Origin of the sequence: Mesorhizobium sp. AD1-1, from assembly GCF_020164655.1 — a bacterium.
Classification (GTDB): Bacteria; Pseudomonadota; Alphaproteobacteria; order Rhizobiales; family Rhizobiaceae; genus Mesorhizobium; species Mesorhizobium ciceri.
Map to the genome: position 1 here is coordinate 1 of NZ_JAIUGP010000007.1, position 114,670 is coordinate 114,670.

The following is a 114,670-nucleotide window of genomic DNA, read 5'->3' on the forward strand; positions in this document are numbered from 1 at the left end:
ACCCTCGGTCTCTGAACTGCGAGGAAGCGTTTCGGCAGCTCGGAGGGCCGCCTAACGTGGTCCCGCATCACCCGGCTGATGGGCAGGGCTCTCGCGGGTGCCCTCCAAACTTGCGATAGGGTCCAAGGTTCCGCTCACAAGCCTGCCACGTTTCGACAGCACTCTCGCCCCCAGTCGCCCGACTTCACGCACAAGCCAGCTTCGCCTGACGAACGCGTCCGGCCCCTCGCGCATTTACCCTTTGGTAACCCTCCTAAATTGGAAGACGAAACGTATCGGCTCCTTTTGCCTTTCATCGTGTTAGGGCTTGGAACAAACCAACGGAGCTGTGAGTAAAATGGCCACCGTGACCAACGCCAAGGGTGTTCCGCTCCCCTATAGTGGGTCCTCCGCAAGGTGGTACTCGGCGACGAATTCGGGCCCGGCCCTCTACGGCAGCATCTACAACGATTCGCTATATGGCGACGGCAGCGTCAGCGTCACGATGTATGGCGGTCAGGGCGACGATATCTACTACCTGTACTCCGCGAAAAACAAAGCGGTGGAGCTGCCCAACGAGGGAATCGATACGATCTCGACCTGGATGAGCTACAGGCTGCCGGCGAATTTTGAGAATCTGACGGTCACCGGCGATAAACAATATGCCTTCGGAAACGCATTGAACAATATCGTCATCGGCGGTTCCGGCCAGCAGACGCTCGACGGCTTGAAGGGCGACGATGTTCTCAAGGGTGGCTCCGGCGCTGACATTTTTGTCGTCAAACCAGGCAATGGCAGCGATCTCATTCTCGACTTCGGCGCCGACGACACCGTGCGCGTCGGAGGCTACGGCTTCACCTCCTTCGACCAGGTGCACGCCAACATGGTACAGTCGGGAGCCAACGTCCGATTTACCCTGTCGCCAACCGAGTTTCTCGTCTTCGCCAACAAGACCATCGACCAGTTCAGCGCCAACCAGTTCGATCTCGCCCTGGACAAGTCGCATCTGACGCTCACCTTCTCGGATGAGTTCAATACCTTGAACCTGCACAGCGGTTCGACCGGGACCTGGGATACGAACTTCTGGTGGGGTGCTCCGAACGGCAGCACGCTCACCACCAACAGCGAGCTTCAGTGGTATATCGACACCAGCTACGACCCCACGAGTTCGGTCAACCCGTTCAGCCTCCAGGACGGAGTTCTCACCATTACGGCCGCCCGGGCTCCCGACGCGATCAAGCCCTACATAAACAACTATGATTACACGTCAGGTCTGTTGACGACCTACCATTCCTTCGCACAGACCTACGGTTATTTCGAAATTCGAGCCGACATGCCTGAAAAGCAGGGTGCATGGCCGGCCTTTTGGCTTCTTCCGGCGGATGGCTCCTGGCCGCCGGAACTAGACGCAGTGGAGATGATCGGCCAGGATCCCAACAAGCTCACCCTGACCAGCCACTCGAGCGCGACGGGGTCGCATACAAAAGTGACCTCGACCGTATACGCAGCGGATACCGCAGGGTTCCACAAATATGGGGTGCTTTGGACCCCAAGCGAACTGGTCTGGTATTTCGACGATGTCGAAGTTGCCCGCGCACCAACGCCTGCCGACATGCACAAGCCAATGTATATGCTGGTCGACCAGGCTGTCGGCGGCATGGCGGGAGCGCCCGCCGACGGGCTTGCCGCCCCTTCTGAAATGCACGTGGACTATGTTCATGCCTACGCGCTGAATGACTGGTTCATCTAGATGCCATGCTGGAAGATGGAGTGAAACCGACACCCTTCGCCAACCGGTCTTGGACGCGTTCATTGCCGCTTGCGCCCGCGCTGGACCCGAGGTGAAGGAAGATGTCTCACATCCATCCATCTGAGCCGCCGCGAACGACGCTCACGACGGTATTCGCTTCCTTTCGCCGGGCATTCGCCGGCATCGCCTTGATGAGCGGGGTCGTCAACGTTCTGGCGCTGACCGGCTCGTTCTTCATGCTGCAGGTCTACGATCGCGTCATCCCCGGCCGCAGCGTGCCGACGCTTGTCGGCCTTTGCGTGTTTGCGGGCACGCTGTTCGTCTTTCAGGGCGTCCTCGAACTGATCCGATCGCGGCTGCTGGTGCGTATCGGCATGGCGCTCGATGCGCGGCTCAGCGGGCAGGTCTACATCGCACTGATGCGTCTGCCGTTGCGCACGAAGCTCACCGGCGATGGCTTGCAATCATTGCGGGACCTCGATCAGGTCCGGTCGTTCCTGTCGAGCGCTGGGCCGACCGCGCTGTTCGACCTGCCTTGGATGCCGCTTTACCTCGCAATCTGTTTCCTGTTCCATTTCTGGATCGGCATGACCGCGCTGCTCGGCGCCGTCATTCTGTTTGGCCTGACCTTGCTTGCGGAGGTGCGCACCAGGCAGCCCGCGAGACGTGCCAACGCACAGGCCGGTGCGCGCAACACGCTGGCGGAGGCGACGCGCCGCAATGTCGAGGTGCTTCAGGCAATGGGTTTTGGCCCACGCATCGCCGAGCGCTGGTCAGGCATCAACGCCGACTATCTCAGCACCAATGCCAAGGCGAGCGATTTGGCGGGGACGCTCGGAACGACATCGAAAGTCGTGCGCATGATGCTTCAATCCGGCATCCTGGCGATCGGCGCCTGGCTCGTCATCCATCAGGAGGCGACGGGCGGCATCATGATCGCCAGTTCAATCATGATGAGCCGGGCGCTGGCACCGATCGAACTCGCGATCGCGCACTGGAAGAGCTTCGTCAGCGCCCGCCAGGCCTGGGCGCGCCTGACTCAGCTTCTGGGGCTGCTGCCCGAGGCAGCAACAAGTGTCTCGCTTCCGCCACCGTCGTTTCGCCTCTCGGTAGAGGGCATCAGTGTGGCGCCGCCGGGCGAGCGTCGCCTTGTCGTTCAGGATGTGGGCTTCATGCTGGAGAAGGGCGCCGGCCTCGGCATCATCGGTCCGAGCGCTTCGGGAAAATCCTCGCTCGTCAGAGCGATCGCCGGCGTCTGGCTGCCAGTGCGCGGTACCGTCAGGCTCGACGGTGCGACGCTCGACCAGTGGTCGTCGGAAGAACTCGGCAAGCATGTCGGTTATCTGCCGCAGGATGTCGAGTTGTTCGATGGCACCATTGCCGAGAACATAGCTCGCTTCGAACCCCAGCCCCCCTCGGACAAAATACTGGCCGCCGCGCGCGCCGCCGGTGTTCATGATCTGGTGGTTCACCTGCCTGAAGGTTATGAAACGCGTATCGGCGAGGCCGGGGCGGCGCTTTCGGCGGGCCAGCGACAGAGGGTCGCCTTGGCGCGTGCCCTCTATGGCGATCCGTTTCTTGTCATACTCGACGAGCCGAATTCCAATCTCGATGCCGACGGCGAAGCCGCCTTGACGGCGGCGATCCAGGGCGTGCGCGACAGAGGCGGCATGGCCATCGTGGTGGCGCATCGCCCGAGTGCATTGCAAAGCCTTGACCAGATCCTTCTCATGACGAACGGCAGTATCCAGGCCTTTGGCCCGAAGAATGAGATCATGACCAAGGTGACCCGCCCCATCGGTGTTCCGTTAAAAGTTGTCTCAAGTCCTGAAGAGGCGGCGCTCTGATGGCGCAGAGGGCGACATCGGTGATCGACCGGACCATTCGACGTTATCTGCTCGGCGGCGTTGCGACCTCCATCCTTCTGGTCGGTGGAGCGGGCAGCCTTGCCGCGGTGACCGACCTCTCCGGCGCAGTCATTGCCTCGGGAAAGCTGGTTGTCGATTCCAGCGTCAAAAAGGTGCAGCATCCAACCGGCGGCGTGGTCGGCCAGATCTTCGTGCGCGAAGGCGATGCCGTGCAAGCGGGACAGGTTTTGATTCATCTCGATGAAACCGTCACCCGCGCCAATCTGGCCATCGTCACCAAGAGCGCGGATGAACTCGATGCCCGCCTGGCACGTCTCAAGGCCGAGCGCGACGGTGCAGGCGCCATCGGTTTTCCGCCGTCACTGATGTCTCGGCGGGACGATCCGGATGTCAGCGGAACAATGGCCGGAGAGCAGTCGCTCTTCGAGTTCCGCCGGCAGGCACGCGCTGGCCAGAAGGCGCAGTTGGCGGAACGTATCTCACAACTCGCCGAAGAAGTCTCCGGCCTGACCGAGCAAAAGGACGCCAAGAGCCAGGAAATCAAGCTGATCGGGACCGAGCTCGCGGGCATGCGCACACTATGGCAGCGCAAGCTGGTCTCGATCGATCGCATCACCGCTCTCGAGCGCGAGGCCGTGCGGCTGGAGGCTGAACATGGGCAGCTGACCGCGGCAATAGCGCAGTCGAAAGGCCACACGTCGGAAATCCGCCTGCAGATCATCCAGATCGATCAGGATCTGCGCAGCGAAGTCGCCACCGAGCTGCGTGAGGTCCAGGCAAAACTCTCGGAACTCGTCGAACGCAAGGTATCGGCCGAGGACCAGCTCAAGCGCATCGACATTCGCAGCCCGCAGGCCGGCGTCGTCCTTCAGCTTGCCGTACATACGATTGGGGGTGTCATCACTGCAGGCGAACCGGTCATGCTCATCGTGCCGGTCGCGGACCAACTGACCGTCGAAGTCCGTGTCGCGCCACACGACATCGATCAGCTGAAACAGGGGCAGGAGGCGACGCTGCGGCTTTCGGCCTTCAATCAGCGCACGACGCCTGAACTCAACGGAACCGTCAGCAAGATCTCCGCCGATCTCAGCACCGACGAGCGCACCGGCGCCGTTTATTACACCGTGCATATCGTTTTGCCGCGCGCGGAACTTGCCCGACTCAAAAGACTGACCCTGGCTCCCGGCATGCCGGTCGAGGTGTTCTTCACGACCAGCAGGCGCACGATGCTGTCCTATCTCGTCAAGCCCCTGGCCGATCAGATCCAGCGAGCATTCCGGGAGGAGTGAAACGCGCCTGGGCTGCAGCGACCGGCTGCTTCCCGCCGCGAGCATTTCATCGGCTGGGAAATTGGCGGAATGCTGCTTTCGGTTTATTGATGCTCGACGACTCCGTGCTGGCTCGATCCACTGGCCGCCTCCGAGGTAAAAGGCATCTTCTCGGCAGTGGCTTCGAACGGGCGCGCGCCGTCATCATCTCCACCTGTGTCATGGATGCCGTGCCGGGCCTGTGCCGTCGCACCCTGCTCTTGGCAACCGGCGTGTCTGGGTTGAAGTCGAACGCGGGCATGTTGGCTTCAATGCTCAACCAGCCTTGGGGTTAAGGATTGAGAAGCCGCGTGCCTTGAGGGGCCCGAGTCATTCGTGCTTGACATTTATGTTCCCTTTTTGTTCACTACGTCGTGCATTGCCGGAGAGGCCGAACGCCAGGCTCATGCCGATCAAGGAGCGACTTGATGTCGCTCACTGCATCACCCGCATGCACGCAAGGAGGAACCGCTATGGGAACGATGTACCTGGATGCCGAGGCCAAAGCCGAGCTGCACTCTGAAGCCGTGAAGCTTATCCATCGGCTATGATGATACGCCACCTGTGGTGGGATGACTGGCGTGAGCGTCGCGAACTGATCCAGCCCCGCCCTACGGCGACGATAGCGCGGATAAATAGAACGAGACCTCTGAGGAAGCTTGTGCTGACGCACTCGCGGCCTCCGCACGGCAGGGCAAGGCCGGAGGGCTGATCAGATGGGACTTGGTATTACGATCGCTCGCGCGACCCGTCGGCTGGTTGAATTGTTCCCGGCGTGACAGGAGAGCTTTTTAGCCATGCATGAACTCGTCGCTTTCATTCAAAGCAACTCTGCGCTGGTGGCGGCTAACCCGCTGGCCTTTGCTACGTCTGCCGTGTTGTTCGGCGGCAGCGGATTTGCCGTTGGGCGCTATTTCCTTGCGGAGCGCATTGCCAATCTGGAAAGCCGGATTGCGAGGCGCGACGAGGAGATCACGGACCTGAAGGCCAAGCAGAAAGCACCGGAGCCGGAAGGCCCCGTGCCTCTTTTCGAGATGACAGAGATTCTTGCACCCGCGCCGCTCAACTTCAACCGTCTGTTGGTCCCGCGGAAAGACACCCTCCATGCCAAATAATTTACTCTCCCAACAGAAAGCACCAGGCTGATCGTGGTCACGGCCTTCGACCGTCACGAGACCGGCGACCTCCAAACCGGCATGGCAGCCGACTGGACAGAGCGATACGCGCTACGAGACTGGCGGGCAAGCATGCTGGCGTCATTGCGTGGTCGCGCGAGGTAACCCTTCGGGGGGTGAGTATGGCGAGCCGTCAACTCTGTTTGTGGGTGGCGACGTGCCGGACATGGAATAGCGTTCGCTTGGCCTGGGAGGCCAAACATGCATGAGGACAAGGTTTCATCCTTGGCAGCTACTTTGAATGCGTTCCAGGATTCTTGGGGTTCGTCGGCGAGTGCAGCGATGCAAACGCGTCCACCTACTGTGGAATGCGGGACAGCGAAAAGATCAGACAGGAATGCCAACCCTACTCCATGATCTTCCAGTATGAGTCCTTGCGGATCACCTTTCCGTCGCGAAATGTGTAGAAGTCGCAACCTTGAACTTCCTTTTTTGCGCCCTCGCGGGTGGTTCCGGTGAGGGTCCATTTCGACATGCCCGTGTTGGCAGCCTCGTCCGCAAAGTGCTGCCCATTGCCGTAATGCACATCGGGCAAACCCTCAAAGCGTGTCGCAAGCGCGTCTCGCACGCTGCGCTTGCCCTCGAAGCGCGTTCCCCAAGGCTCGACGCCCCTTGGCATCTCCAGAACGCAGTCGTCGGCAAAGAACGCCATAATGCGACCGAGGTCGTGCGCGTTGAAGGCCTCGCACAGCTCCGTCAATGTGGCTCGAATGTCCATTCGCGAACGCCTCCTCGAATTCGAAGTAGGTCACTGGCGGCGGATCCGGTCAAGTGTCCAGCGAGACTCCCCGGCCATCACGACGATGGAGCGGGACTTCCGCCACTCACCCCTTCTTCGCGAACGCCCACACCATCAGCGGGTATTCCTCGTCGTTGCTCAAATCCCGCCACAGGCCATAGGCGCGGACCGGGCCGCCGATATGGGCCTTGGCGCAGGCCTTGTTGCCCCAGCCGTGCACCTTGACGTTGGCTTCGGCGAAGCCGCCCTCGACCATCAGCTGCTTCAGGCCGGCGGGGGTCCATCTGTTGTAGTCGTGCGGCCTGGCGTGGACGCGAAACAGGAAAGGTGTCGCCACCATCGCCCAACCGCCGGGCCTCGTCATGGCGTGGATGTTCTGCACCGCCGCCTGCGGCCGTTGCACATGTTCCAGCACCTGGTCGGCGATGACGATGGAATATTGCTCGTCGGTGCGGTCTTTGCAGATGTCGAATGCGGGGAAATCGACCGAGCGGTAATTGGGGCACATCGCCCGCCAGGTGCGGTTCCAGCCGGGCGAGATCTCGATCACGTCGGAAGCCTTGCGGTTGCCGGCTTCGAGAAACAGCGTGAACGCCTCGATCTGGCGGATGCGCAGCCAGTTGCGGGAATCGTAGCCAAGCAGCCGCTTGGCTGCCTGTTTGCCACGACTCTTCAGGGTGCCGGCAAGGCTATCAGTCATAACGACCTCCAGAACCCCGCCGTCCTTGCTGGTAGCACTATGTTATGGGCAAAAGATGACAACGCAGCGCCGCCGCCGGCGGCGCGATCAGAAAAAATATACGACCAGGGCTATTTCCCTACAACGGAACCGTTCCCATTGCCCACTTAGGACAACGGATGGGCAGACTACCTCTGCTTAATAATCGCCGTTATAGTACCTGTCGTCGCACGGCGCCGTGTAGATGCGGCCGCGGCGGTCCTGGTAGCGGCACATTTGTTCGCCGCGCCGTTGCGGCGTAGTGGCCGAGCCGACGACGGCGCCGAGCAGGGCGCCGCCGGCAGCGCCGATGAGCGTGCTTTCGGTGTTGCCGCCGATGGCCTGACCGACGAGGGCGCCGCCGGCGCCGCCGATCAGAGCGCCAGTTCCGGCCCGCTGCTGGCCTTCGGTCTGCGCGCACCCTGCCAGTGCTGCGGTCATCAGCACGGCGGCTATGGCTTTGCGAAAATTCATCTGACGTCTCCCTTGAATGCCTGAAATCCCTATGGCTCGTCCCGTGCGGCCGCAATGCGGCGGAACGGGGGCACGAGCCCTCACGATAAAAGACATGGTTTCTCGGGGGTTGATAGGAGCCTGCCTGCTATTTTCCGCGCTTCTCGGTTTATGGCAACAAGTCTCATTCGATACAAAGTGTCGATCAATGTGTAACGGGATTGTAGCCTCATACCGTTAGGATTGCCGGTCCAAGCGGACGTTCAATCTGCCTTTCAGGCACTGAATGATGGAACAGGCGCACACGGTCCGTCGACCTGCTGAGAACGCACAACGCGTGCGCGCAGCTCAATACGTGCGAATGTCCACTGACCACCAGAGCTACTCGATCGACAATCAGAAGGATGCAATCCGTGAATTCGCGGATGCGATGAATTACGACATCGTGGCCACATATGAGGACCCCGGTCGCAGCGGCCTGAACCTTGAAGGTCGCCCCGGCCTGCAAAGGCTGTTGGCGGATGTCGAAACGAAGAACGCGGATTTCGAAATCGTCATCGTCTACGACGTGAGCCGCTGGGGGCGATTCCCAAACCCCGATGAGAGTGCGTCGTACGAGTATCGGTGTCGCGTTGCCGGAGTGCGAATTGAATATTGTGGCGAACAGTTTACTAACGATGGCAGTATCGGATCAGACCTGCTCAAGGCGATCAAGCGCACGATGGCGGCCGAGCACAGTCGGGTGTTGTCGGTCAAGGTATTTGCCGGCCAGTGCAGGCTCATTCGAATGGGATACCGGCAGGGAGGGTCGTCCGGCCTGGGCCTGAGGCGCCGGCTCATCGACCAGCATGGGCGCATAAAGACCATGCTCGCTCTCAAAGAGTACAAGAGCCTCCAGACGGACCGGGTCATCCTCGTGCCTGGACCACCTGATGAAATTGCGACGGTGCGCTGGATCTATCATGAATACGTGAAGGCTGGTCGGACCGAGCTGCAGATTGCGCGGTCGTTGAATGCCAAGGGAGTGGTCACCGATCTCAATCGATCGTGGAAACGCGAATCCATTCGTCAAATACTCAGCAACGAAAAATACGTGGGCAACAACGTCTGGAACCGGCAGTCCTTCAAGCTCAAGCAAAGGAAGGTGACCAACGATACGACCCGATTGGTCCGCGCCGACGGCGTCTTTGAACCCATTGTGGAGCGTAAACTTTTCGACCGGGCTCACGCCATAGCCGACGCCCGCTCATCTAAGATGAGCAACGATCAGATGTTGGTTGTGCTCGCCCAACTTCTGAAGAGGCGCGGTACCCTTTCAGGCCCGATGATTGACGCGGCGGCTGACTGTCCGCCAAGCAGCCGCTATAGGAAAAAATTCGGCAGTCTGCTGCGGGCCTACAAGCTCGTTGGATACGATCCGTCTCAGAACTATCGATTTCTTGATATCAGAAGGCGGCTTCGTGAGATCTTCGCAGAAGTCGTGCATACGACAATCGCGACCATCGAGCGGGCGGGCGGAACTGCGGTGCGTCAGAGTGCTCTCGGCGTGCTTCGCGTCAACGATGAATTCACCGTAGCCATTGCGATGGGTCGCTGTCGCAACACGCCATACGGCTATCCTCATTGGGTGGCCTCTGCGCAACGGGGTCCTGCTGCGGACGTGAAAGTGGCCATCCGCATGAGCCCGGATAACCAGACGATCCTCGACTATCTGATTGCGCCAGCAAATGAGATTGGCGGGAAGCCCTTAAACTGCGCCTTGAACAAAAGGCTGGAATTCAACACTTTCTTCTACAAATCGCTGGATCCGCTGTTCGCCCTGGCCGAACGCGACGCCATCTCGGCCGCTCGCTGATGGTCACCGCCAACAGACCGATCTCGCTCCTGCGCCTTGACGCGATCAACATCACCAACCCGCGTGCGCGAGGCAAAAAATCCTTCCAGGACATTGTCGACAGCATCAAGAGCGTCGGCCTGAAGCGTCCCATCACGGTGACCACGAGGAATGTCGACGAAAGCGCTTTCACGCACGACCTGGTGTGCGGCCAGGGACGGATCGAGGCCTTCAGGTTGCTTGGCCAGACCGAGATTCCGGCGTTTGTGATAGAGGCAACTGACGCCGAGGCGCTGCTCAAAGGCTTGGTGGAAAATTGTGCTCGCCGGTATCACACCGCTTATGACCTTCTTCGCGACATCGGCCGGCTGAAAGAAAGCAATTATTCGGACGCCGACATCGCAGCAAAGATCGGTCTTTCGACCGAATATGTCAGAGGAGTTTCACGCCTCCTGTCGCAAGGCGAGCAGCGCCTTCTGCGGGCCGTCGACTCCGGCCAGATCCCGCTGTCGGTAGCAGTCGATATTTCCAGCGCAGACGAGCCCGGGATCCAGGCTGTTCTTCAGCTTGCCTATCAAAAGAACCAGCTGCGTGGTCATAAGCTTGTGATAGCGCGCCGCCTCATTGAGAACCGCCGCAGGCGGGGAAAAGGCCTGGGAACGTTCCTGCCAGAGCGCACGAAAAATCCTTCAGCGTCAGCGTTGATCAAGGCTTTCAAAGCGGACACGGACAGGAAACGCATTCTGGTCCGGAAAGCGGATGCGACTCGAAACCGCCTGCTGTTTGTAACACACGCCTTGCGGCAGCTGTTGGCAGAAGAGGCATTCCAGGACCTTCTTGCGGCGGAAGGACTGAACACCCTTCCACGAAACCTGGCGGCCCGGATCAGCAGGGTTGAGCCCGCATGACCATAAAGCATCCTATCCTTCCGGACGTAAAATCCGCTTTTGAGCGCGATACGATCCGCCTTCGGCTTGAAGACATCCAGCCGCTTCACCTGATCACCGAAAGCACCAAGGGAACCCCCAAATACCAACAGGTCAGGTCGTCCGTTCGCGAGATCGGACTGGTGGAACTGCCCGTTGTCGCAAGGGACAAGGACACGCCTGGAAACTACCTCTTGGTCGACGGCCACATGCGCATTGAGATCTTGCGGGAGATGGGCATCACTGAGGTTGATTGTTTGGTCGCCAACGATGACGAGGCGTTCACCTATAACAAACGGGTAAGCCGGCTCGCGACGATCCAGGAACACTTCATGATCCTGAAGGCCATCGACAGCGGCGTCCCCGAAGAGACCATCGCGAGAACCCTCAATGTCAACATCGGCCAAATCAGGCTCAAAAAGCATCTGCTGAAAGGGATATGCCCGGAAGCGATCGACATGCTCAAGGACCGCTTCGTTCCGACCAACACGTTTATCGAACTGCGAAAGCTGGCAGCCGTGCGTCAGATCGAGGCGGCGCAACTGATGATCGCCATGAACAAGTTCTCGATCAACTACGCAAAGTCGCTGGTCGGCGCGACCGCGCCCTCACAGCTTGCCGATACGTCGCAGCCGAAAAAGCTAGCCGGACTGAGCGATGCTCAGATCGCATTGATGGAGAACGAATCAATCAAACTCGATAAGGAATACCAGCTTGTCGAGGAGAGCTACGGATCCGACCACCTGGATCTAGTGGTGGCCAGGGGGTATCTCGGCCGGTTGCTGGAGAACGCGCGTGTCGTTCGATATCTCGCGCAGAATTTCCCGGAGATTCTCTCGGAATTTCAGAAGATGACCGTTGCTGGCTGAACCACCTGTCTAGCTAGTTTCTGCGAAGAGGCATTCCCGCCGATACGGTCAGCAATCGGCCAATGAGCACTCCTTGCCGCTAATTTGCGAAGAAAGATTTTGATAGGCACCTTAACTCGGCGCGCGCCCTGATACGGCCCCGCAATCGACGGCAACTGCTTGCCGCCTGCGCGGCCCTTTCAATCGAGGATGCCGGCCTTTCGCAGATATCCCAGGAGTCTGGTAGGGGCATCATTGTAGCTGATAGATGACTGCTCCGCCATGCTCAGCGAGCACCAGGCCGCTATTTCGGCAACCAAGGCCTCGCCTCCATCGATGGGCGCCGAAACAAGGTGTCCGTCATTGCCCATAGCAATTGCAACGGTGCCGTCCGCACCGTATCCGATCGCCGCAATTCTTTGAAATCGCCGGTCGCCATCGACACGGACGTCGAACAGTACCGAGCCGGCGGTCTTTTCGGCCGCGTCTTCCACCCGTTCGGAAAACGGGCGATTCATGCTGCCTAGATTTGACAGTGACTGTTCAAACAAGACGAGTTCAACGTACTGCGCATTCATGATGCGACTATGGGCGCGCGGGAGCAGCCCGCAATCCTGCCGTCGCCATTTCACACAGGAAACCCAAGTTGGATGGCAGGCGTGCCAGTGCGGAAGTGTTCGGTGTGGTTGACCTCACGACAAAAGCGGGGGCCAAAATCGCTCCCATCACCTTGGGAATGGCCATTCAGTTCGTGGCGAACGCATCGGTGCTGGATACGACGTTCGCCGAGCCGTGGTCTTCTACGGCGAACCGGCGACGCCGAGCCTAAGGGCGAGATTGCGAATGCTTGTCGACGCAGTTTGGCGGCGCGCTCTTGCGACCGTAACCCCACCACATCTTCCGGACGATGTATTTTCCGAACAGGCGCATTCTCCCTTCGGGGTGGCCGACCTTCCGCGCTGTATTGGAGCTACCATGAGCGCCCATTGATGGTCTTTATGACAGGGCACAGACCCAAGAAGATCGCGCCCGTCACTACCCGCTTTGTACGCTTCTGGTACTTGTCTTTTTCAGAAAGTGCGCCACAGAATAGACGATTGAGGTTCTGTCTCTCTGGGAGGATGGGATGGACATTCAAACACTTGTCCGGCCTGCGCAGACGGCGGCCAAGGAGTTGGTCCGAGAGGTCCTTTCGGGCTCTCAACCGGGCGCCATCATTTCCGTGAAAGCAACCATTGCAGCAGTGCGCGAGCGCGGCCTTTATCTCCATGAGACCGACTGCCAGTTGGTCGCGATGATCGTCGATTGTGCCACGAAACGGGGGCTTTTCGTTGCGTTCGACGTGCGCGAATCCTGATGCCCCTTCGTTGGTTCAACCCGCCTGTCTATGTCAAAACCGACCGACCGGGATTCCGCCTTGGGATCAGCCGTATCGACACTGCCGCCGAGGAACTACTGAAGTGGTCCAACCGTGGCCCCAAATGGCGACTGGCGGCGGAGGCCTGCCTGACGGCGATGGATGGCAAGATGCCGACCGACGACTTCCGTGTACTCTTCGAGGATGCGGCTGAGGAGGAGGAAATGCTGCTGCCCGATTAGCAATGTTATGTGCGTCGAGGAACATTCGCAGCCTGCCACCATTGCATGCCCGGATACAACGAGCGAAGCTGGCGTCGAATGAACTCAGGTGCCGTCCTGGTCGTGGAGGATGAGAGCCTTGTCCTCCTGGATATCGAACACTCGCTCCGTGAAGCCGGGTTCGAGGTGATTGCCGTCGATAAAGGGGACAATGCCATCGTGACCTTTGATCGTAACCAGAATGGTGTCGCAGCCCTCCTGACCGATATAAGGATCGGAGAAGGTCCCACTGGCTGGGACATCGCCCGTCACTGCGGACCGTCAACCCCAGTTTGCCAGTCATTTACATGAGTGGCGATGGTGCGGAGGACTGGCCGTCACTTGGAGTGCCAAACAGCCTCATGATAACCAAGCCGTTCGTTATGCCCCAGATCATCACGGGCCTCGCAAACCTTCTCAATTCACAAGCAGGGCTGGCAGCTCCTGGCTGACGTGCCCCCCAGTCACACGATCCCCTCGCTCAGACATTTGCATCAGACATTCCGATCTCCTAAATTAGCCTCGTGGTGCAACTGCGATACGGCTTAAGGCAAGACTCGGACGAGAGCTGGACGGTATTCGACGTGTTTACCGGACAGCCAGCCGATGCATGGGGGGCACCGGCGGAATATTTGGATCAGGAATACGCCGAAGATCTGGTAGGCATACTGAATGCCGAAGACCTCAAGCGCCGATTGTCACGAGGGAGGGTCGTATGATGGCAACCCACTGGTTCACCCCTCCGGTTCCCGTCATCGGGGAGCGACCCGGCATGACCTACAACGTCAACAGCGTGGAGGCCGCTTCCGAATATCTGGTGAAATGGACGAAGCGTGGCCCTAAGTGGAACCAAGCTGTCCGCGCCTGCATGGCCGCTATGGCCGGTGAGGCGACGGCTCAAGAGGCGCGGAGGTGCTTCAGGCTGGCTGCTATCGAGGAGGGGCAGTTCCGAGCTGCTCATGAAAAGACTGATTAGCCCGCCACCCCGCCGACACCAGCGGGCAGCATTACCGGATGGGTAGCTCGCTGAAGACCAAGCCAGATACAAACGTGGCGGAGTTCACGGGCCGGACCTAAGTCCCGCCGCCAAAAGCGCATTGGTCCTGAGCTTGGCTTCCGGTAAGGAACTGTCGGAGATCGAGGTTGGGTGGGCAGCCGCAGCTAGGTCCCTCCCCGCGGTCGTCGGTTCGCACGGGGGGCGAACCCTAGCCTTAAAAGGGATTGTAGCGTGGGATGGACCTATGACTACCCAATCTTCTACAACCGTCACGGGGCTTACCCTGACCGCAGTTTGCCGGATGGATCAAACTCCCCACAAAGGACTTTCAATGCCCATACTTGACGAGTTGGGAGATGCGGAGCTCGTTTTCGACTGCCCCAAATGCTGCCATCCTATTGTAAGGCGAGGATCATGGTTCAAGGTAATATCCATGTTTCGTTGCGAGGCCTGCAATGCCAGGATTCGTCTCGGCTACCCAGACAAGCTGGTGTTGTTCGAACGGCATCGCCATCTGATAAAAATCCCACCAGCGGATGCATCCGCTTTTTGAATGAGACCGTAGCTCCGCGGACCTACTCTGGAATTCCGGCGTCGAAATGAGCGATGGCTTCGACGAAAATGCGGTAAAGGCTATCCACATCCTCATCCAGCTCTATCCTCTTGATGCCGACCGCTTTGGCGTCGGCCAAGAGCTTGTGGGTGAGTTCTCCGATTGAGACCGCATCGGGAGGCGCTGTCTCTGGGATGTCGTTAGCAATCCATTTGTGCAGAAAGTTCATGCCGCGTGTGCTCATCTAAAGATCCACCAGCCGCCAAGTGCACAGAACGCAAGCACAACGACTGCGGCCGAGATCAAAATTCCTTTCCGGTTCTGCCACTTTGGTGCAGGGCCGGGGTACCAGCTTCTCGGCTGATCGCTCATATCGAGACAAGCAACGCCGGGAGATTAGGTTCCGCTAATTTGACGCGTTCGCCGAACGGCAAGGCGCCGGAGAGGTAAGCTCGACGCAGCTAGTCGGCTTTGTGCCTGCCGCTTAACCTTTGTTATTGCAGTGGTGCTGCCCTGCGGTATTTACGCTACGCCGCTGCGTAATATGATCGGTCAGCGAGAGCTTCCGAAACTTGAGCACGTGAAGGAATGGACCTATTTTGGGTGATGCCGATGCTCGTCATTGTCCACCTTTCGAGTGTCGCGAACGCCGCAGATCAACAGGATGGATTTGGCCGTGAAAGGAAGCCGACCGAGTATTTCGTTGTTGGATTTCGAAATACTCTCCCGGGCTCTTACGTCAGCCGTCCGGGATAGACCGGACTCCGATTGGAAGGTCCAGGCGCGCGAGCTTGTGCGCCTATACACGGGCAAAAAGTCAGCCGACGAAGATTTGATCGCAGCATTGCTTCATGCCAGTCGCGCCCAGTTGGACTTGGAGGCATCCAAGGCAGGTCGGCCCGGCAAGATTGACTGAATACCTCCACCTGCTCGACGTGCTCTCTCACCGGGTACTAGATAGCGTTTCTGATGCAGAACTAGATGCAGTGCGGCGCATTTGACCTCGGGCAACTGAGTTACGCGATACGCCGTTCTCAGCTGAACACACACTCAGCGCCAGTGGGTGCTGCATGGAACAGTTCCGGCAAATCAAAGTTCGGCTCCGAACGGAGACGGACAGGCGGTGACCCAAAGTTCCAACGACAATCGAATGCCAGAAAAGAAGCCGTTTGGCCGCGTGGGGGGGATGTCGCGCGAGCAGGCGGAAGAAGCAGTCAGATCGCGACGCAGGTACAAGATGGCGAGACGGGCACGGGAGTTGAAGCGAGGCTCGGCCATGCCTCGCATCGTTGCTGTCAGAAGCCAAGACTAGGCCGTTGCCGCTTCCGCTGGTCAGGCTAACGGGAGACGGGTGACACGCGAAAGGCCGGGGCGTCGGAATGTCGGTTGAGTACAAACCCGAACTTGGTACGTTTCCAACTCTGACATTCCTTCCAGGTCTTTTGTAATCACGAGATCGCCGACTTCTCTTGCGTTCACACGCGAGCGACGGATGCGCTCAGGAGCGGATCGCAGCGTTTTGTTGTCCACCTGTGTGGTCGCCGGATGTGCTGAAACGTAAGGTGGACTTTCGCCTCGCCGACCGGAGTCGCCGACCGTGTGCGCAAAGCCGCAGAGCAGTTCCCGCAGCCGCGTGTTGAAACGGGCTGCCACTTCAAACATACCGCTCATCAGCTTCACAACTCTTGTGCGCTCAGCCCAGCAGCACAGGTCGCGACGCCGTCTGGCCTGTCAGTCAGGAGTTTGCCACAGCAACGAAAAGCGATTGTCCCTGCCGGTCGATACGGAACAGCATTGGCTTTTTCTGCTGATGGGATTTCGCCCATTCCTCGCGAACGTCGGACGGCTGGCTCATGGTTCGGTTGTTGGCCGACACGATAACGTCGCCTGGCCGGATGCCGCTATCGGCTGCAAGACTGTTGGGAGCGACATCCTGGACGAACACGCCCGTGGTGTCGGCTTGCAGGCCGAGTTGCTGGCGCGCTTCGTCCGGAATGGCGCTCAGCGATAAACCAAGGCGCTGGTCCTCAGTCCCCGGGCTTGGAATGGCGCCGGTCTGTTCCTCCTGGTCCCTGCGTCGATCGACAGTCAGCGACAATTCCTGGTTTGTGCCGCCCCGGTTCGTTGTTACGGTGACTTTCGATCCCGGCTTCTGGCTTGCTGCCGCCAGCGTCAGGTCATGGACGCCTTGGATGTCCTTGTCGTTGAACCGGGTTATCACGTCGCCGGCCTGGATTCCCGCTTTCTGGGCCGGGCTGCCAGCCTCGACCGAGGCAACCAGCGCTCCCTTGGCGCCCGGCATTCCGAGCGCCTCGGCGATGGAGGGCGTGATCTCCTGAAGACGCACGCCGATGAAGCCGCGCTCGATGCGGCCAGTGCTGATCAGTTGGTCGACGATAGTCCGAGCTGTGCGCGAGGGGACCGCGAACCCAATGCCTATGCTACCGCCTGACGGCGACACGATTGCCGTGTTGACTCCGATGACTTCGCCGCGCGCGTTGAACAAAGGACCTCCCGAGTTACCTCTGTTGATCGAGGCGTCAGTCTGCAGGAAATCGTCGTAAGGACCGGCCTGGATATCGCGAGAGCGGGCAGAAAGGACGCCAACAGTGACCGTGCCCCCGAGACCGAAGGGACTGCCGATGGCGATGGTCCAGGCCCCTGGTTGCATCGCGTCCGAATCCCCCCAGGCCGTCGCCGTCATGTTGGGCCGAGGATCGACTTTCAATACCGCGATGTCGGTTGCCGGATCGCGGCCCACCACCCGGGCGGGCGCCGTCTCCTTGTCGGAGAACACGACGTGAATCTCAGTTGCGTCGGCGACGACATGGTTATTGGTGACGATGTAGCCTTCGGGACTGATCACAAAGCCGGAGCCGAGTGCTTCCCGCACCTGGGGCTGGATACGCCCTCCTCCGTCGAAGGGATTGAGAAAGTCGTTGAGCGTCGTTTGATCCTGGATGATCTGCCTGGTCGTGATGGCGACAACCGCGGGCAGCTTCTGACGCACGATTGCGCTGAAGTCGTTCGGAATTTCCTGTGCGGTGGCCGGAGCAAGGCCGCCAGTCGAGAGCATCAGGGCTCCTGTGATCAAGCCAATGCACAAGTTCCTAGAGAGGTAAGACATGACTGGTTCTCCTGCCGGATTCGGGTCCTTGATTTTCGCCCGACGTCAGAACTGAGATTCTCGCCGATTGTTTCACCGGCCCGACAAAATGGTTCTAAGGCGTTGACCACGGGAAATGTGACCCGTGCCAAGCCATTGAAACTTGCTTGAGACGTCCCAAAATTTCGTCTGGCGGGAATCGTGAGAGCCGCCAGACTCAAACACGCAGGAGATTGTCTGAAGCGGAGGACCATCAATGGAAGCAGCCATTTCGACCCATTTTGCCTCGATTGAACCCGTGGCCCCCGATGGTTTTCTGGACCGCTTGCTGCATCCGGCACGGCATTTCAAAGATCCCCACGACGTTTTGGCCGACGTTGCCCTGGACGTTCAGGAGAAGCGCGCCATCCTTTCGTCATGGGCGTCGGATGCCTGCGCGGTAGAATCCGTGCCAGCGCTTCGCATGCTGCCGGGGGCGGGTGAACCGGTCAGCTTCGATGCGATCATGGACGCTTTGCAACAATTGGATCAACCGGACGAGCTTGCCGCTCCCGATGGCGGTGACAGCGCGGTGGTGGCCGGGTTCGTGCCATTCATCGACCGGATTTAAGCGCGACCCGATTTTTCGTGCACCATGGACCCGTCGGCGAGTGACCCCGCCGGCGGGGGGTGGCATGGGCGCGTTTCGCCCGGATTGCCGCTGAAAATTTTCCTAATACCCCCTTGAAGGTGCAAGTCGCGATTTTAAATTGATGGTCGCCGGTCGCCTGATGGGGCCGGCAAGACCAGGAGGCGGCAAGGCTCTTGGCGCCTCCGATGATCCATGTTGCTCAAAGGAGGATGTGGTTATGAACCTCGATTTTACGCCCCTGTACCGGTCCAGCATCGGCTTCGACCGCATGGTCGACATGCTTGAAAATGCGAGCCGTGTGGCCTCGTTCGACAACTGGCCGCCCTACGATATCGCCAAGGTTGATGATGATGACTATCGCATCACGATGGCGGTCGCCGGTTTCTCGCAGGACCAGCTGACCATCACTCACCAGCCCAACATGCTGGTCGTGAGCGGGTCGCAATCCGGCGATGAGAACGGCCAGTATCTCTACCGCGGCATCAACGGGCGCGCTTTCGAGCGTCGGTTCGAACTGGCCGATCATGTCAAAGTTGCTGGCGCCAGCCTTGAGAACGGGCTGCTGAGCATCGATCTCAAGCGCGAGGTTCCCGAGGAGATGAAACCGCGCAAGGTCGAGATCTCCAGCGGGGCTCCCATGCCGAAGATCGAAGCCCCCAAGGTCGAGACCGAGAAGCTGGCGGCCTGAGCAATCCACGATGAAGGCATCGCTTGAGCCGGGCGTCCGGCCCGGCTCACAGACCTACGAAAGGAGAAAGACAATGAGCGTACGTGACTTGATCCCATGGGGCCGGGGCAACGGAAACTCGGCGCCCAGTCTCTTCCCTGATGGAGATCGAGACCCCTTCGTCTCCCTCCACCGGGAGGTAAACCGGCTGTTCGATGACGCCTTCCGCAGCTTCGGCGCCAGACTGCCGGCCTTCAGTCCCTCTTTTGCCGCCACTTGGCCCAGCGTCGAAATTTCCGACACGGACAAGGAAGTCCGCGTCACGGCGGAAATACCCGGCCTGGACGAGAGCGACATAGAAGTCCTGCTGGACAACGGGGCGCTCAAGCTTAAAGGCGAGAAGCGTTCCGAGACCGAGGACAAAGACCGGCAGTTCTCCGAGCGCTTCTACGGTCGCTTCGAGCGCCTCATTCCGCTCGGCTACGAGGTCGAGGAAGACAAGGTCAACGCCGCCTTCAAGAACGGGGTGCTGACCGTGACCTTGCCCAAGACCGAGCGGGCGCAGGCGAAGGCCAAGCGGATCGCAATCAACGGCAAGAACTGACGCACGGCAGTACGAGCAGCGGCCGTCACGGCCGCTGCTCGTACCACCCTTCATGATGGGAGGGACAGACAATGGAGACAGTTCAAAGCAGCGACATCAGAAACCCAACCAGGACCGCCGGCCGGCCGGACAATGACAATCGGCCTCGTGTCGACGAGCCGGCTTTGTCAATGGGGCGGTCAGTGTTTCCGGACGGCGTGACGGCACGGATCTACCAGCCATGCCGCTCGGCCATGACCTCGGCAAAGCCCCGCAAGGACTGGCGATTGATCTTCGAACCTCGCACAGCCCCGTTCATCGAGCCGCTGATGGGCTATACGGGCGGCCGGGACACCCTGACCCAGGTTCAACTGGATTTTCCGACGCTGGAGGCGGCGATCCGTTATGCGGAGCGCCAAGGCCTCAGCTACGTGGTGCAGGCTCCATCTTCTGGCTCTCAGGCCAAGGTCAGCAACAGGCAAGCATCGGAGGAGAGGCACGCCTTTTCCGACGTGGTTTGGCAACGGCTGCAATTGGCATGGCTCCAGGCAAGCCACAACTATGGCGCTGGTGCACAGGCAGCGCACATACAGACGGCGCTTTCCGAGCCCGAGACATTCTACGCCTCTCCGATGGAGGTGGTGGATGACCCGGTACTCGCACCCGAGGAGAAACGTGCCGTGCTCAAGAACTGGGCCTGGAACGAGTACCTGATCGACCTGGCCACCGCTGAAGGCATGCCGGAAAATGCACGTCCCACCCGATTGGACGAGGTTGAGCTCGCTCTGCTGGCCTTGGAAGGCAGTACCCAGAGATTCCAGACTCGGCTCAGCCCGGTACGATCCCGGATAGCCGCATGATGGAGGCAAGAATGGACCCACTGATCGTCTTCGACGCGCAACGGACCATCCCGAACCCCTTCGCGCTTGCGGTCGCGGCAGCAGGGCGGGTGCGCGCACTGGCGCGCGGCGCAGCGCCCCGGTTGGCGGCCAGCCCGAAGAGCCGGCCGCATCTCGCATTGAGTGAGATCGCCGGCAATGCGTTCGAACCTCGGGAGATCGAACCCTTCCTCCTGACTGAGCCGATCTCGCCGAAGGACTGCGTCCGTAGCAAATCCGGACCCAAGAAATTTCGCGGCGTCGGGCCGAACAGGCCTCTGCCGCACCCGCCCCTAAGTCGAGGGCCGCACTGACCGATATAAAGCGCAAAGCTGCCGTTCGGACGAAGATAAATGCGGTCAGCAAGTGGCTGGATTAGCGTCTTGAATCAATTCGAGCGAACCGTTCCGCTTGCGCCCCCTGGTGCTCGCCTTGAGCCTCAGAAGCCAACCTAACCGAATGTGATTTCACGCGGGAAGACCGGCCTTTCTGAAGCCTGACGTGAAAAGCTCGAGGGCGACTTGGTCGGCGAACGGGAGACCTGAAATCAGCCGGATAGTCAGGTCCCGTTTCCTCGCCAGGGCTTCCTCGACTTCAGCGCACGCCTTCTGCGTCTCGCCCAAATGTGCGTACGCCGCTGCGAGGAAGGCATGAATGAAGAATTGGTCGCCGGCCTTTTGGTACGAACCGACAGCTTCCGAGTACCTTCCAAGCAGGAAGAGGGAGCTGCCCTTCACTTCCCAGAACCATACCGGAGGTAGCGGGTCGCGCAGGAGCGCAGTTTCGAGCACGCTCAGAGCCATATCGGCCCGTCCGCCGTAGTTGAGCCAGCTTGCGTAGTCCCCTGCTATGTTCACGTCGAGCGGGTTCAACGAGCGCGCTTGCTCGAAATGCATTCCCGCGTCGCTGTGCTGGCGCATGTGCGTAAGCACCAGCCCCATGCTCTGGTGACAGACGCCATCGCTCCTGTCGAGAGCGAGCGCCGTTCGTGCCGAGTCCCAGGCGTTCTGTAGCGTGTGCGGATCGTTGTCGTACCAAAATCTGCTGACGAGGGCCTGCGCGAGGAAGGCGTGGCCTTGAGCGAACGTCGAATCGAGATCGACACACCGGACGAACAGAGGCTCGGCTTTGTCCATTTCATACCGGTAGAAGTGCGCGCGCCCCTGCAGGTAGTGATCGTATGCGTCCCACTCCGTCGGCGGCTTGCGTCTGGTACGGCTCGCTGAATCGGCCTCCGCTTGGCCTTCGACCATCGAGGCGATAAGGGCCGCAACCTCGTCTTGCAAAGCGAAGATGTCGTCGAGGGCCCGGTCGTAGCGTTGAGCCCATAAGTGGGTGCCGGTGGCGGCGTCAATCAACTGTGTGGTGATCCGAATGCGATCACCGAGCTTTCGAATGCTGCCTTCGACGAGGTAGCGAACGCCGAGTTTGCGATGGGCGTCTACAATGTCCAATGCCGGATGGCGAAACTGAAAAGATGAATTGCGCGCGATGACGAGGAGGGAGCGGAACCTGGCCAGCTCCGTAATGATGTCCTCGGTTATGCCGTCGCTGAGATACTGCTGGTCCTGATCGCCGCTCAAATTGGCAAAAGGCAGTACCGCAATCGACGGCTTGCCGGAGGCTGGTATCGCTCTGCGCGGTGCGCTCGACATCGTCTCTACAGTCCCGCTGAAGCGGTAGCCGACGCGAGGCACCGTGGCGATCCACTCGCCACCGTTGTCAGCCGGACCGAGCGCCTTTCTTAGTGTCGCGATCTGGACGGTAAGGTTGCCTTCCTCGACATTGGTGCCCGGCCAGGCAGCATCCATCAGCTCGGCTTTTGTCAGGATCTCACCAGGCCGTGCGATAAGCGCAGCAAGCAGCGTCAGCCCACGATGCCCAACAACGATCGGGACCTGCTCTTTTAGCAGCGTCCCGGTGTCGGGATCGAGCACGAACGGACCAAAAGCGATGCGTGTCCCCTGCATATGGGCATACTAGACGCTTCTGAAGTTTTCGGCATCGCTTAAATCCTGGGTCGATTTCGAGTGCCGATTGCGGCGAAACCCTTCAACGGAGATCGCCAATGGCCGGAACCAAACCATCCGAGCGGGCTGAGATCGACGGCCTCCTGGCGGTTGCCGAAGCGCTCCAGTAGAATGGGACAGAGCCGGTCAGGCCGCCTGGCCGAGGAGTTGATGGCAACCTACGCCTTTGCCTCGTTCAACGAGGCATTGTGCGCCTGCTGCTCGCGCCTCCATTTTTCGTCCTCGTCAGCTTCCTCTTCGTCCAATTCCTCCCGACGCTGCCTGATGGTGTTCATGGCGTGGTCATGGCGTCTACGAGCCCGTTCGAAAACGGTATTGGCCTTGGCAATCGCCAGCTCGCGTTGCCTAATCTCACGCGCGCGCTCGACCTCTGCTTTTGCGCGAGCGAGGGCCTCACGCTTTTTTTCCTTTTCGAGAGCCGCAGACGCTTTCAGTTTCGCTTTCTCTGCGGATTTCGTGTCAGCTTTCTTGCCAAAGTGCTCGCGTTGCGCAGTATCCTTTTGAGTGCGCTGATCCGCCTCGGGCACTCTTGGAAGCGCAGGCTTTTCCGTGAATTTATCGCGCGATCCGACCGGCCGGCGCAACACCACACCCGGCATGGCTTTCGCGGCTTCCATGACTTTTGGGTCTTCCGTCTGTTTGGCGAATCCGCGTTTGAAGATGTCCGGGTCCGATCCCCATGCCTCTGCGGCAGCCTTCATCGACGGTGCGGCGACGGCCAGATCAAAGAAGCCGATGGAGGTTTGATAGACCTTGAGTTTCTTACCCATCCCATAGAAACTCCAAAAGGCGCCTTTGGTTCGAGATTCATGGGCGCGATGGACCCTGTCGGTCAGCCCGTAAGGCCATTGAAGATGGCGTCCAGAATTATCTCGTATTCGCTCCCGGTGTCTTCCTCGATCTCGACGCTGTTGATCCCGAGTGTCTTGCCGTCAGAAAACAGCTTTTGCGTGAGTTCGGCGACGGCGATTATGTCGGGGCCGATGGTCTCGTGGACGTTGTTGGAGATCCATTGTGGAGAAAGTTAACGCCGCGCGAGCTCATGCGGCTATAAGCTGACTACGTTTATCAGGCTCCGCTGATGAGCTTCCCCTTGCCGAAGAACTCTTCCGGAACGGAGAGCGAAACTCCACATCTCTTCCCTGAAATCCTGTAGCGAGGGCGGCTTAGAGGTGCTTCTCGTCGCCGATCGAGTTCGCACCAACCTATTCTACTGCCGTTTGGGAGCCAGCCGAAGGCAAATTGCCTAGCAATCGCTACTGCCCGCTTGATAGAATGAGGGACGCCAAGCCGCCAGGTCGATTTTTAGGTCATTCTGATTGCACCGTTCCGCGCCTCAGGCGATCGACGAGCCCCTCGCCCTTCCCGCATCACCAGCAGCACGAAATGCCGGCCAGGGGCTGTGTGACGATTGCCTCAAGCGCCGGGCCCGAACGGAAAATAGCAAAACTCCTTATTTATGTGGAGAAATATCCCACCCACTGCGGAATTTCCCTCTCACTCTCGACGGCATATCATGCCAAAAAGAAGGCTGTGTTCGGTAGAGCCTGCGGTTTGATGGTCTCAGTATTACTGCAGTTGCCTAGCATTTCAGGGCAAGATGACGGCGTTCGGAGGATGTAAGCGGGCAGGAATAGAGGTCGGGGCTTTGAATCTGCGCAGCAGACGAATGCCCGATTCGGGTTCGGCTTGAACGAGCGCCACACTTCTCTCGGTCGGAACGGCGTCGACTGGGCGCATCGTCGACCAGTGCATTTTGTCGATCGTGACGGCCAACGCCTTCGTTCAACGCAAGCTTGTCGCATCGACATTAAGGACCTATGCCAATGAAATTGACAGACTTCAAAGCCCTGACCTTCGACTGCTACGGCACGTTGATCGATTGGGAATCGGGCATGTTCGAGGGGCTCAAACCCTTGACCAGCCGGCTGCCGACTCCGCTGTCGCGGAACCAAATACTCGAGGCGCATGCTCGTCACGAGGCGTCCCAGCAATTGCAAACACCCGCTAAGAACTACCGCGATCTTCTGCCGATCGTCTATAAACGTTTGGCGGAGGAATGGAGCTTATCAGCCACGTGGGCCGAGTGCATGGCTTACGGCAAGTTTGTAAAAAATTGGCCGGCATTCACGGACTCCGCTGGCGCCCTGCAATACCTCAAGCGTCATTACAAACTTATCATTTTGTCGAACGTCGACAACGAGAGCTTCGCAGCGAGCAACGAGAAGCTTCAGGTGGAGTTCGATGCGATCTACACGGCAGAGGACTGCGGCTCGTATAAACCCTCTGATGGCAACTTCGAATACATGATCAAGAAGCTTGAGACCCTCGGCATCCTGAAGCATGAGATTCTTCATACTGCCGAGAGCATGTTCCATGATCATGGCCCAGCGAACCGCCATGGCCTAGCTTCGTGCTGGATCTACCGGCGTTATGACCAGGAAGGCTTCGGTGCCACTCTGCACCCCGGTGACATGCCGACGTACGATTTCCGGTTCAACAGCATGGCTGATCTCGCCAAGGCTCACCAGGAAGCTCTCAGGGGCTGATTTTGCAAGGTTGCGCGAGAATGACCGGATTACCAAAACTGGACCGCATCGATATCAACATTCTCGCGCAGCTGCAGCAAAACAGTCGCCTTACGAACGTGGACCTAGCAGATGCCGTAGGCCTTTCCCCAAGTCCATGCCTCGCCCGCGTGAGGCGCCTTGAGGACGCCGGATACATCGTCAGTTACAATGCACGTCTTCAACTATCAAGGCTCGTGGAGCACATAACAGTATTCACAGAAGTTACGTTGAATGACCATCGGCGAGAGGATTTCATTAAGTTCGAGGCAGATATTCGCAGATATGAAACGCTCCAGGAGTGCCATCTGGTTAGTGGCGGCTACGACTACCTGCTTAAGTTTGTCTGTAAGAACGTCGCCAGCTATCAAGAACTTATGGAATCTATCCTCGATCGGAACATCGGCGTTGAAAAATACTTCAGCTACATTGTCATTAAAACGGTCTTTGACCGTGGCACCATCCCGTTGAAATCACTGGTCAACCACAGTTAGAGATCCTGAGCAAGGCACAAACTCTTGCCTTCGGCGGTGATAACATTGGATCTGCTCCACCAGGATTTCAAAGACATCTAAGCAGCGCGAAATCTGGCCAGAGATTGAGGGACAACGTCTCTCCTGGGTGGGCGCCAATTGGCATCGACTGGATACTGCCGATGAAAGATCACGCTATGGGCCGCATAGAAGAGGTGCTCGCACAACTGCCGCAGGAGATCGTCACCCGCGATCAGGATGTCATATCGGCCTACACGACGGACTTCCGCCGGCACTATACTGGCCGCACCACCGCCGTTCTGCGGCCGCGGAATACCGCGCAAGTCCAGCACATCGTCCGCGCCTGTGCCGGACGCCGTGTCCCGCTCGTGCCGCAAGGCGGCAATACGAGCTATTGCACTGCGGCCACCCCGAGCGACGAGGGCGACGAACTTGTGGTCAGCCTCGAAAGAATGAACTCCGTGCGGGACCTGGATCCCGCGAACCTGTCGGTTTCGGCGGAGCGGGCATCATCCTCAGCGACCTTCAACAGGTTGCCTTCGACGCCGATCTGTTGCTGCCGCTGGCGTTGGGCTCGCAGCAGTCGTGTCGTATCGGCGGCAATCTCTCCACGAATGCGGGCGGGATTTCCGTGCTGCGGTACGGGATGGCCCGCGACCTCGTCCTTGGCCTCGAAGTGGTGCTCCCCGACGGAAGCCTCTATAGCGAACTGGGTCCCCTGCGGAAAAACAATTCCGGCTACGACGTCAAGCAGCTGTTTATTGGCGCTGAGGGCACCCTGGGCATCATCACTGCCGTATCGCTCAAACTCGCGCGAAAGCCGCGACAGACCGTGACGGCGTTCCTTGCCATCAACGACATTGAGAGCCTGGCAAAAATCCTTGCCGCCGCGCAGGTCCAGACCGGTGAGCAGATCACGTCATTCGAGCACGTATCCCACTCATCGCTGCAACTGCTTCTGGACGCAAAAGAAGACCTGCGTCATCCGTTGCAGGAAAAGAGCCGGCATTACGTTTTGCTGGAAGCGGCGACGACCTCACCTGTCTTCCACCTCGAGGAGGCTGCCACCGGGCTGCTCGGCGAACTCTTCGAACAGGGCCTGATCACGGACGGGAGCATCGCCGCGAGCGGCCAGCAGCGCGCGGCGTTCTGGCATCTGCGCGAAAGCATACCGGAGGCGGAAGTTCACCACGGCGGTTCGGTCAAACATGACATCGCGGTGCGCACGTCGCGGCTGGCAAGCTTCATCGAAGCGGCGTCCAAGATCGTAGAACGCGATGCGGAGGGTGCCGTCCTTTCGGTCTATGGCCATGTCGGCGACGGCAACGTCCACTTCAACGTGGTCCCGCCGGCCCTTTCCGACAAGAGCACCTTTAAGCACCAGGTCGAGCGTGATGTCTCGCCGCGGATCTATCAGCTCGCCGCCGAGATGGGAGGCACGTCCAGCGCTGAATATGGCATTGGCCGGCTAAAGATGGACTTGCTTGAACGCTACGGTGCTCCAGGCAAACTGCGCCTCATAAAGGGAATCAAGGCTGCCTTGGACCCGGACGGCATCATGAATCCGGGGAAGGTCGTGGCAAACCCTTGACGGCACAGACCCATGGCGTGAGTTCACCGTGCGCGAAGCAGCCGTTTCGAATCCCTGCTTCGATAGCACCATCCAGCGCCAAGGGCGGCTCACAGGCGATTAACGTTCGCAGATATAACCTCGGCGATTACCGCCGCATCGCGGCGAAACTTGCCGACCGACACGCAGCGACCCTGGTCCAGCCAACCGGCTTCCTTCGCCGGCGCTTCTTTCACCGCGATCTCATTGAACGGGTTCGTCGCCATCTTGACGTTGGCGAGTTCGACCGCCGAACCGCCAGCTTTGACGCGCACTTGACGTTCGCATCCACAACCGCTTCACGGGCGCAAGGATCTTCATTTCCTGTCACTTGACTAGGATGGATCCTCAATAGGCACCGTGGCAATGGCCCTGATCGGTTAGATCTTTGCGTAGGCGTTAAGCGTCCTGAGCCACAGCTCGTTGTATGCTGCATCAGTCATGTAAGCCGCGTGGGCGGTCAGCGTGACATTTCCGTGCGAACGATAAGAACTGACTGCAGGCAAGGGCTCTTCGGGAAATACATCCAAGGCTGCATGTCCAATCTGACCTTCGGTCAACATCTGGAACAGCGCGGCTTCCTCAATCAACCCCGCTCTCGCGGTGTTAACGAGAATGAATCCCTTTGCCGGAAGGAGAAGCCGACGAGCGTTCAGCAGCCCCGCGGTCTCGGGCGTGAGCGACAGATGCAGCGATACGATGTTGGCATTCTCCAGGACCTCATCAAGGTCAGCAATGTAGGCGCGATGGTCGCGAGGCGTACGGTTCCAGGCCGCGACCTCCATGCCTATACCAGCAGCGAGATCGGCCATGCGGGCGCCGATGCCGCCCAGCCCGACAACCGCGATCTTCTGGCCCATCAACTGCAATCCGCCCAAGGGCGACCAGACGCCGGAACGGATGTCGCGGTCCATCTGCGCCACTTTGCGCGCCGCCGAAAACATCAACGCGCATGCGTGTTCGGCGACCGATCGGTCGCCATATCCCGGCGTCGTGTATACGCCGACACCGCGTTTGGCAGCGTCTTGCAGGTCCACATAGGTCCCCGCCCCAGTGCCCATGAAAATAATCGCCCGGATAGAGGGACAGGCATCGAGGACGCTCGGCGGAACGACTGTATGTTCGACGAAAAGCACGTCGGCCTCACAACCCATGGCGATCAGTTCCGCTTCAGTGGGATTTCCCCGATTGATCTTGACTGCATCAGGAACCGGCAAATTGCGGGCTTCAATGACGCGGGCCAGTTCGTCGGTGCAGTCTACAAATATCGCCCGCATCGGGTTCGTCCTTGTTGTCGGCTGGCGCAGGGTGATCTCTCTTTCCGCGGCTGCAATCACGGCCAGGCGCGAGCGGCCGTGAGGTTCTCATGCCCTATCCAGCGGCAGATATCTTGTCGGCATCCAAGGCCTCGGCCAGGATCCGCATGGCTTCGTCGAGGTCGTCATCGGAAAGGACCACCGGTGCCAGGAAGCGAACGATGTTTCGATGAACACCGCATTTGATCACCAAGAGGCCTCGCTCCCGCGCACGCACCATCACCTGCTGCGCGCGATCGGCATCCGGCTTCCTTGTCTCGCCATCCGTGACAAATTCGATAGCCCGCATGAAGCCAATGCCGCGCACAACACCAATGTCGGCATGGTTTGCCTTCAACGCCTCAAGCGCATCGGACAGCCTTGTGCCTAGAGCGACGGCGCGTTCCACAAGGCCGTCCAGCTCGAATGCATCCAGGACGGCAAGAGCCGCAGCACATGCTATTGGATTGCCACCATAGGTGCCGCCGAGTCCGCCCGGAGCCGGCGCATCCATAATCTCGGCTTTTCCAACGACGCCCGAGAGTGGAAACCCACCCGCAAGGCTCTTGGCAACCGTGACCAGGTCGGGCTGGATCCCGGCATGCTCGAAGCCGAAAAGCTTCCCGGTGCGGCCGAAGCCGGTCTGGATTTCGTCGGCTATGAGGACGATGCCATGGCGCTCGGTGATCTCTCGTAAAGCGCGCAGGAATTCAGGTGGGGCCTGGAGGAACCCGCCGTCACCCTGCACCGGCTCGATAATGATGGCGGCAACGCGATCCGGTGCGACTTGCGTGGCGAAGACTTCTTCGAGAGCTGCGATCGCGCCTTCAGTCGTGATGCCACGATAGCTGTCTGGATAAGCCGAGTGGAACACCTCACCCGCGAACGGCCCGAAATTTTGCTTGTATGGTTGGGCAAAGCCGGTCAGCGTCACGCCGAGCAGGGTGCGTCCATGAAAACCGCCTCGAAACGAAATGACGGCCGGACGGTTGGTATAGCTGCGGGCGATCTTGATGGCGTTTTCAACCGCCTCGGCGCCTGTGGTCAGGAAGACGCTCTTGTAGGCCGCGCCTTTTCCGATCAACGTGTTGAGACGTTCCGCTAGAGCGATATACGGCTCATATGCTGCAACCTGAAAGGCCGTGTGTGTGAGGCGTTTTAGCTGCTTCTCAACGGCCGCGATCACACGCGGGTGATTGTGGCCGACGTTGATGACGCCGATGCCGCCGACGAAATCGAGATAACGCCGGCCATCCGTATCCCAGATACAGGCGCCTTCGGCACGATCGACGACAATGGGATGCGCCGTGAGAATACCCCTTGGGATGTTGTTGGCGCGAGCGCTCAGGAGTTCGCCCGGACTACGCTTGTTCGACGACATGAAGCATTTCCTTTCTCAACCCGTCGCGGGCTGACAGTGTTTGGGGTAGCCGTGACGGGAAATCTCGAAAGAGACGGCGCCAGAAGGCATGCCGCCTTCGGCACACGCCTCCGACATCGCTATTGATTGGTTCAGATCATACCGCTTCGAACGCTTCGAGGCTGCCGACCGCTGGCCTGTCGCCGCCGGCATCGAGAACGCAGGCCCGGCCGGGAGAGACGTTCTCGGCCGTGATTCCGAGGGCTGCGATGTCTGCGGGAATCGCGGTGTTGAGCGCGAAGCTTGCGGCAAGACGGGCGGCCGCCGCGCCGGCCATCACGCCATTGCCACCCTGCCCCGCCAACCAGATGAAGCTTGGCGCCTCGGGGTCAGAACCGATAATCGGCTCATGATCGGCGGCGAATGTCCGCAGCCCGCCCCATTTGTGCTTGACGCTGTGGACTTCCATGGTGGTGAACCTGTGGATACGATCAATGGCGATCGCGACCTCGAGTTCATCAGCCTGCGCGTCACATGGCTCCGACTCCGCCATGTCGACCGGGGATACCATGATCCGGCCAGCTTCTGGCTTGAAGTAGAACGTCTCAGCGACATCGAAGGTCATCGGCCAGGTCCGAACATCACTGCCGGCCGGCGGATCGAAGACAACGGCAGTTCTGCGGAATGGGACGACATTGCGATAGGAAAGGCCTGCAAGCGCGGCGATCTGCTGTACCCAGCCTCCGGCCGCATTGACCACAACGGGCGCCTCGAAGGTTCCAGCCGGCGTGGAGACGGTCCATCTGCCGTTGGAACATTTAAGTGCTTCGACCTTACCATTCGTGACGAGCTGACCGCCACGGGCCCGGAGCATCTTCAGATAGCCTGCCAAGAGCGCATTGGTGTCGATATCCATGCAGTCCGGCTCGTAAAGAGCCGAGACGAATTCGCCTGCCTTTACGACGGGGCAGAACCGCAGGGCGTCTTCCGAAGAGGTCAGTTGGATGGCCACACCTCTGCGTGTCAATTCCTGCGTCTTTGCAGCGAGCTTGGCTTGCTCACCATCCCGGGCGAGAAAAAGCGCCCCACGCGGCGTGGCAAGCGGAACATCGGTGAAACCCTCTGGGGGATGTTCAAGGAAATCTCGAGAGGCGGTAACAAGCCGGCTCCAAAGGGCGGGGCCGTAATTTTCGGTCATCACCGCGGCAGACCGGCCCGTTGAATGATAGCCCGGCGAGGCCTCCATTTCGAGAAGAATGACCTTGCCACCATTGCTCAATTCATAGGCGGCCGAAGCTCCAGCAATGCCGGCGCCTATAACAATGAAGTCTGCGGTTTGCATGCCCATCTTTTGTTCCTCGAAATGGATGCTTTTCGTCAAGATGCGTTGCGGAGCCAGACTCAGAAAACCGCTTCGCCGATTTCGATCTCGTGCGCCGGCGCCAGCAACTTGACTTCGCCAGCTGTATTGCGCGCGCCAAGGACCAGGATCTCTGAATTGAACCCGGCGATGTTGCGCGGCGGCAGGTTGACAACGCAAGCCACCAAACGGTCCACCAGGTCCTCAGCCTTGTAGCTGGTGATCTGCGCGCTCGACCATTTCCGGCCAAGTGGGCCGAAGTCGACTTCAACCTTGTAAGCCGGATGTCTCGCGCGTTCGAACGAAGACACGGACAGGACGCGACCGATCCGTATGTCAACCTTGGCAAAATCGTCATAGACGATCTGAGTCTTTTCCATTTCTCACCTCGTTTCGCACAGTGTGCGCCTCTGCAGCAGCGCTGTTGAATAGATCGTCGGGCAATTTTGGCCGTTGCTGTCGATGTTGGATATCGCTTCGGCAGATTGTGCTTCGACATTAAGCGATGATCGGGGCAAACCTATTTTGGAGAGCGCGGTGACCATTGCCCAGCAACTGAAAGATCCATCGCTTTTTGCAGAGCTTTGCTACATCGATGGGAAGTGGGTGGGAGCAAACAGCGCTGCGGTCGTCCCCGTGGATAATCCAGCCACAGGCGCGATAATTGGCAGCGTTCCAAAATGTGGCGCTGAGGAAACAGAGGTCGCCATAGCTGCCGCGGAGATGGCTTTCAAATCGTGGCGGCGGAAGACTGCAGGCGAGCGCGCTGCCCTTTTGGAGCGGTGGTTCGAGCTCATGATCGCTAACAGTGACGACCTCGCGCGTATCATGACCTTGGAACAGGGCAAGCCGCTCGCGGAAGCGCGTGGCGAGATCGTGTACGGTGCCTCGTTCGTGAAATGGTTCGCCGAGGAGGCGCGTCGCATCTACGGGGAGACGATACCGGCAGCGTCGGTGGATGGCCGCATCATCGTGCAAAGACACCCTATCGGGGTCGTCGGGGCCATCACGCCGTGGAACTTCCCGAATGCGATGATCACGCGCAAGGCGGCACCAGCTTTGGCAGCCGGCTGCACGATTGTGATCAAGCCAGCAGAATTCACGCCCTTCTCTGCCTTGGCTCTCGGCATTCTTGCGCAGAGGGCCGGGGTACCGAACGGGGTCATCAACATTGTGACCGGTCAGGCTGCCGAAATAGGCCGTGCTTTGACAAGCAGTCCCGTTGTGCGGAAGCTCACGTTCACAGGGTCGACCCGCGTGGGCAAGATGCTGATGGAGCAATGCGCCGCGACGGTGAAGCGGGTCGGCCTGGAGCTGGGTGGAAATGCGCCGTTTTTGATTTTTGACGACGCCGATCTTGACGCGGCGGTCGCTGGGGTCATGACGAGCAAATTCCGCAATGGCGGCCAAACCTGCGTATGCGCAAACCGGATCCTTGTTCAGGATGGCCTCTATGACGCATTTGCGGAGAAGCTCGCCGCCGCAACCTCCAGGCTGATAGTCGGCGACGGCCTATCGGAGGGTACAACTGTCGGCCCGATGATCAATCAGGCGGCGATTGCCAAGATTCAGGAACATGTGGACGATGCTACGTCGAATGGAGCGTCCATAGTCGTCGGTGGCAAACGGCGGTCAGGCCTGTTCTATGAGCCGACGGTTCTTAGAGATGCGACGGTCGGTATGAAAATCGCCAAGGAAGAGACGTTTGGCCCAGTCGCTCCGCTGTTCCGCTTCTCGACTGAAGAGCAAGCGGTCGCGATGTCGAATGACACGCCTTTTGGCTTGGCGTCCTATCTCTACACACAGAATATCTCACGTGCCTTCCGCGTCGCCGAAGCTCTCGAGTTCGGAATGGTCGGGATTAATGCGGGCTCGGTCTCAACAACTGCCGCGCCCTTCGGCGGCGTCAAGGAATCCGGCCTCGGGCGCGAGGGATCCCATCATGGGCTGGAAGAGTTTCTGGAACTGAAGACGCTGCACCTTGGTGGCATCTGAAGGGAAATGCCAATGGAGCAGAGAATTCTACCGCCTGAATTTGACAATCCACCAAAGCTTTCGCCGAAGGAGAGCGTGTTGCGGCTCTTCTCTATGTCTTGTTCCCTACGTTCGGCCTTGCGCTCATTGTGTGGTTCCAGGCGTAGCTCAACGGCGCCTTGCAGATCAGCGCCCGCCGGACTTCTTCGCGTCATTCCAAAAGCTGCATTCGACCGATCGCCGCCACCAACCGGAATGATCGCAAAGGGGCTGAAGAATAATTGCGATGCATAAACCCAGCACCAACTTCATTAACACCGACGGGAAATCGTTGAAGGGAAAGATTGCAACACCTGCGAAACTCGCCGTCCTGGACGCACACGACGGAGACCTCCTAGCGGCGACCTGAACTGAGACCAAGCACTCGCCTCAATCGAACAGACGTCTTCAGGTACCCAAGAATTCCGGGCGTCATGTTTAAATCATTTGGCCGTGAGGCTTCCGGCATCGTGCGGAGCGGATCAGTATCACGGCAATTGCGGCAGCAGCGAGTTTGGGATTGTAGATTCGCTTGATTTATCGTGGCGGACACCAACCGGATTTCCCGAGCGCCGATTGCTGCAACTCGCAATGATCATCAGGTTCGAACTCGCTCATCCAACTCCGCCATGCAGTCAAGAAAAGCAGAAAGGACGGCAGGTGTTTGGCCGCTCCGCCATGCGAGGCCGACCCGATAAGGGATCGGCGTGCCTGCGCCGCCGATATCTCTGTATATGACGCCCGCCCGGGGAGAGGTTCGGAACTGCTCGGGCACCACGGCAACGCCAAGACCGGCCGCAACGAGGCCGACGATCGTCTCCATCTGGACCCCGCGCTGCGAGACGCGGGGAGAAAAGCCAGCTTCTGCGCATGATCGCAGGATCACGCCATATAGACCTGGACCTTCTCCTCCGGGAAATAGAACCCAAGGTTCTCTTGCCAGCTCGGCCAGCCTGAGCGGCTGAGCGGTCGCGCGCGCCAGCGGATGCGCGGTGGGGAGCGCGGCGACCAGGTGGCTTTCGATCAGGATTTTTGTGGAAAGGAGTCCCTCGGCATCGGCGGGAAGAGGCAATGCGACAATGCCGACATCCATGCGGTCCGCGGTAATGGCTGCGACCTGCCGCGCAGTCGTTGCCTCTTCCAACTCCACAACCACGGACGGTTGGGTTTGTCGGAACCGGGCGATGATCTGCGGCACCAATTGCCGAACCGCGCTGGCAACAAATCCCATTCGCAGGGTTCCGATCGATCCCTGTCCGGCCCGCCGTGTGAGCACGACTGCACGTTCGGCCTGCGAGATCGTGCGCATCGCTTCCTCACGGAAAATCTCGCCTGCCTGGGTCAGGCTCGTGATCCTGTTGGTGCGCTCGAAAAGGCGCACGCCTAGGTCATCTTCCATTTGCCGAATGGCAGCCGTCAAGGGGGGCTGCGCCATGTTGAGCCGTTCCGCCGCACGTCGGAAATTCATCGTCTCAGCGACGGCTAGGAACTGCTGGAACTGGCGAAGGCTTAGCATACGATACATTAATTGTATCGTAGAGCCATATCAACCGTATTCGACATATCGAACCAATTGCTTCAGTTTCTCGGGAGCGTTGATGGATCTGTGAGGTCATGAGATGTTTGAAAGGCAATTGGCGATCGTAACGGGTGGAGCTAGCGGCATCGGCTTCGGTATTTCTGAAGCATTGATCAAGGCGGAATACGATGTGGTTCTTGTCGGCCGAAACGAAGAGCGATTGGCATCGGCGGCAAAAAAACTCGGATCGGCCGTTCAATGGCGTTGTGCCGACGTTGGAAGACGCGCTGACATGGAACGAGCCGTTGGAGATTTTGAGCGCGTCTCGCTTCTCATCAACGCGGCCGGCTTCATCAGCCCGGTCAGTCTTGTGATGCCTCTGGACGAGGCAGAAAGCAACTGGGACGCAGTTATCGACGCTAACCTGAAGGGCAGCTTTCTCTCTGCGATGCTTGTTGCCCCCAAGCTGAAAAGCCCCGGCGGGACTATTATCAATATCAGTTCAATCGGCGCGCAAACCGGCGGTAGCCGGCCCGGCGGTCTCGCCTATGCCGCAGCGAAGGCGGGTATCCACGGTTTGACTTATGCCCTCGCGCGCGAACTGGCCCCGCGCGGGATCACGGCAAACGCTATTGCGCCGGGGTTTATCGCCGCCACCGGCTTTACTGGCGCTTGGCCGGAAGACCGCGTTGCGGAGATTGTCGCACAGACGCCGTTGGGGCGTCCGGGCACGCCGGCAGACGTCGCGGGTGCGGTTCTTTGGCTTGCCTCGGAAGCTGGTTCCTTCGTTACAGGCACAGTCATCCCCGTCAACGGCGGATGGCGAATTGGATGAGCGGAGACGGATGCTACCGCTCTCGGCGCTTGAAGGTCTTTTCCGAAAGTATGCCGTCGAGATCCGCGACGCTGTTTACGCCGCTCTTCGATTGAGCGGCGCCACAGCGCCTGCGCCTTGGCCAATGGCGATCTAAGATCATCGAATCTCTGCTGAAAAACTGAACATCGCGCTCTTCGAGCGTCTGCAGAGAGCCACCAGTTGAGACCGGGAGGCGAGGTAAACAATCTCGATGCCACCAGCGAAATGTTGGCAGCCCTGTCATATGGTGACATTAGTCAGGACGTGGTGCTGCGAACGCATTACTTGGCAGTGTTCCTTGATGGCCTGTTTGCGCGGATGACCGAAGCACTTCCTCACCACGCCCCGACTTGGCACGAAGTTCAATAGCGCTGGAACGGCCCACGCCCACGATAGAGAATAGCCGTCATGGGGCACCAAGCGTGATCGTTCGCAAGTGATGTCCCACTTACCGTTGGGAAAGAAGCGCACGCCCGATGGGTTTGCTTGGCTCTTCGCGAAGTACGAGCGAGGTCGTTACCGCACCATATTTTGCAATGGAGTCCACGATCGTCTCAAGCTGCCCCGGCGACGGGACGAGCACCTTCAGCAGAAAGCAGTCTTCGCCGGTCAGCCGCAGCACCTCGACCACATGTGGCATTTGAGAAAACTGTTTCAGACAGGGCTTTATGTTTTCGTGAGTGGTACGAAGGCGGATGACCGCCATCATGCCTAGTCCCAAGGCTGTGGGATCGAGACGCACTCCATAACCTGCTATGACGCCACGATCCTCCAGCCGCTTTACTCTCTCTGATGTCGCAGGCTGAGAAAGCCCGATTGCCCTGCCAAGTTCAGAGATGGCAATCCGTCCGTTCGCCTGAAGCGTTTCCAAGATGGCGATGTCAGTCGGATCCAATTGGGCGCGACGGGTTTCGGAGATGTTCATTTCTGACCTTTAATTTATCGGAACCTGGCCTCTTTTTCCGATAATTATCTATTCAGCGCTCGAACGAAAGTGGGCATCTTCCTCGAATCCACGAGGAAACTAACATGGCCGATATAATAGTCCTTCCAGGCATCGGAGGATCGGGCGACGCACATTGGCAGAGCCTGTGGCAACACGATAATCCACGGATGACCCGGTTCTCGCCTGAAAATTGGGATCATCCACGGCTCGCCGATTGGATTGGAGCGCTCGATATTGCGGTTGCCGGCTCAGAAAGGCCGCCGCTTCTTGTCGCCCATAGTCTTTCATGCCTCCTCGTCGCTCAGTGGCAACGCGTTTCCTCCCTCCCCGTCGCGGGCGCGTTTCTCGTAGCGGTGCCGGACCCCTCGGGCGCTGCCTTTCCTTCCGAAGCGAGCGATTTCGCTCCGACGCCTCTTGAAAAATTTCGGTTTCCTTCGCTTATTATTGCGAGCGCTGACGATCCGTACGGGACCGTCGGCTACGTTCGCAGGACGGCCGCCGCATGGGGCAGCGGCATTGTCGAGATCGGTGCGGCGGGTCACATCAACGGCGCGTCCGGATTGGCAGAGTGGCCGCGGGGCCGCGACCTTTTGGCGGCGTTCGCGGCCGGCCTGGAATTTCCAGGTAATATCGCGAGCGAAAGAAGGGTCTTCACCGACAAGCCTTGCAGCCGGTGCTTCGACGGCGACTAGATCGACTGAACATCATCTCGTTTTGCAGATCATGAGGCGCCACATTGGATGAGGCTGTCTTCGATAATCGCTACGGACCTGTCGATATCCCTCTTTTCGATGTTGAGTGGTGGGGCGAGACGCCAGATGGCGTTGCCACCTCCTGCCTTATTTATGTTGAGGCCCAACTCAAGGCATCGCTTCGAGGCCCGTTGGATGAGGTCGATTGCCGGGCGTTTCGTGTATCGATCTTCAACCAACTCGACACCGACCAACAGCCCTCTTCCACGTATGTCACCGATCACCTCGAACCTTTGCTGAAGTTCCCGCAGCCGCTCGGTCAGATATTGACCCATCTCCAGCGCTTTCTGAGCGAGAGACTCTTCGACTATGAGGCGTACGATGGCGAGTCCGACCTCCGCCGGCAGGGGGTCGGAGACGTGGGAGGTGTAGAAGTTGAACCCCTTGTTTCTCGCATCGTCGGCAATCTGCTCACCAGTGACGGTGGCCGCCAGCGGTACGCCCCCACCCAGTGTCTTGGAAAGCGTGAGGACATCGGGAACCACGCCCTCGGTCTCGAATGCAAAATTCGACCCCACGCGACCAAGGCCCGTTTGCGCTTCATCAAAGATGAGGATCATGCCCCTCGCCTCGCAAAGCTCCTTTAGCCGAGCGAGATAGCCTGGAGGTGGCACGATCATTCCTCCAGCACTTTGTACCGGCTCGATGATCACTGCGGCCGCAGCACCGACAGACCAAGAATCAAATTGCTCAAAGCCCACTTCCAGGCACGTCTTGTCACATTTTTCGCTGCAGTGCCGGATGGGGCATCGATAGCAATTCGGTGCCGGAAGGGAAAAGTTACCGGTTGCGGAAGGCCCGTAGCCGCGCCGTGCGGAAGCGTACGTGTTGGACTGAGCACCAGCCGTCATGCCGTGCCAGGAACCCGTGAAACCGACGATCTCGAATTTTCCGGTGTGGAGTTTTGCCAACCTGATGGCTGCTTCGTTCGACTCCGCCCCTGTGTTCAGGAACATTGCCTTCTGGAGTTGGGCAGGGAGGAGTTGGCAGAGTTCTTGCGCGAGGTCGAGTACCGCCCGTGACAGTTTCGTACTATCCAAGTGTATTACGCTTTTGCAGGATTTTTCAATCGCTTCGACGATAACAGGATGGTTGTGCCCAAGTGTTGCGCACATTTGACCAGACGAAAAGTCAATTATTTCACGGCCATTCTGGTCGTAAATGTAGGTGCCGCTAGCTCTTTCCACGATGGTTTCGGAGAAGTCCCTTCCATAGAAGAGCAAATTGTCGACACCAGGATGTTTTGGATCGAGTGACATTTTGGACCTTGAGCGCTGGAGTGAGCCGCAAGCTCGGACTCTATCTTCGGCGAGGGCGCGAGACACAACCGCAAAGAACTCATTGGACTCGTGAATTGGATTCACTATTTTGCGACGATCCGAAGTCCAGCGCACCGATGCAGGGGGTAAAGAGATGTCAGCAGGCAGTTTGCCACTCAGGGCCCTCGTCGCTTTCGAGGCTTCTGCAAGGCTCGGCAGCTTTCAGAGAGCCGCGGACGAACTTGGCCTGACGCCATCGGCGATCAGTCACCAGATCAGACTGCTGGAAGCAAGAATCGGTCTGGAACTTTTCGTGCGGGCTGGCCGCGGCGTAGTCCTCACGCATGAGGGGAAAAGATTCCAGGGCGAAATCGCCGAGGGATTCGAATTGCTTAGGCGCGCGATGAACCGCGTTGTCAAGAAAGGTCCTCGCGGTCAACGCAATCAGGTAGTCACCATTCACACGCCACCGTCTTTTGCTGCTCGCTGGCTTTTGCCTCGGTTGCCAGGTTTCCTAACAGCACATCCGTCGATCGACGTAAGAGTGGTCGCCGAAACAGGGCGAGCAGGTGTGGATCTGGAGGCGGTCGATTTTGCAGTTTCGTACGGCAGGGCAACGACAAAGAATGCGACCGAAACATTGCTGCTTCGAGAGACAGTTCAGCCGCTGTGCCATCCCTCGTTTGTAGAAAAAATGGGGGGAGACACGGTCAACATACTTCTCTCCAATCCCATAATCATCACGAGCGTGAACCACATATCTTGGGACAGATGGGCCGCCGCCAACGGGATCGAAATCGAAACGGATCTTGTCAGAGAGATACATCTCGACCCCTCCGATGTGGCGATCGAAGCAGCCGCAGCCGGCCTCGGCATCGTTCTCGAGAGTGATGTATTGGCCGAAGCCGAAATGACGAAGGGATTGTTGGTTCCTTGTGTGCCTGGTTCGGGTTTGATCTGGGATGCTTATTGGTTGCTGCAAGGCAGGAAACCCCAGCGCGCCGGATTGGCAGCCTTCCAAGAATGGCTCGTCGCCTGCGCCAGGCTGTCCATGTCTGAAAATGGCGCCCCTTCCGGCAAGGCGGCATGAATTGAATTCTTCGCTGGGCTGATTTTTCTTCGTTTGTCGCGCTTCTCTCTCGAATGATACCCGATCCGGAACCTTGCAGCGTTCTCTCATCCAGATCGCCGTAGCAGTTGTTCAGGAGACCGGGAAATGAATCTGCAAGCCTCAAATGACAAGTTGGTTTCCAATCGGGCCAAGTCAGGCGAACTCGATCTCCTGTGGGAAGAACTCGGCAGACATTACAGGGAAGATGAAGAGGACGCGTTGCGGCGTCTCAGCATCCAAGCCGATCTCGGTCAGGAGGCAGATCGGCGAATTAGTCGACAGGCTGCCAAATTTGTGGAGACGATGCGAGCCAAAGGGATCAGTGCGTCGTCACTCGAAACCTTCATGGCAGAATACAAGCTTACCGAATCCGAAGGTCTCGGCCTTATGTGCATTGCCGAGGCTCTGATCCGCATTCCAGACAGGCAGATCAGCGATGCGCTCATAGCCGACAAACTTGCTGGAGGCGATTGGCTCAAATTCACTGGCCGAAAAAAGTCTGCGCAGATCAACCTGTCGTCAATGGGTCTACACATTGCCGGTCGCAGTCTCCGATACTTCGGATCGGAGCAGATACCCGTCTTGGATAGCCTTCGTTCGCTCTCAGCGAAGCTCGGCGAGCCGGCAATCAGAAGCGCGGTGCGCGCTGCCATGGGCACACTCAGCCGCCAGTTCATCGTCGGGCAGACAATCGGCGAAGCCCTGCACGGAATGGCCCCGTATAATGCGCGTGGTTACACTTTTTCCTTTGATATGCTGGGTGAAGCTGCCCGGTCAGAAGCAGACGCCGAGCGCTATTTTGGCTCCTACCTGGACGCCATAGAGTCGATTGGAAAGATCGCCGCTGGCAAAACGCTGCGTGACAGGCCGGGCATCTCCGTAAAGCTTTCGGCTCTTCATCCGCGCTATGAATTCGCCCAACGCGACAGAGTTCTGGTCGAGTTGACGAAGCGACTGAGATCCCTGACGTTGGCGGCCAAACAGGCGAACATCAGCCTGACTGTCGACGCCGAAGAGGCCGATCGACTTGAGTTGTCGCTTGAGATCCTTGCCCGCGTTTTCCGCGATAGCGAACTTGGGGACTGGGAGGGTTTTGGTCTCGTCGTTCAAGCCTACCAGAAACGTGCCCCCTATGTGCTGGATTGGCTGGCCGCGCTTTCCGGACAAGTCGGACGCCGGCTGATGATCCGTCTTGTGAAAGGCGGCTACTGGGATACGGAAATCAAATTCGCGCAAGTCAAAGGGTTCGAGGACTATCCAGTCTTCACAAGGAAGGCTGCTACCGACATTTCCTACATCGCCTGCGTTCGCAAACTTCTGGCGAAGCCTGACTGCTTCTATCCGATGTTTGCCACGCATAATGCCAGAACCGTTGCCACGATATTGGAACTGACAAAGGAAACGCGCGATTTCGAGTTTCAGCGGCTGCACGGAATGGGAGAAGGTCTTTACAACCAGATTGTCGGCACAGGGGGGATCCGTATACCGTGTCGGGTATATGCACCTGTTGGTGGCCACGACGACCTCTTGCCCTATCTGGTACGCCGGCTTCTCGAGAACGGAGCCTCCAGCGCATTTGTCAGCAAAGTCGCGGACCCTGAGGTGCCGGTTTCCGAGGTCATTGCCGATCCTGTTTCTATCGTGAGGCAGCTACCCACACTGCGGGATCCCCGCATTCCCGTTCCGCCTCTGCTTTTCGGCGCAGCGCGAGCGAACTCCGGCGGCTATGACCTATCAGACAGTTTCAAACGCACGTCGCTGCTTCGGCAACTCGAAGAACTTGATGGTCGCCACTTTTCCGCAGCTCCGCTTGTAAACGGGGAGAAGAAAGCTGGCCCCTCACGGATTGCGCTCTCACCGATCAGCGCTGACATCACCGTAGGGTTTGTGACGGACGCCTCTCCCAGTGACATTGCCAGCGCGTTGCAGATAGCCTCGCAAGCTTGGCCGCGCTGGAACGCCACACCCGTTGAAGAAAGAGCGCGCTGCCTGGAAAGGCTCGCCGACCTGCTTCAGGAAAGGCAGGTTGAGTTGGTTTCCCTCCTGGTACGCGAGGCCGGGAAGACCATTCCCGACACGTTCCCGGAGATCCGGGAGGCCATCGATTTCTGTCGCTACTATGCTACCGAGGCACGGAGGCTACTCGCAGAACCCGTCCTGCTTCCAGGGGCAACAGGCGAGAGAAACGAATTCACCTATAGCGCGCGTGGAGTTCAAGTCTGCATCTCGCCTTGGAATTTTCCCGTTGCCATATTCCTGGGGCAGATCGTTGCCGCACTGGTTACCGGGAACTCGGTCATTGCCAAGCCAGCAGAGCAGACGCCGCTGATCGGTGCTTTCGTCTCGGATCTCATTCTCGAAGCAGGAATTCCGAAGGACGTGTTTCACTTCCTCCCGGGTACCGGCGAAGCCGTAGGCGCTGCGATCGTCGAGAACGCCATCGTGGCGGGCGTAGCATTTACTGGTTCCACCGAGACGGCGAAGCTCATCAATCAGAAACTTGCTGCGAAAGACGGGCCGATCGCTCGTTTGGTGGCGGAAACGGGCGGGCTTAACTGTATCATCGCCGACAGTTCGGCACTCCCCGAACAGGTTGTCAGGGACATCCTGCTTTCAGCGTTTCAAACGGCCGGCCAACGCTGCTCGGCGGCCCGGCTGCTCGTTGTTCAGGAGGAAATAGCTGACAAGGTTATCCGCATGCTTGCGGGCGCCATGGCGGAACTGATCACAGGCGACCCACGGAGCTTGTCGACCGACATCGGGCCGGTGATCGATGAGGCAGCACAAAAGGCACTTCAGGCGCACATCGACACGATGCAAAACAGCGCGAGGCCAATTGCAGTTGCTCGACTTGGCAGCAAAGCAACAGGCACCGGCTTCTATATTGCGCCACACGCTTTCGAAATCACTTCTATCGGCGACCTGAAGCGGGAGGTATTTGGACCGATCATCCATGTCGTCCGATATTCGTCTGACAAGCTGCATGAGGTCGTGAACCAGATCAACCAGTCCGGCTACGGCCTGACCCTGGGAATACACAGCCGAACCGATCGAAACGTCAACCTTGTTCGTTCCAGAGCAAGAGCCGGCAACATATATGTAAATCGCGACATCATCGGAGCCGTTGTCGGCGTCCAACCCTTTGGCGGTGAGGGCCTGTCCGGCACGGGTCCAAAGGCGGGCGGACCGAACTATCTGATGCACTTCCTCACCGAGCGTACCCTGTCGATTGACACCACCGCCGCTGGTGGAAACGCGAGTCTCGTGGCGGAGCAGTATGACTGACAGGCCGCATCTGCGTCAGCGGAAAATGGATCTGATTCACCGGCCGCTCCGATCAAATCGTCTGCTGCCTGCAGACGGCTTATCCATCACTCATGGAGGATGCGCACCAACCCCGGGAACGCTGTTCTGGATAGCAGGCAGGCACGGTGGAACACAGTCTAACGCCCCTGCATACGCCGCTTCTCTCCGAGGCATCTGACAGCCGGGCTTACGAAGGTAGAGGGCCATTCTCAATCGGCGGAAGCATTGACTTCAGCCACGCATGGAACAACTGAACTCTCAACAGCTGCCCGTTCTGCAGTGGGTAAACCACATAATAAGCCAACTTGCTTGTGACCAGGTGGGAAAATGGTGCAACCAACTTCCCGTCTCGCACCAAGTCAGCTACGAGCACATCGCTTTCGAGCACGACTCCCATCCCTGAAACAGCCGCGTCTATTGCCAAGTGTGACGGGTCCAGGCGAATGCCACGTCGAGAATCGACTCCCGATATTCCCATGCTTTGTAGCCAGGCTCGCCACGTAATCAGGTTCCGTTCTGTGTGAATCAAGGTCATCTTGGAGAGATCCGACGGATCTGAAAGACCACCCACCCGCTTCAAAAGGTCCGGTGAGCAATAGGCCTGATAGCGGTCGACGATCAGTGGTTCCGTGTAGCAATTCGGAAAATTTCCAAAGCCGTACCATATCGCCATATCAAGCCGCGATGCATGGAAGTCAGCTGGTTCGTAGGTTGCTACAATTCGGACATCCAAGGTTGGGTTTTGGGAAAGAAATCCATCCAGACGCGGCAGCAACCAGTTCGGGCCGAAGGATGGAGATGTCTGGACGCGCAGGACGTCCTTCGCAGGGGTCCGCATGATCAGCGATGTAGCATCGTCGATCTGCTCCAGCGCATCGCCGACAAGGGCGAGATAGTTGGTCCCTTCCGGGGTGAGCTGAAGCTCCCGGGTCAGCCGGGCAAAGAGCCGTACGCCGAGATGTTCCTCAAGGGCGGCTATCTGGTGGCTGACGGCAGAAGGCGTGACAGACAGTTCTTCCGCCGCGTTTTTGAAACTGAGATGTCGCGCAGCGCACTCGAAGGTTATCAGCGCCTTCAGCGGCGGACGATGATTTGACATAGGCGAAATTACCTCATCCCAGGACTGAATTTTCATCGTTTGCCAGCACAGGTTCAGGCGCACGAAACTCAGCTGGCGATTGATACCCTCACGTCGAGATGAGGGATGCGGAAACAACAAACTTGTCTCCAGCGCCCTATAACAGCCATCCAGAGGTAGAAGCTATGAAACTGAAATTCATGTTCGCTGCAACGATATTCGCTGCCCTCACGGGGGCGAGCAGCGCCGAAGATATCAACGTCGCTCTCGCCGGGCCGATCACTGGGCAATATGCCGCCTTCGGGGAGCAGTTGCGGATCGGAGCTCAGGAAGCGGTTAAGGACATCAATGCTGCAGGCGGCGTTCTTGGGCGACAGCTTAAGCTCGTCGTCGAAGATGATGCATGTGATCCAAAGCAAGCCGTGTCGGTGGCGAACCATGTGGTCGCGGAGGGGGCTGCGGTGATGATCGGCCACTTCTGCTCGGGATCGACAATTCCTGCATCCGAAGTCTACGCCGAAAACAATCTTCTGGAGATTACGGTCTCGTCGAATCCGGCCGTGACGGATCGTGGCCTGGCACAGATATTTCGCATCATCGGCGGCGACGACCAGCAAGCAATTGTTGCCGCTGATTTCCTGGGGAAGAAGTTCCTCAAGGCACGTTTCGCGGTTGTCAACGACAAGTCTACATATGGGCAAGGTCTTGCCGATCTCGTGTCGGCCAAACTTGAAAATGGCGGTGCGGACGTCGTCGTGAAGGAATCCGTAAACCCAGGAGAGAAGGACTACTCGACCCTGATCACGCGCCTGAAAGCCGCCAATGTGGAAGTCCTGTACTACGGCGGATATCATTCGGAAGCGGGCTTGATCAAGCGCCAGGCTGGCGACGCCGGGTTAAAGATGCAACTGGTTGGCGGCGATGCGCTGGGAACCTCGGAGTTCGCAGCCATTGTCGGCGCAACTGGCAACGACACGCTGTTCACATTCCCTGCGGATCCGAGCGCCTCGCCGGCTGCGAAAGCAATTGTCGAGCGACTCCGCGCCAATAACATCAATGCCGAAGGTTATACCCTGTACGCCTACGCATCGGTCCAGGCATTCGCGGAGGGGGTAAAGGCCGGAAAAAGCGTCAAAACAGATGATGTTGCGAAAGTTCTTCGCTCGGAAGGTGTCGACACGATCATAGGCCACGTCAAATTCGACGCGAAGGGCAACATCGATGCCCCCGGCTTCGTCATGAACGCCTGGGATGGATCAAACTACAAGCCGGCCATCAACTAGCTTCGGTTTTCGTTCTTCACGAGCGGCTCTCCCATTGTCGCTTGCGAAGCGGCCGCTGGCAAAAATTTGCGAGCGGCCGTGAGGTGCAAAAACGCACAGCACGGCCGATGGCGTCTCACTGGGAATCTCCGATGCAACGATCTGATCTTGCCGGCAAATCGAGCCTGGTGACTGGCGCTTCCGGCGGGCTTGGGCACCACTTCGGCCGATTGCTGGCGCGTCAAGGTGTGATGGTGACGTTGGCCGCAAGGCGTGTGGAAGCACTTGAGAACGTGTGCGCGGAAATCCGGAAACTGGGTGGAAGCGCCCGGGCTCTTCGACTTGATGTGGCCGACACGGCTGCAGTCGATGCAGCGTTCGCGGAAGCGCCACCGTTCGACATCGTGATCAACAACGCCGGGGTGAGCCTGCCGGGACCAGCGTTGGAGACAAGCGAGGCGGAATGGGATTCCACAATCGACGTGAATCTCAAGGGCTCATTCTTCGTTGCAAAGGCTGCAGCGTCGGCGATGCTCAAGGCGGGGCGCGGCGGCTCAATCGTCAATGTCGCATCGATCCTTGGCATGCGCGTGGCAGGCAGCGTGTCCGCGTACGCCTCCTCCAAGGCCGGCCTGATCCAACTTACCAAATCGCTGGCATTGGAATGGGCGCGCCACGGCATCCGGGTCAACGCGCTATGCCCCGGCTACATCGAAACCGACCTCAACCGCGAGTTCTTCGCGACCAGTGCCGGCATGGCCTTGATAAATCGCATTCCGCAGCGCCGCCTTGGACAGCTTGAGGACCTCGACGCGGCGCTGCTGCTGCTGGCATCGGACGCCGGCCGCTACATCACTGGCGCCACGCTTGCCGTCGATGGCGGCCATCTCGTCTCGTCCTTGTGAGGCTCGCATGGATTTCCGCATTTCGCCTGAGATCGAAGACTACCGCCTGAGGATTGCCGCCTTTGTCGAGCGCGATATCCTGCCGCTGGAGGCTGACCGTGCCTGCTACGACGCACATGGCAATGTCGCGCTTGTCCTGCTCGACAGCCTGCGCGCCAAGGCGCGCGCAGAAGGGCTCTGGTGCCTCCAGCTCAAGCCCGAGAACGGTGGTGTCGGAATGTCCAAGATCGGCATGGCTGTGTGCTACGAGGAGATGAACCGCTCGATTTTCGGCCCGGTGGTTTTCAACTCGGCCGCGCCCGACGACGGCAACATGCAGGTGCTGGAAACGCTTGGCACGCCCCAGCAGAAACAATGCTGGCTGCAGCCGATCGCCGAAGGCAAGGTGCGCTCCGCTTTCGTCATGACCGAGCCGCATCCGGGCGGCGGTTCGGACCCTTCCATGATTGTGACCAAAGCCGAAAAGCGCGGCGACCGCTATGTCGTTTCCGGCCGCAAATGGTTCATCACGGGCGCCGAAGAGGCGAGCCATTTCATCCTCATCGCCCGCACTTCCGACGACCCGCGCAGCGGCCTGACGGCCTTCCTCTATCACAGGGACCAGCCGGGCTGGCGCATCCTACGTCGCATCGGGATCATGGGGCCGGAGGAGCATGGCGGCCATTGCGAGCTGGAGTTCGATGGCCTCGAGATCGCCGAGGAGAACATTCTTGGCGGGCTTGGCCGTGGGCTGAAGGTCACCCAGACCCGCCTTGGGCCGGCACGGCTCACGCACTGCATGCGCTGGCTGGGGCTTGCCAAGCGGTCAATCGAGATCGCCACCGCCTATGCGGCCGAACGCACCGGATTCGGCCAGCGGCTCGCCGACCGCGAGAGTGTCCAGATGATGCTGGGCGACCTCGCCATGCGCATCGAGATCGGCAGGCTGCTGGTCATGAAGGCGGCATGGGCGCTCGATCAGAACGCCTTCGCGCGCAAGGAAGTGTCGATGGCGAAGGTCGTGGTCGCCAACGTGCTGCACGCCGCGGCCGATGCCGGCATCCAGATCAACGGCGCGCGAGGCTATTCCACCGACACCGTGCTCGAATGGATCTACCGCTATGCCCGGCAGGCGCGGCTGGTCGACGGCGCAGACGAGGTGCACAAGATGGTGCTCAACCGCTTCCTGACAGAGGAGGGCCGGCAGTTCTGGCAATGGCCTGTCGAAGGTAAAGCCGTGGAGGGCGCGGCTCGATGAGACCCGATGTCGCCATCGTTACAGGAGCGGCGCGCGGCATCGGCGCGGCCATTTGCAAAAGACTGGAGGCCGCCGGCTGGCGCGTCGCCGGCCTCGACCGCTCATGGGATGACGATAATGTCCATGTGCCGGTCGTTCGCGAGACGGTCGATGTGACCGATTTTGACGCTGTTCGGAACTGCGTCAGCCGCATCGAAAGCGGCATCGGCCCGGTTGCCGTTCTCGTCAACAATGCCGGTATCACCCGCGACGCCATGGCTCACAAAATGAATCCTCGCGACTTCACAGCGGTCATCGATGTGAACCTGGCCGGTCCCTTTCACCTTATCCGTGCGGTTCTTCCGACCATGCGCGAGCACGCCTTCGGGCGCATCGTCAGCATCTCCTCCATGAACGCACAACGCGGCCAGGCGGGGCAGGCCAATTACGCCGCCGCCAAGGCCGGCCTGATCGGCCTGACAAAGGTGGTTGCCCTGGAGAACGCGGCCAGGGGCATTACCGCGAATTGCGTGGCGCCGGGTTTCATCGAGACCGACATGACAGCAGCCATGCGTGGCGATGTCCGCGACGCCGAGATCGCCCGCATTCCGGCCGGACGCATAGGCGCGCCGGCCGATATCGCAGGCACGGTGGCGTTCCTTGCCTCCAGCGAGGCAAGCTTCATCACCGGTCAGGTGCTGTCGGTCAATGGCGGGCAGTTGATGCCATGAGTTCCCGAAGCTCCGCTTGCCCAGACCAGAAGAACCGTCGATGCTGATCGAACCGCATCTCGCCCCACGCCCCGCCAACCACAGTCCGCTGACGCCGCTTGGCCTGCTCGACCATGCGGTCGAGGCGTTTCCCACTCGCCCCGCTGTCGCGTGGCGCGACCGCACCTGGACGTACGGAGAGTTTGCGTCACTGGTGGCGCGCTTTGCCGGCTTTCTGCGTAGCCGGGGCGTGAAGCCGGGTGACGTCGTCTCCATCGTTGCGACGAACCGACCGGAAATGCTTGCAGCGCACTATGCCGTGCCGATGCTCGGCGCCGTCCTGAACGCGATCAACACGCGGCTCGACCCCGACACGGTCGGCTACATTCTCGAACATGCGCAGAGCGTCATGCTCATCCTCGACCCGGCGTGCTCGATCTGCCCCGAGATTGCCGGAAGCGTGCCGGCCTTCATGCTCGGCAATTCCGATGAAGGACTGAACTGCCTCGACCTGCTGTCCGAGAGCGACACGGTCGACTCCCTCGATCATCGCGCGTTCGTCACCGACGAATGGCAGCCGATCTGTCTCAACTACACCTCCGGAACAACCGGCAGACCCAAGGGCGTTGTCTATCATCATCGCGGCGCCTATCTGAACGCGCTCGGCAACGTGCTGGCGCTCGGCCTAACCCACCGCACAGTCTATCTGTGGGCGCTGCCGATGTTCCACTGCAACGGCTGGTGCCACACTTGGGCCATCACGGCTGCAGGAGGCCTGCATGTCTGCCTGGACCGCATTGATCCGGCGCTCATCTTCGCGGCGATCGAGCGCCACCAGATCACGCATCTGAGCTGCGCGCCGGTGGTGCTCTACATGCTCCTCAATCATCCCGACCGCCCGGCCGCGAACCCGGCCCGGCGCATCACCGTCGCGACCGGCGGCGCCTCGCCGACCACCGCGCTCATCGAGGGCATGGACGCACTCGGCTTCGATCTCATCCACCTCTATGGTTTGACCGAATCCTACGGCCCGGCGACGCTCTGCAACCTGGATGACGACGTCGCGATGGCCGACGCCAAGACGAAGGCGAGCATCCTCGCCCGCCAGGGCGTGCCGCACGTCATGGCGAGCCGCGTGCGCGTGGTCGATGACAACGGCAAGGATGTCGCGGCTGACCGAATGGCGATGGGCGAGATCCTGCTTGCCGGCAACACGTTGATGGCCGGCTATTACCGCGATCAGGAGGCGACCGAAAAAGCCTTCGCCGGCGGCTGGTTCCACACCGGCGACCTCGCTGTCCGGCATCCCGACGGCGCGATCGAGATCAAGGATCGCTCGAAGGACATCATCATCTCCGGTGGCGAGAACATTTCGAGCCTGGAGATCGAAAGCGTGCTTCATCGCCACCCGGCGGTGCTGCTCGCCGCCGTGGTCGCAGCACCCGATCCGAAATGGGGCGAGGTGCCCTGCGCCTTCATCGAGTTGAAATCGGGACAGCAGGCCGCAGCGAAGGAATTGCTCGCCTTCTGCCGCGAGCGACTGGCGGGCTTCAAAGTGCCGAAGCGCTTCGTGTTCCGGGAGCTTCCCAAGACGGCGACGGGCAAAATCCAGAAGTTCGTGTTGCGCGAGGAGGCGCGCTGACATGCCGAACGATTTTGCCGATATCGATGCGTCCCGGCTGCAACTGTTCCTCGACGGCCATTTCGGCGAAGGCGGACCGATGCGTCTTGAGCGTATCGGCGGCGGCCAGTCCAATCCAACGTTCTTCCTCGATCACGGCACCCGCCGCATGGTGCTGCGCAAGCAGCCGGCCGGTCCGATCCTCAAGGGTGCACACGCCATCGACCGCGAATTCCGGGTTCTGAGCGCGCTCGCCGGCACGGACGTGCCAATCCCGAAGCCGGTACTCTACCACGCGGAAAACGACGTGGTCGGCCCGTCTTTCTATCTGATGGAGTGCGTGGAAGGCCGTGTTTTCCACGACGCCGCCCTGCCCGGCATCGAACCGGTCGAGCGCCGCGCGATTTATCTCGCCATGGCCTCCACGCTGGCGAAGCTACACAGGATCGATCCCAATGCGGTCGGCCTCGGCGATTTCGGCCGCGCGGGCAACTATTTCGAGCGCCAGATCGCGCGCTGGTCGAAGCAATGGGCCGAATCCCCGACCAGGGACATTCCGGAACTGGACAGGCTGGCGGATTGGCTCAGCTCGAATCTCCCGCCCGACGACGGGCAAGTGGCGATTGCCCATGGCGATTTCCGGCTCGGCAATCTGTTGTTCCACCCGAGCGAGCCGCGCGTGGTCGCCATCCTCGATTGGGAATTGTCTACGCTCGGCCATCCGCTGGCCGATCTGGGTTTTTGCTCGATAGCCTGGCACACGACACCGGACGAATATGGCGGCATTCGCGGGCTGAACCTCGCGGCACTGGGCATTCCGGCCGAGCCGGACTTCCTTGCCGGCTACTATGCAGACGCGCTTCCCACAGGCCTGCTTCTGCCGTTCCACGTGGCGTTTTCGCTGTTCCGCTTCGCAGTCATTTTCGTTGGCATTGCCGACCGGGCGCGCCAAGGCAATGCCGCCGGCGACAATGCCGAACAACTTGGCAAGTTGGCGATCCGCTTTGCCGAAAGGGGCATGAGAGCGGCGCGCGTCCAACCCAGCATTGGCTCGTGACAAACAATGTTGCGGTGTTCGATCGGAGACCACAATGCCCCCTTTTGATGCCATTGCCGAAGGCACAACGCCACCCGCTTGGCATCGATGCTGCCGCAGCCAGGCGATTGCCAGCAGCGTGGAAGGCGCTTGGGGGCAAGGCGGGTCGGTGTTGCGTGCGATTCTCGAACAGCGCGACACGCGCGCCGCGCCGAAGCCCGCGTCGGCTGCGGACACAAGCGCATCGAGCCGTGCGAGCGTCGCGCCTGCGCAAGCGGGGATGCATGCAGCGCTGGTTCATGCCAGTCCCCCTGCATTCCGCGCTACTCGCCCGCGCCGCTGTGGTCCTCGGCGGTCAAGTCGCCTCATGTCCACCGTGGCTCCCGTTACCAACCACTTCAGTTTGCGGCTCTCGGATGATCATCAGGCCGAGCAGTCGCCCAAGCCGGTTCTCCAGACCATCCATCAGACTGTAGACCACTGGCACATAAAGGAGGCTAAGAGCGGTTGAGCTGATGAGCCCACCGATGACGGCGATGGCCATCGGCGCGCGGAATTCAGCATCGGCGCCGATGCCAAGCGCGATAGGCAACATCCCGGCGCTCATGGCAACCGAAGTCATGACGATAGGCCGCGCCCGCTTTCGCGCAGCGTCGAGGATGGCAGTCGTAAGGTCGAGACCTTGCTCGCGCCGCGCGAGGATCGCGTACTCGACAAGAAGAATCGAGTTCTTCGCGGCAATTCCCATGAGAAGCAGGATGCCGATGAGTGCTGGTACAGCAAGCGACCCGCGCGTGAGCATCAGCGCCCCGAGCGCACCGCCAAGCGACAATGGGAGGGCCGTAAGAAGTGTAATCGGTTGAACAAAAGTGCCGAACAGCAGAACAAGCACAGCATACATCAGGACGACACCGGAACCGATCGCCACAGCAAATCCGCTGAAGAGCTGCTGCATGCGCTCAACATCCCCGGCCGGAACCTCCATCACTCCAGGCGGAAGAGATTTCATCGCAGACATGGTTCGCAGTCGCTGGGTCGCCTGGCCGAGCGTGAGACCAGCCAGTTCCCCTTCAACCGTCGCGCTGCCTCGCCGGTCCAGCCTGTCGATCTGAGCAGGACCAACGTCAAAACTCATATCGGTCACGGACCCGAGCGGGATGGTCCCGTTGCCGGCAGGAAGCTGCAGCCCGGCGATCCAGGCAACGTCGTCGCGCGCGTGCTCGTCCAGCATGACCCGGATCGGGACCTGACGGCCAGTCAGGTTGAACTTGGGCAGGTTCTGCTCTGCCGCGCCGAGGGTTGCAATGCTTACGGTCTCGGCGAGCATGGCCGAGGAAACTCCCATTTCGGCCGCCTTGTCGGGCTTTGGCCTGATCACAAGTTCAGGCCGGGCGAGGCTTGCGGTCGAGCCTGCGTTGTTGATGCCTGATACGCTTCGCATGTCCTGCTCCAGCGCGTCTGTTGCACGCGCGAGCGCGGCACTATCGTCGGCTGTCAGCGTGATCGCGACCTTTGCCCCGGACTGGCCATCAGCGCCGAAACGCATTTTCGCCCCAGGAACGGCCACAAGCGCGGCGGCGGCAACGGCTTCGAACTGCTGCTGCGAGCGGTCGCGCTCAGTCCTCGGCTTGAGATTGACGGTAATGGTGGCCCTGCGCACCTCCCCTGCGGATGACGTGCCCAGGGCTGCGGCGCCTTTGCCCCCCGACGTCTGGGTGCCTATGGCGGAATAGATGGATTGGACTTCGCGATATCCCTTCAGGATCTCGGTTGCTCTGAGGACTGCCGCGTCAGTATCGGCCAGGGTGGAGCCGGCGGGCAACTCGAGCGACAGCATCGACCGGCCAAGGTCGCGGGCGGGAGAGAATTCGGATGGCATGAACCGCACGAGTCCCATCGCGGCGACGAAGAACACGATGCCGAGCACGAGGGTCATCCACCGAAAACGCAGCGCGATCCTCAAGACAGAGAGGTAGGCGGGCAGCCAGAACGGCTCGTCGTGCTCCTTCGGAGCCGCTTTCAACAGATATGCCCCCATGAGAGGCGTGAGCATGCGCGCCACGAGCAGCGAGAAAGCGACGGAGACACAGGCGGCAATGGCGAAATTTCGGAAGAACTGACCAGGCAGGCCGGGCATGAAAGCCACCGGCAGGAAGACGGCGACGATTGTGGCGGTGGTGGCGACTACCGCGAGCCCGATCTCGTCCGCCGCCTCCATTGCCGCCTCGTACACGCTTTTACCGGTCTGCCGCATATGGCGAACGATGTTCTCGATCTCGACAATGGCATCGTCCACGAGAATGCCGACCACGAGAGCCAAAGCGAGCAGCGTGATATTGTTGAGCGACAGGCCGAATGCGCTCATGACGGCAAAGGTGGGGATGAGAGACATCGGCAGTGCCACCGCAGAGATGAGCGTTGCCCTCCAGTCGCGCAGGAACAGCCAGATTACGATGACCGCCAGCAGGGCCCCGATCCACAGCGCCTCCAGCGCAGCAGCGTAGCTCTCCTCCACGAAAGTGGTGGACGATGTGACTTCACGGATAGCGACATCGTCATGTTCCTGGTCGAGCTCCTTGACCTTCTCTCGCACGGCTTCGGCAACGTCGAGTTCACTCGACCCGACAGTCCTGTAGACGCTGAAGGCGACAACTTCCGCGTCGCCGAGGCGGGCACGTTGGCGCGGTTCCGCCCAACTGTCCTCGACCAGGCCGATGTCCTTGAGCCGAGCGGTACGCCCGTCAGAGAGCGTCAGGCGTGTGCCGGCGAGCGCCTCGATGGTCCGTGCCGCCCCAAGAGTGCGTATTGCCTGCTCGCTGCCGCCAATGGTAGCGCGCCCGCCTGGCTGGTCGGTGTTGACCTCGCGCAGCTGTTGGTTGACCTCGGCAGCTGTGATCCCGAGCGCCATCATGCGATCGGGATCCAGCGCAACGCGGATCTCGCGGTCGACGCCGCCGGCCCGCTCGATTTTCGAGGCGCCATGAACCGAGAGGACAGATTTGGCGACATCGTTGTCGACGAACCAGCTCACGGCCTGGGGATTCATGGAGGGGGCGGTGACCACAAAGGTGAGGATCGCCCCGCCCGAAACGTTGAGTTCCTGGACAAGGGGCTCCTGGATATCCGCCGGTAGGCTCGCCCGGATACTTGCGACGGCATTTCGGACATCATTGGCAGCCTTCTGTGTATCCGTGCCCAAAGCGAATTCGACATTTGTCGTCGAGACACCTTCTTTCACAGTGGATCGGATGTGATCGACATTGCCCAGGCCGGCAACAGCGTCCTCGACGATCCGGGTCACCTGGGTTTCAAGCTCGGAAGGCGCAGCAGAAGCTTGCATCACCGTCACGGTCACCGTCGGGATGTCCATGTCGGGCATGTTGTTGATGCCGAGATTGATAAATCCCAGCACGCCGGCGAGCGTGAGGACCAGGAACAGAACGATGGTGGGAATCGGGTTGCGGATCGACCACGAGGACAGATTGTTCATCGGCCTACCTCCGCACCATCGGCTGTCGCGAGTTCGACATGTACGCGATCGCCGTTTCGCAGAAAGCCGGCGCCCTTTACGGCGATGCGCTCACCTGGGGCGAGGCCGGACACTATCTCGATCCAGCCCCCCCGCCGGACACCCGTTTCGACGGGCCGCAGCGAGACTGTGCCTTCCTGAACCGCGAAGACCGCCTTCCCGCCGTTGCGCCAGACCAGGGCTTTCTCCGGTATGGCAAGGGGAACTCGGCGGCGTGTGGTGATCTCCACGCGGGCGAACATGCCGGGCAAAAGACCGGAATCTGAGGGAAGAGCCACATGGACGGTGCCGAGGCGGGTCCGCGGATCGACAATTGGCGCCACTGCGCGGATCTCACCCTCAATCGTTCGCCCCGCCGGACCGGTGACCGCAACCTGTCCCCCCCGGATGACCTCGAACAGATCTCCCTCCGGGACTTTGGCCTCCACCTCGAGCCGGCTATCGCGCACGATGCGGAACAGTTCGGCACCGGTCTGCACCACCTGTCCAAGAACAGCGGACTTCTTTGAAACGTATCCGGAGGCGGGGGCGCGGATGCTGGCCCGCGCCAGCTGGGCATGCAACTGAACCAGGCCAGCTTCTGCGACCGCAAGACGCGCAGCAGCCGTCTTTTCAGCGGTTGCGCGCTGATCCGCATTCTGCCGGCTGGTGGCGTTGCGTTCCAGAAGCTGTTGCGCGCGCCCTAGCTCGGCTTGGGCGGCCTCGAGATTGGCCTTCGCCTCGGCCACTGATGCCTTCTGCTGTTCCATCTGGGCCAACAACTGAACATCGTTCAAGCGCGCCAGGAGTTGTCCCTTCTCGACGTGATCACCCTCACCCACCAGCACCTCGGTGATGGCCAGTCCCGCTGTCTCGGCAGCGACTTGAAGTTCCTCCCAGGCCACCACAGTGCCGGTCGCCAGCACGGCCTCGTCGATGCGATGTTCCTCGACCGCGGCAACCGTGACGGTCAGTGTCGCTGGCTTCGACGCATTGTGTAGTGCCGGCTGGGCAGCCGGCGACTCCATGAAACGACTGTAGAGCGCCGGGACAACGAAGAGCGATAGAACAGCGGCAACGCGGAACAGCGCGAAAATCGCGGCTGCGCGCACCAGCGGACGAAGACGCCCAAGCGCGCTTCGCAGGTGGAGTACTAAAGAGCCTATCATGATGGGAGGCGCCGTCGCGGCGAGTGTCCTGACTTGTAGCTACTGCTGTCCCAATCCGAAGACGGCGAGGCACTGCTCAGGGAGCTTGTCCCTGTTCTCCGCGACGCAGCGCCGGATCGCAGCCTTGGTTGGCAGCAACGTCCGGCACAGCTTGCGCACTTCCCGCTTGCACATTTGCCGGACTTCCGCACTCACTTCAGGCTGCGAGCTCTGCTCCTGCTGGGCGGCGGCAGTTCCGGGAAGAACAAGGGTTATAAAGGCAAGAATGATCGAAAGCCGGGTCATGTCCAGCACCTCCGTGGGGTTGCAAGGCAAGAACATAGGCTTTCGCTGAAGGAGCCGGGTTTAAGTGATATTAAGAGATGTTTCGCCGCATGCGCATGCGGCGGAATCCGATGGCCAACGTTAACAAAATTAAACAAATCAGCTGCTGACGCAGCAGCGCTTTGAACCGAGAATAGGCGGATGCTCGAATCCGTAAGGGCCATGTCGATCGCACATCTCCCGCAAGGCGCGACACCACGCATTCTTCTTGTCGAGGACGATCCGGAGATTTCGCGGATGCTCATCGACGTGCTGACGGAAAGCGGCTTTGCCGCTTCAGCCGTTGGATCAGCCATTGAGATGGACAAAATTTTGAATGGCGAGCAGGTCGATCTTGTCGTCCTCGACATCATGTTACCTGGTGAGGACGGACTCAGCGTCTGTCGCAGACTGAGGGCGGGTTCGGCCATTCCGATCATCATGGTGACGGCGCGGGGCGAGGCTATCGATCGCATCGTCGGCCTCGAGATCGGCGCCGACGACTACATTCCAAAACCCTTCAATTCCCGCGAACTCGTAGCACGCATCCGCGCGCTCCTGCGCCGGGCGCAAACTGCGAACGGCAGCGTTGCGTCGCGGGCCAGGCCGCTGACCTTTGCAGGATGGACTATCGACCCGACTGCACGTCAGCTTTATGATCCAAACGGCGTGAGGGTGGCAATGACGAGTGTGGAGTTTGACGTACTCATCGCCTTTTGCCGCAACGCAGGCCAGATACTCTCGCGCGAGCAACTGCTTGATATGGTTCATGGCGGTGCGACGGGACCGATCGAACGCAGCATCGACGTTCACGTCAGCCGAATTCGCCAGAAGATGGAAACGGACCCGCGTGATCCAACGCTGATCAAGACGGTGCGCTTGGGAGGGTACATGTTCACGCCCACCGTGGTGGAGATGTAATGTCGTTTTCGGACCGGTTGCGGCTTGGGAGCATCACGACACAAATCACCGGGATCGTCGCAATATCGGTGCTGCTCGGCGCATTCTTCACCATAGCTACGGTTCTGCTTTTCGCCGACGGCGCTGCCTCGAAAGCCAGCCCATCTGCCGCAGCTCAACAGATCGCGCAGATTGTCGAACTCATGCAGGCTGCAAACTCCGGCGAGCGCGCCGCGATATTGCAAGCTTCGCGAAAGGCCGGGGTCAAAGTCGTGGATGTTGCGATTTCCGAGTTGGAGCCGGCAGTTGCCCCAAGCCTACCGTCAATGTCCCGACTAATAGAGCGCCAACTGGAATCGGGCTGGGGGATCGACATGATAGAAGGCGATCGATATTCCTCAGGTCCCGAGCATCAACTCGTCGCCCGAATCGATGACGACACGGCTCTTGTCTTTGATGCATCGACAGGAACGAACCTTTGGCGGCTGATCTGGGCGCCGACAGCGCTTACGCTCGTCATTGTCCTGGTTTTCATCGTCCTTCTTTCCGTGTATGCGGTGCGCTGGATCATAGCCCCCCTGTCCTCGCTCGCTGAGGCTGCCCATTCGTTCGGCCGACATCGGGGCGCTGAGCAGGCCGTGAGCCGCAACGGACCGCGCGAGATCGCCGACGTAGCCGATGCCCTCAATGAAATGCGCACCCGCATCCGCAGCCTTCTCGATGATCGCACACGCATGCTCGCGGCGATCAGCCATGATCTGCGCACCCCACTTACGCGCCTGCGGTTGCGCGTAGAGCGGGTTACCGAGGATGGCCTGCGGGACGGCATGCTCCATGAGATCGAGCAGATCAGCCATATGCTGGATGAGACGATCAGTTATCTGCGCGAGGACGCCCGCTCGGAGGATACATCGCGCGTCGACTTGCCAAGCCTCCTCCAGACGATCTGCGCGGATTTCGCCGATGTCGGCCACAATATCAGCTATAAAGGCCCGAGCCGGTTGACTTGGCTGTGCCGGCCAAGTGCTCTCACCCGCGCAATCAGCAATATCGTGGCCAACGGCGCCAAGCACGGCGAGGTGATCGATGTGCGGCTGAGCGTCGGTGGTGATGGAAAAGCCGAGATCGACGTATCGGATAACGGGCCGGGTATCCCGGACGACCTGAGAGAAAGGGTCTTCGAACCCTTCTTCAAGGCGGATAATGCGCGCGCGATAATGGGCGGGGGTTTCGGACTTGGCCTGTCTATCGCTCGAGACATAGTGCAGGGCCACGGCGGAGGGATTGAGCTCATTCAACGACAGCCTCACGGGCTGACAGCCAGGATCACACTGCCCTCAATGGCCGTCGACCCTAACGACAATGCACGCTCCGACGCTGCAATATTCCTACACAATTCTTAAAGCCGCAATGGCGCGATCTGGCCAAGAGCCTGGTATTCGACTTCACCGGGTGTGAGCGGATTGAGGCCGGGTTGCTCGATTGGATCATCAGCAAGTCAGGCGCTGCCCAGCTATGAATTTCAAACTGACCCACTACCGATCCTCGCCCTGGAGTGCGACCTCATTCGCAAGTTCCTCGGGTAACCCGTGATCTGCCCGAGAGAGCGCCAGCATGTTGTTGGCCGCCGTCTGCCTGCCATCTGGCCGAGACCTACATCGGAGGGGACGACCGTAGGCAAGGGGAACCAAGTTATCTGAACGCTCGTTGCTTCCTTCAGGCTTTGACGGATTATCATGTCGCCGTCCAATCGATACGGTTTGCTGGGGGCGCCAGGCTTTGCAGTCGCGGCAATCGCGATGTTTCTTGCCGTCACGGCTCAAGCAATGGCCAGCAGCTATATGACCCTGCTCGCCGTTGAACGAGCCGGCATGTCGCCGTTCGAACTCGGTCTGTTCCTCACTTTGTCAGGCATCTCCAGCATTGGTGCCACATCTCTATTCGCTCGTACATTTGACAGCAGGCCACGCCTCTGCCCCCTCGCGCTGCCCCTAGCTCTGGCCGCTTTGGGCTATAGTCTCTGCACGGTCATTGTAGATCGGTGGGCGCTGATGATTGTCGCATTCCTGCTTCTCGGGCCAGCCACCGCGAGCTTCGCGCTGATCTGCGCGGTCGCCAAGGGCGGGCTGGATCAACGCGGTTCGGCGCTCGCCGCACAAGGCATGGCAGCATTGCGCATGATCGCTTCACTCAGCTGGGTCATCGGCCCGGCCTTGGGTGCTTTTTTGATCCACGTCTGGAGCTATGCCGGCGTCTACGGCGTCGCGTCGTCCTGCAGCCTGGCGGCATTCGTTGCACTCTTCGCTTTCCGGCCACCGATGATGCCGGCGGTCACGACGAACGAGAAGGTACGACCAATAGCTTTTCGGTGGGCTATCCAGGCGGCCTTGGCCCTTACATTCTTCAATATCGCGATGTTTATGGGGTCGACGGCGCTTTCGATCGTGGTCGTCAATGATCTCGACGCCAGCGAGCGCGATGTCGGGCTGATGTTCAGCCTCTGCGCTGCCGTGGAAGTCATCGTCATGGCGCTCTTCGTCCTAGTACCAGCAAAGCGGGCGAACCGATCGCTCCTCGTTGCAGGCTTCGCGGTTTTCTCATTGTACTTTTTGAGCGTGGCTCTGCTGCCAATGCTGCAAGTGATGTATGGCGCGCAGGTCCTGCGCGCAGTTGGCATCGGCATCATCAGCGTCGGCGGAATGCAGCTGCTGCAAGAACTCAATCCCGGCCGCGCCGGTACGGCATCAGCCCTTTTTGCCAACACAACGAACGCGGGTTGGCTGGTCGCCGGCATTGCCACCGGAACCTGGGCGGAATTGTTCGGCTATCATTCCGTTTTCGGGCTGTGCGCGGCTCTGAGTTTTTTCGGCGGCGTGCTTGTGGTCTCGGGTTCGTCGTTGCTTGCTGCCGAAACGAAATCATCTCGAGCATGATGGTCACATTGCAGCAAGCTCATTGTGCCGTGCCCAACAAGCTGCCACCTGGCGACCCGTTACCGGGCGTGTCAGAAGCGCCCGGTGAACCGCAAAAATATGCTAGACCTAAACGTTCGGATTTTGCTCCGGGATCCAGTGGCGGCAGCGCGGAATGGCAGCGGCCTCATCCCGGGCATAGGCCCAGAATTGACCTGCCTTAGTCTTGCCGTGGTCGGGAACCTCGGGGATGGGCGCTCGCCCTTCCGGGTAGCTGGCGCAGATGCACTTACGGATGTGGTCCACGTCGACCGTAGAGGCAATGGTCGCCAGAATTCCGCGCCAGCTGCAGGCTGCGGCTGAGCAAGCGAGAATGCGGTTCCTACTCGCCTAGCCCGGCGAGCAAGCGTGCGACATCCCCACGCCGGAACCCAAAGCCGGTGGCGGTCTCGACTTCGGTGATCATCGTTTCGATTTCGGCAGGCGGGCGGCGGGAAGCGAGGAAGAGCGGGCCTCCCTTAAACTTCGAGAAGCCGAAGCCGTTCACCAGAACGAGGTCGATCTCCCTGCCAGATCGTGCGCTGCTCTCTTCGACGATCAATGCCGCTTCATTTAGGACCGCGCCCAGTGCGCGACGTCTGATTTGTTCGCCCGACAAGGGCATCGAGGATTCGCGCTTCACGGCGTACCGTCTGACGATTTCTGTCACGATTGGGTCCGGTTGCGCCTTGCCGGTCGCGCCTGCGTAGGTGTACCAACCCGCGCCGGTCTTGCGACCAAGACGCCCCAGCTCGCAGATTCGATCGGCAATTTCGACATAGCGCTCCCGAGGATCACGGGCAGCAGCCTTGCGCAGGCGATTGCGCCACGCGATGTCGAGCCCCGACAGGTCTCCGGCTGCGAAAGGGCCCATGGCGAAGCCCAGTTCCTCTACCGCGGCGTCGACCTCATGAGGGAGCGCGCCTTCTTCCAGCAGGAACTCGCACTGCTGACGGTACTTCGCATAGATGCGGTTCCCGATGAAGCCTTCCGAGCATCCCGTGACGATCGGAAGTTTTCCAACGATTTTGGACACAGAGACGCCGGTCAACAAGACGTCAGGTGTAGTGCGTGCGTTGCGGACAACTTCGACAAGCCGCATCCGGTGCACGGGTGCGAAGAAATGCAAGCCGACGACATCTTCGGGCCTGCCTGTCGCCAGCGCCAATTCGTCGATATCGAGATACGATGTGTTTGATGCGATGATCGCACCCGGTTTCAAAACCAAGCCGAGCGCAGAAAGCACCTCCCGTTTGGCGGCCATGTCCTCGAATACGGCTTCGATGATCAGATCGGCATCGGAAAGCCCATCGAGACTCATCGATGGGATCAGGCGTCCCCAGACTGCATCGAGACCACCGGTGCCGAGCCGGCCGGATCTGGCCAGATCATGAATCGCGACAGCAACAAGATCGAGACCGCGTGCAAGCGCCTCCTCCGTCGTGTCAACCAACGTCACATGATACCCGGACGCGGCAAAGACTGCCGCAATGCCGGCGCCCATCGTCCCGGCGCCGACGACGCCGACTTTCTGAATGACTCGCGCGGCCCGTCCTTCCATCCCTTCGAGTTTGCTGGCCTCACGCTCGGCAAAGAAATTGTAGCGCAGCGCCGCCGCATCCTCCCCGATTCGAAGCCGCTGGAAGACCTCGCGCTCGCTGGAGAGCGCCTGCTCGAACGATGTGCTGATGCTTAACTTAATGACCCTGAGCGCTTCGCGCACGGCTTCCCGGCCGTGCCCCTTTCTTAGTGCGGTTTTTTCTGCCAGGGCGAGGTCACCGGTCGCGTCACTCGGAACTGATCGATCTCGGACCCTGCTCTTGCGGCCTGCCATTCGTCTCACCCAATCAGCAGCGAAACCTGCCAGATCACCCTCGGCGATACCGTCGATCAGACCAAGCGCAAGCGCCTCCAAGGCAGCAACACGCCTACCAGACACAATCAGGTCGAAGGACTGTGCAATGCCTACCAGCCGCGGCAGGCGCTGCGTCCCACCGGCTCCAGGAATCATTCCCAATGTTACTTCCGGAAGCCCAACCACGGCTTCACGCGTTGCAAGGCGCCCATCGCAGGCGAGCGCCAATTCGTAGCCACCACCCAGGGCAACGCCGTCGATCGCCGCGACGATCGGCTTGCGACACTGCTCGATCTCGAGAATGACCGACGGCAGGTCCGGCTCCTGCAGGGGCTTGCCGAACTCCCTGATGTCTGACCCGGCCATGAAGGTCTTGCCGGCACCGATGATGACACCACCAACCAGGCCGTCGTCGGCCGCCAATCGACGAACGGCATTGCGAAGTCCCAGCCGTACGCCGGCCGACCCAGCATTGACTGGGGGATTGTCGATAAGGATGAACCCGACGTCCCCATCGATCCGGAGGCGGACTGATGCTGCACTCATGTCCAATGTCCCTGCATGCAAGGCCGGTCAGTTTTTGACGAAATCCGCTACCGCTTCGAAAAGTTGAATTCGGCTGCGCTCATACGGCATCCAGTGTGTAGCGTCGGAAATGACCACTTCCTTGACCTCGGCGTGGGCCACCCGCCGCCCAAGCTTGGTGTCGGCAAAGGTATCCAAAGCGCCTCGCAAGACCAGCGTCGGAGTACGCAGCCGAGCGGGATCGAATGCCGGCTTCCCCGACCAGGCATTGTGGAGGTCAAGCAGGGGTCCTGTGGGCCGCGCAAGCATGGTCTCGCCGGAGGAAAGCGCACTTTGTGGTGCGCGCGCGACGACATCGATCACCTTCTGTATCGTTGCTTCGTCAACAATGTCCTTCCGCAGGCCAAGCATCCGCCTCCATGCGGCCACCGCTGCTTCGGGCAGCATGGGCAAATAGGCCGGCATACTCGACGTGATCGTGCCGGAAGGTGACATCGCGGCCATGGCCTGCGCGCCTTCGGGATAGCGTGTCGCCTGCATTGCACCGACCAATATGAGCCGGTCGATCAGGCTCGGTGCCGAGATTGCCGCCAACGCCGCAACGATAGCACCCCAGGACCAGCCAAGGAGGTGGAGCGGCCGCTGGGAGGACTGTGCCTTCAACCACCTCAGGAAGGTTACGACGCACGGCGCCGCTGCCGCCGCCCGGGTTGCTTCAGGCCCCAAGTCCGGCCGGTAGGACGCGCCGAAGCCCGGCAGGTCGATAGCCCAAACCTCGATGTCACGTCCGGCGAGATCGGCCGTCCACGAGACGCCTGGGACATCGAACGCATCGGCGGTGGGCACGCCATAGCCATGCAGAAGCACAATCACCGGCTGATTTTCCTTTGCCGCAAATCTGCGGCGAAGGACGCGGATCCTCGCTTTTTCTCCAATGTCGACAAACATCTCGTGTCTCGATTTGCTTTGTGGCATCGCCTATCTCGCGAACGCCGAAGCCATGGATGCAAGGGACATGCAGCAATCCTTTTCCAGGTTTCACTGGCATTGCCCTTCGGGGCGTCGACCAGGCAGATGTGGTTCAGATGCGGTTTTATGGAAGCCAATAGGGACAATCGGCGCGCCGGAAAATTGCAGTTTTGACATGGTCGATATTAGACCCGTGAATTTGTCCCGCTGCCCATCAAGGTGCGGCGCCGAAAACACCGCGGTCCTGGAACGTCCCGGGTCAGACGCGCAGAGTCCCTGCGGCTACGAGAACGACGCTGCCACCTACGCGTGCGGCGCAAACACCACCGTTGGTGATCGTCAGTTGCAGGTCCAGCTGACTTGGGCGGCCCATCTCGTATCCCTGCAGCAGTCGAACCGCGTGCTCACCGTCGGGGAGCGAGGCAAAGCGCGCGAGCACGCCCGAGAAGGCCGCGGCCGCCGAACCTGTCGCTGGGTCTTCGGCGACCCCAAGCGCCGGAGCGAATACGCGAAGCCGATAGCTGCCATCTGGTCCATTCGTATAGGCAACAAGCGCTCGTGGCATGGGCTCCGGCAACACTTCCCCCCAGCGTCCGCCGTCCAACCTAATAGCGCTCAAGGCCGGCAAGCCTGAAAGCGGCACAAAGACGAATGCAAACCCGGAACTGAATATGCTCGGCACATGCGACTCAAACCCGATATCGCGTTCGGACAAGCTCAGGAGGCTTGCGAGCCCTGCCGGTTGGACATCGATTGGTGACTGCTGCGGCAAATCCGGAATGTCGAAGGCGGCGTGGCCCGTACCGATCGAGCGAGCGAGTGCCTGGCAATGCACAGGCCCAACCTTCTCATCCAAGGTCAGCATGCGAAGCTCCTCGCCACCGTCCTTGAGAAGCGAGCAGATCAAAACCGCCGCACCGATCGTCGGGTGTCCGGCGAACGGAATTTCAGCCGTCGGCGTGAAAATGCGGACGGGCACTTTCCCGCCCAGGCGGCCGGTCAGGAAGATTGTCTCCGAAAGATTGAATTCCTTCGCAATCGCCTGCATGGCGCTGTTGCCGAGGTCTTCGGCATCAAGGACGACGGCAAGAGGATTGCCGGCCAGTGGGCTGTCGGTGAAGACATCAAGAATGAAATAGGGCCGGGTCATGGGGATCTCCAAAAGTGGGTTGTGCGTTGGGTTTAAGCAGGGTTGCCTGCGGTGGTCAGCCTCAACCAACGAACTGTCTCGGCGAAAAAGACCGAGGAGAGGTGCGCCAATCACGACTTCACCGCCACAAGGCTTCATCGCGCTCGCATCGTGATGGTCTTCTTGATCATGTGTTCGAGAATTCCCTCCTCGCCTGACTCGCGGCCAAGGCCACTCTCCTTCACCCCTCCAAAGGGAATTTCCGGAAGAGCCACCGTTGTGCTGTTGACCGCAACCGCTCCCGCCTCGATGCGGGAAGCCAGCCTCTGGGCACGGCGGCCGTTCTCGGTGAAGACAAACGACGCAAGGCCAAGAGGAAGCTCGTTTGCCCTGCCAACTGCCTCAGCTTCGTCGTCGAAGCTGACGATCGGTGCGATGGGCCCGAAAATCTCCTCCTGGAGAACGCGTGCTTCCCGGGGAACATCCGTCAGCACCGTCGGCGCGAAATAGTGTCCGGTATTGCCCGTCCTTTGGCCACCGAAGGCGATCCTGGCGCCTCTTGACACTGCGTCGGCCACAAGGTTCTCCATCGCCGAAACCCTCCGGGCGCTGGCCAGAGGCCCCATCGTCGTTCGCCCGTCGCGGCCATCTCCGACCACGATGTCTGCAGCCGCTCTGGAAAAGGCATCCACGAACCTGCCATGCGCCGACCGCTGGACGAAGAAGCGGCTGGGCGAGATGCACACCTGTCCGGCATTGCGATACCGGGCTGCGGCGGCTTCCTTCGCGACGGCCTCGACGTCCACATCGTCGAAGACCAGGACCGGAGCATGCCCGCCGAGTTCCATGGTGACTGGTTTCAGGCCTTCGGCAGCGAGCGCGGTAAGGGACTTTCCAACCAGGACCGATCCCGTAAAAGCGACCTTGCGAACGATCGGAGATTTGATCAGATGGCGCGCGACCTCCGGCGGGTTTCCAAACACCACATTGACGAGTCCGCGCGGAGCCCCGGCTTCGGCGAACAAACGGGCGATTTCCAGGGAACATCGAGGCGTCTCCTCGGAAGGCTTCACGATGATGGAGCATCCGGCGGCGACGGCCGTACACATCTTGCGGCCTGGATTGAAAGCCGGGAAGTTCCAGGGGGAAAAAGCCGCGACAGGCCCAATCGGTTCATACTCGACAAAGAGCCTCAAATTGCGGTCTCGCGAAGGAATGACGCGGCCATACGTACGCTTGCACTCCTCCGCCGCCCATTCAAACGACTCGGCCGTCACGGCAATTTCGGCAAATGATTCAGCGAGAACCTTCCCCTGGTCCTCGGTCAAGATTCGAGCCAGCGCCTCGCGATCGCGACGAATGAGGCCGGCCACTGTTCTCAATAGGGCCGACCGCTCGAGAGGCGTGCTGTCCCGCCATTCGGCGAAAGCGCCAGCACTCGCAGACAAAGCGTCGTCGAGGTCCCGCGCATCCGCCAGTGTCAGATCGGCAACGACCTCGTCGTCGGCTGGGTTCAGCACCGACATCGTTCGCCGCCCGCCTCCCACCCTTGATTCGCCGTCGATGAACAACCCCAGAATTGCTGTCATGTTATGTCCTGCTCTGGGCTGTGGCGCCAACGCCCGCCTGTTTTGCGAGCGCTTCGGAACGTATCTGGCTGATCGTGCTGCCGGGTGGGCCCGCATCGGCCGGCAGCCGTATTTCAATGACCGCGACGCGTCCTGCCGCAGCCGCCTGTTCGAACGCAGGCGCAAAATCCTCGGTTCGCTCGACGGTGGCCGCGAAGGCGCCAAAACTTTCCGCCCATCTCACGAAACATGGATTGACGAGCCCTGTGTCTACGCCACGGCCGGGGTAGTCCCGCTCCTGATGGACTCGGATCGAGCCATACATGTCATTGTTCAGAACAAGAATGATTGGAGCGATGTCATATTTGACGGCCGTCGCAATTTCGTTGCCTGTCATGAGGGCGCCGCCATCGCCGCAGAACGCGACCACCGTTTTCTCCGGAAAGATCAGTTTGGCCGCAATGGCAGCGGGAATGCCGTAGCCCATGGCGCCGTTCGTCGCTCCCAGTTGGGAAGGGTACGTTCGGTAGACATAAAACCGCTGCATCCATCCCGAGAAACTTCCGGCGTCGGTGGTCAGAATCGCGTGCGGGTCGAGCCGTTCCCGCAACTCGCGCATGATCTCCCACATGTCGAGGGACGTGCCTGGAGGAGGAGCGATCGGAGCGAGATGCGCCAGATAGTCGGACCGGAGACCTCGCATCCATCCATGCCCCCTGCCTTTGCTGACTGGCAGTGCTGAAGCCAGGGAGGCGAATTCACCAACGCTTGAGCAAATTCCGAGCGCGGGAGCGTAGACCCTGCCGATTTCGCTCGGGTCGGGGTGGACATGAACCAGCGTCTGCGCCGGGCATGGCGGGATCAGCAGATCGTAGTGCTGCGTTGTTTTTTCCCCCAGTCGAGCGCCGACGGCCAGGATGAGATCCGCCTCCCTGATCCGATCCGCCAAGCGCGGGTTGATCCCGATTCCCACGTGGCCAACATACGCGTCGCTTCGATTGTCGATCCTGTCCTGGCACCGAAACGTGCCCGCAACCGGGAGATGCTGGCGTTCCGCGAACGCGCGCAGAAGCTCCGACGTATCAGGCGTCCAGCCGCCTCCGCCCACGAGCATGACGGGTTTGGACGAAAGCCGCAGAAGCTCACGAAGCCTGTCCATCGATGCAGCCGATGGGGCGGGCTGGACAACCCGATAGGGAGGCGCGGCCGCAGCATCGGTCAACCCGGCCAACATGTCCTCCGGCACGACGAGCGCCACGGGCCCAGGACGCCCGGATGTCGCCAGGTAGAATGCGCGGCTCAGAAGCTCTGGAATTCGATCGGCCGACTGAATCCGGCCGACCCACTTGCAGACCGGCTTCAGGAACGCCCTGAAGTCGATCTCCTGAAAGGCCTCGCGGTCCTCGAAGCTCCGGTCGACGTCGCCGACAATCGCGACGAGCGGCGTAGAGTCCTGGAACGCCGTGTGGAGCCCGATGGTCGCATTGCAGGCACCCGGTCCGCGCGTGACCATCAATACGCCCGGACGCCCAGTCAGCTTGCCATAGGCCTCGGCCATGTTGGCCGCCCCGCTCTCATGCCGGCAGGAGACGACCTGTATTCCAGGCTCATCGACAAGAGCGTCAAGGATTGGCAGGTAGCTTTCGCCGGGTACGCAAAATATCCGCTCGACCCCGTGGATCCGAAACGCCTCGGCTACTGCCTTGCCGCCCGTCCTGAGTCGACGCGGCGTCAGCGCATCAGGAGAGTTCATCCGTGAAGCACGATGATGCTGAAAATCTGCTTTCGACATCTCAGCGCTCCGTTGCCGCGACGACCTGAATTTCGACCAGGTTGAATGGTTTCGCGAGTTGGGCGCCAACCGTCGCACGAGCGGGCGGGTTGGCGGTGTCGATCCAGCTATCCCAGACCTCATTCATCGCGTCGAAGCCGCTCATGTCGGCGAGCCACACCTGCGCGTAGAGGATCGAGGACTTGTTTGCTCCGCACTGGGCGAGTTGCGCGTCGATCCTTGCCAGGACCGCAGCCGTCTGCTGGCGGAGATCCAGCTGCGGATCGTTGGCGACCTCTCCGGCAAGGAAGACCAGGTGGTCGAACTTGACGGCCTTGCTTAGACGCGGGCCGACGCCGAACCGTTCAATCATCTGTCGATCCTCTGATTGCAATGCGATGGGACGCGGCGGATACTCACGCGTCCATCCGATACTCAGCGGTGGTGACAAGGGCGTCCACGGCGACGACGCCCTCACCGGCGCGCTTCACGATGAGCGGATTGATCTCTGCCTCAGTCACGATCGGCTCATCGAGCAAGGCGAGGCGGGACATGGCCACGACCGCGTCCGCAAGCGCGTCGAGATCGCCCCTGGGCAGACCCCGGTAACCACGAATCGGAGCCAGGCCCTTGACTTCGTCGATCATCGCCAGCGCCTCCTCGCGTGTCGTCGGCGCGAGCCGCGTGGCGAAATCCCGATAGATCTCGGTGAGCACGCCACCTGCTCCAAGCACGACAATCGGTCCGATCTGCGGGTCGCGACGGAAGCCGAGCACAACCTCGGCGAGACCCTTTTCCATGCCCTGCAGACCGATCCCGTCGATGCGCGCGGAAGGTTGAAAGACCAGGGCGGATTCAACGATTTTCCTGACGGCGAGTTCGAGTTCGCCGCGGCCGGAGATGTTGAGGGCGACCGCGCCGGCTTCCGTCTTGTGCTGAATATCTGCCGAGATGACCTTTACGGCGAGCGGGTAGGACAGGTCGGTCGGAAGGTCTTCGAACATCAGGAAATCGCGCAGCACGAAAGATGCCACCTGACGTATCCCGAGACGACGGAACACGTCAGACGCCCGCTCCGGGCTGATCGAGCCAGCCTGCCCTCCCGCTTGGAGAATCCGCTGCAAGCTACTCAGGCTAACCGCAGGCACCGCGTCTCTGGCCGAGGGCGGTCTGCATTCGAGGAAGGCGCGCACGCAATCGGCGGCCGTTTCCGGGGTCCGGAAACCCGCAATGCCGGCGCCCGCCAAAATCCGTAGCGACTCATCCGCATGCGGGACGAGGAAGACGCCGATCGGCTTGCGGCGCGCATTGTGCTGTGCGGCGGCGAGGACGCCAGCGAGCGCAAGCTCGGGCTTGAACTGGGCCGACGATCCGATTACCGGGATCACCACTTCGCTTTCCTCTCCCGCCAGCAACACAGCAAGGGCAGCCTGCGCGTGCTCCTTGGTCGTGCCGGCAAGAGTGAGGTCGACCAGCCTGGATCCGGCGGTCTCAATCCCCAAAGAGAGCAAGCACTCTCTTGTTTGCGGAGCGGGGGCGAGCGCCTCAACGCTGCGAAGCGAGAGCTGGTCGACCACCATCGCTCCGCCGCCGCCCGTCGTCGTCATCACGGCCACCTGTTTGCGTCGGGGGCGGGACAGGTCCGCGCCCATCATCAGATATGGCAGCTCGATGAGAGATTCGATCATATCCACCCGGGCTATGCCATGCTCCCGAAAAAACGCATCCGCCGCCGCGTCCGCCCCGGCGATCGCACCTGTGTGCGATGTCGCAAGCTCCCGGCCCGCGTCGGATCGGCCGAGCTTGTAGGCGATCACGGGTTTGCCCGCCGCCTGCGCCCGGCGGGCCATGTGTGCCAGATGGACCGGATCGCGGACCGCTTCGAGGAACAGCAAGATGGCGTGCGTATCGGGGTCGTCGACGAGCAGGTCTGCGATCTCTCCAGCCGAGAGGTCGGCCTCGTTGCCCGTCGAAATCAGTTTAGAGAAGCCAATACCCCTCGCCTGCCCTCGCGACAGCATCGTTCCCAGAACGCTGCCGCTCTGGGAGACCAGCCCGAGCGGCCCCGGAAGGAGTTCCTGCACGTCGAGCGCGGCATTCGCGCAAAGCGCCGTAGCGGCGTGCAGGTTGACAATGCCCATGCTGTTCGGGCCGAGGAGCCGCATCCCGCCCTCCCGTGCCGCGGCCACAACACGGCGCTGCAGATCGTTTCCCAACTGGCCACTCTCGGAGAATCCCCCCGCGAGGATCGTTGCAACCTTGGCTCCCTTGGCCACGCAGGCTTTGACGGCCTCCTCGACCCGAGACGTGCCAACGAGCACGAATGCGTGGTCGACGGGCACATCGATTTCCTCGATCGAGCCGTAGCACCTCTCGCCGTCAATCTCGCGGCGCTCTGGATTGACAAGAACAAGGCGACCCTTGAAGCCGTGGCGCCGCAGATAACGCTGCACGCGCCCGCTGCTTTTATCAGGGTTTGCCGAAGCGCCGATCAGTGCGACCGTTTCCGGCGAAAAGAGCGCTCGACGAAGGGACTCAGGCGACGCCGTTGCCATGTTGCGCCCTCCGTTCATGACGCACCGGCCCGAGGCTGCTCAGCCTGTCGACGCTGAGAGATCTTACGCCCGAAAACGCCCTCGGCGATGCGGTTGAGCATGACCTCAAGCGACCCGCCCGCAATCTGCCAGCCCTTGCATTTGCGGAAGCAGAACTCGACAAGCGCCTCTTCGCTGAAGCCTAATCCGCCCATGATCTGAACGGCCTCGTTCGCGCAGTCGAAGCCGATCTTGTTGCAGGCGTACTTGGCGACCGCCGTCTGCATTGCATCGGGAAGCTCGCGTGCTGCGGCTGTCGCACACCGGTACAGCAGCAGTTGCGCCGACTGAAGGCCGACCTCCATCTGGGCGAATTTCCACTGAATGCCCTGGAAGTCGGCGATAGGTCGACCGAACTGGCGTCTGTTCAGGGCATAGTCGCGCGCCTGCGACAGGCAGAAGCGCCCATAGGCGTAGGATCGTGCAGCGTTTCCAATTCGCTCAACGTTGAAGCCCGACATCTGCCGTTTGAACCCTCCTGGCCCCAGGAGCACGTTCTCAGGCGGGATGAAAACGTCGTCAAAGTAAAGCGGACACCAGGCTTCCCCGTTGAGAAAGTAGCTCGGCTCCCCGATCGAGAAGCCTTCGGCGCCACGCTCGAGGATGATGGAACCGATCCCCTCCAGTCCGGGGCCGAATCTGCAGTACACGACGAAGAACGCTGAATGGTCGCTGTTCGTGGTGAAGCATTTCTGGCCACTGAGACGCCAGCCCGTTCCGTCAGGCCTAAGGCTTGTGGTCAGTTCGGTAACGGCCGAGCCTGCCCCGGGCTCGGTCATCGCAACGGAAACCGTTGTGCGGCCGGAGAGGAGATCGCTGTAATATCTCTCCTTCTGGGCCGGCGTGGCGAACTCCGCAAGCGTACGGATTGCCCCGAAATTTCCAGCCTGAAGTACGTCCGCGCTCCTGGGACAGACGAGCGCTACCTCTTCGATCGCCATCACAGCGTCGAGAAGAGTCCCCCCGACCCCACCGTCGCTCTCGGGGATCATGATTCCGAACAGCCCGTTGTCGGCCATGAGACGCGCAACGTCGGCCGGGAATTCGCGGGCATGGGCACGTGCCAATGCCCCCTCGGCGAGATGTCTCAGCGCAAAGCTCCGGACGCTGTCACGAAACATTCGCTGCTCTTCATTCAACTCGAAATCCATCGGGCTCTCTTCTGTTTCTCACCGTCATCGTCGGGCGCGGTTGCGTGGATTCAGCGCGAGGCGTGGGGCGTGACGTAGCCGAAAACGAGGTCGCGCTTCAGGGCATCCGGGGCGCGGTCGCTTGCCGGGCCGCAGCCGCCGCCTCCAGCAGACAGGCAAACGATCGTGTCGCCGGGCTCGAGCTGCATGCCGTAGGTGCGGCCGCCAACTTTCTGGTCGCCGCGCTTTGTTGCAATCCTGATGTCGTTCAGCGCTCCTGGCAGGCCACCACTGACACCGTAGGGCGCAAGGCGCAGGCCTTCTCCAGCAGCATTCAGGATCGCCGGTTCGGCACCGGCGTACCGCATTTTGAACACTCCACCGAGACCACCACGGTGGCGGCCAGATCCCCCGGAATTGGCTCGCAATGCGTATTCCTCGACGACGAAAGGATATGCGCTTTCGGTGCGTTCAATGCTTGGCGAGGGAGTCCCGCCGGGGTTGTGAATGACCCCGAGATTGCTCCAGCCGTCATGCCGGGCGTTCGCACCGGCACCGCCGCGGTTGAAGAAGTAGTGCCAGATGAACGAGCGGCCGGCCCGATCCTTGCCGGCGACGGCGAAACGAAACCGCCTCGCAAAGCCGCCCATCACCGCGTCTGGCGCCGCAGCCGTCATGGCCTTGAGCACCGCTTCGATGATCGCGCTTGCCGTCAGAATCGTGCAGGCGGCGACCGGCGCTGGGCTCACCGGATCGACCAGAGACCCCGGCCGGGTCCGGATCTCGATCGCTCGTGTGCTGCCATCGTTTTGCGCGCGCGCATCGTCGCTCAGATACTGGAATGCGACGTAGACTGCAGCCCTCGTGTTGGCGATCGGGCTGTTGATGAAGGAAGTAACTTGATCACAGCATTCAGTAAAATCGACCACGGCACGGTCGTTCCGGATCTCGACCGTGACGGGTATGGCCACGCCTTGACCCGACGCGCCGCCACTCTCAAGTTCTCCGACGCCATGGAAGATACCGTCCTTCCATTTTGAAATCTGGACGCGCATGGCCGCTTCGCCAGCGTCGAGAATGGCTTCGATGCATCCGATGACGTCGGCCCCGCCATACCGGCGAAAAAGATCTCCCAGCCTGTCAGCGCCGATATTTACCGCCGCAAGTTCCGCAAGCACATCGCCTTGCGTGTCCTCCGATTTTCGCGAATTGCTGGCAACGAGCCGGACCAGATCGTGCCGCAGCGTACCGCCTTCGACCAACCTGACCGGCGGGATGCGGAGCCCTTCCTGCCAGATCTCGCGCGCATCGGGACTGTATCCGCCTGCCGACATACCGCCGATGTCGCCTTGATGGGCTCGCATCGCGACCCAGAAGGCCAACCGACCATCGGTGAAAACAGGCTTGGCAAGAGTGATGTCCGGAAGGTGGCTCCCACCCCAGTAGGGGTCATTCGCCATCAGCACGTCACCCTCGGCGAGGTCCGGGAAAGCTCGAGCCATTTCGCGGACGGCCATCGGCATCGCGCCCATGTGGATTGGAACGCGCTCCGCCTGCGCCAGGACGCGCGCATCTGCGTCGAGCACAACGCCGGAGAAATCCTGGGATTGATTCAGGTGCGGCGAGAAGCAGGTGCGGGTCATGGTCTGCACCATCTCCTCGGCGATTGCCTGCAGCTTGTGGCGGACCACCGTCAGCGTAAGTGGATGAACACGTGGCCGCTCCGTCGGCAGGGCGGGAGCATCGCTCGTGGCTAGGGCGTTGTTCATTCGACGGCTCCTGGGTGGATGCAAAGACTCCCGATGCCGTCGACCACCGCCCGGCTACCAGGAAGGACAAGGATTGACGTCGAGGCGGAATCGACGACGGCGGGACCGTCGAACATTGACCCAGCCCACAAGTCGTCGAACCAGTAGACAGGGACGTCGATCCACCCGTCGAGATAGATCGCCCTTTGCCCACGCGGCAGCGCGCGTTCATCCGACCGTCTTATGGTAGGCAACTGGATGGGGGGCAGCATCCCGAAAGCGCTCACATGGAGGCTATCGACCACGCCCGCCTCCGTCTGGTGGGCGTGGCGATAAAGTTCCTCGTAGCGAGCCACGAACCGGTCGGCGATCCAGCTGGTGCTGTCGCTTCGCAGGTCCGCCTCAGACAGCGACACCTCGACTGTGTAGACCTGCCGCTCATAGCGACACTGAAGGTGCCCGATCAACTGGATCGCCTCGTCTGCGAAGCCCTCCGCCTTGAGGCGGCACCGCGCGGGTTCCGCAATTCCTTCATACAGCGTGCGCAGATGATCAGCTGCAAGTTCGGGAATCCTTGCATCGACGGTAACCTGGAAGTCGTGCCTGACGTCGGTCGAGAGCATTCCAAGGGCCGACAGGACCGACGCCTCGCGAGGAATGATAACTTTCGGTATCCTCAGTTCACGCGCGACCGCATCGGCGTGAACTCCGCCTGCCCCGCCGAATGCGATCAGGACGAAGTCGCGTGGGTCGAGACCGCGTCGAACCGTGGCGGCGCGGATTCCCTCAGCCACGCGCGAATTCGCCAGTGCATTGATTGCCATGGCCGCTTCTTCGACGCTGAGTTCCAGGACGCCAGCAATCTCGCCGGTCAGCGCATGACGCGCCCGAGAGGTCGAAAGGTTCATCCGGCCGCCCAGGAAGGTCTGATCGGAGATGTAGCCAAGGATGAGATTGGCGTCCGTCAGCGTGGGGCGCTCGCCGCCGCGCCCGTAGGATGCCGGTCCTGGCGCTGCCCCCGCACTCATCGGTCCCAAATCGAGAATACCGCCCTGGTCAATCCATGCAATTGACCCGCCTCCCGTGCCAAGGGCGGTGATATCGACTGCCGGAACGGCAATTCGCATCTCATGGACTTCGAGGCTTTGGCGCTCGAGCGGCACGCCTTTCTGGATCAGGCACACGTCAGTGCTGGTTCCTCCCATGTCATAAGTGACAGCCAGAGGAATGGCTTCGCGCCTTGAGAGCATGGCCCCAGCCATCGCGCCTCCGGCCGGCCCGCTGGTGATGGCTCCGACGGCGTGGTTGGCCGCTTCGCCGACAGGCAGCACGCCGCCGCTCGATTGCATGATAAGCATCGGACGAGCCAAGCCTTCGCTCGACAGGCGATCCTCGAGTCTCTGAAGATAACGATGAAGGCCCGGCCCAACATATGTGTTGATGGCCGCCGTCGAAACCCGGTCGTACTCGCCTTCCCGTCCAAGGATTTCGTGCGACAGCGAAAGATATGACTTCCAGCCGGTCCGCTCTACAATCCGCCGTACCTGCAGCTCATGCTCAGGATTCCGGTGGGCATGGAGGAAGCAGACCACGAGTCCTTCCACGCCCTCCTCCCGGAGATCCTCGAGGGCCCGCTCGACGTCGGCGACTGAAAGCGCCTCGTGCACCGAACCGTCCCACAACACCCGTTCGGTAACCTCCTTGCGCAACGGGCGAGGGATCAAGACCTCTGGATACGGAGTGCGCAGGCTGTACCGGTCAGACTTGGTCCCATCGCGAAGCTCGATCAAATCCCCGAAGCCTTGCGTCGTGATCAAACCGATCTTTGCGCCCTTGCGCTCGACGAGGATGTTCGTCGCCACGGTGGTGCCGTGAAGGAAAAGATTCACCCCTCCAAGGAGTTCGCCCAGTCCGACGCCCAGATTCTCGGCGAGAAGCGCGAGGCCATCAACCACACCGCGGGAGGGATCATCAGGTGTGGAAAGAGACTTCGTTGTCAGCAGCCCGCGCTCAGGGTGGGCAAGGACTACGTCCGTAAAGGTACCGCCGATATCAACGCCGATGCGCATAAGAAGATGCCTTTTTTAATGAAGCTCGAATCGGGCCTGAACGACGGCGTCCTGCGGCTTGACCATGTCAGGCCGATCGGGTCGTAGGTTGTATGGGTGAGCCGACAAACCCGTCGCGCGACTTGGGGAAATGCTCGACGTCGAAGACAAGGGATCGCATCCTGCTCACCCAATGCCCTGGATGGGGTTCGCAGCGTGTCCGCGCTGAAACAGAGTCCCCGAAGCCAGCAGCAGTCGACCCAGTTTCCTGCGGTGAACAGCTTCGGATCTGTCAATGTGGCCTGTCATCACTTTGCCCTCTCAGCAACGCGCCGCGCCTTGGCCTTGCAGAATGAACTCTACGATCGACGGGAGATCACTTGAAATGAATGTTGAGCATCTCCAATATGCGCCGCATGAATTTACGCTCCGTGGATCTCAATCTCCTCGTTGTCTTCGATTCCCTCATGCAGGAGGGGCGAGTGTCGCGGACGGCCGACAGGATCGGCATGAGCCAGCCTGCGGTGAGCCACGCCCTCAATCGTCTGAGGGGGCATTTCAACGACCCGCTTTTCGTACGAACACCACAAGGCATGAAGCCGACGAGCCTCGCGCTTGAGATCGCGTTAGACGTGCGGAGCGCGCTGGAGCAAATCGACACCGTCTTCGACCGCAACAACGATTTCCGCCCCGAGGAAACGCAGCGGACATTCACCGTGGGCATGTCCGACTACAGCGGGTTCGTTCTCTTGCCGAGCCTGCTCCGGGCGTTCCAGGAGAAGAGCCCCGACTCGGTCCTGCTCGTGCGCGGCATCAACAGAAACACCGGTCCGATTCTGCTCGACACCGCCGAGATCGACATTGCGATAGGGCTGATTACTCCACGCGAGGATCGTCACAATGCATGCAATTTGTTCAACGAACGGTGGGTTGCGATCTGCTGCGAGACCAATCCGCTTGCCTCGGAGCCGCTCACGCTCGAGTCCTTTGCATCGGCCTCCCACCTAAACGTTTCCACGCATGGCGAAATGACCCACCATCTCGACCAGTTGCTTTCCGATCACGCGCTCAGGCGGCGTGTCGTCGCCAGCATCCCACACTTCCTGCTCGCACCCTTGGTGATCCGGCAGTCACGGATGATCGCGACGGTCGCATCGCGCTTGGCGGCGCATCAGGCTGAGGCGCATGGCTTGCGGACAAAGGACCTTCCCTTTCCTGAAATCGACTTCAACATCGCTATGGTTTGGCACCACCAGACGAACAAGCACGCTGCCCACCGCTGGCTCCGCTCTGTTGTTCTCGAAGTCGCCTCCAGCGTGTAGAATCGCCATGGGCTGAAATTCACCCTGGAATTGCGTATTTGCGAACAGCGAATTTAGACGAGCGCGCGTCCTCGCCCAGATTTGTGGCTCACGTGGAAGCGGGAACTTCCCGTGGCGGGTCGAGCCGTGAACCGCCCTGTTTGCACCTCCTCAGGGCGTCCCGAAACGCACCGAACAGCGTCGTTTTTGCGCTCGGCAACCAACGGCCTGTCGTCGACAACGATGAGGTCGAGGTCGACACGCAGCGCCGCATCGCGCACCACCTTGCCGCCGACGTGCACGCGCCCTTCCGTGATCAGCACTCGGCCTGTGTGCGCGAGCACAGGCCGCGCTTCGACAGCGCCCGGTCAGGCTGCAATGGCGGCGTCCGCACCGCATCGAATGTCGATGTTGTCACCCGTGGCATCCGCGATAATCTGCGCCGCATGAGTGAGTCTGCCGCGCCGATCATCAAGACCGTCGTCATCGGTGCTGAGCCAGCCAGGGTCTGGTGGATACTGACGACGCCAGAAATGATCCCGCAATGGATGTCCGACGAGGAGTTGACCGTCAGCCTGCAAGGGCATGCCGGCGGCGCGATCGTGATGCGCGGACTGCTGCACGGCATGCCGTTCGAGAACCGTGGCACCATCCGGACCTTGGAACCCGAGAGGGCGTTCGCCTACAGCTACTGGAGCACGCTGTCGGCCTCGCGTCTGGCCGACACACCCGAAAACCACACCCTGGTCAGCTTCGACCTGGCGTCGGCGGATGAGGGAACGCTGCTGACGCTGACCCTCAGTGATTTTGCCGAACCGGCGATCCGCCCGCATGCCAATCTCTACTGGGGGCCGACCTTGCAGATCCTGAAGGCGTTTTGCGAGCGCGCTTGAGGGCGGGCGTCATCGCGGTGGATGGGTCGTCCTGTGTGCATCTCGTTGACTACACGGCGCCCATAGCCGGGCGTTGGCCCTTCGGTCGGGCGGGTATGGGGCGACCGAACCGATCCCTATAGGCGCTCGGCGGAATAGATAAGCGGCGCATGAATGCACGCCGCATTCGTTCCTCATCACCAAATCCGCATATGTCGGCTATGCGCTTGATGTCGGTGCCGCCGTCTTCCAGATGGCGGCAAGCAGCTTCGACACGAAGCTCCAGGACGAGGTTCGCCGGTGTGCCCCCGTGCCATCGGGCGAAGTTGCGAGCAAAAGTCCTCGGGCTCATTCCCACCACTTTCGCCAGCCCATCGACACTGAGATCGGAGTTCAGGTTGTTCATAATCCATGCCGGAAGATCGGCGAGCTTGGCGACCGGAGGCATGGTGCCGAGGCGGGTTTGCGCGTCAAGCGCGCTGCTGAACTGCGCTTGCCCACCCGGCCTATGGAGAAAGACCACCAGTTCCTTCGCCACCGCCAGGCTCACTCGTCGGCCATGGTCATCTTCGACAAGGGCAAGCGCGAGGTCGATTCCAGCCGTCATTCCCGCCGAGGTCCAGATCGCGCCGTCCTGCAAATAGATGGGGTCGAGTTCGACAAGCACATTCGGGTGCATTGCCTTCAGTCGCTCGACTTCACACCAGTGCGTTACCGCGCGATGTCCATCGAGCAACCCGGCCGCTGCGAGAAGGAAGGCACCATTGCAGATGCTGCAGGTGCGCCGCGCGGTCTTCGATATCTTGCATATCCATTGAACAAGCGGCGCATCCGCCGTGAACGTCCAAGCATTCAAGCCGCCGACAACGATGAGGGTATCGAGCGCGTTCGGGTCGATGGATTCCAGGCTCTGCGTATCGACCGACAGGCCGCAGCTCGTCCGCACCAGCCCTCCGGCTTCCGAGAGAAAAACCAGATCGTATCCCCCCTCAACCTGCGAAAGCACATGATTGGCAACACTGAAAGCTTCCGCTGGACCGTTGAGGTTCAACGCCAACGCCTGATCGAACAGGCCGAAACCAATTATGCGACGGCCCAAGTGCGCCTCCTTTTGGCAGAAAACGAGGGATTCATGTCATATATGACATTGCGCCGTTTGGATAACTTCCTTGGAAACAAGTCAAGGATGACGCCAGAATGGACACACATACGGTCAGCGCCGCCAAGGATCAGCGACAGTCATCTGGGCTGTTGTCGATCCTCACACTCACGCTTTGCGCCTTTTCGGTCACGACAGCGGAGTTCGTCATCGCCGGCATCTTGCCGCAGGTCGCAGCGGGCCTATCGGTTTCCATTCCCGCGGCGGGCCACCTTGTAACCGCCTATGCAATCGGAATGATCGTTGGCGGCCCCTTGGTGACGCTGCTGACTGTCGCCGTCCCTCGCAAACCGTTGATGGTGGCGCTCCTTCTCGTGTTCGTTGCTGGAAACGTCTTTGCGGCGGTGGCCCCAGGCTACGTCGCCCTGCTCGCCGCGAGAGTCCTGAGCGGATCGGTGGTGGGCACCTTCTTTGCGTTGGCGGTTGTCGTCGCGGCTTCGCTTGCCGCACCTGGCAAGCAGGCATCGGCCATTGCAAAGGTCGCATTCGGCTTCAATCTGGCGATGATCCTCGGCGCTCCGCTTGGAACGCTGATCGGTCAGGAGTTCGGCTGGCGCTCGACCTTCATCGCTATCGCGATTTTCGCCACCATCGCGGCGGCGTTTCTGGCCAAGCTGGTTCCTGTTCGGGGAATCCCCACCACCGGGTCGATTGTCGGCGAGCTCCGCGTTCTGAAGGATCGCGATCTTCAACTTGCGCTTGCCACGACCGCCGTGGGGAACGCAGGGGTCTTGATGTTCTTTGTCTACCTCGCTCCGCTTCTAACCAATGTCAGCGGGTTCGTTCCCGATCGAGTGCCGGTACTGCTTCTGCTTTACGGCGTGGGCGCCACACTGGGAAACCTCGCCGGTGGATGGCTGTCGGATCGGGCGTTGATGCCGTCCATGATAGGTCTGCTTCTGAGCCTTGCCATTGCGCTTGCATTGTTCTGCCTGGTCGGTGCCACCCAGCCCGCCGCACTGGTGATGGTATTCGTAATCGGCGCGCTTGCCTTCTCGGTTATCCCTGGAATGCAGACCAAAGTGCTCATTGCTGCTCAGCAGGCACCGACATTTGGGATAGCCTTCAATGCCTCCGGATTTCAGATCGCTGCCGCTCTTGCAGCTTGGGCCGGCGGCGCAATCATCGACGGCAGCCTGGGGCTTGTTTTCCTTCCTCTCATCGGGGCTGCCGTGACTGTCGCAGGCGCAATTCTGGCACTCATACTGCTCGAGCAGAGCAAAAGTTAGCGGCAGGTCGATCATGGTCTTCACGCCACCCAGCATTCGGCAATGCTATCGCTCCCGCTTGGCTCTAGCAAAGCCCCGGTCCGTCGCGATAAACCGCTCAAGCATGGGCACAATCAGGCGAAGAGGATCAGTGGAAGGCTGACCCGCATCGCGGCCAAGGATCTCAGCATATCTGGACAGATCGCGGTGCAGCGGCGCCGGCAGTTCCACTGTGACCTTGACCGGCTTGTCGTCTGCAATCGGACCGAGTTTCAGCTTGGCCATTTTCAGCCTCCGTAGGGTTCGAGCACGAGATCGCGCGTCACGATGACACGCACATTAACGCCCGGCCGTATCGTCAATGTCGGCGCGATGTTGAGCTGGCGCTGTACGATCTGCTGGCCCACCTGGCTGAGGCTGTCGGAGGCGCCACCGCGCAAGGCGCGCACGATGTCACTCTCCTGGCCGGACGAGCTGGCCTCAGCGCCAACGCTTAGGATGGTGGTGAGTGCGGCCGCCTTGAACAACTCGGCCCAATGGTAGTCGACGCCGTCCTCAAGGCCGGCATAGCCTTGGGCGTCGGTGCCAGGCTGGCGTTCAAGAACAATGGAGCGCCCGTTGGGAAAGACCAGCCTGCTCCAGACAAGCAGCACGCGCCGCTGACCGAAGCCGACGCCGTTGTCGTATTGGCCAATGACACGCGTGCCTTGCGGGATCAGCAGCGAGCGACCCGTCGGACTGTCATAGACATTCTCGGTCACCTGGGCGGTGATCTGACCGGGCAGATCGGAACGGATGCCGGTGATGAGCGCCGCCGGGATGACGGCCCCTGCCTGGAGCACATGGGGCGACGCCGGCGGCGTGACGCGATCCGGCGCCACGGTGCGCCGATCAGCGGCCGCATTCAGAAACCCAAGTTGACGGTCTTGGGTGGTCGACGGGCCGATCAGACCGGCAAGGTCGGGGCTGCCAAGGTTCGGCGGGGAAGTTCCTGCGGGTGCGGTTTCGGCCAACGCCGCGATTGACTGTCCCGTCTGGAAGAAAACACGCGACGTGCGGGCCGCCTCCTCTTCGGCCCGCCGGCGCTGTTCGGCCTCGTCAACCATAGGCGTTGCGATCGTAGGCGGCACGACGGGCTGTCCCTTGTTGTGGGCATCAAGCATCGGCCGGCCAAGATCGCCAGGCAACGGCGGTCCAAGAACAGGGCCGGTATAGTCGCGCGGCAGGCTGGCCAGTCCGTCGGCGGGCTGCCGGTTGGACGTCGAGTAGAGCTCGTCGCCATGTCTGCCGGCTTCACTCGTCCGAAGCGCGTAGATCAGCGCGCCGCCGACGCCAAGCGATGCACATAAGCCAATGCCGGCGAGCACCTTGCGCGACAGGCGCGTGACGCGCGGCGGATCGGCGCGAAGCTGCATGGGGGCAGCCGGGATTGCGTTCTCGCTCATGATTGCTCCCCTCCCCTTTGACGAAAGGCGTTCTTTGCATTCCGCGCCGCGTTGCTGCCCGAGATCCACAGACCTCTCTTCGTGGCATCGGTGCGAACGATCCTGACGGTCTGTTGCCGCTTGCCACTGCCGAGCCGCAGTTCCGCCGCGCCAAAGAGACGGTCGACGATCAGGGTGTTCTGGTAGACGCGGCTGTTGGCAATCTGGGCCTCGCCGTCCGGGCCGATGACGAAGATGGGCGGCATCTCGCCTTGAACGATCCCGCCTGGAAACTCGACATAGACCCGCCTGCCGTCGTCATAGACGCTGACGGGCCTCCAGGGGGGCGCGTCGCCGGTGAGACCATAGCGGTGGTTGCGTGCGGTCATGGCGGGAATCACTGGTGTCGCGGGGATCGCCCGCGCTTGGCCAGCCGGCGGCGCGGGATAGGCCCATGACACGGCGGGCATGTACGGCTTCTCGCCCGATTGCAGCTCGATCATGTAGCTGCGCCGGTCGGTGGTGATAACGAGATTGGTGTTGATGTCCGAGCGCGAAGGCTTGACCAGCACATGGACGCGCCTGGTGACGCCCGCTCCGCTTTCGGTGGCACCGATGATCCAGCGCGCGGTATCGCCCGCCGCGATCGGACCTTCGCCGGTCAGGCTTTCGCCAGGCTCAAGCGCGATGTCCGTTATCTGTCCTGGAGCGGCATAGACCTGATAAAGGGCTCCTTCACTCCAAGGATAAATCTGAATGGCATTGTAATAGCCCTCACGACGCGGCTGGACCCGCGCCGCCGCGTTGGCGTTCTCGACGCGCGCCACCGGCGTGCTGCCGGCGACACCGCCGCGGGCCGGCACCCACCCTGGTGGAACGTGCGGCGGTTTGGGCCTCTCATCGAGTGCGGCCACCGGAGCGGCAGGCAAAGGCGGCACGGAGGCGTCATAGGAAATCTGAGGTGGTTTTTGCGGTGTGGCGCAACCGGCAAGCAGGGAGCCCGACAACAACGCCGCGGCAAACGCCGACCTTCTCCAAGCCGGAGTGGCGATGACACCGAATGGCTGGTTCATTGGCTCAACTCCCGCGACCAGTTGATGGCGTTGACGTAGATCCCAAGCGGATTGGCCCGCAGCCGCTCAGCGTCGCGTGGCGGCTGGATCACGGTTGTCAAAATGGCTGTCCATCGCTCGGTGGTGGAGAGCTGGCCATTTTCGTAGTGATGCTCAGCCCAGGCGACGCGAAAGGAATCCGCCGAGGCACGAATGACGGACGAGACATCGACGGAGACCTGCTGCTTGCCGACCTTGGCGAAGGGGTCGTTGACACGGGCATAGTCGTTGAGTGCCGCGGCGCCCCCGTCGGTGGTCCATTCATAGGCGCGCATCCAGTTCTGGCGCACGACGATGGGGTCGGCCGGGATGGAGCGGACCTGCTCGATGAAACGAGCGAGATGCCAGGCAATTTGCGGGTCGGTCGGCCGATAGTCCGCGGTGGCGGGCGCCAGTGCCTGCGCCTGTCCGAGCGCGTCAACCTGTACGACCCAGGGGACCACGGTCCCTCGCAGTGATTGTGAAACGAGCGTGGCGGCCAGGCCGGCCGACAGGATCAACGATCCGAAGGCCATCAAGCGCCAGTTTCTGGCCTGTACGCGAGCAGAGCCGATGCGCTCGTCCCAGACCTGCGCGGCCTTCTGGTACGGAGTCTCGGGCTGAGGCGCCTTGCCGTAGTGGGTTGCGGGCCGTCGAAAGATGTTCATGGGTCATTTGCCTTCGGAGAGGGAAACGGAACTGCCGCTGCCATGGGCGTCGCCAGCACGAACCGCATGGGCGGCGGTCTGGACGCCGTGCGACAGGCGCTGGGACCGATGCATGCGTTTGGCCCAGTCGGGTGTGTTTTGTGCCACTTCGCCCGGGCCGGCCGCGAGGGAGACGGAAGGGTCGTTTGCGCGTTCGGCATTGCCCCCACCCGTCCCCGCTGTCGCGGCCTCCCCGAGCTCCGCGTCCGTGGACCGCGGGCTAGCCGAGGAGCTCGATTGCACGGATTCACCGGCACGCGCGGCGGCGCGCCTGAGCGGCGAGCCATTGTGCGAAACGGCGCCGCTGCCAACGCCGCTGCCCAGGGCGGAGGCGGCGGCTGCGGTGCCGCCCTGGCCGGTCGCGCCTGCAATCGAGCCGCCACGCACTATGGAGCTGCCTGCGGAGAAAGCCGCCGAGCCGCCGCGGGCTGCGAGGCTTGCGGCGCCGCCGGTGGCAAGCATCATGCCGCCTGCGGCCAGGCCTGTACCGACGGCGGCGCCCGCACCGAGTTGCGGTCCGCCAGAGACGATGCCGTTGGCAATGCCCGGGCCGAAGATGCCGAGACCGAGAAGCGACAATGCAGCCAGCACGATTGCCATGGCTTGATCGATGGTGGGGTTTTCGCCGCCGAAGCCTTGAGTGAACTCGCCGAACAGCGTCGAGCCAATGCCGATGACGACGGCCAGCACCAGCACCTTGATGCCCGATGAGATGACATTGCCAAGCACGCGCTCGGCCATGAAGGCAGTCTTGCCGAAGAGGCCAAAGGGGATCAGCACGAAGCCGGCCAGCGTTGCGAGCTTGAACTCGATCAGCGCTACGAAGAGCTGCACCGCCAAGATGAAGAAGGCGAGCAAGACGAGCGCCCAGGCGAACAGAAGGCAGACGATCTGGAGGAAGTTTTCAAAGAAGGAGACGTAGCCCATCAAACCGGAGATCGCCTCGAGCAATGGTCGTCCCGCATCGAGACCGGTTTGCGCCACCTTGCCGGGGTGCAGCAGGTCCTGCGCCGAGAAACCGGTTCCACTCGCCTTCAGGCCAAGACCGGAAAAACTCTCGAAGACGATCTGGGCGAGACCGTTCCAGTTCGAAATCAGATAGGCAAAGACACCGACGAAGAGCGTCTTCTTGACGAGCCGCGCAAGAATGTCGTCATCGGCGCCCCAGCTCCAGAAGAGCGCCGCGAGCGTCACGTCGATGACGATCAGTGTGGTGGCGACGAAGGCGACCTCGCCGCCAAGCAGGCCAAAACCACTATCGATGTAGCGGGTGAAGGTGGCCAGGAATTGGTCGATGACACCGGTATTGCCCATGTCTAGGGGGCCTCGCGCAGGGCAGCATCCGGCGCGTCCGGCTCGACAATCGAACGCCCCGATGGCGCTTTGAGGCCGAGGAAGCGATCGCGCTGCGCGGCCCACAGCCGCGCGCATCCATCGTCACGCAGGGCAGCCTCGCCGAGGACCTGGCAGCGGCGCAGATCGTCGCGAAGCAGGTTCGGCATCGAGCCTGCGCTTGTGCGCGCGCCCTCGCCCGCCGGCTTGTTCTCCTTCCGGCTCATACCGAGCGCGGCTGCCGTGACGGTCGCGACAAAGATGACAGCCACCGTGCGAGCGAGCGTTTTTCCGTCCATGGTCTTCGACCTCAGCGATTGAACATCTGGACCGAGCCGGCCTCGTAGCCGGAGCCTGGCGCCAGGAAGCGGCGGCGCTGCTCGCGGCCCTGATCGACCGCGGCGGCACGTTCGGCCTCAGTCAGCGCCTGGGCGCGGCCGTTGGCTGCGACCACGGCGGTCAGGTCCGCGAGCTGCTGGCCCTGGAGCGCAAGAAGCTGATTGCCAGCTTGCGTCGCCTGCAGCGCTCCGGTCGCCGATTGGCTGGCGCCGACCAGCGCCGTCATCTGTGCGCGGCCGGTCTCGATGTTCCCGACGACGCCCGCCTGGATGCGCATCGCGTCCTGAAGGCCGCCCACCGTGTTTTGCCAGCGCGAGCGCGCCTCCGTCACGAGCTCCCGGTCGGATGCAGAGAGCGGGACGCTGCCGTATTGCTGCTGAAAGGCCTTGTCGACCTGCTGGACGTCGAAGGCGATGTTTCGTGCTTGCCCGAGAAGCTGTTGCGTGCGTTGCACCGACTGTTGCAGCTGCTGCAGCGAGGACAAAGGCAGGCTCGCCAGGTTGCGCGCCTGGTTGATCAGCATCTGGGCCTGGTTCTGAAGCGAAGTGATCTGGTTTGTGATCTGCTGCAGCGAACGCGCGGCCGTCAGAACATTCTGGGAATAGTTCGATGGATCAAACACGATCAAGGCATAAGCTGGCGCAGTCATCATCGGTGAGATGGCGACCGGCGCCGCGAGCATCGCCGCGACGAGGAGCAGAGCGCGTGGGCGGCTTTGGCGAACAGTCATGGTTGCGGGTCCTTTTCAGGTTCGGAAAGGGTTAGGTTGGGAATGAGATCGGCGGCCCAGCCGACGTCACGGGCACGTAGCCAGGCCGCCAGGAAGCCGTGGCGGCCGTGCTCGGCGGCGATGCTGCCGATCAGGGCCTGATCGCTCTTCGAGGCCGCGGCGCAAAGGGCCAGCCCGACCTCGGACAGGCCGAGCTCGAAGAGACGGTTGCCGCGACGGGACTGGCAGTAGTAATCGCGCTTGGGTGTCGCTCGTGCCAGGATTTCGATCTGGCGGTCGTTCAGGCCGAAGCGCCGGTAGATGGCGGTAATCTGCGGCTCAACCGCGCGCTCATTGGGCAACAGCAGCCGGGTTGGACAGCTTTCGATGATGGCCGGCGCGATGGTCGAATTGTCGATATCGGCAAGTGACTGGGTGGCGAAGACGACGCTGGCGTTCTTCTTGCGCAGCGTCTTCAGCCACTCGCGCAACTGCCCGGCAAACCCCTCGTCATCGAGGGCAAGCCAGCCTTCGTCGATGATGAGCAGCGTTGGACGCCCGTCGAGCCGGTCACCGATGCGATGGAACAGATAGGACAGGACAGCCGGCGCGGCTGGCGTGCCCACCAGTCCTTCGATCTCGAAGGCCTGCACGGATGCCTGGCCGAGGTGTTCGGCCTCGGCGTCGAGCAATCGGCCGTGGGCGCCTCCGACACAGTACGGGCGCAATGCCTGTTTCAGGTCATTGGCCTGCAAGAGCACACTGAGCCCGGTGATGGTGCGCTCCTCGACGGGAGCCGAGGCAAGCGACGTCAGCGCCGCCCAGATATGCTCCTTTGCGTCCGGAGTGATCTGGATGCCCTCGCGCATCAAAATCGCGACGATCCAGTCAGCCGCCCAGGCGCGCTCGTATGTGTCATGAACCCGGGCGAGCGGCTGCAGCGACACGGAGGCGTCCACGCCTTCGGTGAGGTGGCCCCCGAGATCGTGCCAGTCGCCTCCCATGGCGAGAGCCGCGGCGCGGATAGAGCCGCCAAAGTCGAAGGCAAAGACCTGAGCGTTGCGGTAGCGGCAGAACTGCAGCGCCATCACCGCGAGCAGCACCGACTTGCCGGCGCCAGTGGGGCCGACGACCAGCGTATGACCGACATCGCCGACATGAAGGACCAACCGGAACGGGGTCGAGCCTTCGGTCTTGCCGTAAAGCAAGGGAGGACTGACCAGATGCTCGTCCCGTTCCGGCCCCGCCCACACGGCCGAAAGGGGCATCATGTGGGCGAGATTGAGCGTTGAGATGGGAGGCTGGCGGACATTGGCGTAGGCATGCCCGGGCAAGGAACCGAGCCAGGCATCGACGGCGTTGACGGTTTCGGCAATTGCCGTGAAGTCGCGGCCCTGGATGACCTTCTCGACGAGCCGTAATTTCTCGTCGGCCACGCGCGGGTCGCCATCCCATATGACGACAGTCGCGGTGACATAGGCCATGCCCGCCATGTCGGCGCCGAGCTCCTGCAACGCCGTGTCGGCGTCGGCCGCCTTGTTGGCGGCGTCGGTGTCGAGGAGAGCCGACGCTTCGTTGGTCATCACCTCCTTGAGGATGGAGGCGATGCTTTTGCGCTTGGCAAACCATTGCCGCCGTATCCTGGTCAACAGTCGCACAGCGTCGACCTTGTCGAGCAGGATCGCGCGGGTCGACCAGCGGTAGGGAAAGGCCAGCCGATTGAGGTCATCAAGCAGGCCGGGTGTCGTGGCGGTCGGGAAGCCGACAATCGAGAGCACGCGCAGATGCTTGCCGCCAAGTCGTGGCTCGAGCCCGCCGGCGAGCGGTTCGTCGGCCAGCAGCGCATCGAGATAGATCGGCGTCTCGGGGACGCGTACGGTATGGCGTTTGGTCGAGATCGTCGAATGCAGGTAGGTGAGCGTTTCGCCGTCATCGAGCCAGTGGCATTCCGGCATGAACCCGTCGAGCAGGGACAGCACGCGCTCCGTCCGGTCGACAAAGGCGCGCACGATCTCGCCCGGATCCGCGTCCGACTGGTCGCGACCCTCATAAAGCCACCCCTCGGCGCGCCTGGCGTCTTCGGGCGGTGGCAAAAACAGGAAGGTGAGAAAGTAGCTCGATACGAAATGAACCCCCTCCTCGTCGAAATCGGCTTTGCGCTCGGCGTCGAGCAGGCTGGAGGCCGCATTGGGAAACTGGCTCTGCGGATAGGAGGCGGCTTCGTGCCGCTGCGCTTCGACAAAGACGCTCCAGCCCGAGCCGAGGCGACGAAAGGCATTGTTGATGCGCGACGCCACCGCAACCAGCTCAGCCGCGACGGCGGAGTCGAGATCGGGGCCGCGAAACCGCGCGGTACGCTGGAAACTGCCATCCTTGTTGAGCACGACGCCCGGCACGACGAGTGCTGTCCACGGCAGATAATCGGCAAGGCGAGCAGCGGTTCGGCGGTATTCGGCAAGGCTCATCATGGCGGCGCCCCTCAAACCGACAGATGTGCGGGAAGCCGCAGGTGTCGGCGCCCAACCTCGAAAAACAGCGGATCGCGCCTGGCGGCCCATACCGCCGTGAGATGCCCGATTGCCCAAACGAGAAGACCGACCAGCCACAGCCGCAGCCCAAGACCGACAGCGCCCGCCAGCGTGCCATTCAGGATCGCTATTGCGCGCGGCGCCCCGCCAAGCAGGATCTGCTCCGTCAGCGCCCGGTGAACGGGCACGGTCCACCCCGGCACCGCGTCGAGTTGTTCAAGAGCGGTTGTCATCAGATCAGCGCTCCGCCGCCGAACGAGAAGAACGACAGGAAGAAACTCGACGCCGCAAAGGCGATCGAAAGGCCAAAAACGATCTGGATGAGCCGCCTGAAGCCGCCCGAACTATCGCCGAAGGCCAGCGTCAGGCCGGTGACGATGATGATGATGACGGCGACGATCTTGGAAACCGGTCCCTCGACCGACTGAAGAATCTTTTCGAGTGGCTGTTCCCACGGCATCGAGGAGCCTGACGCATGGGCGCTCGAGGCGACGAGGAGATTGGCGGCAAGGGCGGTGGCCCCGGCGGCCAGGCGGCGTTGACAGCGTGCAAGGAGGCGGATCATGAGGTTTCTCCCGGGTTGATCGGTGTGGCTTCGGTAATGCGATAATCGCCGTCGGGGCCGAGCCCCTCGACCCGGACGAGTTCGACAAGCCGTCGCGCGGTGCCGCGTCCCGACAGGACGGCGACGAGGCCGATCGTGTCGGCGATCAACGCACGCGGGACAGTGATCACGGCTTCCTGGATAAGCTGCTCAAGGCGGCGCAGCGCGCCGATGCCGGAGCCCGCATGAAGGGTGCCGATGCCGCCGGGGTGCCCGGTTCCCCATGCCTTCAAGAGGTCGAGGGCCTCGGAGCCACGCACCTCGCCGATGGGAATGCGATCGGGCCGCAGGCGCAGCGAAGAGCGAACCAGGTCGGCGAGCGTGGCGATGCCGTCCTTGGTGCGCATTGCGACAAGGTTGGGCGCGGCGCACTGCAGTTCGCGGGTGTCCTCGATGATGACGACCCGATCCATCCCTTTCGCCACTTCGGCGAGCAGCGCGTTGGTCAGCGTGGTCTTGCCAGTCGACGTGCCGCCGGCGACAAGGATGTTGGCGCGTCCGGCAACCGCGGCGCGCAATATCGCGGCCTGACCGGCGGACATGATGCCTGCCGCGACGTAGTCATCGAGCGTGAACACGGCGACGGCGGGCTTGCGGATGGCGAAGGCGGGTGCTGCGACGACGGGCGGCAACAGGCCCTCGAAACGCTCGCCGGTTTGCGGCAACTCGGCCGAGACGCGCGGGGCACGGGAATGGACCTCGGCGCCGACATGATGGGCGACCAAGCGCACAATCCGCTCGCCAGCGGCAGGCGCCAGCATTTCCCCTGTGTCGGCCAGCCCCTCCGAAAGCCGATCCACCCAGATACGGCCATCCGGGTTCAGCATTACTTCGACGATCGCGGGATCGTCGAGAAACCGGGCGATGGCGGGTCCGAGCGCGGTGCGCAGCATGCGCGAGCTGCGCGCGCGTCCTTCGCTATCGTTGTGCGATATAGCCATCCTGTCCCCGTTCGAGCCGGGAACGCGTCAAACAACGCCCGGTCGGGAACGATCAAAAGAGCCCTGAAGGGATCGGATTCAACGGGTTTCAGCCGTCGTCGTAGCGTAGCGTGCAATGACCGGCCAACGGCGGCGCCGACGGCAGCCGCGCTATAACATGGACTGCCGCAATACTTTGTACATGTTTATTGACACGCGACTCCCGCCAGGTTTATGAGAGAACCACCGATGGCCTGCTCCTACAGGCGATCGTTCTTTCCACAGGGCGGAGGATTGCCATGAGGTACGGTCCGGAGGGCGCGATTCTTCAGCGCAGAGCCGCCCCCCTCGGGCACGCCGGAACGATACCGACATCGCCGCAGCCCGCCTCGACGAAGAGTGGTGGCACCCCGTGAGCATGATCGAGATCTGGCTAGGCATTCTGCAAGGGCTGGGTATCACCGCTCAGGTTACGGCCTATGGTCTGGTCTTTGCGGTCCCCTTCGCGATCGTCTTCGGCGTCGCGCAGTTTCTGACCAGCGGCATCACCCGCTTTCTGGTTACCGCCGTGATCGAATTCTGGCGCAGCTCAGCGGTCGTCGTCCTGCTCTTCTTCTTTTATTACGTGCTGCCGGTGCTGGGGGTCACTCTCTCGGCGCTGACCGTCAGCGCATTGGTGCTCGGTCTCAACACCGGCGGCTATGCCAGCCAGGCGGTTCGCGCCGGACTGCAGTCTCTGCCCGCCGGCCAACGCGAGGCGGGCATGGCGCTAGGCCTCTCGCGCCCGGCAATCCTGCTCCTGATCGAGCTGCCGCAGGCGCTGGTCGCGATGAGCCCGACCTTCGTCAACAACCTCATCCAGCTCGTCAAGGCGACTTCGCTCGTCTCGTTGGTCACGCTGACGGACATGACCTTCCGCGCCAAGGAAATCGCACAGACCGACTACGACCCCGTCGCGATCTATTCGGCGCTGCTGCTGGCCTTCTTCGTCGTCTGTTATCCGATCGCGCTTGCCGGTCGCTGGCTCGAGGCGCGGGTCAATCCTGAAAGAGGAACGCCGCGTGGGATTTAACGTCGATTTCGCGCTATCGACCGTCCCGACGATCATCGGGGCGATCGGAACGACCCTGCTCGCAACGGTCTTGAGTTGCCTCGGCGCTTCGGCGCTCGGCTTCGCTTTCGAAATGATCCGCCGCGGCGGCGGTGCGACTGGCCTCGCCGTCCGCTTCCTGATCGACTTCATCCGCTCGACGCCGGTTCTGGCCTGGCTCTATTTCCTGTACTTCGTCCTGCCCTTCTATGGGATCCGGCTTGGCGCCATGACGGTCGGCATATTGGGGCTGAGCCTGTACTACAGCGGCTATCTGGCGGAGGTGTTCAAAGCCGGGATCGACGCGATCCCGAAGGGCCAGCAGGAAGCGGCCAGAGCCTTGTCGCTCAGCCGCCGCGACACGGTCGTTTTCATTGTCGCGCCGCAGATGTTGCGCAACATCGCCGCGCCGTTGGGCAACTATCTCGTCTCGATCCTCAAGGCGACGCCCTATCTCGCCATCCTGGCCGTGCCCGAAATGCTCGGACGCGCCTTCGATATTGCCTCCGAGACCTATCGATACGCAGAGCCGCTGACCGTTGCCGGCATTCTGTTTCTCGCCTTGGCGCTGCTCATCTCTTACGGCGTCAAGCGCATCGAGCAGCGCCTGCTTGCAGCTGGACGCCGCTGATGCTCGCTCAAGCCCCCCATCCAGTCCAGGCCGTCCAATCCATCCCTCATGTCCTGATCGACGGCCTCAACAAGTGGTTCGGTGCCCTGCACGTTTTGAAAGACATCGATCTTTGCGTACGCGCGGGCGCACGCATCGTCGTTTGCGGGCCGTCCGGCTCGGGCAAATCGACGCTGATCCGCTGCATCAATGGTCTTGAGCCTTTCCAAAAGGGAACGATTCAGTTCGAAGCGGCAACTCTGGACAAAGATGGCCGCGATACCACGAAGGCGCGCCGGCAAACGGGCATGGTGTTTCAAAGCTTCAATCTGTTCCCGCACCTCACCGTGCTCGCCAACTGCACGCTGGCGCTGCGCCGGGTTCTCCTGAAACCGGCGCGGGAGGCCGAGGAGATCGCCATGCAGCATCTGACAGCGGTGCGCATCCCCGAAAAGGCGCAGGCCTACCCGGCCCAGCTCTCTGGCGGCCAACAACAAAGGGTGGCGATCGCACGTGCGCTATGCCTCAATCCCCGCATCATGCTGTTCGACGAACCCACCTCGGCGCTCGACCCGGAAATGATCAAGGAAGTCCTCGACGTCATGATCGCGCTCGCGAAAACCGGCATGACCATGGTCTGCGTGACGCATGAAATGGGTTTCGCGCGCGAAGTCGCCGATGAGATCGTCTTCATGGACGAAGGCCGCGTTGTCGAGCATGCCTCTTCAAAAAACTTCTTCGCTCGGGCCGCTCACCCACGCGCCCGGCTGTTCCTGGATACAATCCTGAGCCATTGAGAGCAGATGGGTGTCGACCCTGCGTGCCGCCAATCGCTGCGCAAGCGCGCCACATGCCGCAATCGCCGACCAGGTCACCACTCCGGCGCGAACGCGTAGCCGGCCGAGCGGACCGTGCGGATCACATCGCTTCCCACGGACGCCCGAAGCCTCTTGCGCAGCCTGGCTATATGAACGTCGACACCCCGCACGTCTGTTGCAGCGGCATGTTCAGGCCACGCGGTCGCGACCAGCTCCTCGCGGCTGAAGACCTTGCCAGGCTGCGCCAAAAGGCTGCGCAAAAGCTTGAACTCGATCGGCGGCATGACGATTTCTTCTTGCCTGAAGAATGTCCGGTGAGTCTGCCGCTCCAGCCGGAAATCGCCCTGCACCAACTCACCCGAATCCGTCTCGCGCGATAGCTTCGCAAGGCCCGCTTTGCCATGCAGCCAGGCCAGAAGCTGTTCGGGGGCGAACGGCCGCGAAAATATCTCGTCGGCCCCGGCCTTGATTAAATCGAGATGCAGCTTGCCCGAACGCGGGGCAACCAGGCTCACGACCGGAGTCCCTTTGGTTGCGGCGCCAGACTTCAGCCAGGTGCACTGTTTGACCACTGCACGGTCGCCTGGATGGCAGTCCATGATCACGGCAAGCGGGGATGCCGCCTCGACGGCGCGTGCAATTTCCCGGTCTCCCGTGAGCAGTCGAATATCGAAGCCAGCTACCGAAAGTATGTGCCCGAAAACCAGGAAAAAATCCGGGTCCTTCGAGGAGATCAGGACCAGCGGCTTCATGAGTCCATCAACCGGGTTAGACACATCATAGGGCTGACTACCGCGCAATTGGGCGCGATGACAATATCCTTGGGTTTCTTTTAATCCTTACGACCTTTCTGAGTCGTGCCTCAGCCCAAGTTTCGGGTGTCTATGGATAAAGCGGGAATGCATCGAGGTGGACGGCAGCTTTGCACCCAATCTAGGTCATTCAGCCGGTCTGTCCCGTTCTCCAGAAGCGGACATTGCTGGCGTCAACGCCGCCGGCGAGGTTGCGCCATCTGGACGTCGAGCGTTTACCTCAGTACCTTACGATTTGCGCCAGAACGGGCAGTGGCTTCGCGCGGGGGCCACTTCCTTGTCCGCTTTTCACCGCCCTTCGAGAATAATCTACGTATGCCGGAAGCGATCGATTCGGCTCTCGCCGCGAGTTCCGCACTTGTCGTACTATAGGTCGCGGCATATCATTTCGATCCGCTTCTCCGCAGATGTGGACTGTTCGAACAAGTGTGATTGCGCGAAGTCGGGTTTCAACATCAACCTGTCGCCTGGCTTCAGATTGTGGCGCTGCCGGAACGCGGCAGTCACCTCCTGTTTGCCAATCCGGGCCAGGACCAGTGTTTCGGAACCGGTCGGCTCAACGACACTTACGATGGCCTCAAGCGCGTTCGGTGTCCCAAGGGGTACGGCTTCGAAATGTTCCGGACGGACGCCGAAGATGACAGGCTGACCTCGGATATCTTGATGTGCGGCTGGCAAAGCCAGACGCGCTCCATCATTCGTGACGAAAGCGCCGTCGCGTCCTGCGTCGATCCGACCTTCCAGGAAATTCATTGCAGGCGAGCCGATGAAGCCAGCCACGAAACGATTGACCGGCTTGTCGTAGACATCGAGTGGCGCGCCGGCCTGCTCAACCCTGCCGTCGTTCATCACAACGATCTTGTCGGCCATCGTCATGGCTTCGATCTGGTCGTGCGTGACATAGATGATCGTGGTTCCCAACCGCTGATGGAGCTCCTTTATTTCCGATCTCATCTTCACACGGAGCTTCGCATCCAGGTTGGAAAGTGGTTCATCGAACAGGAACACCTTTGGATCGCGTACAATGGCGCGTCCCATGGCCACGCGCTGACGCTGGCCGCCGGAGAGTTCACGCGGATAGCGAGCGAGAAGCTCGGTCAGACCGAGTATTTCCGCGGCGCGGTGAACCCGCTCCTGCAGGACCTCACTGCTCTCACCACGTAGCGTCAGCGAGAATTCCATATTCGCGCGGACCGTCATGTGCGGATAAAGCGCATAGTTCTGGAACACCATGGCGACGTCACGGCTCTTCGGCGCAATGTCGTTGACTACCCTGTCGCCAATCCGGATTTCCCCGCCGGAAATATTCTCCAGTCCCGCGATCATCCGCAGCAAAGTGGATTTTCCGCAACCCGACGGGCCCACAAGGACGACGAACTCACCGTCCTCGATCTCAATCGAAACGCCGTGGATAACCTGAGCCGCATCATAGGCCTTACGTATGTTTTCGATTGATACCGATGCCATTTCTGTCTCCGCGGGATGAGATCAACGTTCTGTTTGAAATTGTCCATTGACAGAATATGGAACTAAGTTCAAGAAATAAACATCGTTCAATAAGGGTGGATCATGACCGGCAGCGTCGTCGATCGGGCATTTCAAATCGTGGAATTTCTTTCCACCCATGCGGATGGCGTTCCGCTTCAGCATATCGCCGACAGGATGCAGATGCCGAAGAGCGGCGCGCACCGGATGATGGCGGAACTCGTCCATATCGGCATCGCCCGGCAGGATCCGACCACCAGTCATTATGTGCTGACGATGAAGGTTCTTTCGTTCGGGCTAGCCTTTCTGGCGTCCAGCGGCGTCGTGGATCTTGCGCAGCCCATCCTTGACCGTCTCGCGACGCGAAGTGGCGAACTCGCCCGTCTGGCGATCGTCGGCCACGACCAGCTGACCTGGGTGGCCAAGGCTCAGGGCGCCCGTTCCGGTCTGCGCTATGACCCCGAGATGGGGCAGCAGCCGACACTCTTCTGCACGGCTTCCGGCCTGGCCTGGCTTGCAACGCTCGACGATCATGAAGCTCTGCGCATCGTCACGCAGCAGGGCTTCGGACGGCTCACCGATTTCGGGCCAAACGCGCCGCGCACAGTGAATGCATTTCTCACGAAGCTGGGCGAGGTGCGAAAGCAAGGATTCGCGATGGTGGCCGACAGCGCCGAACTCGGAACGTCGGCGATGGCAGCAGCAATCCTTCATCCAAAGAACGGGCGCGCGCTTGGAACGGTCAGCATCGCGGGACCCACCATCAGGCTTACCCATGAACGCGCTGAAGAACTGCGGGACGATCTCATCGCCGCGGTGCGAGAGCTGTCGATGTCCAGTGCGGCTTCCGAATTTCTGACGACGACCAGCCGAATGGCGCTGGGCAAGCAGGCAACAGCATAAAGGTCACTTATGGAACGTCTCCTCGATCAACCGGGCATCATTTCGCGTCCCATGGCTTCGCGGCTCCCAAGACCGTTCCGCGGTGTGATCTCGGCCCCGTTCATGCCCATGAACGAGGATGAGTCGATCGATTGGGCATCGCTGGAGCGCTACATCGACTGGGTCGCGAGCCAGAGGCCGGCTGCAATCGCAGTCAACATGGATGCCGCGGAGGCGCCCGCGCTGACGTCCCAGGAAAGGCTCGACGTCCTGCGAAGATGCGTCCGGGTCATAGACGGACGGGCGCCTGTCATTTCCGGATTGATCGGGGGCTCGACCGCCGGGATGATCCGGCATGGCCTCGAACTGGTCGCCGAAGGAGCCGAGGGATTTTGTGTATTCCCTCCGCTTCCGGTCTTCATAGGATCTCCCATCTCGGCGGAGATGATCGGGCGCTTCCACGGTGAGATCGGCGCAGCGCTGGATCGCCCGCTTATTGCATTCCAGTTTCCCCGCGGTTGGGGACCCGATTATTCGGGCGAGATGCTCACGGCGCTGGCCGAGATTCCGCAGGTCATCGCAATCAAGGAGTCATCGTTCGACGCCAATCAGACGATACAGACCGTTCATGCCGTCGCGGCTCTCGACAACCCGATTGGCGTTCTGACCGGAAGCGACACGTTCATCTTCGAGGCAATGCTCATGGGTTGCGGCGGCGCGCTGATCGGCTTTGCCGGCACCGCCGTGGCTGAACTGGTCGCCATGCAAGACGCCGTGCACGCCGGAGAACTGCAGCGGGCAAAGGAGATATGGGATCGGCTCGGGCCAATTGCACGCTTCTGCTGGCGCGCGCCCATTCGCGATTTTCGCCCGCGCATGAAGGAACTGCTGGTCATGCAGGGGCTGATCCGGACCGCCAGCGTCCGTCGCCCGCAACTCGGAATTACAGCGCATGAGCGTGAAGAGCTGCGCCGTCTGGCAGCAACCGCCGGCCTGATCTGACACCAGGAGCAGATAACAGAAACATAGGGAGGAACAATCATGACCATTACCCGTCGTGGGCTTGTCGGCGCCGCAGCCGCAGGAACGATGCTGTCCGCATTTCCCGCGCCTTTCGTGCGCGCTCAGACCAAGCGTCCGCTGGTATTTTGGCACAATTTCACGCAGCAGGCGCGCGCTGACCATCTGCGTGCGGTCGCCGACAAGTTCGAGTCGGAAAATCGGGATATCGCAGTCAGCATCGAGGTTGTACCCTTTCCGGCCTACGCGCAGCGCTGGCCGGCGGCGCGAGCGGCCAACGGATTGCCGGACGTCACGACGCTCGAGGCGCAGAACGCGATCCCGATGTTCATGGCAGGCGCATTGAATCCCATGGACGGCGTGTTGAAGGCGCTGGGCAGCGACACGGTGTTCACATCCAATCTCCTCGACGCCGGGCGCTTTCAAGGCTCGATAATCTCGACGCCCTTCTACGCGCACAACCGCATCATGATCTATCGCAAGGACCGCCTGCAGGAGGCAGGTCTCAGCGTCCCGCAAACCTGGGAACAAGCGCTCAAGGCCGCCGTGGCGACCACCAAAGCGCCGGATCACTACGGCTGGATTCTGAAGCTCTCACGCGAGGACAATGGCGGGGGGTTCATGCTCTGGATCATGACCCAATCCGCGGGTGGAAGTTTCTTCGACGCGGATGGCAATGTGACTTTCAATTCCCAGCCTGTCCGCGACGCGGCCGAGTTCATGGCCGAGATCGCCAGGACAGCGAGCGGTCCAAGCGCCGTGACGAGCAAGATCAACGACAATTTCAACCTGATGAGCAGCGGCAAGCAGTCCTTGACCGAAGACAGTTGCGCGCTGATCTCGGTGGCTTCGGCCAAAGCGCCGGAAATCGCCGCGCAACTTGAAGGTACGTCAATGCCGCGTCGGGAAAAGGTCGGCAATCTCATCGGTTCGATTGCGCTCGCGATGCCAAAGGGGAACGGAAATCCGGATGATGCGGCACGCTTCGTCCAATACCTTTATCAGCCGGACAACTACGTGCCATTTCTTCATTCCATGCCGCTGTTCATGTTTCCCACGATGACCGATGCTTCCGTGAACGAGCGCTTCGCCGCCGACCCCCTGATCCAGAAATATCCCGGCGCCATAAAGGCAACTCTGGACGGATTGGCGAACGGCGCCCTTCCCGGGATGGAAAACGGCGCCAACCCTTACGCTTCGGTCGTGTTCTCGAGCCACATCTGCGAGGAGATGTTCCACAACATACTCCTCCAGAAGATGCCCATTGCCGACGCAGTCTCGCAAACCGCCGCCCGGATGGAAACGCTGATATCGGAAGTGAAGAGCCGGCTATAGCCGGCTCGCCGCCTTCGCTTTCGCATCCTTGCATCTACCTGACGACCGCCATCGCAGGATCGAGAAATATCGATGACAAATGCGCTTAAGAAATCGATCGGCGAACCGGTGAAGACGGCATGAACGGGCAAGGGATGAAGATGCTGGACGCGCGCTCCCCCGGCCCAAGGGGTGGGGGGAGTGCGGAAAAACAACCCGGCGTCCTGGGAAGGGCTGCGAACTGGCTGGACGCGCGCCTCACCATCGTTTTCCTGATACCCGGGCTGACGTGCCTGTTCGCGTTGACCCTCTATCCTGTTTTCTACAACATCGTCATCAGCTTCACGAACAGCAGCCTGCTGTTCCCCGGCGCGGCATTCTCGGGCCTCGCCAATTACAAGCAAGTCCTGGCCGATCCGCAATTCTGGTGGTCGTTCGCCCGCACGCTGGTTTGGACGCTGATTTCAGTGCTCGGACAATTGCTGATTGGCCTCGTCGCGGCCCTCGCGCTCGAAAGGGTCACCCACGGCCGCACGGCCCTCAGGCTTGCGCTCGTCGTGCCTTGGGCGTTTCCATCCATCGTCCTGGCCTTTTCATGGCGGTTCATGCTGGACCCGCTCTATGGCGTCACCAATCATCTCCTGATGATCGTCGGGCTCATCGATGCTCCGGTAGCATGGTTCGGCGATATGAACTGGGCCATGCCCGCGGTTGTCCTGATGAACATCTGGTTCGGTTTCCCGTTCATGATGGTCGCCATTATCGCGGGCCTCCAGAGCATCCCGCGCGACCATTATGAAGCCGCCCGCGTCGACGGAGCATCCTATTGGCAGGAGTTCCGCTATATAACCCTTCCCGGCCTGCTGCAGGTTCTCGCCGCGCTCGTCGTGTTGCGCACGATCTGGGTCTTCAACAATTTCGAGTTCATCTTCCTGTCGACCGGGGGCGGCCCCGTCGACGTGACGACAACGCTGCCGCTCTATGCGTTCAACGTCGGCTGGCAGCAGTACAACATAGGACGAATGGCGGCGGTGTCGGTCATCATGATAGTCATTCTCATGCTCGTGCTCGCGGTCTACTTTCGCATTCTCAGATCCGCGCGTTCACGGACCGGAGGCTGAGATGTTCAGGACATCACACGCCTTCGCCTACGGCATCATCGGCCTGTTGACGGTTTTCGCGCTGTTCCCGCTGTTCTGGATGGTGTCGTCGTCACTCAAGAGCTACGCGGACATCTACACATTTCCTCCGGTCTATTTTCCGGAAAGCATAAGCCTGCAAGCCTATGAGAGAGTGCTGACCAGCACGCCTTTCGCCATGTTCTTCTGGAACAGCCTCATCGTTGCCACGGCATCTACTTTCATCGGGGTCGCGCTGGCCTGCATGGCCGGCTACAGCCTGTCGCGCGCGCGCCTGCGAGGGCGGGAATTCCTGCTGAAGGCGATCCTCACCGCCTATCTGTTCCCGCAGATCCTCATCGTCGTCCCGCTCTTCACGGCCATCTCGGCGCTGGGATTGGCCGGGACATATGCCGGCGCAATCATCGCCTACATAACGATCATCTTCCCATTCTCGACCTGGATGATGATGGCCTATTTCTCCAAGATACCGGAAGAGATCGAGGAAGCGGCCCGGATAGACGGCGCGAGCAGTTTCCATATCTTCTGGCGCATCGTTCTGCCGCTCGCCGCTCCGGGCGTCGTCACGGTTCTCATCTTCTCCTTCATCAACGCATGGAATGAGTTTCTGCTCTCGCTGATCATTCTCGGCGGCGGCGAGAGACGGACCCTGCCTGTCGGTCTCTTCAACTTCATAGGCGGCGAATTCGCTCAATGGGGTGAGATGATGGCGGCGACCACGATGACCATGCTTCCGACACTGATCCTGTTCCTGATCATTCAGCGGCGGCTTGTCGGCGGCCTGACTGCCGGCGCCGTTCGAGGCTGACATGACTCCGCACCGCTATTGGCCTGTCGCCGCACTTGCAATGGACCCAAGGCTTACCGCCGATCTGCTGGGGGAAAAGCAATGGCGTCGCTTGAACGGGATCGTGCAGGTTCCCGACCGCAGTCCGATCCTGGACTTTCACGCGAACGCGCTTCACCACTTGGGGCTAGTCGAGGTGCTGTTGACCGGATGGGGCTGTCCGCGGGTTGACGGCCGGACGCTCCATCTCATGCCGAGACTGAGGCTGATCGCGCATACCGGGTCATCGGTCAAACCGATCGTGACCGATGAACTGTGGCATCGCGGGATTCTGGTAAGTTCGGCAGCGGCAGCCAACGCAATACCCGTAGCCGAGTTCGCCCTCGCCGCCATTCTGTTCGCCAACAAGGGTGTGTTCCGCAGCCGGGAGGAGACCAGGCGGCTCAGAGGCTTCAAAAGCCATCCATGGGTCGCGCCAGGTTCGGACGGAAACCTGGGAGCGGTTGTCGGCATCGTCGGCTTCTCAAGGACTGGCCGACGGCTGGTTCAACTTCTCGCGTCCTTCGACCTTGACGTCCTTGTCTATGACCCGATCGCGAAGCCGGCGGAGATCGCCGCCCTCGGCGCCAGGCAAGCAAGCCTTCAGGAGCTTTTTGACCAGGCGGGAGTCGTCAGCCTTCACGCGCCGTCACTACCTGAAACCCACGGGCTGGTCAGCGGGTCGATGCTGGCGCGGCTTCGCGATGGCGCGACGATCATCAATACCGCGCGGGGTGACCTCATCGATCAGGATGCACTGGAACGCGAACTCGTGTCCGGTCGGCTTTTCGCGGTGCTTGATGTCACACGACCGGAACCGCCGCCTGCGTCCTCACCGCTCTACGAACTGTCAAATGTGTTCCTGACACCGCATATGGCCGGGGCCGCGGGCCGCGAAACCAAACGCCTTGCCGACCTCGCCATCGACGAGATCAGCCGATTCATCGCCGGCGAACCGCTGGCTCATCAGGTCACCCCCCAAATGCTCCAATCGATCGGATAGGCATGGGCATCTTGCTGCACACGATGGCTACCCCGGAAATGACCCCCGAGGAGGCAATTCGGCTGGCGTCGCGCCTCGGATTTGATGGCGTCGAGCTGATCTGTCAGGCGGACTACCGATGCGGAGTCTCGCCTGTGGAATCTGAGCACGCCGTCCGTGCACTGGGGGTCGCGGCTGCCGGGCTCGGCGTTCCGGTCGCTGTCCTCAGCTCGTACGAAAAGCGCTTCGCGGTCCCTGGAACGGCCACGAGAATGCAGGCAATCGACGGGGTCCGCCGCGAGCTCGACTTGGCGGCTGCACTGGGCGCCGGCCAAATCCGTCTGCTCGCGGCTGAGGAGGTCGAGGCGGCGGCATGGGAGGCGGCGCTTGACCGCTTCAGGGCGTCTCTGACCTTGATCGCGGATCATGCAGCGGAACGTGGGATCGAAATCCTGATCGAAAACCACATGGACACGATGGCCACCTCCGCCGCGCGCACCGTCGCGGCATGCGGGTCAATCGAGCGCAAGAATGTCGGCATCCTCTATGACCCGGCCAATCTTGCGACTATCGGCGCGGAGGATTTCCACGACAGCTTCGAGTTGCAGAAGACATTGATCAGGCACGTCCACGTGAAAGACGCGGTGCTGGAAAACGAGAAGCGAAAATCCGTCGTTCCAGGAGAAGGCAGCGACCCCTGGCCGGAAACGATCCGCGCGCTTTATGCGGATGGCTATCGCGGTCATTATTCGCTGGAATATGAACGGCGATGGCTGGCGCATCTGCCTCCTGCCGAAGTCGCCTTGCCTGCCGGCAAAAATTTTCTTGAGCAGTGCCTTGATGATGCGAGGGCCGAGGATGCGGGCTCCCTTGCGCGGGCATAAATCGGCTCATTTCGCCATGGGCTCGGTCGGACGGCGGCGCCACGCGCTACTTTGGAAACAGGCCAACATGTGTCCGGCGGCAAATGCGTAAACACAGGGCGGTAGGTAAGATGACAATGCGTTTCGGCATCGTAGGCTGCGGGATGATGGGACAACTCTATGCGGAGAAACTAACTGCCCTGGGCCATGTCGTAAGCGCCGCCTGCGATCCCGACCTCGCTCGGGCCGAAACGGTTGTCGGGAAAAAAAACGCCTATGCCGATCACAGGGTCATGTTCGCTTCAGGCGAAGTCGATGTGGCTTGCATATGCAGTCCGACGCCATACCACTGCAAGGCCGTGCTCGACGCGGCGGAATTTGGGCTGGATGTCTTTGTCGAGAAGCCCATGGCGACATCCCTGGCCGAGGCGCTACGGATGTCGGCTGCGGTTGCCGCCGCCGGCCGCCGCATAGGATTTGGCCTCAAGATGCGGTTTGAAGCGATTTTCGACCAGACCAACCAACTCATACGCAACGGTGAAATCGGCAATGCGGTCTCGTCCACGATGGCGTTCTATCAGCCGGTCCCGCCGGGCGAGCGCATCTGGTACGTCGATGTCGGTGTTCTTCGCGACATGCTGGTGCATACTTTCGATCTTGCGATCTGGATGAACGACGCGCTTCCGGACAAGACCCGTGCCACCACTCTCAATCGTTTGGGGCGAGCCGGAGAGGACTGGGCGGAAGTGGACATCGTATTCGAGGGTGGCGCCCGCGCCCATATCCACGGTGGCTACATGCCGCGATTCCCGAATATTGCCGGCCATGACGACATCGCTTTCCATTTTGTGGGTGAGCGGGGGTACATTCTGGGCAAGCGCCCGAACCACCTATTGTTGGTCAATGCCAAAGGCATACGCATGTTCGACGTATCGCCGGTTGATGCATTTTCCGCGGAACTTGCTTCCTTCGCAGAGGCCCTGCGCACTGGCTCGCAACTGCCCGTCTCAGACAAACAGGGACTCGAAGTACAGGCGATCATCGCTTTGGCGGAAACATCGGCAGCAACAGATAGTGCGTGGGTGCGCTAGTCATCCAGGGAGATTGGCCGAGAGCCTGGGCTGGTGAATTCCGGAGCACTATGCAAGGCCTTGGCTCAAGTACCGTCGGATAAGCACGTTTGACATGATAAAGGTGGCCCGCCCCGTTCATGCAGATCGGCTCCGCAACTAGCTCGTACAACAAGCAGAAAGCTCAATTTTGTCAATAACGGCCGTCGCGAGATCGCGCGTGATGTCCGCTTGGTGGCAGAGCATGCTCGTTCAAGGCAGCAAATTCGAACGACTGCCACAGGTCAATTCCCGAACTCGGTCCCAGCAGGTTGAACGTCTACATTTTTCGTTGCGAGGCCAGAAGCTGCCAGTCTGCTACGGGCCCCAAAATGGTCGTCGAATATTTCTACAATTCGCGATCGATTGGCGGTCTTTGGCCGGCGAACTTCAACTGGCTATGGGTTTCATTCTAGACTAGATCTTGTCCGCGAGGATGACGCCGCTGATGCCGTAGGCGCGGCGCGTCCGTTCAACAGCCTCGGGCGTGACATCGATCAGCAGCGCGATGATATCGCCGTCGGGGTGCTCAAGAACGTCGCCGAGCTCGATCAGCCTCCAGCCAAGCGCACGCAGCCGTTTTGGCCAGAATGTCTCGCACACCACACTGATCTGTCGAATCCCCAAGCGTTGCGCGACCTCAAGCAGACCGCAGAGAACCAAGCCGGCGATCGGCGACGGAGTGCCGTGCGTGCGAAGCGATGGAACGACGAAGAAACGCGTCCATTCGAAGATTTCAGCCGCTCTCGGAGGGCTACCGCCGGCGAGACCCGGGAAGACCTCGCTCATGAGATGCGGCTCCAGCGTCGGCACGAGGCGGGAGCCGCCTACGATCTTGCCGTTGGTGTCAAGCGCCAAAACATAAAGCGTATGCTCGTTGTCGAAGGCGTCGATCTCAATGTTGATGGGCCGGGCGACGTCGCGCCATCGCCTCTGCTTGACGTAAATCTCGTAGCGTATCCGAAAGTAGCGCTCCAGAACTTTCCTGTAGTGCTTCCTGTTATCCCAAGTGACCAGATGTATACGAACCATGACGCCTCCAGGTGGAGGGTCGTAGGAAAACGGACTTGCCCTACGTATGACGGTATTCAGGTATTGCTAAATCTGGATTTCCTGCCTTCGCAGCGCTTTGACGATGGCATGCGCGACGTTGCTCGCATCGAGTTTTCCTCGAATGTTGCGCTGGTGGCTTTCGACCGTGTTCGTGGTAACGCCGAGGATACAGGCGATGTCCTCGGTGGATTTGCCTTGCGCGCTCCACTCCAGGAGTTCGCGCTCACGCGCCGTCAAGGGCGTGGGCTCATCGCCATCGCTGGGTGTCCCCAGCCCCGAGAGGCTGCGAAAGGTATGCACGCAAAGCGTCTCGATAAGGGGCATGGCGCTTGGCGGCACGTCCATCCTGTCACTCGCCATCGTGACGACGCCTGGCCCGGCCAATGGGACATGAATTGGGACGCAGACGCCTTCTTTCATCCCGAACTCGGCCGCCTCGTCCATGACCAGCTTCGCGCGTGGAACCAGCCTTGCGGCCGGCAGCTCGCCCCATCGGAAAGGCTCTGGCGAGTGCCGGCACTGGGCGACACAAGGATCGTGCATAAAATACTCCTTGGTGACATAGCGATGATGCCATTCAGGAGACCAGCCATCAGCGAGGATCTCACGCTGCCAGTCCGTATCGTGCGGCACAGACAGTCCGGTGATCAGAAAATTGCGCAATCCGTAGCGCTCCATGGCTAGGCGGAACTCTTGAAGGATTTCATCAGCCGACCGCGCGGTGTCGATCTTCGAGATCGCCGCAAAAAGGGCGACAACAGTCTCGTTCTCCATTGGCAGACCTCAACCAAAGTCAGGCCCTACCCCGCGGAACAACCTATGGCTGTCTAGACGCCACCTTCAATGGGACAAGCATCGAATGTACACTAAAGGAGTCAATCCCGCATCACAAAGATGAAATAAGTGCAAACCGAGCCATTACTGGATAGTGGAAGTCTGGCTTCAACCGGTCGACTTTGAAGTCGCCTGCTTCGTCACCCGAATAGCTCGCTTACTTGCCGGGTTCGCCGAAACCAACTCTTGCGGCTCGACATTCAACGCCTTGGCCAGAATTTCGACTGTATCCAGCGTAGCGTTGCGTCGCCCGGCCTCGACGCTGCTGATATAGGCGCGCGTGCGGCCGGAAACGAAAGACAACTGCTCCTGAGAGAGTTTTCGCTCCCTGCGAAGCCGCTGCACGTTCAGACCAAAAACGGCGCGAAGTTTCATCAAACAACGGATGCTACGACGCGCACTATGGTGCGACACACTATAGTGCACATTCCGCATTGACAGCCGTGCTGTTGGCTGGTTGAAACAACCAGCGAATTCATCGTTTCCTGGACAAGGAATAGCCATGGCGAGCCGGCCGTTTCGCGACCTCGCACACGACATGTCCGCGCATCTTTCAGGCGAGCCAAACCGACCCGGCACGAACACAAGCCCGGTCCTGGAGTTCCTCTGCATCCGATGCGGTGCTTCCTACCCTGCCGATGTCACCATCGACTCCAAAGGGTGCGCGCGCTGCCAGGACACCGCGCCGGCAAATCTTGCGCCAGTCTATGCGGCCCCGCACCGCCATCCCTTTGACGGCGTCACCCGTTCGCGCTCGCTATGGCGTTTTGCGCATATGCTGCCTTGCACGGAAACGGAGGCGGTGAGCCTTGGCGAGGGTCTGACACCTTTGCTTGCCGCGCTGCGCATCGGCGCGTTTCTCGGCGTGCCGGACCTTGCCATCAAGGACGAAGGCCGAAACCCGACCTGGTCGCACAAGGACCGCTTCTCGACGATCGCGGTCAGCGTGGCGCGCGCGCGTGGCGCGAAGATCGTCGCGACCGCCTCATCGGGAAACGCCGGCGCTTCGCTGGCGGCCTATGCCGCTCGAGCCGGACTGAAATGCATCGTGACCACCTTTGCGGGATCAGCCGGCGCGATGCTGGCGCAGATCCGCAAACATGGCGCGACGGTCCTGCCCCTGGTGAACAAAATGGACCGATGGTCGCTGCTTGAACAGGCAGCGGCCCGGTACGACTGGTTCATCGCATCGCCCTATCATGGTCCGGTCGTCGGCAGCCATCCGCTCGGCATCGAAGGCTACAAGACGATCGCCTATGAGATCGTCGAGCAATCGGATGGCACGGCGCCAGACTGGTGTGTCCTGCCGGTCTGCTACGGCGATGCTTTGTCCGGCGTGTGGGCCGGCTTTTGCGAGTTGTTCGCGGCAGGGTCGATCACGCGCTTGCCTCGTCTCGTCGCGGCGGAGGTGCATGGGTCGCTGGCGCACGCTCTGGCCAGCGGCGCCGATGCGTTGAGTGAACGCAAGATGCTTTTCGACAGCCTTGCCGTATCGATCGGCACGCCGCGCAGCACCTTTCAGGCGCTGAAGGCGCTGCGCGAATCCGGCGGGCACGCCGTCACGGTCAGCAATCACGGCCTGATCGCGATGCAGGAGCGCCTTGCGCGCGACGAAGGGATCTTTGCCGAACTGGCCTCGGTCACGCCGCTGATGGCGATATCGACATTGAAGGACCAAGGTGTCATTGCAGCCACAGACCGTGTCGTGGCCGTCGTGACAGCCAGCGGTCTCAAGGATCTCGATCGGTCCGCCGGATCGAACGAACACGATCAGGTCTTCCAGACGACGGACGACGCCTGGCGCTGGCTCGACAAAAACGGGCCGGATCTCGCTTCATAGATTTTCCGCCGCGCCAACAGCCGGCGGCACCTCGCCTGCTGGCTGGGTTTTCAGCACATCGTCGAGACTGCGACGCAGCCAAAGAAAGCGCGTCCATTGCGTTTCTGGGGCCGGTGCGATGGTCGTCAGCGTCCTGGGCTCGGACAGTTCCTTGCTGGGCCAGTCAGGCAGAGCCGCAAGCCAGTGATCATTGTACACAGTCTCGGCATGACGATAGCCTTCGTCAGGCATGATGACCGCCACCTGCGCGTCGGGAAGCGTCGTTGCAACCCATTGCGCCACCAACGCGGCGGCGCCGCTGGTCGGCCCCATGAAGAGGCCGTGCTCGCGTAGCAAACGATGCGCGGTCCTATAAGCCGGATAGGCGCCAACCCAATGGATCTCGTCGACGAGCTCATGTCTGACGTTTTTCGGCAGTACGCTGTTGCCCAAGCCCCGCAGCATGCGCTTGCCGACGGGCTGCCCGAACAAAATGCTGCGATGGGTATCGACGGCAAACACCGTCAGGTGCGGAAAGACCGTTCGTAAAAAGGACGCGGTGCCGCACAGCGAGCCGCCCGTGCCGACGCAGCCGACCAGGCAGTCAATCCTGCCCATTGCCCGGATGAAAAGTTCGGCCAGCCGCGCATAGGCAAGCCAGTTGCCCGGACTGTCATACTGGCGGGTCCAGAAGCCGTCCGGCTCGTTGGCCAGGATTTCCTGGAGGCGCTCCAGCCGGCCAGGCTGGTTGCCGTCGCCGCGCGGATCGTCAAGGGCGATGACCGTGGCGCCGATGCGCTCCAGGCGGGCTTTGTATTTGGCATCGATCAGCGTTGACGCGGTGACAAGCGTAAGGCGATAGTCGCGCGCCGCCGCCAGAAGCGCCACCGCCATTCCAAATGTTCCGGACGTCGTCTCGACAATATGGGACCCTGCCTTCAGGTCGCCATCCGACGCTGCCCGATCCAGAATGTAGCGGGCCGGCATCAGCTTCATCAGCGGAAGCGCCGCGGCCACGACATTGGGCGCCAGCAGAGCAAGGCGCGGGGTCTCGAGGTCCCTGAAATAGTCGACGTCGAAGGTCACCATGTCCAGCCCTCCGCGTTGACCAGGTGAACTTCGACATCCTTGAAGCCGGCACGTCTTATCTGCTGCGCGACCAGGGCCGCACGTCGCTTCAGGTTCGATGTGAAGAGATCGAAGATCAGCCCAAACAACGAACCGCTATGGGCGACCTGCACCCCGCACGCCCCGGCTCGCCTGGCAATGTCGGCGATCTCACCGAAGCCCTGTTTTGGCAGGTGCCGTTGACTGATCAGGGCACTGGCCGAGGCGGCGCGTCCGAGAAGATAGGGATCCTGAAGGCGCACCGCCCGCGCCACCAGCGCCCGCAGCACGCCGAATTCCTGGATCTCGGCACTGTCGTAGCGTGCGGGCGGCAGCTGCAGCGTATCGACCGGAACCCCGCCATTCGCCTTGAACCCGACCAGAAGCAGCGGCGGCAGGGAGTCTCCGAAATTCTCGATCACGGTGCCTTCGCGTTGCGCGAAAAGCACTGCGTGCTCATCGAACGCGATCGCGTCGCTGGCGCGCTCGGCAGCCACGGCAAGACGCCCGATGCTTGATGGCCGCAACTGGACGTCAACGGCTGCGGCGACAGCACGAATGGAAGCGACAACGTCAGCCGTCGATGAGCCGTAGCCGTGGCCCACGGGGATTGCGCTTTGAAGCGCCAGCTCGCCGCCCCCGGTGACGTTCAGAAAATTGAGCGTGAGCCGCGCGGCTGCCGCCGCCTTGACCTTGTGATCGGGGAGGACAATGACCGCATCGCCGTCGCTTCTGGTAAAGCGCGCCTCGGATCTCAGGCCGGCAATCGGCAGCGTCACGAGGCCGCGATGAAGGCGCCCGCCATTATCCTTGAAGACGCCCTGGATGAGTTCGCCGTGATGCGCCATCGCCGTCGCTATCCCGATCGGCGACCGCAGTGCTTCACGGCCCATCAGATCGCCTGCCCCAGCCATTTTCATCTCCCCCAGGCTTTGTCGCCATGCGGGAAGATGGCGCCGACGATCGGCAGCCGCCCTCAAGGAATTCCGGTATTGACGGCTCCAATCGCACCAGCAGGCGCGAGGCGATGCTGGCGGGTCGTCAGGCAGCCGAGCCAAGGTGCCGCAGCGGCCGGCCGGCCGACACCGATTGCACCGCGGCCATGATACCTTGCGCATCGATCCCATAATGCCGGTAGAGATCCGCGATCGTACCGGTCTGGCCGAAATGCTCGACGCCGAGCGCACGCGTGCGATGGCCATGGACCGACCCCAGCCAGGCGAGCGTCGCGGGATGCCCGTCCAGAACCGTGACGATGGCGCATGAGGCCGGGAGACCAGCCAACAAACGCTCGACATGGCTGGTGGCGCCCGGATGGCCATACTGGCGCGCCCGCGCCGCAGCCGACCAGCCGGCGTTCAGCCGGTCGGCCGAGGTCACGGCAAGAAGCCCGACGTCGCGCCGGTCACCGGCCATCAACCCCAACGCCTGGGCCGCCTCCGGCGCGACAGCTCCCGAATAGGCGATCACCACGGCGGCATTCGGCCCGGGTTTGCGCAACCAGTAGGCGCCATCGACGATGGCGCGCGCCAGCGGATCCTCCATCTGGCGAGCCGGCTGTTCGAGCGATCGCGTGGAAAGCCTGAGGTAGACCGACCCTCCCGTCTGATCGCGCAGCCAGCTATGGTCATCGGGCTCGGCCTCGCCGGAGCGCTGCATGTAGTCGAATGACCAACGCAGGATGACTGCCAGCTCGTCGACATAGGCCGGCTCGAATGTCGCCAGGCCGTCTTGCGCCATGCCAATCAGCGGCGTGGCGATCGACTGATGCGCTCCGCCTTCGGGGGCCAGGGTCACGCCGGAGGGCGTGGCCGCCAGGATGAAGCGCGCATCCTGATAGCAGGCATAGTTGAGCGCATCGAGGCCACGCTCGATGAAGGGGTCGTAGAGCGTTCCGACAGGAAGCAGACGCTCCCCGTGAAGCGAGTGCGACAATCCCAGCGCCGACAGCATCGTGAAGAGATTCATCTCCGAGATGCCCAGTTCGAAATGCTGTCCCGACGGCGAAAACGTCCAGTTGAAGGTAGAGGGAATGCGTTCTTCCCGAAAAATATCCGCCTGGTCGCCGCGGGCGAACAGACCGCGCCTGTTTACCCAGGCGCCAAGATTGGTCGAGACCGTCACGTCCGGAGACGTGGTGACGACACGCCTTGCAAAATCGTCATCCGACTTGGCAATCTCGTGCATCAAAAGGCCGAAACCCTGCTGTGTCGACATGGACGCTTGTGCGCTCCAGGCAATCCGCGCCGGCACGGATACGCCTTCGGCTTTATGGCGGCGGGTGGCTGCCTGCGCGAAAGGCGACGACGCCAGATAGGTCCGGATCGCGGCCTCATCGTAGGCAAGGCCTTCGAACATCTCCCATTCATGCCCTTTGCGGACGCCCATGCCTTGCCGCAGCGCGTCGACCTGCGCCGGCGTCATCAATCCGGCGTGATTGTCCTTGTGGCCCGCGAGCGGCAGGCCGAAGCCTTTGATCGTATAGGCGATGAAGCAGGTCGGACGATCATGACCGCGCGCTTCCTCGAAGGCGTCGACGATGCTCGCCAGATCATGGCCGCCGAGATTCGCCATCAGGGCGGCGAGGTCTTCGTCGCTGCGCTTCTCGATCAGCCGGGTGACCGGTCCCTGGTCCCCCAAGTCGTCCAGAAGACGCCTGCGCCATGCGACGCCGCCCTGGAAGGTCAGCGCGGAATAGAGCTGGTTGGGGCATGCATCGATCCAGGACCGGAGCTTTTCGCCGCCCTCTTCCTCGAAGGCGGCCTGTTGCAATATCCCATGTTTCAGGATCACCACATCCCAGCCGAAGTTGCGAAAGATCGACTCGAAGCGCTGCCACAAGCCTTCGCGCACCACCGCATCAAGGCTTTGCCTGTTGTAGTCGACGACCCACCAGGTGTTGCGCAGGCCGTGCTTCCAGCCTTCGAGAAGGGCCTCGAAGATATTGCCTTCATCCATCTCGGCGTCGCCGAGAAGGGCGACCATCCGGCCTTCCGGCCGGTCCGCGTTCCAGCCTTTTGCCCTGACATAATCCTGGACCAGGGAGGAAAACAGGGTCTGCGCCACGCCCAGTCCGACCGACCCGGTCGAGAAATCCACATCGTCGATATCCTTGGTTCGTGACGGGTAGGACTGCGCGCCGCGATAGCCGCGAAAATTCTGCAACTGCTCGAGCGTCTGCTTGCCGAACAGATACTGGATGGCATGGAAGACGGGGCTCGCATGCGGCTTGACGGCAACGCGGTCTTCAGGCCTGAGGATCTGGAAGTAGAGCGCAGTCATCAAGGTCGAGGCGGACGCCGACGACGCCTGGTGGCCACCGACCTTGAGCCCGTCCTCCGACCCGCGAACGTGATTGGCATGATGGATCATCCAGACAGCCAGCCACAGAACCTTGCGTTCAAGTTCGGAAAGGATCGTCATCATCGGCTCCCGTGAATCGCGGCTCAACGATAGCGGCGTAGGCCTCTCAAAAGTGGCTATTCTTATGCACCCATATCAACGATATTGGCTGATCCAGCCGATAATGGCGCCCAGACGAGGGAAATGTGCCAAATCCGACGCTCGATGCAATCGACCTCAAAATCATCGCCGCGCTGCAGAAGAACGCCAAGGCGACGATGAACGAGCTTGCCGAAGCCGTCGGTCTTTCGCCTTCACCTTGCGCCCGGCGCGTGAGGCTCCTGGAGAGCGCCGGCGTCATCAAAGGTTACACCGTGGTCCTCGACCAGAAGAAGCTCGGCTTGCCGATCAGCGCTTTCGCGTCGATCAAGCTTGAGCGGCAACGCGAGGACGATCTCGACCGCTTCTCCCAGGCGGTGCTGCGCTGGCCGGAGGTTGTCGACTGCTATCTGATGACCGGCCAACGGGACTACCTGATGCGCATCGTGGTGCGCGACCTCGAGGCCTATGAGCGGTTCATCAAGGACAAGCTGACGCGGCTGGACAACATCGCCTCGATCGAAAGCAGCTTCGCCCTCGGCCAGGTCAAGCGCTCGGAAGTCTTGCCCGTCTAATCGACCGGTTGTCTCGAACCATCGCCGCGGCAAGTGAGCGAGGGTGGGGCGCCCGCGTCAACCCAATTGCAACCCACGAACAAACGCCACAAGCGAGAGCCACTCGCTGCTGCGGTCGCAATACTTAATACATATTTTGTACATCTATATTGACGGATTGCCGTCTTCAAACGTAGCCTCGTGCGGCTGAGGCGGAACGCCTGCGCGCAACAACTCAATCTCACGGGAGGACTGCACTGATGAAATTTCGAGCCGGATCGGCCGCCTTTGGCCTGGCCTGCATCGCCTATGCCGCGCTTGCTGGATCTCTACTGCCGGCCGCGGCGGAGACCACAAAAGAACGCGTCTTGAAGGAAGGACGCATCGTCATCGGCATCCATAACCGCTCGCCATGGGGCTACAAGAAGGAGGGAACCGGCGAGCTGCTCGGCTGGCATCCGGATCTTCTCAGGGCTGCCTTTGCCGATCTCGGCGTCAAGCAGGTCGACTTCGAGGTCACCGAGTTCGGCGCCTTGATCCCTGGCCTGATGGCCGGCCGTTTCGATGCCGTCGCATCCGGCCTGTCGATAACGCCGGAGCGTTGTCAGCAGGTCGCCTTCGGCGCTCCCGACCTGAGGTCGGACGACGCGGCGATCGTGCTCGCCGGCAACCCCAAGGCGATCCATAGCTATGCGGATCTTGCCGAGAAATCCGACGCGATCATGGGCGGCGGCCGCGGCAGCAATGTCATCAAGAACGCCATCACCGAGGGCGTGCCGGAGGACCGCATCCTGCAGTTCCCCGATATCGAGACCAACATCGCGGCACTGCGCGCCGGTCGCGTCGACGCGGCTCTGTTCTCTTCCCCGACGGTGATCGGGCTGCTGGCCGGCAACAAGAGCCCCGATCTGGAGCGCGCCAGCCCGTTCACGACGGACGCGAAGTCGATCAGCTACATCGCGATCGCGTTCAGGAAGGACGATGGCGATCTGCGCGACCTCTACAATCAGGGTCTGGCGAAAGTCATGTCGAACGGCATGATCGCCAACATCATGGCGAGGTACGGATTTGGCCCCGCGGAAAACGTGCCGCCAGGATTGACGACGTCGCAGCTGTGCGGAGCCGCCAACTGAACGCCATCAGCGACAGAACCGAGCTGGCATCAACAGCGCGGGCGGCGCCGCGCTAGCGCGGGCGGCGCCTCTGCCGACATGCCTTTCATCGTCATTCTGCGTCGCTGGATAGCATAACGTCTTCGGGGATTTCCTGCCGCAGGCTTGGCCGCTGGCGAGGCGCCTCCCAAGCGCGGCGACGAATGCCTCGTAGCGTTCGTTCGCCGTCGCTCGCGCCGCCTGCGCCATCGGTTCGGGCAAAGCGGGAGTCGTCGCCAACCAGACGCGGATAAAAACGGACAAGGTTTCCAGCGATGCTGGCATCGCGCTCCAGGCGCGCGATCACGGCATCTACGCGGCCACAAACTCTTATGTGCTGCCGCTCTCGCAGAGCCTCGCTGCCGAGGTCACGTCGAAGGGCGTCTATGTGCAGGCCTTGGTGGCCCGCGGCCACGCATGGAAATCTACGAACGCGCAGACGGGAGCAGCAGCAAGGTGCCCGACGTCGCGGCATGGGATGACTTCGAACAGGCACGTGGCTCCCTGGCTCAATTCTTCAGCAACTCACAACCGGCCGCAGGATATCGAGCCTGAAGCGTCTGGCCTCGTTATCTTATAGCAGGGTGCCGACAACTACCCCCCGGCAAGTAAGTACGGCTGCGCGCAATGCGTTCAATTGGGCCATTGTTAAATCAGCGCTCATTCCGGATTGGGACACGCGCTTTCTCAGCAGCGGCCTGCCTGACGGCATCCAGCACGTGCATTCCCGCTACCGCATCTTTGATTGGCCAAGGCTGCTTAATCTCACCCCTTATGGCGCGCGCGAACTCACGGACCTCTTCTTCATACTGATTTGCCGGCGCAAAGCGGATGACTTCGGCATCCTGGTCATAGATATCGTCACGCTTGCGCAGCTTGATGATCGTCTCTTGTGTTGCCGAGGGCCAGACGGCGACCGGGATTTCCATCCAGCCGTCGGTACCAATGACCATGACCCAGTGTGCCCATGCCTGCAGAAGGGCGCCGCTGAACAGAAGATTGCGATTGTCCGGAAATTCGAGCATGCCGGCGACAGCGATATCGACACCATCAGGCGCGAGCATTTCGAATGTCGCCGTCGCAGCGATCGGCTCGGCCTCGAAGAGGAAGCGGGCCGCCGTTATCGGATAGACGCCAACGTCTCCCAAGGCACCACCGCCGAGTTCCGGCTGGAACCTGATGTCCTGCGGATTGTCGTTCATCACACTGTAGGTTGCGTGAATCTGGGTGACGCGTCCGAGCCTGCCACCGCGGATGATCTCACGCGCGGCGAGCCATCGCGGATGATACCGGACCATGAAAGCCTCCGATATCTGCACACCTGTCTGGCGTTGAACCTCGGCCAGGCGCAGGGCGTCCGCCGCGTTCAAGGCAAGTGGTTTCTCGCACAAGACGTGCTTGCCAGCCCTCGCGGCGGCAATTGCATCGTCGACGTGCCGATTGTTCGGCGTCGGGATATAGAGGGCCTCAACCTCGTCGTCGTCCAGCAAGTGGGAGAGAGACGCATAGTGCTTCGAAATATCGAATTCCGTGGCGACGCGGGCCGCACGAGACGCGTCGCGTGAGCAGATGGCGACCACCTCACACTCCGGCACGGCTTTCATTGCCGGGATGACCCAGTCGCGGGCGATCTTCGCCGTCGACACAATCCCGAAACGGACCGGCTTCATCGTCTTGCTCTCCGTTGCATCTGAGGGAATCACGCGTTCGGACGCAGGCGAACGAATGTGGACTTCGCCTGCATGAATTCCAGCAACCCGTCAGGACCGTTTTCCCTGCCGAGCCCGCTGGACTTGCTGCCGCCGAATGGCAGCTGGGGGACCGTCTCAAGATAGGTGTTGACGTAAACGAACCCACTTTCAAGGGCGCTGGAGACCGCCATTGCGGTGTCGAGGTTGGAGGTCCAGACGCCGTTGGCCAAGCCGTAATGTGTCAGGTTGGCCAGCGCGATTGCCTCCGAAACATCCTTGAAAGTGGTAACCCCAAGCACGGGTCCGAATATCTCTTCCTTGAAGATCGTCATGTGCGGCTTGACGCCGCTGAAAATGGTCGGCTCGACGAAGCAGCCATTCCGCAATCCGACAGTCGTCGGCGCGCCGCCGCCGGTCACGAGCGTTGCGCCTTCCTGCCGCGCCTTTTCGATATAGTCGAGGACTTTCCGCTGATGCTGCCGGTGAATCAAGGGGCCGAGATCGGCATCGACATCGTCAGGCGTTCCGAGCTTCAGCATGCCAGCCTTTTCTGCCAGCCTGGCGACAAATTCCGAAGCAATGGTGTCCTGGACCAACAGCCTTCCACCGGCGCAACACTCCTCGCCCTGATTGATTGTGAAGGCTGCAAGCGCGCCGGCAACCGCCGCGTCGAGCTGCGCGTCAGCGAAGACGATGTTGGCGCCCTTGCCGCCGAGTTCAAGCGCCACCTTCTTCAGCGACTGGCCGGCGAGGCTAGCGATCTTGCGCCCGACG

General features: G+C 60.9%; 102 protein-coding genes and 3 pseudogenes (1 of these 105 cut by a window edge). 50 read left to right on the plus strand and 55 right to left on the minus strand.

Annotation, left to right across the window (positions count from 1 at the left end; genetic code table 11):
• The first annotated feature begins 337 nt into the window (after positions 1–337).
• From LB519_RS14985 to LB519_RS15000, 4 genes are all read left to right on the plus strand, one after another.
• Positions 338–1,729: a family 16 glycosylhydrolase gene (locus LB519_RS14985; protein WP_224620383.1), complete on the plus strand. Its 1,392-nt coding sequence runs from the start codon at positions 338–340 to the stop codon at positions 1,727–1,729.
• A 101-nt stretch (positions 1,730–1,830) separates the two neighbouring features.
• Positions 1,831–3,576, plus strand: coding sequence for a type I secretion system permease/ATPase (locus LB519_RS14990; RefSeq protein WP_224620384.1), 1,746 nt, complete (start codon positions 1,831–1,833; stop codon positions 3,574–3,576).
• Positions 3,576–4,886: an HlyD family type I secretion periplasmic adaptor subunit gene (locus tag LB519_RS14995; protein ID WP_224620385.1), complete on the plus strand. Its 1,311-nt coding sequence runs from the start codon at positions 3,576–3,578 to the stop codon at positions 4,884–4,886. The genes LB519_RS14990 and LB519_RS14995 overlap by 1 nt, the downstream gene beginning before the upstream one ends.
• A gap of 815 nt (positions 4,887–5,701) precedes the next feature.
• On the plus strand, positions 5,702–6,019 hold the full coding sequence (locus tag LB519_RS15000) for a hypothetical protein (RefSeq protein ID WP_224620386.1): 318 nt from the start codon (positions 5,702–5,704) through the stop codon (positions 6,017–6,019).
• A gap of 406 nt (positions 6,020–6,425) precedes the next feature.
• On the opposite strand, the gene LB519_RS15005 is transcribed toward LB519_RS15000, so the two are convergent.
• The 3 genes from LB519_RS15005 to LB519_RS15015 all read right to left on the minus strand — a co-directional run bounded on the left by LB519_RS15005 (position 6,426) and on the right by LB519_RS15015 (position 8,010).
• Positions 6,426–6,797: a nuclear transport factor 2 family protein gene (locus LB519_RS15005; RefSeq protein WP_224620387.1), complete on the minus strand. Its 372-nt coding sequence runs from the start codon at positions 6,795–6,797 to the stop codon at positions 6,426–6,428.
• A gap of 106 nt (positions 6,798–6,903) precedes the next feature.
• On the minus strand, positions 6,904–7,518 hold the full coding sequence (locus LB519_RS15010; RefSeq protein WP_224620388.1) for a class I SAM-dependent methyltransferase: 615 nt from the start codon (positions 7,516–7,518) through the stop codon (positions 6,904–6,906).
• Between the two features lie 177 nt (positions 7,519–7,695).
• The gene (locus LB519_RS15015) at positions 7,696–8,010 is read right to left on the minus strand and encodes a glycine zipper 2TM domain-containing protein (RefSeq protein ID WP_064993606.1); all 315 of its coding nucleotides are present in this window, start codon (positions 8,008–8,010) and stop codon (positions 7,696–7,698) included.
• Positions 8,011–8,278: 268 nt separating this feature from the next.
• On the opposite strand from LB519_RS15015, the gene LB519_RS15020 reads away from it, so the two are divergent.
• The 3 genes from LB519_RS15020 to LB519_RS15030 are packed head-to-tail and all read left to right on the plus strand — an operon-like array spanning position 8,279 to position 11,618.
• Positions 8,279–9,844 carry a recombinase family protein gene (locus LB519_RS15020; protein WP_224620389.1) on the plus strand — a complete coding sequence of 522 codons (1,566 nt, stop codon included), beginning with the start codon at positions 8,279–8,281 and terminating at the stop codon, positions 9,842–9,844.
• The gene (locus LB519_RS15025; protein WP_224620390.1) at positions 9,844–10,731 is read left to right on the plus strand and encodes a plasmid partitioning protein RepB C-terminal domain-containing protein; all 888 of its coding nucleotides are present in this window, start codon (positions 9,844–9,846) and stop codon (positions 10,729–10,731) included. The genes LB519_RS15020 and LB519_RS15025 overlap by 1 nt, the downstream gene beginning before the upstream one ends.
• Entirely contained in the window at positions 10,728–11,618 is an 891-nt protein-coding gene (locus tag LB519_RS15030; RefSeq protein ID WP_224620391.1) for a plasmid partitioning protein RepB C-terminal domain-containing protein, read from the plus strand. Before LB519_RS15025 ends, LB519_RS15030 begins: the two co-directional genes overlap by 4 nt.
• Positions 11,619–11,797: 179 nt before the next feature.
• On the opposite strand, the gene LB519_RS15035 is transcribed toward LB519_RS15030, so the two are convergent.
• Positions 11,798–12,175 carry a hypothetical protein gene (locus LB519_RS15035; protein ID WP_224620392.1) on the minus strand — a complete coding sequence of 126 codons (378 nt, stop codon included), beginning with the start codon at positions 12,173–12,175 and terminating at the stop codon, positions 11,798–11,800.
• Between the two features lie 548 nt (positions 12,176–12,723).
• Here LB519_RS15035 and LB519_RS15040 point away from each other — a divergent pair.
• Positions 12,724–12,954: a hypothetical protein gene (locus tag LB519_RS15040; RefSeq protein WP_224620393.1), complete on the plus strand. Its 231-nt coding sequence runs from the start codon at positions 12,724–12,726 to the stop codon at positions 12,952–12,954.
• Positions 12,954–13,196, plus strand: coding sequence for a DUF982 domain-containing protein (locus tag LB519_RS15045; RefSeq protein ID WP_224620394.1), 243 nt, complete (start codon positions 12,954–12,956; stop codon positions 13,194–13,196). The genes LB519_RS15040 and LB519_RS15045 overlap by 1 nt, the downstream gene beginning before the upstream one ends.
• Before the next feature lie 84 nt (positions 13,197–13,280).
• On the opposite strand, the gene LB519_RS15050 is transcribed toward LB519_RS15045, so the two are convergent.
• Positions 13,281–13,487: a hypothetical protein gene (locus LB519_RS15050; RefSeq protein ID WP_224620395.1), complete on the minus strand. Its 207-nt coding sequence runs from the start codon at positions 13,485–13,487 to the stop codon at positions 13,281–13,283.
• A 499-nt stretch (positions 13,488–13,986) separates the two neighbouring features.
• Between LB519_RS15050 and LB519_RS15055 the strand changes: the two genes are divergently transcribed.
• On the plus strand, positions 13,987–14,190 hold the full coding sequence (locus LB519_RS15055; protein ID WP_411909251.1) for a DUF982 domain-containing protein: 204 nt from the start codon (positions 13,987–13,989) through the stop codon (positions 14,188–14,190).
• 596 nt (positions 14,191–14,786) lie between these two features.
• On the opposite strand, the gene LB519_RS15060 is transcribed toward LB519_RS15055, so the two are convergent.
• Positions 14,787–15,008 carry a hypothetical protein gene (locus LB519_RS15060; protein ID WP_224620396.1) on the minus strand — a complete coding sequence of 74 codons (222 nt, stop codon included), beginning with the start codon at positions 15,006–15,008 and terminating at the stop codon, positions 14,787–14,789.
• Positions 15,009–16,499: 1,491 nt separating this feature from the next.
• Positions 16,500–17,840 carry a Do family serine endopeptidase gene (locus LB519_RS15065; RefSeq protein WP_224620397.1) on the minus strand — a complete coding sequence of 447 codons (1,341 nt, stop codon included), beginning with the start codon at positions 17,838–17,840 and terminating at the stop codon, positions 16,500–16,502.
• 286 nt (positions 17,841–18,126) lie between these two features.
• Between LB519_RS15065 and LB519_RS15070 the strand changes: the two genes are divergently transcribed.
• The 5 genes from LB519_RS15070 to LB519_RS15090 all read left to right on the plus strand — a co-directional run bounded on the left by LB519_RS15070 (position 18,127) and on the right by LB519_RS15090 (position 20,943).
• Positions 18,127–18,480 carry a hypothetical protein gene (locus LB519_RS15070; RefSeq protein ID WP_224620398.1) on the plus strand — a complete coding sequence of 118 codons (354 nt, stop codon included), beginning with the start codon at positions 18,127–18,129 and terminating at the stop codon, positions 18,478–18,480.
• A 238-nt stretch (positions 18,481–18,718) separates the two neighbouring features.
• A complete protein-coding gene (locus tag LB519_RS15075) occupies positions 18,719–19,189 on the plus strand; it encodes an Hsp20 family protein (RefSeq protein WP_013525024.1) in 471 nt (156 codons plus the stop codon).
• A gap of 73 nt (positions 19,190–19,262) precedes the next feature.
• On the plus strand, positions 19,263–19,772 hold the full coding sequence (locus LB519_RS15080; RefSeq protein ID WP_013525023.1) for an Hsp20/alpha crystallin family protein: 510 nt from the start codon (positions 19,263–19,265) through the stop codon (positions 19,770–19,772).
• A gap of 71 nt (positions 19,773–19,843) precedes the next feature.
• Positions 19,844–20,611, plus strand: a complete 768-nt coding sequence (locus tag LB519_RS15085) for an NADH dehydrogenase ubiquinone Fe-S protein 4 (RefSeq protein ID WP_224620399.1) — start codon at positions 19,844–19,846, stop codon at positions 20,609–20,611.
• Positions 20,612–20,622: 11 nt separating this feature from the next.
• Entirely contained in the window at positions 20,623–20,943 is a 321-nt protein-coding gene (locus LB519_RS15090; protein WP_224620400.1) for an RNA polymerase rpb6, read from the plus strand.
• A gap of 153 nt (positions 20,944–21,096) precedes the next feature.
• Here the strand turns inward: LB519_RS15090 and LB519_RS15095 are convergent, their stop codons facing one another.
• Both LB519_RS15095 and LB519_RS15100 read right to left on the minus strand, forming a co-directional pair.
• Complete coding sequence (locus LB519_RS15095; protein ID WP_224620401.1) at positions 21,097–22,599, minus strand: winged helix-turn-helix domain-containing tetratricopeptide repeat protein; 1,503 nt, start codon at positions 22,597–22,599, stop codon at positions 21,097–21,099.
• 218 nt (positions 22,600–22,817) lie between these two features.
• Positions 22,818–23,429 carry a cell envelope biogenesis protein TolA gene (locus tag LB519_RS15100; protein ID WP_224620402.1) on the minus strand — a complete coding sequence of 204 codons (612 nt, stop codon included), beginning with the start codon at positions 23,427–23,429 and terminating at the stop codon, positions 22,818–22,820.
• A 1,056-nt stretch (positions 23,430–24,485) separates the two neighbouring features.
• Between LB519_RS15100 and LB519_RS15110 the strand changes: the two genes are divergently transcribed.
• The 4 genes and pseudogenes from LB519_RS15110 to LB519_RS15120 all read left to right on the plus strand — a co-directional run bounded on the left by LB519_RS15110 (position 24,486) and on the right by LB519_RS15120 (position 27,311).
• On the plus strand, positions 24,486–25,208 hold the full coding sequence (locus LB519_RS15110; protein ID WP_224620403.1) for a haloacid dehalogenase type II: 723 nt from the start codon (positions 24,486–24,488) through the stop codon (positions 25,206–25,208).
• 20 nt (positions 25,209–25,228) lie between these two features.
• On the plus strand, positions 25,229–25,720 hold the full coding sequence (locus LB519_RS15115; RefSeq protein ID WP_224620404.1) for an Lrp/AsnC family transcriptional regulator: 492 nt from the start codon (positions 25,229–25,231) through the stop codon (positions 25,718–25,720).
• Positions 25,721–25,896: 176 nt separating this feature from the next.
• A pseudogene (locus tag LB519_RS31315) lies at positions 25,897–26,360 on the plus strand (FAD-binding oxidoreductase); the annotation flags it as partial.
• A 6-nt stretch (positions 26,361–26,366) separates the two neighbouring features.
• The gene (locus LB519_RS15120; protein ID WP_318011930.1) at positions 26,367–27,311 is read left to right on the plus strand and encodes an FAD-binding oxidoreductase; all 945 of its coding nucleotides are present in this window, start codon (positions 26,367–26,369) and stop codon (positions 27,309–27,311) included.
• 152 nt (positions 27,312–27,463) lie between these two features.
• On the opposite strand, the pseudogene LB519_RS15125 reads toward LB519_RS15120, so the two are convergent.
• From LB519_RS15125 to LB519_RS15145, 5 genes and pseudogenes are all read right to left on the minus strand, one after another.
• Positions 27,464–27,650 (minus strand): annotated as a pseudogene (locus LB519_RS15125) (electron transfer flavoprotein subunit beta/FixA family protein); the annotation flags it as partial.
• Positions 27,651–27,709: 59 nt separating this feature from the next.
• On the minus strand, positions 27,710–28,606 hold the full coding sequence (locus tag LB519_RS15130) for an NAD(P)-dependent oxidoreductase (protein WP_224620406.1): 897 nt from the start codon (positions 28,604–28,606) through the stop codon (positions 27,710–27,712).
• 94 nt (positions 28,607–28,700) lie between these two features.
• Positions 28,701–30,005, minus strand: a complete 1,305-nt coding sequence (gene gabT / locus LB519_RS15135; RefSeq protein ID WP_224620407.1) for a 4-aminobutyrate--2-oxoglutarate transaminase — start codon at positions 30,003–30,005, stop codon at positions 28,701–28,703.
• 136 nt (positions 30,006–30,141) lie between these two features.
• Positions 30,142–31,365 carry an NAD(P)/FAD-dependent oxidoreductase gene (locus LB519_RS15140; protein WP_224620408.1) on the minus strand — a complete coding sequence of 408 codons (1,224 nt, stop codon included), beginning with the start codon at positions 31,363–31,365 and terminating at the stop codon, positions 30,142–30,144.
• A gap of 20 nt (positions 31,366–31,385) precedes the next feature.
• A complete protein-coding gene (locus LB519_RS15145) occupies positions 31,386–31,724 on the minus strand; it encodes a tRNA-binding protein (protein WP_224620409.1) in 339 nt (112 codons plus the stop codon).
• Positions 31,725–31,881: 157 nt separating this feature from the next.
• Between LB519_RS15145 and LB519_RS15150 the strand changes: the two genes are divergently transcribed.
• Positions 31,882–33,339 (plus strand): NAD-dependent succinate-semialdehyde dehydrogenase, encoded by a 1,458-nt coding sequence (locus LB519_RS15150; RefSeq protein ID WP_318011927.1) that lies wholly within the window; start codon positions 31,882–31,884, stop codon positions 33,337–33,339.
• A 616-nt stretch (positions 33,340–33,955) separates the two neighbouring features.
• On the opposite strand, the gene LB519_RS15155 is transcribed toward LB519_RS15150, so the two are convergent.
• Positions 33,956–34,882, minus strand: coding sequence for a LysR family transcriptional regulator (locus tag LB519_RS15155; RefSeq protein ID WP_224620410.1), 927 nt, complete (start codon positions 34,880–34,882; stop codon positions 33,956–33,958).
• 94 nt (positions 34,883–34,976) lie between these two features.
• On the opposite strand from LB519_RS15155, the gene LB519_RS15160 reads away from it, so the two are divergent.
• Positions 34,977–35,711, plus strand: a complete 735-nt coding sequence (locus tag LB519_RS15160; RefSeq protein WP_224620411.1) for an SDR family NAD(P)-dependent oxidoreductase — start codon at positions 34,977–34,979, stop codon at positions 35,709–35,711.
• A gap of 469 nt (positions 35,712–36,180) precedes the next feature.
• On the opposite strand, the gene LB519_RS15165 is transcribed toward LB519_RS15160, so the two are convergent.
• Positions 36,181–36,657, minus strand: coding sequence for an Lrp/AsnC family transcriptional regulator (locus LB519_RS15165; protein WP_224620412.1), 477 nt, complete (start codon positions 36,655–36,657; stop codon positions 36,181–36,183).
• Positions 36,658–36,761: 104 nt separating this feature from the next.
• Here LB519_RS15165 and LB519_RS15170 point away from each other — a divergent pair, with 104 nt between their 5' ends.
• Entirely contained in the window at positions 36,762–37,370 is a 609-nt protein-coding gene (locus LB519_RS15170; RefSeq protein ID WP_224620413.1) for an RBBP9/YdeN family alpha/beta hydrolase, read from the plus strand.
• Positions 37,371–37,399: 29 nt separating this feature from the next.
• On the opposite strand, the gene LB519_RS15175 is transcribed toward LB519_RS15170, so the two are convergent.
• Complete coding sequence (locus tag LB519_RS15175) at positions 37,400–38,689, minus strand: aspartate aminotransferase family protein (RefSeq protein ID WP_224620414.1); 1,290 nt, start codon at positions 38,687–38,689, stop codon at positions 37,400–37,402.
• 154 nt (positions 38,690–38,843) lie between these two features.
• Between LB519_RS15175 and LB519_RS15180 the strand changes: the two genes are divergently transcribed.
• On the plus strand, positions 38,844–39,779 hold the full coding sequence (locus tag LB519_RS15180) for a LysR family transcriptional regulator (RefSeq protein WP_224620415.1): 936 nt from the start codon (positions 38,844–38,846) through the stop codon (positions 39,777–39,779).
• Positions 39,780–39,905: 126 nt separating this feature from the next.
• On the plus strand, positions 39,906–43,085 hold the full coding sequence (putA, locus tag LB519_RS15185; RefSeq protein WP_224620416.1) for a bifunctional proline dehydrogenase/L-glutamate gamma-semialdehyde dehydrogenase PutA: 3,180 nt from the start codon (positions 39,906–39,908) through the stop codon (positions 43,083–43,085).
• A gap of 208 nt (positions 43,086–43,293) precedes the next feature.
• Here putA and gcvA read toward each other — a convergent pair whose 3' ends face one another.
• Entirely contained in the window at positions 43,294–44,322 is a 1,029-nt protein-coding gene (gene gcvA / locus LB519_RS15190) for a transcriptional regulator GcvA (protein WP_224620417.1), read from the minus strand.
• A gap of 47 nt (positions 44,323–44,369) precedes the next feature.
• Between gcvA and LB519_RS15195 the strand changes: the two genes are divergently transcribed.
• The 6 genes from LB519_RS15195 to LB519_RS15220 all read left to right on the plus strand — a co-directional run bounded on the left by LB519_RS15195 (position 44,370) and on the right by LB519_RS15220 (position 50,955).
• Entirely contained in the window at positions 44,370–45,467 is a 1,098-nt protein-coding gene (locus tag LB519_RS15195; RefSeq protein ID WP_224620418.1) for an ABC transporter substrate-binding protein, read from the plus strand.
• Between the two features lie 131 nt (positions 45,468–45,598).
• Positions 45,599–46,351: an SDR family NAD(P)-dependent oxidoreductase gene (locus tag LB519_RS15200; protein ID WP_224620611.1), complete on the plus strand. Its 753-nt coding sequence runs from the start codon at positions 45,599–45,601 to the stop codon at positions 46,349–46,351.
• 7 nt (positions 46,352–46,358) lie between these two features.
• Positions 46,359–47,588, plus strand: coding sequence for an acyl-CoA dehydrogenase family protein (locus LB519_RS15205; RefSeq protein ID WP_224620419.1), 1,230 nt, complete (start codon positions 46,359–46,361; stop codon positions 47,586–47,588).
• Entirely contained in the window at positions 47,585–48,298 is a 714-nt protein-coding gene (gene fabG / locus LB519_RS15210; protein WP_224620420.1) for a 3-oxoacyl-ACP reductase FabG, read from the plus strand. Before LB519_RS15205 ends, fabG begins: the two co-directional genes overlap by 4 nt.
• 40 nt (positions 48,299–48,338) lie before the next feature.
• The gene (locus LB519_RS15215) at positions 48,339–49,919 is read left to right on the plus strand and encodes an AMP-binding protein (protein WP_224620421.1); all 1,581 of its coding nucleotides are present in this window, start codon (positions 48,339–48,341) and stop codon (positions 49,917–49,919) included.
• A 1-nt stretch (position 49,920) separates the two neighbouring features.
• Positions 49,921–50,955 (plus strand): phosphotransferase family protein, encoded by a 1,035-nt coding sequence (locus LB519_RS15220; RefSeq protein WP_224620422.1) that lies wholly within the window; start codon positions 49,921–49,923, stop codon positions 50,953–50,955.
• Between the two features lie 334 nt (positions 50,956–51,289).
• Here LB519_RS15220 and LB519_RS15225 read toward each other — a convergent pair whose 3' ends face one another.
• The 3 genes from LB519_RS15225 to LB519_RS15235 form a co-directional block, all read right to left on the minus strand.
• The gene (locus LB519_RS15225; RefSeq protein ID WP_224620423.1) at positions 51,290–54,424 is read right to left on the minus strand and encodes an efflux RND transporter permease subunit; all 3,135 of its coding nucleotides are present in this window, start codon (positions 54,422–54,424) and stop codon (positions 51,290–51,292) included.
• A complete protein-coding gene (locus tag LB519_RS15230) occupies positions 54,421–55,554 on the minus strand; it encodes an efflux RND transporter periplasmic adaptor subunit (protein ID WP_224620424.1) in 1,134 nt (377 codons plus the stop codon). The genes LB519_RS15225 and LB519_RS15230 overlap by 4 nt, the downstream gene beginning before the upstream one ends.
• Before the next feature lie 96 nt (positions 55,555–55,650).
• A complete protein-coding gene (locus tag LB519_RS15235) occupies positions 55,651–55,896 on the minus strand; it encodes a hypothetical protein (RefSeq protein ID WP_224620425.1) in 246 nt (81 codons plus the stop codon).
• Between the two features lie 180 nt (positions 55,897–56,076).
• On the opposite strand from LB519_RS15235, the gene LB519_RS15240 reads away from it, so the two are divergent.
• The 3 genes from LB519_RS15240 to LB519_RS15250 all read left to right on the plus strand — a co-directional run bounded on the left by LB519_RS15240 (position 56,077) and on the right by LB519_RS15250 (position 59,747).
• Positions 56,077–56,835, plus strand: a complete 759-nt coding sequence (locus tag LB519_RS15240) for a response regulator (RefSeq protein ID WP_224620426.1) — start codon at positions 56,077–56,079, stop codon at positions 56,833–56,835.
• Entirely contained in the window at positions 56,835–58,217 is a 1,383-nt protein-coding gene (locus tag LB519_RS15245; RefSeq protein ID WP_224620427.1) for an ATP-binding protein, read from the plus strand. Before LB519_RS15240 ends, LB519_RS15245 begins: the two co-directional genes overlap by 1 nt.
• Before the next feature lie 333 nt (positions 58,218–58,550).
• Complete coding sequence (locus tag LB519_RS15250) at positions 58,551–59,747, plus strand: MFS transporter (RefSeq protein ID WP_224620428.1); 1,197 nt, start codon at positions 58,551–58,553, stop codon at positions 59,745–59,747.
• 361 nt (positions 59,748–60,108) lie between these two features.
• Here the strand turns inward: LB519_RS15250 and LB519_RS15255 are convergent, their stop codons facing one another.
• From LB519_RS15255 to LB519_RS15300, 10 genes are all read right to left on the minus strand, one after another.
• On the minus strand, positions 60,109–62,166 hold the full coding sequence (locus LB519_RS15255; RefSeq protein ID WP_224620429.1) for a 3-hydroxyacyl-CoA dehydrogenase NAD-binding domain-containing protein: 2,058 nt from the start codon (positions 62,164–62,166) through the stop codon (positions 60,109–60,111).
• Positions 62,167–62,193: 27 nt separating this feature from the next.
• Positions 62,194–63,093 carry an alpha/beta hydrolase gene (locus tag LB519_RS15260; RefSeq protein WP_224620430.1) on the minus strand — a complete coding sequence of 300 codons (900 nt, stop codon included), beginning with the start codon at positions 63,091–63,093 and terminating at the stop codon, positions 62,194–62,196.
• 280 nt (positions 63,094–63,373) lie between these two features.
• The gene (locus tag LB519_RS15265) at positions 63,374–64,264 is read right to left on the minus strand and encodes a PhzF family phenazine biosynthesis protein (RefSeq protein ID WP_224620431.1); all 891 of its coding nucleotides are present in this window, start codon (positions 64,262–64,264) and stop codon (positions 63,374–63,376) included.
• A 134-nt stretch (positions 64,265–64,398) separates the two neighbouring features.
• The gene (locus LB519_RS15270; RefSeq protein ID WP_224620432.1) at positions 64,399–65,832 is read right to left on the minus strand and encodes an NAD-dependent succinate-semialdehyde dehydrogenase; all 1,434 of its coding nucleotides are present in this window, start codon (positions 65,830–65,832) and stop codon (positions 64,399–64,401) included.
• Between the two features lies 1 nt (position 65,833).
• On the minus strand, positions 65,834–67,603 hold the full coding sequence (locus tag LB519_RS15275; protein WP_224620433.1) for a thiamine pyrophosphate-binding protein: 1,770 nt from the start codon (positions 67,601–67,603) through the stop codon (positions 65,834–65,836).
• Position 67,604: 1 nt separating this feature from the next.
• On the minus strand, positions 67,605–67,955 hold the full coding sequence (locus LB519_RS15280; RefSeq protein ID WP_224620434.1) for a RidA family protein: 351 nt from the start codon (positions 67,953–67,955) through the stop codon (positions 67,605–67,607).
• A 43-nt stretch (positions 67,956–67,998) separates the two neighbouring features.
• The gene (locus LB519_RS15285; RefSeq protein ID WP_224620435.1) at positions 67,999–70,137 is read right to left on the minus strand and encodes an acetate--CoA ligase family protein; all 2,139 of its coding nucleotides are present in this window, start codon (positions 70,135–70,137) and stop codon (positions 67,999–68,001) included.
• Positions 70,138–70,151: 14 nt separating this feature from the next.
• Positions 70,152–71,327 carry an acyl-CoA dehydrogenase family protein gene (locus tag LB519_RS15290; protein WP_224620436.1) on the minus strand — a complete coding sequence of 392 codons (1,176 nt, stop codon included), beginning with the start codon at positions 71,325–71,327 and terminating at the stop codon, positions 70,152–70,154.
• 50 nt (positions 71,328–71,377) lie between these two features.
• On the minus strand, positions 71,378–73,075 hold the full coding sequence (locus LB519_RS15295; RefSeq protein ID WP_224620437.1) for a hydantoinase B/oxoprolinase family protein: 1,698 nt from the start codon (positions 73,073–73,075) through the stop codon (positions 71,378–71,380).
• Positions 73,072–75,123, minus strand: a complete 2,052-nt coding sequence (locus tag LB519_RS15300; RefSeq protein WP_224620438.1) for a hydantoinase/oxoprolinase family protein — start codon at positions 75,121–75,123, stop codon at positions 73,072–73,074. The genes LB519_RS15295 and LB519_RS15300 overlap by 4 nt, the downstream gene beginning before the upstream one ends.
• 368 nt (positions 75,124–75,491) lie before the next feature.
• Between LB519_RS15300 and LB519_RS15305 the strand changes: the two genes are divergently transcribed.
• On the plus strand, positions 75,492–76,424 hold the full coding sequence (locus LB519_RS15305; protein WP_224620439.1) for a LysR family transcriptional regulator: 933 nt from the start codon (positions 75,492–75,494) through the stop codon (positions 76,422–76,424).
• Between the two features lie 53 nt (positions 76,425–76,477).
• On the opposite strand, the gene LB519_RS31420 is transcribed toward LB519_RS15305, so the two are convergent.
• Entirely contained in the window at positions 76,478–76,747 is a 270-nt protein-coding gene (locus tag LB519_RS31420) for a hypothetical protein (RefSeq protein WP_411909252.1), read from the minus strand.
• A gap of 102 nt (positions 76,748–76,849) precedes the next feature.
• Here LB519_RS31420 and LB519_RS15315 point away from each other — a divergent pair, with 102 nt between their 5' ends.
• Entirely contained in the window at positions 76,850–77,296 is a 447-nt protein-coding gene (locus tag LB519_RS15315; protein WP_224620440.1) for an SRPBCC domain-containing protein, read from the plus strand.
• 49 nt (positions 77,297–77,345) lie between these two features.
• Here the strand turns inward: LB519_RS15315 and LB519_RS15320 are convergent, their stop codons facing one another.
• Positions 77,346–78,374 (minus strand): GlxA family transcriptional regulator, encoded by a 1,029-nt coding sequence (locus LB519_RS15320; protein WP_224620441.1) that lies wholly within the window; start codon positions 78,372–78,374, stop codon positions 77,346–77,348.
• Between the two features lie 98 nt (positions 78,375–78,472).
• On the opposite strand from LB519_RS15320, the gene LB519_RS15325 reads away from it, so the two are divergent.
• Positions 78,473–79,663, plus strand: coding sequence for an MFS transporter (locus LB519_RS15325; RefSeq protein ID WP_224620442.1), 1,191 nt, complete (start codon positions 78,473–78,475; stop codon positions 79,661–79,663).
• Between the two features lie 45 nt (positions 79,664–79,708).
• On the opposite strand, the gene LB519_RS15330 is transcribed toward LB519_RS15325, so the two are convergent.
• The 11 genes from LB519_RS15330 to trbB are packed head-to-tail and all read right to left on the minus strand — an operon-like array spanning position 79,709 to position 89,317.
• The gene (locus tag LB519_RS15330; RefSeq protein ID WP_224620443.1) at positions 79,709–79,927 is read right to left on the minus strand and encodes a DUF2274 domain-containing protein; all 219 of its coding nucleotides are present in this window, start codon (positions 79,925–79,927) and stop codon (positions 79,709–79,711) included.
• Positions 79,928–79,929: 2 nt separating this feature from the next.
• Entirely contained in the window at positions 79,930–81,087 is a 1,158-nt protein-coding gene (locus tag LB519_RS15335; protein ID WP_224620444.1) for a TrbI/VirB10 family protein, read from the minus strand.
• Complete coding sequence (gene trbG, locus LB519_RS15340) at positions 81,084–82,139, minus strand: P-type conjugative transfer protein TrbG (protein WP_224620445.1); 1,056 nt, start codon at positions 82,137–82,139, stop codon at positions 81,084–81,086. Before trbG ends, LB519_RS15335 begins: the two co-directional genes overlap by 4 nt.
• Positions 82,136–82,825 (minus strand): conjugal transfer protein TrbF, encoded by a 690-nt coding sequence (gene trbF / locus LB519_RS15345; RefSeq protein ID WP_224620446.1) that lies wholly within the window; start codon positions 82,823–82,825, stop codon positions 82,136–82,138. Before trbF ends, trbG begins: the two co-directional genes overlap by 4 nt.
• 3 nt (positions 82,826–82,828) lie before the next feature.
• Complete coding sequence (gene trbL, locus LB519_RS15350; RefSeq protein WP_224620447.1) at positions 82,829–84,178, minus strand: P-type conjugative transfer protein TrbL; 1,350 nt, start codon at positions 84,176–84,178, stop codon at positions 82,829–82,831.
• Positions 84,179–84,180: 2 nt separating this feature from the next.
• Positions 84,181–84,495, minus strand: a complete 315-nt coding sequence (gene trbK-alt, locus LB519_RS15355) for a putative entry exclusion protein TrbK-alt (protein ID WP_224620448.1) — start codon at positions 84,493–84,495, stop codon at positions 84,181–84,183.
• Between the two features lie 11 nt (positions 84,496–84,506).
• Complete coding sequence (trbJ, locus tag LB519_RS15360; RefSeq protein ID WP_224620449.1) at positions 84,507–85,265, minus strand: P-type conjugative transfer protein TrbJ; 759 nt, start codon at positions 85,263–85,265, stop codon at positions 84,507–84,509.
• The gene (gene trbE, locus LB519_RS15365) at positions 85,262–87,712 is read right to left on the minus strand and encodes a conjugal transfer protein TrbE (protein WP_224620450.1); all 2,451 of its coding nucleotides are present in this window, start codon (positions 87,710–87,712) and stop codon (positions 85,262–85,264) included. Before trbE ends, trbJ begins: the two co-directional genes overlap by 4 nt.
• Before the next feature lie 11 nt (positions 87,713–87,723).
• Positions 87,724–88,005 carry a VirB3 family type IV secretion system protein gene (locus tag LB519_RS15370; protein WP_224620451.1) on the minus strand — a complete coding sequence of 94 codons (282 nt, stop codon included), beginning with the start codon at positions 88,003–88,005 and terminating at the stop codon, positions 87,724–87,726.
• On the minus strand, positions 88,005–88,337 hold the full coding sequence (locus LB519_RS15375; RefSeq protein WP_224620452.1) for a TrbC/VirB2 family protein: 333 nt from the start codon (positions 88,335–88,337) through the stop codon (positions 88,005–88,007). The genes LB519_RS15370 and LB519_RS15375 overlap by 1 nt, the downstream gene beginning before the upstream one ends.
• Positions 88,334–89,317 (minus strand): P-type conjugative transfer ATPase TrbB, encoded by a 984-nt coding sequence (gene trbB / locus LB519_RS15380; RefSeq protein ID WP_224620453.1) that lies wholly within the window; start codon positions 89,315–89,317, stop codon positions 88,334–88,336. Before trbB ends, LB519_RS15375 begins: the two co-directional genes overlap by 4 nt.
• Positions 89,318–89,714: 397 nt before the next feature.
• On the opposite strand from trbB, the gene LB519_RS15385 reads away from it, so the two are divergent.
• The 3 genes from LB519_RS15385 to LB519_RS15395 are packed head-to-tail and all read left to right on the plus strand — an operon-like array spanning position 89,715 to position 91,793.
• Positions 89,715–90,368 carry an amino acid ABC transporter permease gene (locus LB519_RS15385; protein WP_263484775.1) on the plus strand — a complete coding sequence of 218 codons (654 nt, stop codon included), beginning with the start codon at positions 89,715–89,717 and terminating at the stop codon, positions 90,366–90,368.
• Positions 90,358–91,017, plus strand: a complete 660-nt coding sequence (locus tag LB519_RS15390) for an amino acid ABC transporter permease (RefSeq protein ID WP_224620455.1) — start codon at positions 90,358–90,360, stop codon at positions 91,015–91,017. The genes LB519_RS15385 and LB519_RS15390 overlap by 11 nt, the downstream gene beginning before the upstream one ends.
• Positions 91,017–91,793, plus strand: a complete 777-nt coding sequence (locus tag LB519_RS15395; protein WP_224620456.1) for an amino acid ABC transporter ATP-binding protein — start codon at positions 91,017–91,019, stop codon at positions 91,791–91,793. The genes LB519_RS15390 and LB519_RS15395 overlap by 1 nt, the downstream gene beginning before the upstream one ends.
• Positions 91,794–91,867: 74 nt before the next feature.
• On the opposite strand, the gene LB519_RS15400 is transcribed toward LB519_RS15395, so the two are convergent.
• Entirely contained in the window at positions 91,868–92,566 is a 699-nt protein-coding gene (locus tag LB519_RS15400) for a winged-helix domain-containing protein (RefSeq protein ID WP_224620457.1), read from the minus strand.
• A 426-nt stretch (positions 92,567–92,992) separates the two neighbouring features.
• Positions 92,993–94,093, minus strand: a complete 1,101-nt coding sequence (locus LB519_RS15405) for an ABC transporter ATP-binding protein (RefSeq protein WP_224620458.1) — start codon at positions 94,091–94,093, stop codon at positions 92,993–92,995.
• A gap of 102 nt (positions 94,094–94,195) precedes the next feature.
• Here LB519_RS15405 and LB519_RS15410 point away from each other — a divergent pair, with 102 nt between their 5' ends.
• The 8 genes from LB519_RS15410 (at position 94,196) to LB519_RS15445 (ending at position 102,228) form a co-directional block, all read left to right on the plus strand.
• Complete coding sequence (locus LB519_RS15410) at positions 94,196–95,014, plus strand: IclR family transcriptional regulator (protein ID WP_224620459.1); 819 nt, start codon at positions 94,196–94,198, stop codon at positions 95,012–95,014.
• 9 nt (positions 95,015–95,023) lie between these two features.
• Positions 95,024–95,995, plus strand: a complete 972-nt coding sequence (locus LB519_RS15415; RefSeq protein ID WP_224620460.1) for a dihydrodipicolinate synthase family protein — start codon at positions 95,024–95,026, stop codon at positions 95,993–95,995.
• 39 nt (positions 95,996–96,034) lie between these two features.
• On the plus strand, positions 96,035–97,348 hold the full coding sequence (locus LB519_RS15420) for an extracellular solute-binding protein (protein ID WP_224620461.1): 1,314 nt from the start codon (positions 96,035–96,037) through the stop codon (positions 97,346–97,348).
• Positions 97,349–97,467: 119 nt separating this feature from the next.
• Positions 97,468–98,448 (plus strand): carbohydrate ABC transporter permease, encoded by a 981-nt coding sequence (locus tag LB519_RS15425; RefSeq protein WP_224620462.1) that lies wholly within the window; start codon positions 97,468–97,470, stop codon positions 98,446–98,448.
• A 1-nt stretch (position 98,449) separates the two neighbouring features.
• On the plus strand, positions 98,450–99,274 hold the full coding sequence (locus tag LB519_RS15430; RefSeq protein WP_224620463.1) for a carbohydrate ABC transporter permease: 825 nt from the start codon (positions 98,450–98,452) through the stop codon (positions 99,272–99,274).
• A 1-nt stretch (position 99,275) separates the two neighbouring features.
• The gene (locus LB519_RS15435; protein WP_224620464.1) at positions 99,276–100,295 is read left to right on the plus strand and encodes a hydroxyacid dehydrogenase; all 1,020 of its coding nucleotides are present in this window, start codon (positions 99,276–99,278) and stop codon (positions 100,293–100,295) included.
• A gap of 2 nt (positions 100,296–100,297) precedes the next feature.
• Positions 100,298–101,158, plus strand: coding sequence for a sugar phosphate isomerase/epimerase family protein (locus LB519_RS15440; protein WP_224620465.1), 861 nt, complete (start codon positions 100,298–100,300; stop codon positions 101,156–101,158).
• A gap of 116 nt (positions 101,159–101,274) precedes the next feature.
• Complete coding sequence (locus LB519_RS15445; RefSeq protein ID WP_224620466.1) at positions 101,275–102,228, plus strand: Gfo/Idh/MocA family protein; 954 nt, start codon at positions 101,275–101,277, stop codon at positions 102,226–102,228.
• Between the two features lie 435 nt (positions 102,229–102,663).
• Here LB519_RS15445 and LB519_RS15450 read toward each other — a convergent pair whose 3' ends face one another.
• The 3 genes from LB519_RS15450 to LB519_RS15460 all read right to left on the minus strand — a co-directional run bounded on the left by LB519_RS15450 (position 102,664) and on the right by LB519_RS15460 (position 104,508).
• Positions 102,664–103,278 carry an acyl-homoserine-lactone synthase gene (locus LB519_RS15450; protein ID WP_224620467.1) on the minus strand — a complete coding sequence of 205 codons (615 nt, stop codon included), beginning with the start codon at positions 103,276–103,278 and terminating at the stop codon, positions 102,664–102,666.
• A 66-nt stretch (positions 103,279–103,344) separates the two neighbouring features.
• Positions 103,345–104,073 (minus strand): LuxR family transcriptional regulator, encoded by a 729-nt coding sequence (locus tag LB519_RS15455; RefSeq protein ID WP_224620468.1) that lies wholly within the window; start codon positions 104,071–104,073, stop codon positions 103,345–103,347.
• A 168-nt stretch (positions 104,074–104,241) separates the two neighbouring features.
• Positions 104,242–104,508, minus strand: a complete 267-nt coding sequence (locus tag LB519_RS15460) for a helix-turn-helix domain-containing protein (protein WP_224620469.1) — start codon at positions 104,506–104,508, stop codon at positions 104,242–104,244.
• A 127-nt stretch (positions 104,509–104,635) separates the two neighbouring features.
• Between LB519_RS15460 and LB519_RS15465 the strand changes: the two genes are divergently transcribed.
• The gene (locus LB519_RS15465; protein WP_224620470.1) at positions 104,636–105,973 is read left to right on the plus strand and encodes a threonine synthase; all 1,338 of its coding nucleotides are present in this window, start codon (positions 104,636–104,638) and stop codon (positions 105,971–105,973) included.
• On the opposite strand, the gene LB519_RS15470 is transcribed toward LB519_RS15465, so the two are convergent.
• The 3 genes from LB519_RS15470 to LB519_RS15480 form a co-directional block, all read right to left on the minus strand.
• Entirely contained in the window at positions 105,968–107,041 is a 1,074-nt protein-coding gene (locus LB519_RS15470) for a PLP-dependent cysteine synthase family protein (RefSeq protein ID WP_224620471.1), read from the minus strand. The genes LB519_RS15465 and LB519_RS15470 overlap by 6 nt on opposite strands.
• Positions 107,035–107,907: a kinase gene (locus LB519_RS15475; RefSeq protein ID WP_224620472.1), complete on the minus strand. Its 873-nt coding sequence runs from the start codon at positions 107,905–107,907 to the stop codon at positions 107,035–107,037. The genes LB519_RS15470 and LB519_RS15475 overlap by 7 nt, the downstream gene beginning before the upstream one ends.
• Positions 107,908–108,100: 193 nt before the next feature.
• The gene (locus LB519_RS15480; protein WP_224620473.1) at positions 108,101–110,482 is read right to left on the minus strand and encodes a transketolase; all 2,382 of its coding nucleotides are present in this window, start codon (positions 110,480–110,482) and stop codon (positions 108,101–108,103) included.
• Positions 110,483–110,607: 125 nt separating this feature from the next.
• Here LB519_RS15480 and LB519_RS15485 point away from each other — a divergent pair, with 125 nt between their 5' ends.
• Together LB519_RS15485 and ehuB are read left to right on the plus strand one after the other, a co-directional pair.
• Entirely contained in the window at positions 110,608–111,075 is a 468-nt protein-coding gene (locus LB519_RS15485) for an Lrp/AsnC family transcriptional regulator (protein WP_224620474.1), read from the plus strand.
• Between the two features lie 239 nt (positions 111,076–111,314).
• A complete protein-coding gene (ehuB, locus tag LB519_RS15490; protein ID WP_224620475.1) occupies positions 111,315–112,187 on the plus strand; it encodes an ectoine/hydroxyectoine ABC transporter substrate-binding protein EhuB in 873 nt (290 codons plus the stop codon).
• Positions 112,188–112,278: 91 nt separating this feature from the next.
• On the opposite strand, the pseudogene LB519_RS15495 reads toward ehuB, so the two are convergent.
• The 3 genes and pseudogenes from LB519_RS15495 to LB519_RS15505 all read right to left on the minus strand — a co-directional run.
• Positions 112,279–112,509 (minus strand): annotated as a pseudogene (locus LB519_RS15495) (CopG family transcriptional regulator); the annotation flags it as partial.
• Positions 112,510–112,858: 349 nt separating this feature from the next.
• On the minus strand, positions 112,859–113,875 hold the full coding sequence (locus LB519_RS15500; protein WP_224620476.1) for a Gfo/Idh/MocA family protein: 1,017 nt from the start codon (positions 113,873–113,875) through the stop codon (positions 112,859–112,861).
• 29 nt (positions 113,876–113,904) lie between these two features.
• Positions 113,905–114,670: the 3' portion of an aldehyde dehydrogenase family protein gene (locus LB519_RS15505; RefSeq protein ID WP_224620477.1), read on the minus strand. Its footprint extends 698 nt past the window's final position; 766 of the gene's 1,464 nt are visible here — the last part of the coding sequence; its start codon lies off the right edge, out of view; its stop codon occupies positions 113,905–113,907.

Excerpts from the sequence above, each read along its gene's own strand:
- LB519_RS15255 (WP_224620429.1), bottom strand. The coding sequence starts at position 62,166 with ATGAGTGCAGCATCAGTCCGCCTCCGGATCGATGGGGACGTCGGGTTC.
- LB519_RS15395 (WP_224620456.1), top strand. The coding sequence starts at position 91,017 with ATGCTCGCTCAAGCCCCCCATCCAGTCCAGGCCGTCCAATCCATCCCT.
- LB519_RS15415 (WP_224620460.1), top strand. The coding sequence starts at position 95,024 with ATGGAACGTCTCCTCGATCAACCGGGCATCATTTCGCGTCCCATGGCT.
- LB519_RS15165 (WP_224620412.1), bottom strand. The coding sequence starts at position 36,657 with ATGAACATCTCCGAAACCCGTCGCGCCCAATTGGATCCGACTGACATC.
- LB519_RS15110 (WP_224620403.1), top strand. The coding sequence starts at position 24,486 with ATGAAATTGACAGACTTCAAAGCCCTGACCTTCGACTGCTACGGCACG.
- LB519_RS15095 (WP_224620401.1), bottom strand. The coding sequence starts at position 22,599 with ATGCAGGGGACACGCATCGCTTTTGGTCCGTTCGTGCTCGATCCCGAC.
- LB519_RS15215 (WP_224620421.1), top strand. The coding sequence starts at position 48,339 with ATGCTGATCGAACCGCATCTCGCCCCACGCCCCGCCAACCACAGTCCG.
- LB519_RS15015 (WP_064993606.1), bottom strand. The coding sequence starts at position 8,010 with ATGAATTTTCGCAAAGCCATAGCCGCCGTGCTGATGACCGCAGCACTG.
- LB519_RS15040 (WP_224620393.1), top strand. The coding sequence starts at position 12,724 with ATGGACATTCAAACACTTGTCCGGCCTGCGCAGACGGCGGCCAAGGAG.
- LB519_RS15290 (WP_224620436.1), bottom strand. The coding sequence starts at position 71,327 with ATGGATTTCGAGTTGAATGAAGAGCAGCGAATGTTTCGTGACAGCGTC.
- trbE (WP_224620450.1), bottom strand. The coding sequence starts at position 87,712 with ATGATGAGCCTTGCCGAATACCGCCGAACCGCTGCTCGCCTTGCCGAT.
- LB519_RS15470 (WP_224620471.1), bottom strand. The coding sequence starts at position 107,041 with ATGGTGACCTTCGACGTCGACTATTTCAGGGACCTCGAGACCCCGCGC.
- LB519_RS15370 (WP_224620451.1), bottom strand. The coding sequence starts at position 88,005 with ATGACAACCGCTCTTGAACAACTCGACGCGGTGCCGGGGTGGACCGTG.
- LB519_RS15100 (WP_224620402.1), bottom strand. The coding sequence starts at position 23,429 with ATGGGTAAGAAACTCAAGGTCTATCAAACCTCCATCGGCTTCTTTGAT.
- trbJ (WP_224620449.1), bottom strand. The coding sequence starts at position 85,265 with ATGACTGTTCGCCAAAGCCGCCCACGCGCTCTGCTCCTCGTCGCGGCG.
- LB519_RS15085 (WP_224620399.1), top strand. The coding sequence starts at position 19,844 with ATGGAGACAGTTCAAAGCAGCGACATCAGAAACCCAACCAGGACCGCC.
- LB519_RS15385 (WP_263484775.1), top strand. The coding sequence starts at position 89,715 with ATGATCGAGATCTGGCTAGGCATTCTGCAAGGGCTGGGTATCACCGCT.
- putA (WP_224620416.1), top strand. The coding sequence starts at position 39,906 with ATGAATCTGCAAGCCTCAAATGACAAGTTGGTTTCCAATCGGGCCAAG.
- LB519_RS15090 (WP_224620400.1), top strand. The coding sequence starts at position 20,623 with ATGGACCCACTGATCGTCTTCGACGCGCAACGGACCATCCCGAACCCC.
- LB519_RS15280 (WP_224620434.1), bottom strand. The coding sequence starts at position 67,955 with ATGATTGAACGGTTCGGCGTCGGCCCGCGTCTAAGCAAGGCCGTCAAG.
- LB519_RS15460 (WP_224620469.1), bottom strand. The coding sequence starts at position 104,508 with ATGAAACTTCGCGCCGTTTTTGGTCTGAACGTGCAGCGGCTTCGCAGG.
- ehuB (WP_224620475.1), top strand. The coding sequence starts at position 111,315 with ATGAAATTTCGAGCCGGATCGGCCGCCTTTGGCCTGGCCTGCATCGCC.
- LB519_RS15035 (WP_224620392.1), bottom strand. The coding sequence starts at position 12,175 with ATGAATGCGCAGTACGTTGAACTCGTCTTGTTTGAACAGTCACTGTCA.
- LB519_RS15000 (WP_224620386.1), top strand. The coding sequence starts at position 5,702 with ATGCATGAACTCGTCGCTTTCATTCAAAGCAACTCTGCGCTGGTGGCG.
- LB519_RS15270 (WP_224620432.1), bottom strand. The coding sequence starts at position 65,832 with ATGACAGCAATTCTGGGGTTGTTCATCGACGGCGAATCAAGGGTGGGA.
- gabT (WP_224620407.1), bottom strand. The coding sequence starts at position 30,005 with ATGTCGTCGAACAAGCGTAGTCCGGGCGAACTCCTGAGCGCTCGCGCC.
- LB519_RS15400 (WP_224620457.1), bottom strand. The coding sequence starts at position 92,566 with ATGAAGCCGCTGGTCCTGATCTCCTCGAAGGACCCGGATTTTTTCCTG.
- LB519_RS15080 (WP_013525023.1), top strand. The coding sequence starts at position 19,263 with ATGAGCGTACGTGACTTGATCCCATGGGGCCGGGGCAACGGAAACTCG.
- LB519_RS15260 (WP_224620430.1), bottom strand. The coding sequence starts at position 63,093 with ATGTTTGTCGACATTGGAGAAAAAGCGAGGATCCGCGTCCTTCGCCGC.
- LB519_RS15335 (WP_224620444.1), bottom strand. The coding sequence starts at position 81,087 with ATGAGCGAGAACGCAATCCCGGCTGCCCCCATGCAGCTTCGCGCCGAT.
- LB519_RS15480 (WP_224620473.1), bottom strand. The coding sequence starts at position 110,482 with ATGACGATCCTTTCCGAACTTGAACGCAAGGTTCTGTGGCTGGCTGTC.
- LB519_RS15420 (WP_224620461.1), top strand. The coding sequence starts at position 96,035 with ATGACCATTACCCGTCGTGGGCTTGTCGGCGCCGCAGCCGCAGGAACG.
- LB519_RS15010 (WP_224620388.1), bottom strand. The coding sequence starts at position 7,518 with ATGACTGATAGCCTTGCCGGCACCCTGAAGAGTCGTGGCAAACAGGCA.
- LB519_RS15265 (WP_224620431.1), bottom strand. The coding sequence starts at position 64,264 with ATGACCCGGCCCTATTTCATTCTTGATGTCTTCACCGACAGCCCACTG.
- LB519_RS15030 (WP_224620391.1), top strand. The coding sequence starts at position 10,728 with ATGACCATAAAGCATCCTATCCTTCCGGACGTAAAATCCGCTTTTGAG.
- LB519_RS15065 (WP_224620397.1), bottom strand. The coding sequence starts at position 17,840 with ATGCTCTCGACTGGCGGCCTTGCTCCGGCCACCGCACAGGAAATTCCG.
- LB519_RS15005 (WP_224620387.1), bottom strand. The coding sequence starts at position 6,797 with ATGGACATTCGAGCCACATTGACGGAGCTGTGCGAGGCCTTCAACGCG.
- LB519_RS15130 (WP_224620406.1), bottom strand. The coding sequence starts at position 28,606 with ATGCGGGCGATATTTGTAGACTGCACCGACGAACTGGCCCGCGTCATT.
- LB519_RS15430 (WP_224620463.1), top strand. The coding sequence starts at position 98,450 with ATGTTCAGGACATCACACGCCTTCGCCTACGGCATCATCGGCCTGTTG.
- LB519_RS15025 (WP_224620390.1), top strand. The coding sequence starts at position 9,844 with ATGGTCACCGCCAACAGACCGATCTCGCTCCTGCGCCTTGACGCGATC.
- LB519_RS15325 (WP_224620442.1), top strand. The coding sequence starts at position 78,473 with ATGGACACACATACGGTCAGCGCCGCCAAGGATCAGCGACAGTCATCT.
- LB519_RS15115 (WP_224620404.1), top strand. The coding sequence starts at position 25,229 with ATGACCGGATTACCAAAACTGGACCGCATCGATATCAACATTCTCGCG.
- LB519_RS15075 (WP_013525024.1), top strand. The coding sequence starts at position 18,719 with ATGAACCTCGATTTTACGCCCCTGTACCGGTCCAGCATCGGCTTCGAC.
- LB519_RS15305 (WP_224620439.1), top strand. The coding sequence starts at position 75,492 with ATGTTGAGCATCTCCAATATGCGCCGCATGAATTTACGCTCCGTGGAT.
- LB519_RS15045 (WP_224620394.1), top strand. The coding sequence starts at position 12,954 with ATGCCCCTTCGTTGGTTCAACCCGCCTGTCTATGTCAAAACCGACCGA.
- LB519_RS15195 (WP_224620418.1), top strand. The coding sequence starts at position 44,370 with ATGAAACTGAAATTCATGTTCGCTGCAACGATATTCGCTGCCCTCACG.
- LB519_RS14990 (WP_224620384.1), top strand. The coding sequence starts at position 1,831 with ATGTCTCACATCCATCCATCTGAGCCGCCGCGAACGACGCTCACGACG.
- LB519_RS15500 (WP_224620476.1), bottom strand. The coding sequence starts at position 113,875 with ATGAAGCCGGTCCGTTTCGGGATTGTGTCGACGGCGAAGATCGCCCGC.
- LB519_RS15450 (WP_224620467.1), bottom strand. The coding sequence starts at position 103,278 with ATGGTTCGTATACATCTGGTCACTTGGGATAACAGGAAGCACTACAGG.
- LB519_RS15175 (WP_224620414.1), bottom strand. The coding sequence starts at position 38,689 with ATGTCACTCGATCCAAAACATCCTGGTGTCGACAATTTGCTCTTCTAT.
- LB519_RS15060 (WP_224620396.1), bottom strand. The coding sequence starts at position 15,008 with ATGAGCACACGCGGCATGAACTTTCTGCACAAATGGATTGCTAACGAC.
- LB519_RS15275 (WP_224620433.1), bottom strand. The coding sequence starts at position 67,603 with ATGTCGAAAGCAGATTTTCAGCATCATCGTGCTTCACGGATGAACTCT.
- LB519_RS15145 (WP_224620409.1), bottom strand. The coding sequence starts at position 31,724 with ATGGAAAAGACTCAGATCGTCTATGACGATTTTGCCAAGGTTGACATA.
- LB519_RS15055 (WP_411909251.1), top strand. The coding sequence starts at position 13,987 with ATGACCTACAACGTCAACAGCGTGGAGGCCGCTTCCGAATATCTGGTG.
- LB519_RS15330 (WP_224620443.1), bottom strand. The coding sequence starts at position 79,927 with ATGGCCAAGCTGAAACTCGGTCCGATTGCAGACGACAAGCCGGTCAAG.
- LB519_RS15020 (WP_224620389.1), top strand. The coding sequence starts at position 8,279 with ATGGAACAGGCGCACACGGTCCGTCGACCTGCTGAGAACGCACAACGC.
- trbK-alt (WP_224620448.1), bottom strand. The coding sequence starts at position 84,495 with ATGGACGGAAAAACGCTCGCTCGCACGGTGGCTGTCATCTTTGTCGCG.
- LB519_RS15240 (WP_224620426.1), top strand. The coding sequence starts at position 56,077 with ATGCTCGAATCCGTAAGGGCCATGTCGATCGCACATCTCCCGCAAGGC.
- LB519_RS15295 (WP_224620437.1), bottom strand. The coding sequence starts at position 73,075 with ATGAACAACGCCCTAGCCACGAGCGATGCTCCCGCCCTGCCGACGGAG.
- LB519_RS15435 (WP_224620464.1), top strand. The coding sequence starts at position 99,276 with ATGACTCCGCACCGCTATTGGCCTGTCGCCGCACTTGCAATGGACCCA.
- LB519_RS15120 (WP_318011930.1), top strand. The coding sequence starts at position 26,367 with ATGGCCCGCGACCTCGTCCTTGGCCTCGAAGTGGTGCTCCCCGACGGA.
- LB519_RS15200 (WP_224620611.1), top strand. The coding sequence starts at position 45,599 with ATGCAACGATCTGATCTTGCCGGCAAATCGAGCCTGGTGACTGGCGCT.
- LB519_RS15315 (WP_224620440.1), top strand. The coding sequence starts at position 76,850 with ATGAGTGAGTCTGCCGCGCCGATCATCAAGACCGTCGTCATCGGTGCT.
- LB519_RS15225 (WP_224620423.1), bottom strand. The coding sequence starts at position 54,424 with ATGAACAATCTGTCCTCGTGGTCGATCCGCAACCCGATTCCCACCATC.
- LB519_RS14995 (WP_224620385.1), top strand. The coding sequence starts at position 3,576 with ATGGCGCAGAGGGCGACATCGGTGATCGACCGGACCATTCGACGTTAT.
- LB519_RS15410 (WP_224620459.1), top strand. The coding sequence starts at position 94,196 with ATGACCGGCAGCGTCGTCGATCGGGCATTTCAAATCGTGGAATTTCTT.
- LB519_RS15180 (WP_224620415.1), top strand. The coding sequence starts at position 38,844 with ATGTCAGCAGGCAGTTTGCCACTCAGGGCCCTCGTCGCTTTCGAGGCT.
- LB519_RS15405 (WP_224620458.1), bottom strand. The coding sequence starts at position 94,093 with ATGGCATCGGTATCAATCGAAAACATACGTAAGGCCTATGATGCGGCT.
- trbB (WP_224620453.1), bottom strand. The coding sequence starts at position 89,317 with ATGGCTATATCGCACAACGATAGCGAAGGACGCGCGCGCAGCTCGCGC.
- trbF (WP_224620446.1), bottom strand. The coding sequence starts at position 82,825 with ATGAACATCTTTCGACGGCCCGCAACCCACTACGGCAAGGCGCCTCAG.
- LB519_RS15245 (WP_224620427.1), top strand. The coding sequence starts at position 56,835 with ATGTCGTTTTCGGACCGGTTGCGGCTTGGGAGCATCACGACACAAATC.
- LB519_RS15285 (WP_224620435.1), bottom strand. The coding sequence starts at position 70,137 with ATGGCAACGGCGTCGCCTGAGTCCCTTCGTCGAGCGCTCTTTTCGCCG.
- LB519_RS15160 (WP_224620411.1), top strand. The coding sequence starts at position 34,977 with ATGTTTGAAAGGCAATTGGCGATCGTAACGGGTGGAGCTAGCGGCATC.
- LB519_RS15155 (WP_224620410.1), bottom strand. The coding sequence starts at position 34,882 with ATGTATCGTATGCTAAGCCTTCGCCAGTTCCAGCAGTTCCTAGCCGTC.
- LB519_RS15170 (WP_224620413.1), top strand. The coding sequence starts at position 36,762 with ATGGCCGATATAATAGTCCTTCCAGGCATCGGAGGATCGGGCGACGCA.
- LB519_RS15445 (WP_224620466.1), top strand. The coding sequence starts at position 101,275 with ATGCGTTTCGGCATCGTAGGCTGCGGGATGATGGGACAACTCTATGCG.
- LB519_RS15425 (WP_224620462.1), top strand. The coding sequence starts at position 97,468 with ATGAACGGGCAAGGGATGAAGATGCTGGACGCGCGCTCCCCCGGCCCA.
- LB519_RS15220 (WP_224620422.1), top strand. The coding sequence starts at position 49,921 with ATGCCGAACGATTTTGCCGATATCGATGCGTCCCGGCTGCAACTGTTC.
- LB519_RS15455 (WP_224620468.1), bottom strand. The coding sequence starts at position 104,073 with ATGGAGAACGAGACTGTTGTCGCCCTTTTTGCGGCGATCTCGAAGATC.
- LB519_RS15205 (WP_224620419.1), top strand. The coding sequence starts at position 46,359 with ATGGATTTCCGCATTTCGCCTGAGATCGAAGACTACCGCCTGAGGATT.
- LB519_RS15250 (WP_224620428.1), top strand. The coding sequence starts at position 58,551 with ATGTCGCCGTCCAATCGATACGGTTTGCTGGGGGCGCCAGGCTTTGCA.
- trbL (WP_224620447.1), bottom strand. The coding sequence starts at position 84,178 with ATGGGCAATACCGGTGTCATCGACCAATTCCTGGCCACCTTCACCCGC.
- LB519_RS15465 (WP_224620470.1), top strand. The coding sequence starts at position 104,636 with ATGGCGAGCCGGCCGTTTCGCGACCTCGCACACGACATGTCCGCGCAT.
- trbG (WP_224620445.1), bottom strand. The coding sequence starts at position 82,139 with ATGAACCAGCCATTCGGTGTCATCGCCACTCCGGCTTGGAGAAGGTCG.
- LB519_RS15300 (WP_224620438.1), bottom strand. The coding sequence starts at position 75,123 with ATGCGCATCGGCGTTGATATCGGCGGTACCTTTACGGACGTAGTCCTT.
- LB519_RS15235 (WP_224620425.1), bottom strand. The coding sequence starts at position 55,896 with ATGACCCGGCTTTCGATCATTCTTGCCTTTATAACCCTTGTTCTTCCC.
- LB519_RS15070 (WP_224620398.1), top strand. The coding sequence starts at position 18,127 with ATGGAAGCAGCCATTTCGACCCATTTTGCCTCGATTGAACCCGTGGCC.
- fabG (WP_224620420.1), top strand. The coding sequence starts at position 47,585 with ATGAGACCCGATGTCGCCATCGTTACAGGAGCGGCGCGCGGCATCGGC.
- LB519_RS14985 (WP_224620383.1), top strand. The coding sequence starts at position 338 with ATGGCCACCGTGACCAACGCCAAGGGTGTTCCGCTCCCCTATAGTGGG.
- LB519_RS15440 (WP_224620465.1), top strand. The coding sequence starts at position 100,298 with ATGGGCATCTTGCTGCACACGATGGCTACCCCGGAAATGACCCCCGAG.
- LB519_RS15375 (WP_224620452.1), bottom strand. The coding sequence starts at position 88,337 with ATGATCCGCCTCCTTGCACGCTGTCAACGCCGCCTGGCCGCCGGGGCC.
- LB519_RS15475 (WP_224620472.1), bottom strand. The coding sequence starts at position 107,907 with ATGGCGCATCACGGCGAACTCATCCAGGGCGTCTTCAAGGATAATGGC.